Source organism: Streptomyces sp. NPDC005774, assembly GCF_042871645.1.
Lineage (GTDB): Bacteria > Actinomycetota > Actinomycetes > Streptomycetales > Streptomycetaceae > Streptomyces > Streptomyces pratens.
Genome location: NZ_JBIAIV010000016.1, coordinates 1 through 112,648 on the forward strand (window position 1 = coordinate 1; position 112,648 = coordinate 112,648).

103 protein-coding genes and 8 pseudogenes (1 of these 111 cut by a window edge) are annotated in these 112,648 nt (G+C 71.5%); 49 read left to right on the forward strand and 62 right to left on the reverse strand.

Annotated elements, in window-relative coordinates:
* From ACFYQA_RS16750 to ACFYQA_RS16775, 6 genes are all read left to right on the forward strand, one after another.
* The coding region (locus ACFYQA_RS16750) for an alpha-glucosidase C-terminal domain-containing protein (RefSeq protein ID WP_388917653.1) at window positions 1-432 on the forward strand (432 nt) is incomplete at its 5' end.
* Complete coding sequence (gene treS / locus ACFYQA_RS16755; RefSeq protein WP_388917656.1) at window positions 429-2,153, forward strand: maltose alpha-D-glucosyltransferase; 1,725 nt, start codon at window positions 429-431, stop codon at window positions 2,151-2,153. The genes ACFYQA_RS16750 and treS, both read left to right, overlap by 4 nt.
* A 28-nt stretch (window positions 2,154-2,181) precedes the next feature.
* The gene (locus ACFYQA_RS16760; RefSeq protein WP_388917659.1) at window positions 2,182-3,540 is read left to right on the forward strand and encodes a maltokinase; all 1,359 of its coding nucleotides are present in this window, start codon (window positions 2,182-2,184) and stop codon (window positions 3,538-3,540) included.
* 3 nt (window positions 3,541-3,543) lie between these two features.
* Complete coding sequence (gene glgB / locus ACFYQA_RS16765; protein WP_388917662.1) at window positions 3,544-5,805, forward strand: 1,4-alpha-glucan branching enzyme; 2,262 nt, start codon at window positions 3,544-3,546, stop codon at window positions 5,803-5,805.
* Window positions 5,806-6,079: 274 nt separating this feature from the next.
* Window positions 6,080-7,984, forward strand: coding sequence for an AMP-dependent synthetase/ligase (locus tag ACFYQA_RS16770; protein ID WP_388917665.1), 1,905 nt, complete (start codon window positions 6,080-6,082; stop codon window positions 7,982-7,984).
* 148 nt (window positions 7,985-8,132) lie between these two features.
* Window positions 8,133-8,567, forward strand: coding sequence for an ATP-binding protein (locus ACFYQA_RS16775; protein WP_386392199.1), 435 nt, complete (start codon window positions 8,133-8,135; stop codon window positions 8,565-8,567).
* A gap of 107 nt (window positions 8,568-8,674) precedes the next feature.
* On the opposite strand, the gene ACFYQA_RS16780 is transcribed toward ACFYQA_RS16775, so the two are convergent.
* Complete coding sequence (locus ACFYQA_RS16780; protein WP_386392196.1) at window positions 8,675-9,079, reverse strand: PRC-barrel domain-containing protein; 405 nt, start codon at window positions 9,077-9,079, stop codon at window positions 8,675-8,677.
* Window positions 9,080-9,343: 264 nt separating this feature from the next.
* Between ACFYQA_RS16780 and ACFYQA_RS16785 the strand changes: the two genes are divergently transcribed.
* The 5 genes and pseudogenes from ACFYQA_RS16785 to ACFYQA_RS16805 all read left to right on the forward strand — a co-directional run bounded on the left by ACFYQA_RS16785 (window position 9,344) and on the right by ACFYQA_RS16805 (window position 15,606).
* Window positions 9,344-9,751, forward strand: coding sequence for an STAS domain-containing protein (locus ACFYQA_RS16785; RefSeq protein WP_388917668.1), 408 nt, complete (start codon window positions 9,344-9,346; stop codon window positions 9,749-9,751).
* Between the two features lie 211 nt (window positions 9,752-9,962).
* A pseudogene (locus ACFYQA_RS16790) lies at window positions 9,963-10,427 on the forward strand (RsbRD N-terminal domain-containing protein); the annotation flags it as partial.
* Window positions 10,428-11,476: pseudogene (locus ACFYQA_RS16795) on the forward strand (PP2C family protein-serine/threonine phosphatase); the annotation flags it as partial.
* Window positions 11,477-11,795: 319 nt separating this feature from the next.
* A complete protein-coding gene (locus tag ACFYQA_RS16800; RefSeq protein ID WP_388917671.1) occupies window positions 11,796-13,163 on the forward strand; it encodes an NAD(P)/FAD-dependent oxidoreductase in 1,368 nt (455 codons plus the stop codon).
* Window positions 13,164-13,368: 205 nt separating this feature from the next.
* Complete coding sequence (locus tag ACFYQA_RS16805; RefSeq protein WP_388917674.1) at window positions 13,369-15,606, forward strand: FUSC family protein; 2,238 nt, start codon at window positions 13,369-13,371, stop codon at window positions 15,604-15,606.
* A 38-nt stretch (window positions 15,607-15,644) separates the two neighbouring features.
* Here the strand turns inward: ACFYQA_RS16805 and ACFYQA_RS16810 are convergent, their stop codons facing one another.
* The 3 genes from ACFYQA_RS16810 to ACFYQA_RS16820 all read right to left on the reverse strand — a co-directional run bounded on the left by ACFYQA_RS16810 (window position 15,645) and on the right by ACFYQA_RS16820 (window position 17,566).
* Window positions 15,645-16,076: a hypothetical protein gene (locus tag ACFYQA_RS16810; protein ID WP_388917677.1), complete on the reverse strand. Its 432-nt coding sequence runs from the start codon at window positions 16,074-16,076 to the stop codon at window positions 15,645-15,647.
* On the reverse strand, window positions 16,073-16,918 hold the full coding sequence (locus ACFYQA_RS16815) for a SigB/SigF/SigG family RNA polymerase sigma factor (protein ID WP_388917680.1): 846 nt from the start codon (window positions 16,916-16,918) through the stop codon (window positions 16,073-16,075). The genes ACFYQA_RS16810 and ACFYQA_RS16815 overlap by 4 nt, the downstream gene beginning before the upstream one ends.
* Window positions 16,919-17,122: 204 nt before the next feature.
* Entirely contained in the window at window positions 17,123-17,566 is a 444-nt protein-coding gene (locus ACFYQA_RS16820) for an ATP-binding protein (RefSeq protein WP_388918076.1), read from the reverse strand.
* 452 nt (window positions 17,567-18,018) lie between these two features.
* On the opposite strand from ACFYQA_RS16820, the gene ACFYQA_RS16825 reads away from it, so the two are divergent.
* Window positions 18,019-18,474, forward strand: coding sequence for a cyclic nucleotide-binding domain-containing protein (locus tag ACFYQA_RS16825; protein WP_388917683.1), 456 nt, complete (start codon window positions 18,019-18,021; stop codon window positions 18,472-18,474).
* A 117-nt stretch (window positions 18,475-18,591) separates the two neighbouring features.
* Here the strand turns inward: ACFYQA_RS16825 and ACFYQA_RS16830 are convergent, their stop codons facing one another.
* Window positions 18,592-19,209: a LysE/ArgO family amino acid transporter gene (locus ACFYQA_RS16830; protein WP_388917686.1), complete on the reverse strand. Its 618-nt coding sequence runs from the start codon at window positions 19,207-19,209 to the stop codon at window positions 18,592-18,594.
* Between the two features lie 70 nt (window positions 19,210-19,279).
* Between ACFYQA_RS16830 and ACFYQA_RS16835 the strand changes: the two genes are divergently transcribed.
* The 3 genes from ACFYQA_RS16835 to ACFYQA_RS16845 all read left to right on the forward strand — a co-directional run bounded on the left by ACFYQA_RS16835 (window position 19,280) and on the right by ACFYQA_RS16845 (window position 21,044).
* Window positions 19,280-20,176: a LysR family transcriptional regulator ArgP gene (locus tag ACFYQA_RS16835; protein WP_388918079.1), complete on the forward strand. Its 897-nt coding sequence runs from the start codon at window positions 19,280-19,282 to the stop codon at window positions 20,174-20,176.
* A gap of 163 nt (window positions 20,177-20,339) precedes the next feature.
* Window positions 20,340-20,585, forward strand: coding sequence for a WhiB family transcriptional regulator (locus tag ACFYQA_RS16840; RefSeq protein WP_388917689.1), 246 nt, complete (start codon window positions 20,340-20,342; stop codon window positions 20,583-20,585).
* Window positions 20,586-20,684: 99 nt separating this feature from the next.
* Window positions 20,685-21,044, forward strand: a complete 360-nt coding sequence (locus ACFYQA_RS16845) for a DUF488 domain-containing protein (RefSeq protein WP_055592860.1) — start codon at window positions 20,685-20,687, stop codon at window positions 21,042-21,044.
* 83 nt (window positions 21,045-21,127) lie between these two features.
* Here ACFYQA_RS16845 and ACFYQA_RS16850 read toward each other — a convergent pair whose 3' ends face one another.
* Both ACFYQA_RS16850 and ACFYQA_RS16855 read right to left on the reverse strand, forming a co-directional pair.
* Window positions 21,128-22,801: an FAD-binding dehydrogenase gene (locus ACFYQA_RS16850; protein ID WP_388917693.1), complete on the reverse strand. Its 1,674-nt coding sequence runs from the start codon at window positions 22,799-22,801 to the stop codon at window positions 21,128-21,130.
* Window positions 22,802-22,818: 17 nt separating this feature from the next.
* Complete coding sequence (locus ACFYQA_RS16855; RefSeq protein ID WP_388918082.1) at window positions 22,819-23,460, reverse strand: TetR/AcrR family transcriptional regulator; 642 nt, start codon at window positions 23,458-23,460, stop codon at window positions 22,819-22,821.
* A gap of 164 nt (window positions 23,461-23,624) precedes the next feature.
* Here ACFYQA_RS16855 and ACFYQA_RS16860 point away from each other — a divergent pair, with 164 nt between their 5' ends.
* From ACFYQA_RS16860 to ACFYQA_RS16875, 4 genes are all read left to right on the forward strand, one after another.
* Window positions 23,625-24,167, forward strand: coding sequence for a hypothetical protein (locus ACFYQA_RS16860; protein ID WP_388917696.1), 543 nt, complete (start codon window positions 23,625-23,627; stop codon window positions 24,165-24,167).
* Between the two features lie 193 nt (window positions 24,168-24,360).
* A complete protein-coding gene (locus ACFYQA_RS16865) occupies window positions 24,361-24,858 on the forward strand; it encodes a hypothetical protein (protein ID WP_388917699.1) in 498 nt (165 codons plus the stop codon).
* A 48-nt stretch (window positions 24,859-24,906) separates the two neighbouring features.
* Complete coding sequence (locus ACFYQA_RS16870) at window positions 24,907-25,653, forward strand: MBL fold metallo-hydrolase (RefSeq protein WP_388918084.1); 747 nt, start codon at window positions 24,907-24,909, stop codon at window positions 25,651-25,653.
* 71 nt (window positions 25,654-25,724) lie between these two features.
* Window positions 25,725-26,963: a DUF4032 domain-containing protein gene (locus tag ACFYQA_RS16875; RefSeq protein WP_388917702.1), complete on the forward strand. Its 1,239-nt coding sequence runs from the start codon at window positions 25,725-25,727 to the stop codon at window positions 26,961-26,963.
* A gap of 88 nt (window positions 26,964-27,051) precedes the next feature.
* On the opposite strand, the gene ACFYQA_RS16880 is transcribed toward ACFYQA_RS16875, so the two are convergent.
* Together ACFYQA_RS16880 and ACFYQA_RS16885 are read right to left on the reverse strand one after the other, a co-directional pair.
* Window positions 27,052-28,137: an IS110 family transposase gene (locus ACFYQA_RS16880; RefSeq protein ID WP_388917705.1), complete on the reverse strand. Its 1,086-nt coding sequence runs from the start codon at window positions 28,135-28,137 to the stop codon at window positions 27,052-27,054.
* Between the two features lie 228 nt (window positions 28,138-28,365).
* Window positions 28,366-29,238, reverse strand: a complete 873-nt coding sequence (locus tag ACFYQA_RS16885; RefSeq protein WP_388917707.1) for a universal stress protein — start codon at window positions 29,236-29,238, stop codon at window positions 28,366-28,368.
* A gap of 58 nt (window positions 29,239-29,296) precedes the next feature.
* Between ACFYQA_RS16885 and ACFYQA_RS16890 the strand changes: the two are divergent.
* From ACFYQA_RS16890 to ACFYQA_RS16925, 8 genes and pseudogenes are all read left to right on the forward strand, one after another.
* A pseudogene (locus ACFYQA_RS16890) lies at window positions 29,297-29,644 on the forward strand (VOC family protein); the annotation flags it as partial.
* A 167-nt stretch (window positions 29,645-29,811) separates the two neighbouring features.
* Window positions 29,812-30,165, forward strand: coding sequence for a UBP-type zinc finger domain-containing protein (locus ACFYQA_RS16895; RefSeq protein WP_388917710.1), 354 nt, complete (start codon window positions 29,812-29,814; stop codon window positions 30,163-30,165).
* 89 nt (window positions 30,166-30,254) lie between these two features.
* Window positions 30,255-33,218, forward strand: a complete 2,964-nt coding sequence (locus tag ACFYQA_RS16900) for an AAA family ATPase (protein ID WP_388917713.1) — start codon at window positions 30,255-30,257, stop codon at window positions 33,216-33,218.
* Window positions 33,219-33,485: 267 nt separating this feature from the next.
* Window positions 33,486-34,737 (forward strand): annotated as a pseudogene (locus tag ACFYQA_RS16905) (serine hydrolase domain-containing protein).
* Window positions 34,738-34,839: 102 nt separating this feature from the next.
* Window positions 34,840-36,147, forward strand: coding sequence for a CAP domain-containing protein (locus tag ACFYQA_RS16910; RefSeq protein WP_388917716.1), 1,308 nt, complete (start codon window positions 34,840-34,842; stop codon window positions 36,145-36,147).
* Between the two features lie 114 nt (window positions 36,148-36,261).
* On the forward strand, window positions 36,262-36,939 hold the full coding sequence (locus ACFYQA_RS16915; protein WP_388917719.1) for an AIM24 family protein: 678 nt from the start codon (window positions 36,262-36,264) through the stop codon (window positions 36,937-36,939).
* Window positions 36,940-37,083: 144 nt separating this feature from the next.
* Complete coding sequence (locus tag ACFYQA_RS16920; protein ID WP_388917722.1) at window positions 37,084-38,034, forward strand: threonine/serine dehydratase; 951 nt, start codon at window positions 37,084-37,086, stop codon at window positions 38,032-38,034.
* A gap of 230 nt (window positions 38,035-38,264) precedes the next feature.
* On the forward strand, window positions 38,265-39,914 hold the full coding sequence (locus ACFYQA_RS16925; protein WP_388917725.1) for a serine/threonine-protein kinase: 1,650 nt from the start codon (window positions 38,265-38,267) through the stop codon (window positions 39,912-39,914).
* Here ACFYQA_RS16925 and ACFYQA_RS16930 read toward each other — a convergent pair.
* Window positions 39,867-41,354: a serine hydrolase domain-containing protein gene (locus ACFYQA_RS16930; RefSeq protein WP_388917728.1), complete on the reverse strand. Its 1,488-nt coding sequence runs from the start codon at window positions 41,352-41,354 to the stop codon at window positions 39,867-39,869. The two genes, ACFYQA_RS16925 and ACFYQA_RS16930, sit on opposite strands and share 48 nt — an antisense overlap.
* Before the next feature lie 184 nt (window positions 41,355-41,538).
* Here ACFYQA_RS16930 and ACFYQA_RS16935 point away from each other — a divergent pair, with 184 nt between their 5' ends.
* Window positions 41,539-41,964, forward strand: a complete 426-nt coding sequence (locus ACFYQA_RS16935; protein ID WP_388917731.1) for an SsgA family sporulation/cell division regulator — start codon at window positions 41,539-41,541, stop codon at window positions 41,962-41,964.
* A 52-nt stretch (window positions 41,965-42,016) separates the two neighbouring features.
* Here ACFYQA_RS16935 and ACFYQA_RS16940 read toward each other — a convergent pair whose 3' ends face one another.
* The 5 genes and pseudogenes from ACFYQA_RS16940 to ACFYQA_RS16960 form a co-directional block, all read right to left on the reverse strand.
* The gene (locus tag ACFYQA_RS16940) at window positions 42,017-42,514 is read right to left on the reverse strand and encodes a DUF6328 family protein (protein WP_388917734.1); all 498 of its coding nucleotides are present in this window, start codon (window positions 42,512-42,514) and stop codon (window positions 42,017-42,019) included.
* 164 nt (window positions 42,515-42,678) lie between these two features.
* Window positions 42,679-43,662, reverse strand: coding sequence for an aldo/keto reductase (locus tag ACFYQA_RS16945; protein ID WP_388917737.1), 984 nt, complete (start codon window positions 43,660-43,662; stop codon window positions 42,679-42,681).
* 12 nt (window positions 43,663-43,674) lie between these two features.
* Window positions 43,675-44,093: pseudogene (locus ACFYQA_RS16950) on the reverse strand (TetR/AcrR family transcriptional regulator); the annotation flags it as partial.
* 120 nt (window positions 44,094-44,213) lie between these two features.
* Window positions 44,214-44,924 carry a ribonuclease H gene (locus ACFYQA_RS16955; protein WP_388917740.1) on the reverse strand — a complete coding sequence of 237 codons (711 nt, stop codon included), beginning with the start codon at window positions 44,922-44,924 and terminating at the stop codon, window positions 44,214-44,216.
* Window positions 44,925-45,032: 108 nt separating this feature from the next.
* The gene (locus tag ACFYQA_RS16960; protein WP_388917743.1) at window positions 45,033-45,836 is read right to left on the reverse strand and encodes a VOC family protein; all 804 of its coding nucleotides are present in this window, start codon (window positions 45,834-45,836) and stop codon (window positions 45,033-45,035) included.
* Window positions 45,837-46,026: 190 nt separating this feature from the next.
* Here ACFYQA_RS16960 and ACFYQA_RS16965 point away from each other — a divergent pair, with 190 nt between their 5' ends.
* A complete protein-coding gene (locus ACFYQA_RS16965) occupies window positions 46,027-46,986 on the forward strand; it encodes an SGNH/GDSL hydrolase family protein (RefSeq protein WP_388917746.1) in 960 nt (319 codons plus the stop codon).
* Between the two features lie 92 nt (window positions 46,987-47,078).
* On the opposite strand, the pseudogene ACFYQA_RS16970 reads toward ACFYQA_RS16965, so the two are convergent.
* From ACFYQA_RS16970 to ACFYQA_RS16990, 5 genes and pseudogenes are all read right to left on the reverse strand, one after another.
* A pseudogene (locus ACFYQA_RS16970) lies at window positions 47,079-47,387 on the reverse strand (VOC family protein); the annotation flags it as partial.
* Between the two features lie 55 nt (window positions 47,388-47,442).
* The gene (locus tag ACFYQA_RS16975) at window positions 47,443-47,877 is read right to left on the reverse strand and encodes a transposase family protein (protein ID WP_388917749.1); all 435 of its coding nucleotides are present in this window, start codon (window positions 47,875-47,877) and stop codon (window positions 47,443-47,445) included.
* A gap of 16 nt (window positions 47,878-47,893) precedes the next feature.
* The gene (locus tag ACFYQA_RS16980) at window positions 47,894-48,721 is read right to left on the reverse strand and encodes a transposase family protein (protein WP_388917752.1); all 828 of its coding nucleotides are present in this window, start codon (window positions 48,719-48,721) and stop codon (window positions 47,894-47,896) included.
* Between the two features lie 291 nt (window positions 48,722-49,012).
* Window positions 49,013-49,201, reverse strand: a pseudogene (locus tag ACFYQA_RS16985) (VOC family protein); the annotation flags it as partial.
* A gap of 7 nt (window positions 49,202-49,208) precedes the next feature.
* Complete coding sequence (locus ACFYQA_RS16990; protein WP_388917755.1) at window positions 49,209-50,429, reverse strand: RNA-guided endonuclease InsQ/TnpB family protein; 1,221 nt, start codon at window positions 50,427-50,429, stop codon at window positions 49,209-49,211.
* A gap of 561 nt (window positions 50,430-50,990) precedes the next feature.
* Here ACFYQA_RS16990 and ACFYQA_RS16995 point away from each other — a divergent pair.
* Window positions 50,991-51,692 (forward strand): ATP-dependent Clp protease proteolytic subunit, encoded by a 702-nt coding sequence (locus ACFYQA_RS16995; protein WP_388917758.1) that lies wholly within the window; start codon window positions 50,991-50,993, stop codon window positions 51,690-51,692.
* Window positions 51,693-51,694: 2 nt separating this feature from the next.
* The gene (locus tag ACFYQA_RS17000; protein WP_388917761.1) at window positions 51,695-52,297 is read left to right on the forward strand and encodes a ClpP family protease; all 603 of its coding nucleotides are present in this window, start codon (window positions 51,695-51,697) and stop codon (window positions 52,295-52,297) included.
* 25 nt (window positions 52,298-52,322) lie between these two features.
* Here the strand turns inward: ACFYQA_RS17000 and ACFYQA_RS17005 are convergent, their stop codons facing one another.
* Window positions 52,323-52,745, reverse strand: a complete 423-nt coding sequence (locus tag ACFYQA_RS17005) for a helix-turn-helix domain-containing protein (RefSeq protein ID WP_388917764.1) — start codon at window positions 52,743-52,745, stop codon at window positions 52,323-52,325.
* A 186-nt stretch (window positions 52,746-52,931) separates the two neighbouring features.
* Between ACFYQA_RS17005 and ACFYQA_RS17010 the strand changes: the two genes are divergently transcribed.
* The gene (locus ACFYQA_RS17010) at window positions 52,932-53,825 is read left to right on the forward strand and encodes an RNA polymerase sigma factor SigF (protein WP_388918087.1); all 894 of its coding nucleotides are present in this window, start codon (window positions 52,932-52,934) and stop codon (window positions 53,823-53,825) included.
* A 132-nt stretch (window positions 53,826-53,957) separates the two neighbouring features.
* Here ACFYQA_RS17010 and ACFYQA_RS17015 read toward each other — a convergent pair whose 3' ends face one another.
* On the reverse strand, window positions 53,958-54,413 hold the full coding sequence (locus tag ACFYQA_RS17015; protein WP_388917767.1) for an ATP-binding protein: 456 nt from the start codon (window positions 54,411-54,413) through the stop codon (window positions 53,958-53,960).
* A gap of 200 nt (window positions 54,414-54,613) precedes the next feature.
* On the opposite strand from ACFYQA_RS17015, the gene ACFYQA_RS17020 reads away from it, so the two are divergent.
* On the forward strand, window positions 54,614-55,198 hold the full coding sequence (locus tag ACFYQA_RS17020) for a PRC-barrel domain-containing protein (protein WP_388917770.1): 585 nt from the start codon (window positions 54,614-54,616) through the stop codon (window positions 55,196-55,198).
* A complete protein-coding gene (locus ACFYQA_RS17025; protein WP_388918090.1) occupies window positions 55,198-55,641 on the forward strand; it encodes a PRC-barrel domain-containing protein in 444 nt (147 codons plus the stop codon). Before ACFYQA_RS17020 ends, ACFYQA_RS17025 begins: the two co-directional genes overlap by 1 nt.
* Here the strand turns inward: ACFYQA_RS17025 and ACFYQA_RS17030 are convergent, their stop codons facing one another.
* Complete coding sequence (locus tag ACFYQA_RS17030; RefSeq protein WP_388917773.1) at window positions 55,642-56,934, reverse strand: DUF6777 domain-containing protein; 1,293 nt, start codon at window positions 56,932-56,934, stop codon at window positions 55,642-55,644.
* 168 nt (window positions 56,935-57,102) lie between these two features.
* Between ACFYQA_RS17030 and ACFYQA_RS17035 the strand changes: the two genes are divergently transcribed.
* Window positions 57,103-58,386 carry a streptophobe family protein gene (locus tag ACFYQA_RS17035; RefSeq protein WP_388917776.1) on the forward strand — a complete coding sequence of 428 codons (1,284 nt, stop codon included), beginning with the start codon at window positions 57,103-57,105 and terminating at the stop codon, window positions 58,384-58,386.
* Window positions 58,387-58,413: 27 nt separating this feature from the next.
* On the opposite strand, the gene ACFYQA_RS17040 is transcribed toward ACFYQA_RS17035, so the two are convergent.
* The 5 genes from ACFYQA_RS17040 to mgrA all read right to left on the reverse strand — a co-directional run bounded on the left by ACFYQA_RS17040 (window position 58,414) and on the right by mgrA (window position 64,424).
* Window positions 58,414-59,499, reverse strand: coding sequence for a serine/threonine-protein kinase (locus tag ACFYQA_RS17040; protein WP_388917779.1), 1,086 nt, complete (start codon window positions 59,497-59,499; stop codon window positions 58,414-58,416).
* Window positions 59,496-60,275: a hypothetical protein gene (locus ACFYQA_RS17045; protein WP_388917782.1), complete on the reverse strand. Its 780-nt coding sequence runs from the start codon at window positions 60,273-60,275 to the stop codon at window positions 59,496-59,498. The genes ACFYQA_RS17040 and ACFYQA_RS17045 overlap by 4 nt, the downstream gene beginning before the upstream one ends.
* A 7-nt stretch (window positions 60,276-60,282) precedes the next feature.
* Complete coding sequence (locus ACFYQA_RS17050; protein ID WP_388917785.1) at window positions 60,283-62,616, reverse strand: FHA domain-containing protein; 2,334 nt, start codon at window positions 62,614-62,616, stop codon at window positions 60,283-60,285.
* 106 nt (window positions 62,617-62,722) lie between these two features.
* Window positions 62,723-63,133, reverse strand: a complete 411-nt coding sequence (locus ACFYQA_RS17055) for a hypothetical protein (protein ID WP_332425311.1) — start codon at window positions 63,131-63,133, stop codon at window positions 62,723-62,725.
* A gap of 298 nt (window positions 63,134-63,431) precedes the next feature.
* Window positions 63,432-64,424, reverse strand: a complete 993-nt coding sequence (mgrA, locus tag ACFYQA_RS17060; protein ID WP_386392100.1) for an L-glyceraldehyde 3-phosphate reductase — start codon at window positions 64,422-64,424, stop codon at window positions 63,432-63,434.
* A 144-nt stretch (window positions 64,425-64,568) separates the two neighbouring features.
* Here mgrA and ACFYQA_RS17065 point away from each other — a divergent pair, with 144 nt between their 5' ends.
* Both ACFYQA_RS17065 and ACFYQA_RS17070 read left to right on the forward strand, forming a co-directional pair.
* Window positions 64,569-65,453: a LysR substrate-binding domain-containing protein gene (locus tag ACFYQA_RS17065; RefSeq protein WP_388917789.1), complete on the forward strand. Its 885-nt coding sequence runs from the start codon at window positions 64,569-64,571 to the stop codon at window positions 65,451-65,453.
* A gap of 88 nt (window positions 65,454-65,541) precedes the next feature.
* Window positions 65,542-66,057, forward strand: a complete 516-nt coding sequence (locus tag ACFYQA_RS17070; protein WP_388917792.1) for a DUF664 domain-containing protein — start codon at window positions 65,542-65,544, stop codon at window positions 66,055-66,057.
* Here the strand turns inward: ACFYQA_RS17070 and ACFYQA_RS17075 are convergent.
* Window positions 66,039-67,115, reverse strand: a complete 1,077-nt coding sequence (locus ACFYQA_RS17075; RefSeq protein WP_388917795.1) for an adenosine deaminase — start codon at window positions 67,113-67,115, stop codon at window positions 66,039-66,041. The genes ACFYQA_RS17070 and ACFYQA_RS17075 overlap by 19 nt on opposite strands.
* Window positions 67,116-67,454: 339 nt before the next feature.
* Between ACFYQA_RS17075 and ACFYQA_RS17080 the strand changes: the two genes are divergently transcribed.
* Entirely contained in the window at window positions 67,455-67,916 is a 462-nt protein-coding gene (locus ACFYQA_RS17080; RefSeq protein ID WP_388917799.1) for a pyridoxamine 5'-phosphate oxidase family protein, read from the forward strand.
* 54 nt (window positions 67,917-67,970) lie between these two features.
* Here ACFYQA_RS17080 and ACFYQA_RS17085 read toward each other — a convergent pair whose 3' ends face one another.
* From ACFYQA_RS17085 to ACFYQA_RS17120, 8 genes are all read right to left on the reverse strand, one after another.
* The gene (locus tag ACFYQA_RS17085; RefSeq protein WP_388917802.1) at window positions 67,971-69,341 is read right to left on the reverse strand and encodes a phospholipase; all 1,371 of its coding nucleotides are present in this window, start codon (window positions 69,339-69,341) and stop codon (window positions 67,971-67,973) included.
* Window positions 69,342-69,460: 119 nt separating this feature from the next.
* Window positions 69,461-70,369 (reverse strand): glycoside hydrolase family 19 protein, encoded by a 909-nt coding sequence (locus ACFYQA_RS17090; RefSeq protein WP_388917805.1) that lies wholly within the window; start codon window positions 70,367-70,369, stop codon window positions 69,461-69,463.
* A 269-nt stretch (window positions 70,370-70,638) separates the two neighbouring features.
* Window positions 70,639-71,787 carry an LLM class flavin-dependent oxidoreductase gene (locus ACFYQA_RS17095; protein WP_388917808.1) on the reverse strand — a complete coding sequence of 383 codons (1,149 nt, stop codon included), beginning with the start codon at window positions 71,785-71,787 and terminating at the stop codon, window positions 70,639-70,641.
* A gap of 26 nt (window positions 71,788-71,813) precedes the next feature.
* Window positions 71,814-73,007, reverse strand: a complete 1,194-nt coding sequence (locus tag ACFYQA_RS17100) for an SfnB family sulfur acquisition oxidoreductase (protein ID WP_388917811.1) — start codon at window positions 73,005-73,007, stop codon at window positions 71,814-71,816.
* The gene (ssuE, locus tag ACFYQA_RS17105) at window positions 73,004-73,564 is read right to left on the reverse strand and encodes an NADPH-dependent FMN reductase (protein ID WP_388917814.1); all 561 of its coding nucleotides are present in this window, start codon (window positions 73,562-73,564) and stop codon (window positions 73,004-73,006) included. Before ssuE ends, ACFYQA_RS17100 begins: the two co-directional genes overlap by 4 nt.
* A 168-nt stretch (window positions 73,565-73,732) precedes the next feature.
* A complete protein-coding gene (locus tag ACFYQA_RS17110; protein ID WP_388917817.1) occupies window positions 73,733-74,950 on the reverse strand; it encodes an acyl-CoA dehydrogenase family protein in 1,218 nt (405 codons plus the stop codon).
* A gap of 63 nt (window positions 74,951-75,013) precedes the next feature.
* Complete coding sequence (gene sfnG / locus ACFYQA_RS17115) at window positions 75,014-76,132, reverse strand: dimethylsulfone monooxygenase SfnG (RefSeq protein ID WP_388917820.1); 1,119 nt, start codon at window positions 76,130-76,132, stop codon at window positions 75,014-75,016.
* A gap of 178 nt (window positions 76,133-76,310) precedes the next feature.
* Window positions 76,311-76,394 carry a putative leader peptide gene (locus ACFYQA_RS17120; RefSeq protein ID WP_350851021.1) on the reverse strand — a complete coding sequence of 28 codons (84 nt, stop codon included), beginning with the start codon at window positions 76,392-76,394 and terminating at the stop codon, window positions 76,311-76,313.
* Window positions 76,395-76,531: 137 nt separating this feature from the next.
* Here ACFYQA_RS17120 and ACFYQA_RS17125 point away from each other — a divergent pair, with 137 nt between their 5' ends.
* The 3 genes from ACFYQA_RS17125 (at window position 76,532) to ACFYQA_RS17135 (ending at window position 78,458) form a co-directional block, all read left to right on the forward strand.
* Window positions 76,532-77,530 carry a LysR family transcriptional regulator gene (locus tag ACFYQA_RS17125; RefSeq protein ID WP_388917823.1) on the forward strand — a complete coding sequence of 333 codons (999 nt, stop codon included), beginning with the start codon at window positions 76,532-76,534 and terminating at the stop codon, window positions 77,528-77,530.
* 67 nt (window positions 77,531-77,597) lie between these two features.
* Window positions 77,598-78,035 carry an SPW repeat protein gene (locus tag ACFYQA_RS17130; RefSeq protein ID WP_388917825.1) on the forward strand — a complete coding sequence of 146 codons (438 nt, stop codon included), beginning with the start codon at window positions 77,598-77,600 and terminating at the stop codon, window positions 78,033-78,035.
* 159 nt (window positions 78,036-78,194) lie between these two features.
* Window positions 78,195-78,458 carry a GlsB/YeaQ/YmgE family stress response membrane protein gene (locus ACFYQA_RS17135; RefSeq protein WP_388917828.1) on the forward strand — a complete coding sequence of 88 codons (264 nt, stop codon included), beginning with the start codon at window positions 78,195-78,197 and terminating at the stop codon, window positions 78,456-78,458.
* Window positions 78,459-78,669: 211 nt separating this feature from the next.
* Here ACFYQA_RS17135 and ACFYQA_RS17140 read toward each other — a convergent pair whose 3' ends face one another.
* The gene (locus tag ACFYQA_RS17140; protein ID WP_388917831.1) at window positions 78,670-78,843 is read right to left on the reverse strand and encodes a hypothetical protein; all 174 of its coding nucleotides are present in this window, start codon (window positions 78,841-78,843) and stop codon (window positions 78,670-78,672) included.
* Between the two features lie 55 nt (window positions 78,844-78,898).
* On the reverse strand, window positions 78,899-79,723 hold the full coding sequence (locus ACFYQA_RS17145; RefSeq protein ID WP_388917834.1) for a GNAT family N-acetyltransferase: 825 nt from the start codon (window positions 79,721-79,723) through the stop codon (window positions 78,899-78,901).
* 115 nt (window positions 79,724-79,838) lie between these two features.
* On the opposite strand from ACFYQA_RS17145, the gene ACFYQA_RS17150 reads away from it, so the two are divergent.
* Window positions 79,839-80,324 carry a nucleoside deaminase gene (locus tag ACFYQA_RS17150; protein WP_388917837.1) on the forward strand — a complete coding sequence of 162 codons (486 nt, stop codon included), beginning with the start codon at window positions 79,839-79,841 and terminating at the stop codon, window positions 80,322-80,324.
* A 46-nt stretch (window positions 80,325-80,370) separates the two neighbouring features.
* Here the strand turns inward: ACFYQA_RS17150 and ACFYQA_RS17155 are convergent, their stop codons facing one another.
* On the reverse strand, window positions 80,371-80,715 hold the full coding sequence (locus tag ACFYQA_RS17155) for a hypothetical protein (RefSeq protein ID WP_388917840.1): 345 nt from the start codon (window positions 80,713-80,715) through the stop codon (window positions 80,371-80,373).
* Here ACFYQA_RS17155 and ACFYQA_RS17160 point away from each other — a divergent pair.
* The 3 genes from ACFYQA_RS17160 to ACFYQA_RS17170 all read left to right on the forward strand — a co-directional run bounded on the left by ACFYQA_RS17160 (window position 80,705) and on the right by ACFYQA_RS17170 (window position 85,307).
* Complete coding sequence (locus ACFYQA_RS17160) at window positions 80,705-82,285, forward strand: alpha/beta fold hydrolase (protein ID WP_388917842.1); 1,581 nt, start codon at window positions 80,705-80,707, stop codon at window positions 82,283-82,285. The genes ACFYQA_RS17155 and ACFYQA_RS17160 overlap by 11 nt on opposite strands.
* A gap of 68 nt (window positions 82,286-82,353) precedes the next feature.
* Window positions 82,354-83,448: a chemotaxis protein gene (locus ACFYQA_RS17165; protein ID WP_388917845.1), complete on the forward strand. Its 1,095-nt coding sequence runs from the start codon at window positions 82,354-82,356 to the stop codon at window positions 83,446-83,448.
* Between the two features lie 407 nt (window positions 83,449-83,855).
* Window positions 83,856-85,307: a PP2C family protein-serine/threonine phosphatase gene (locus ACFYQA_RS17170; protein ID WP_388917848.1), complete on the forward strand. Its 1,452-nt coding sequence runs from the start codon at window positions 83,856-83,858 to the stop codon at window positions 85,305-85,307.
* A gap of 108 nt (window positions 85,308-85,415) precedes the next feature.
* Here ACFYQA_RS17170 and ACFYQA_RS17175 read toward each other — a convergent pair whose 3' ends face one another.
* Window positions 85,416-86,909 carry a hypothetical protein gene (locus ACFYQA_RS17175; RefSeq protein WP_388917851.1) on the reverse strand — a complete coding sequence of 498 codons (1,494 nt, stop codon included), beginning with the start codon at window positions 86,907-86,909 and terminating at the stop codon, window positions 85,416-85,418.
* Between the two features lie 234 nt (window positions 86,910-87,143).
* Here ACFYQA_RS17175 and ACFYQA_RS17180 point away from each other — a divergent pair, with 234 nt between their 5' ends.
* Together ACFYQA_RS17180 and ACFYQA_RS17185 are read left to right on the forward strand one after the other, a co-directional pair.
* Window positions 87,144-88,283 (forward strand): aminoglycoside phosphotransferase family protein, encoded by a 1,140-nt coding sequence (locus ACFYQA_RS17180; RefSeq protein WP_388917854.1) that lies wholly within the window; start codon window positions 87,144-87,146, stop codon window positions 88,281-88,283.
* 342 nt (window positions 88,284-88,625) lie between these two features.
* Complete coding sequence (locus tag ACFYQA_RS17185) at window positions 88,626-90,614, forward strand: N-acetylmuramoyl-L-alanine amidase (RefSeq protein ID WP_388917857.1); 1,989 nt, start codon at window positions 88,626-88,628, stop codon at window positions 90,612-90,614.
* Between the two features lie 82 nt (window positions 90,615-90,696).
* Here the strand turns inward: ACFYQA_RS17185 and ACFYQA_RS17190 are convergent, their stop codons facing one another.
* From ACFYQA_RS17190 to ACFYQA_RS17200, 3 genes are all read right to left on the reverse strand, one after another.
* Window positions 90,697-91,194 (reverse strand): hypothetical protein, encoded by a 498-nt coding sequence (locus ACFYQA_RS17190; protein ID WP_388917860.1) that lies wholly within the window; start codon window positions 91,192-91,194, stop codon window positions 90,697-90,699.
* Window positions 91,195-91,346: 152 nt separating this feature from the next.
* Complete coding sequence (locus ACFYQA_RS17195; RefSeq protein ID WP_388917863.1) at window positions 91,347-92,285, reverse strand: universal stress protein; 939 nt, start codon at window positions 92,283-92,285, stop codon at window positions 91,347-91,349.
* Between the two features lie 181 nt (window positions 92,286-92,466).
* Window positions 92,467-92,709 (reverse strand): DUF397 domain-containing protein, encoded by a 243-nt coding sequence (locus ACFYQA_RS17200; protein WP_332425356.1) that lies wholly within the window; start codon window positions 92,707-92,709, stop codon window positions 92,467-92,469.
* A 316-nt stretch (window positions 92,710-93,025) separates the two neighbouring features.
* Between ACFYQA_RS17200 and ACFYQA_RS17205 the strand changes: the two genes are divergently transcribed.
* Complete coding sequence (locus ACFYQA_RS17205; RefSeq protein ID WP_388917866.1) at window positions 93,026-94,870, forward strand: sulfatase; 1,845 nt, start codon at window positions 93,026-93,028, stop codon at window positions 94,868-94,870.
* A gap of 174 nt (window positions 94,871-95,044) precedes the next feature.
* Window positions 95,045-95,842: pseudogene (locus ACFYQA_RS17210) on the forward strand (AMP-binding protein); the annotation flags it as partial.
* 90 nt (window positions 95,843-95,932) lie between these two features.
* Here ACFYQA_RS17210 and ACFYQA_RS17215 read toward each other — a convergent pair.
* From ACFYQA_RS17215 to ACFYQA_RS17300, 18 genes are all read right to left on the reverse strand, one after another.
* Window positions 95,933-96,829, reverse strand: coding sequence for a JmjC domain-containing protein (locus tag ACFYQA_RS17215; protein ID WP_388917869.1), 897 nt, complete (start codon window positions 96,827-96,829; stop codon window positions 95,933-95,935).
* 18 nt (window positions 96,830-96,847) lie between these two features.
* A complete protein-coding gene (locus ACFYQA_RS17220) occupies window positions 96,848-97,366 on the reverse strand; it encodes a hypothetical protein (RefSeq protein ID WP_388917872.1) in 519 nt (172 codons plus the stop codon).
* Between the two features lie 72 nt (window positions 97,367-97,438).
* Window positions 97,439-97,681 carry a DUF397 domain-containing protein gene (locus tag ACFYQA_RS17225; RefSeq protein WP_388917875.1) on the reverse strand — a complete coding sequence of 81 codons (243 nt, stop codon included), beginning with the start codon at window positions 97,679-97,681 and terminating at the stop codon, window positions 97,439-97,441.
* A 215-nt stretch (window positions 97,682-97,896) separates the two neighbouring features.
* A complete protein-coding gene (locus ACFYQA_RS17230; protein WP_388917878.1) occupies window positions 97,897-98,475 on the reverse strand; it encodes a hypothetical protein in 579 nt (192 codons plus the stop codon).
* A gap of 115 nt (window positions 98,476-98,590) precedes the next feature.
* Window positions 98,591-99,844, reverse strand: a complete 1,254-nt coding sequence (locus ACFYQA_RS17235; protein WP_388917881.1) for a helix-turn-helix domain-containing protein — start codon at window positions 99,842-99,844, stop codon at window positions 98,591-98,593.
* 155 nt (window positions 99,845-99,999) lie between these two features.
* On the reverse strand, window positions 100,000-100,320 hold the full coding sequence (locus ACFYQA_RS17240; RefSeq protein ID WP_388917883.1) for a hypothetical protein: 321 nt from the start codon (window positions 100,318-100,320) through the stop codon (window positions 100,000-100,002).
* A gap of 26 nt (window positions 100,321-100,346) precedes the next feature.
* Window positions 100,347-100,673 (reverse strand): hypothetical protein, encoded by a 327-nt coding sequence (locus ACFYQA_RS17245; protein WP_388917886.1) that lies wholly within the window; start codon window positions 100,671-100,673, stop codon window positions 100,347-100,349.
* Between the two features lie 21 nt (window positions 100,674-100,694).
* Complete coding sequence (locus ACFYQA_RS17250; protein ID WP_388917889.1) at window positions 100,695-101,807, reverse strand: peptidoglycan-binding protein; 1,113 nt, start codon at window positions 101,805-101,807, stop codon at window positions 100,695-100,697.
* Between the two features lie 88 nt (window positions 101,808-101,895).
* Entirely contained in the window at window positions 101,896-103,788 is a 1,893-nt protein-coding gene (locus ACFYQA_RS17255) for a glycosyl hydrolase family 28-related protein (protein ID WP_388917892.1), read from the reverse strand.
* A gap of 1 nt (window position 103,789) precedes the next feature.
* Complete coding sequence (locus ACFYQA_RS17260; protein WP_388917895.1) at window positions 103,790-104,725, reverse strand: hypothetical protein; 936 nt, start codon at window positions 104,723-104,725, stop codon at window positions 103,790-103,792.
* A gap of 2 nt (window positions 104,726-104,727) precedes the next feature.
* On the reverse strand, window positions 104,728-105,900 hold the full coding sequence (locus tag ACFYQA_RS17265; RefSeq protein WP_388917898.1) for a siphovirus ReqiPepy6 Gp37-like family protein: 1,173 nt from the start codon (window positions 105,898-105,900) through the stop codon (window positions 104,728-104,730).
* Between the two features lie 12 nt (window positions 105,901-105,912).
* Window positions 105,913-106,896, reverse strand: coding sequence for a phage tail protein (locus ACFYQA_RS17270; protein ID WP_388917901.1), 984 nt, complete (start codon window positions 106,894-106,896; stop codon window positions 105,913-105,915).
* Window positions 106,897-110,754, reverse strand: coding sequence for a hypothetical protein (locus ACFYQA_RS17275; RefSeq protein WP_388917904.1), 3,858 nt, complete (start codon window positions 110,752-110,754; stop codon window positions 106,897-106,899).
* Between the two features lie 134 nt (window positions 110,755-110,888).
* Window positions 110,889-111,338: a hypothetical protein gene (locus tag ACFYQA_RS17280; protein ID WP_388917907.1), complete on the reverse strand. Its 450-nt coding sequence runs from the start codon at window positions 111,336-111,338 to the stop codon at window positions 110,889-110,891.
* 13 nt (window positions 111,339-111,351) lie between these two features.
* Window positions 111,352-111,879, reverse strand: a complete 528-nt coding sequence (locus tag ACFYQA_RS17285; RefSeq protein ID WP_388917910.1) for a hypothetical protein — start codon at window positions 111,877-111,879, stop codon at window positions 111,352-111,354.
* A gap of 2 nt (window positions 111,880-111,881) precedes the next feature.
* Window positions 111,882-112,364 carry a hypothetical protein gene (locus ACFYQA_RS17290; protein WP_388917913.1) on the reverse strand — a complete coding sequence of 161 codons (483 nt, stop codon included), beginning with the start codon at window positions 112,362-112,364 and terminating at the stop codon, window positions 111,882-111,884.
* Window positions 112,364-112,537, reverse strand: a complete 174-nt coding sequence (locus ACFYQA_RS17295; protein WP_388917916.1) for a hypothetical protein — start codon at window positions 112,535-112,537, stop codon at window positions 112,364-112,366. Before ACFYQA_RS17295 ends, ACFYQA_RS17290 begins: the two co-directional genes overlap by 1 nt.
* On the reverse strand, window positions 112,537-112,648 hold the end of the coding sequence (locus tag ACFYQA_RS17300; RefSeq protein WP_388917919.1) for a hypothetical protein. Its footprint extends 218 nt past the window's final position; 112 of the gene's 330 nt are visible here — the last part of the coding sequence; the start codon falls outside the window, past its right edge; its stop codon occupies window positions 112,537-112,539. The genes ACFYQA_RS17295 and ACFYQA_RS17300 overlap by 1 nt, the downstream gene beginning before the upstream one ends.

Here is a 112,648-nt window from a genome sequence, read left to right on the forward strand (position 1 = left end):
AAATACCAGCTCACCCCCCGCGACTGGGCCGGCGCCGAACACCACGGCCGCACCATCACCCCCCTCATCACCCGCCTCAACACCATCCGCCGGGAACACCTCGCGCTGCGGGCGCTCAGAAACCTCCGCTTCCATCACACCGACAACGACGCGGTCATCGCGTACAGCAAGCGCAGCGGAGCGGATGCCGTGCTGGTGGTCGCCAACCTCGACCCCCACCACACCCAGGAGGCCACGGTCTCGTTGGACATGCCGCAACTCGGCCTGGATCGGCATGAGTCGGTACCGGTACGCGACGAACTCACCGGCGAGACCTACCGCTGGGGCGACACCAACTACGTGCGACTGGAACCGGGGCGGGCTCCTGCGCATGTCCTGCACGTCCAGCGACCGCCCGCAGCACAGCGAACCGGAGAGTCAGGAGCGTCATGACTGTCAACGAACCAGTGCTGGACATTTTCGAGGACACTCCGGTCAGGGACCGGGACCCCGATTGGTTCAAGCGTGCCGTCTTCTACGAGGTCCTCGTCCGTTCCTTCCAGGACAGCAACGGCGACGGCATCGGCGACCTGAAGGGGCTGACCGCCAAGCTCGACTATCTGCAGTGGCTCGGCGTCGACTGCCTCTGGCTGCCTCCGTTCTTCAAGTCACCGCTGCGCGACGGCGGTTACGACGTCGCCGACTACACCGCGGTGCTGCCCGAGTTCGGTGACCTCGCCGACTTCGTGGAGTTCGTGGACGCCGCCCACCAGCGGGGCATGCGCGTGATCATCGACTTCGTCATGAACCACACCAGCGACCAGCACCCGTGGTTCCAGGAGTCCCGCAAGGGTCCCGACGGCTCCTACGGGGACTTCTATGTGTGGGCGGACGACGACAAGGGCTATCCGGACGCGCGGGTCATCTTCGTCGACACCGAGGCGTCCAACTGGACGTACGACCCGGTCCGCGGGCAGTACTACTTCCATCGCTTCTTCTCGCACCAGCCGGACCTGAACTACGAGAACCCGCGGGTCCAGGAGGAGATCCTGGCGGCCCTGCGCTTCTGGCTGGACCTGGGCATCGACGGTTTCCGGCTGGACGCCGTGCCGTATCTGTACGCGGCCGAGGGCACCAACTGCGAGAACCTGCCGGCCTCGCACACCTTCCTGAAGCGGGTCCGCAAGGAGATCGACGCACAGTACCCGGACACGGTGGTCCTCGCCGAGGCGAACCAGTGGCCGGAGGACGTCGTCGACTACTTCGGCGACTACGCCGCCGGCGGCGACGAGTGCCACATGGCGTTCCACTTCCCGGTGATGCCCCGCATCTTCATGGCCGTGCGGCGCGAGTCCCGCTACCCCGTCTCCGAGATCCTGGCCAAGACCCCGGCCATTCCCTCGGGATGCCAGTGGGGGATCTTCCTGCGCAACCACGACGAGCTGACCCTGGAGATGGTCACCGACGAGGAACGCGACTACATGTGGGCCGAGTACGCCAAGGACCCGCGGATGCGCGCCAACATCGGCATCCGCCGGCGCCTGGCCCCACTGCTGGACAACGACCGCAACCAGATCGAGCTCTTCAACGCCCTGCTGCTGTCACTGCCCGGCTCGCCGATCCTCTACTACGGCGACGAGATCGGCATGGGCGACAACATCTGGCTCGGCGACCGCGACGCGGTGCGCACGCCCATGCAGTGGACCCCCGACCGCAACGCCGGCTTCTCGTCCTCCGACCCCGGACGGCTCTATCTTCCGGCGATCATGGACCCGGTTTACGGCTACCAGGTCACCAACGTCGAGGCGTCCATGGCGTCGCCGTCGTCGCTGCTGCACTGGACCCGCCGGATGATCGAGATCCGCAAACAGAACCACGCCTTCGGCCTGGGCACCTACACCGAACTCCCCTCCTCCAACCCCGCCGTTCTCGCCTTCCTGCGGGAGTACGAGGACGACCTGGTGCTCTGCGTCAGCAACTTCTCCCGCTTCGCGCAGCCCACCGAGCTCGATCTGAGCGCCTTCGACGGACGCCACCCGGTCGAACTGTTCGGCGGGGTGCGTTTCCCGGCCATCGGCGAACTGCCGTATCTGCTGACCCTGGGGGGCCACGGCTTCTACTGGTTCAGGCTCACCCGAGCCGCGGCCCGCACCCGCATCGGCCGGCGACTGTGACCGTGCGCCGACGACAGGAGGCGTCACCATGACGAAGACCGCATTCCTGCGTCCGCGAAGCGCGGCCGCCGAACCCATGGAGTCGTTCGCCGGGCTGCTGCGCGAGTGGCTGCCGGAGCAGCGCTGGTTCGCCGGCAAGGACCGGCCCGTCACCGACCTCCATGTGCTGTCGATGACGGAGCTGTTCCCCGGTTGTCTGCATCTGCTGGTCCATGCCGGCCACGGCGGTGTGCCCTCTCCCGGGAACACTCCCTGGGCCGGGGACTGCTACCAGCTCCTCCTCGGCGTACGGGAGCATCCTTCGCCGCGCCTGGGCCGGGCGGTCATCGGCAGGGTGCAGGACGGGGCACTGGCCGGGCGCACGGTCTACGACGCGCTCCACGACCCGCGGTCGGCGCAGCTGCTGCTGGAACGGCTGCGGCACCCCGGAGTGGTGGGCCCGCTGCGGTTCGAGGGCGACGCGGCCCGGCGGGTGCCGGCCGGGCTGGTGCCGCGGCTGCTGGACGCCGAGCAGTCCAACTCCTCGCTGGTGTACGGCGACGAGTTCATCCTGAAGGTCTTCCGACGGATCCAGCCCGGGGTCAACCCGGATCTGGAGGTGCCGGGCGCACTGGCACGGCAGGGCTGCCACCGGGTGCCCGCCCCGGTGGCCTGGCTGCGCACCACTCATCCGTTCAAGGCGACGCTCGGCGTCCTCCAGCCGTTCCTTCGCAATGCCTCCGACGGCTGGACGCTGGCCCTGGAGGCGCTGGCCGCCGGTGACGACTTCACCGCGCAGTCGCATGCCCTCGGCCGGGCCACCGCGGACGTGCATCTGGCGCTCGGCGCGGCCTTCCCCGTCGGCGGCCCCGGGAAGAACGGGCTGACGGCGGAGGGGATGACCGAGCGGCTGACCGCCGCCGCGCACTCCGTACCCGTGCTCCAGCCGTTCGTACCCGGTCTGAAGACGGCGTTCGCCGCACTCGCGACCTGCGATCCCGGGCCGCCCGCCCAGCGCATCCACGGCGACCTGCACCTCGGACAGGTGCTGCGGGCCGGACGCGACTGGTTCGTCATCGACTTCGAGGGCGAGCCGTCCCGGCCGCTCTCCGAACGGCGCAGCGCCCACTCCCCCCTGCGGGACATCGCCGGGATGCTGCGCTCGTTCGACTACGCCGCCCGCCAGCGCCGCCCCTGGCGCCCGGAGTGGGCGCGCCGCTGTCGCGAGGCCTACTGCGCGGGCTACACGGTTCGCGCCGGCTGGGACCCGCGCAAGAAGCACGGCCTGCTCCGCGCCTATGAAACGGACCGGGCCGTGTACGAGGTGCTGTACGAGGCCCGGCACCGACCCGACTGGCTGCCCGTACCCATGGCGGCAATCGAGCGCCTCGCCGTGAGAGGAGACTGAGCCGTGGCCCTGCACGACACACCGCTTCCCGAGTCGGCCGGGTCCGTCCCGTCCGCCCTGTCCGCCCTGTCCGCCCTGTCCGCCCTGTCCGCCCCGGAGACATACGGGGCCGCACCCGCCCTCGATCCCGTCGACCGGGGGCGCCTGCTGGCAGGCGCCCACCACGATCCGCACGCGCTGCTCGGCGCCCACCCGGTGCCGGGCGGCATCGCCTTCCGGGCGCTGCGGCCGTTCGCGCGCACGGTGAGTGTGGTCACCGGCGGCGAGCACACCCCGCTCACCTCGGAGGGCGACGGCATTTTCTCCGGGGTCCTGCCGCTGGACGCGGTCCCCGCGTACACGCTGGTGGTGGCGTACGGCGACGAGGACGCCGTCGAGGTGCACGATCCGTACCGGATGCTGCCCTCGCTCGGCGAACTGGATCTGCATCTGATCGGCGAGGGGCGCCACGAGGAACTGTGGACGGCGCTCGGCGCGCACCCCATGACCCACCAGGGGGTGACCGGCACCCGCTTCACCGTGTGGGCGCCGAACGCGCAGGGCGTCCGGGTCGCGGGCGATTTCACCTGCTGGGACGGGACGGCGTTCCCGATGCGCTCGCTCGGTTCGTCCGGCGTATGGGAGGTGTTCCTGCCGGGGATCGGCGAGGGCGCCCGCTACAAGTTCGAGGTGCACTCCCGGTACGGCGGGCGGGCCCTGAAGGCCGACCCGATGGCGCGCCTCGCGGAGGAGCCGCCGAACACCGCGTCGATCGTGACGGCCTCGCACTACACGTGGGACGACGCCGCGTGGATGAAACACCGCGCCCAGGTGCCCGTGCACGAGGCTCCGTTCTCGCTGTACGAGGTCCATCTGGCGTCCTGGCGGCCGGGGCTGACGTATCGCGAGCTTGCCGAGGTGCTGCCGGCCTACGTCAAGGACCTCGGTTTCACCCATGTCGAGCTGATGCCGGTCGCCGAGCATCCCTATGGCCCGTCCTGGGGCTACCAGGTGACCGGTTTCTACGCGCCCACGGCCCGCCTCGGCACCCCGGACGACTTCAAGTACCTGGTGGACGCCCTGCACCGGGCCGGGATCGGCGTGATCATGGACTGGGTGCCGGCCCACTTCCCGAAGGACGACTGGGCGCTGGCCCGGTTCGACGGGGACCCGTTGTACGAGCCGGGGGACGCCCGGCGGGCGGAGCACCCGGACTGGGGGACGTACACGTTCGACTTCGCCCGGACCGAGGTACGAAACTTCCTGGTCGCCAACGCCGTGTACTGGTGCCAGGAGTTCCACATCGACGGGCTGCGGGTGGACGCCGTCGCCTCGATGCTCTACCTGGACTACTCGCGGGACTCCGGCCAGTGGGAACCCAATGTGCACGGCGGCCGGGAGGACCTGGCGGCGATGGCGTTCCTGCAGGAGATGAACGCGACCGTGTACCGGCGGTGCCCGGGAGTGGTGACGATCGCGGAGGAGTCGACCGCGTGGGGCGGGGTGACCCGGCCCACCGACACCGGCGGTCTGGGATTCGGCCTGAAGTGGAACATGGGCTGGATGCACGACTCGCTGCAGTACATGAGCCACGAGCCGGTCCACCGTAAGTACCACCACCACGAGATGACGTTCTCGATGGTGTACGCGTACAGCGAGAACTACGTGCTGCCGATCTCCCACGACGAGGTCGTGCACGGCAAGCAGGCCCTCGTGTCGAAGATGCCCGGCGACTGGTGGCAGCGGCGGGCGAACACCCGGGCCTACCTCGGCTTCATGTGGGCCCACCCCGGCAAGCAACTGCTTTTCATGGGACAGGAGTTCGCGCAGGGCGCCGAGTGGTCCCAGGAGCACGGCCCGGAGTGGTGGCTGCTGGACGACGCGTACCGCTTTGCGAGTGACCACCGCGGTGTACAGGACCTGGTGCGCGACCTCAACACCCGCTACCGGGCGACAGGCGCGCTGTGGCAGCGGGACACCGATCCGGGCGGGTTCCGCTGGGTGTCGGTGGACGCGGCCGAGGACAACGTGCTCGCGTTCCTGCGGTACGACCGGAACGGCACTCCGCTGCTCGCGGTGTCGAACTTCTCCCCCGTCGTCCGGCACGACCACCGGCTGGGGGTGCCCGACGACGTGGTCGCCTGGCGGGAGGTCCTCAACACGGACGCGGCCCGCTACGGCGGCGGTGACGTCACCAACCCGGACCCGGTCAAGCCCGAGGACGGCAGCGTCGGCATCACCCTCCCGCCCCTCTCGACGGTGTGGCTGGTGCCGCACGACCTGTGAGGCCCGGCGGCCCTCCCGCCCCCCCGTACTCGTGTCCGGACAGCGACCGGACACGAGTACGGCGCGTACCTGCGGAATGCCGGGGCGGAAGGCCCCGGCGGGGAATACGGGCGGAATGCGCGGGCAGGCTCGGGCCACCGGAGCGGCGTGATCATCAATGTGGCCACAGTTCCGGCGATCCGGCCCCGGAACGCTCGGGCTCGGCTACATTCAGGCACCGCCGATGACTCCGCTCGTCGGCCGAGTCACAGCCCGTACATGTCAGGAGCAGTGCATGCGCGACCTCGCTCTCGCTCCCCAGGCCGCCTCACCCCTGACGGGCGGCCTCGCGGACAGTCTCTTCGAGACGGCGGCCGAGAGCCCGAACCTGCCGATGCTCGCCCGCCGTGCCGATCCGGCCTCCGCGTCCTGGGAGGAGGTCACCGCGCTGGAGTTCCGCGACCAGGTCGTCGACCTGGCCAAGGGGCTGGTCGCCTCCGGACTGTCCCCGGGCAACCGTGTGGCGATCATGGCGCGGACCCGTTACGAGTGGACGGTCCTGTGCTACGCGCTGTGGACCGTGGGTGCCGAGGTCGTCCCCATCTATCCGACCTCCTCACGGGAGCAGGTGGAGTGGATCCTCAGGGACTCCGGATGCGTTGCCGTGGTGGTCGAGGACGAACAGGGTGTGATGACCGTCGGGTCCGTGTGCGCCGCGCTGCCGCGGCTGCGGCACGTCTGGCAACTGGACTCGGGTGCGCTGGACCAGCTGGTGGCGCGCGGCGAGTACATACCGCCGGCCACGGTCGACTCGTTGCGCAGGATCGTGCTGCCGGACTCCACGGCGGTGATCGCCTACACCTCCGGCACCTCGGGGCAGGCCATGGGGTGCGCGCTGAGCCACCGCAATCTGGCCGCCCCCTGCGACACCCTGCTGGAGGGCTGGTCCCGGACCGCGGCGGAGCCGGGCGAGCAGGGCGTGGTCCTCGCCTTCCTGCCGTTCTCCCATGTGTACGGGCTGATGATCCAGGGGCTGTGCGTACGGGGCGGCCTGCTGATGGGGCACGAGCCCGATCTCGGCTCGGAGGCCCTGTCCTCGGCCCTGCGCACCCTGCGGCCCACCTATCTGTACGCAGTCCCCTCGCTGCTGGAGAAGATCTACAAGAACTTTCTGCGCGCCTCGCAGCAGGCGGGCCGCGGGGCTCTGTTCGAGCGGGCCGCCGACACGGCCCGTGACTTCGCCGCCGCCGTGGAGCGGCAGCGGCTGGGCCGTGGCTCGGGGCCCGGCCTCGACCTGCGGCTGCAGCACGCCCTGTACGAGCGGACGGTGTACCGCAGGCTGCGGGCCGCGCTGGGCGGCCGGGTGCGCAGGGCCACCTCGGGCGGCTCGACACTCAGCCGCGATCTGTCCCTCTTCTACGAGGGCATCGGCATCTACGTCCACGACGGCTACGGGCTCACCGAGACCAGCGGCGGAGTGACGATGCAACCACTCGGCCGGGAGAAGTCCGGCACCGTCGGACGAGCGCTGCCGGGCAACGAGATCCGGGTCGCCGACGACGGGGAGATCCTGGTGCGCGGGCCGTCGGTGTTCCAGGGCTATGCGGGCGACGAGGCCGCCACCCTGACCGCACTGGCCGGTGGCTGGCTGGCCACGGGGGACATCGGCCGACTGGACTCGGAGGGTTACCTGACGATCACCGGTCGCAAGAAGGACATCATCATCACCAGCAGCGGCAAAAGTGTCGCGCCCGCGGCCCTGGAGCAGCGGCTGCGGATGCATCCACTCGTCCACCAGGCCGTCGTGGTGGGGGACGACCGGCCCTGTGTGGGGGCTCTGATCACGCTGGACCCGGAGTTCCTCACGCACTGGCGCGGGGCACTTTCGATGCCGGGCGACGCGCCCACGCGCGAGGCCCGGGAGGAGAACGCGTTGCGTGAGGAGATCGCGAGGGCGGTCACCGCGGCGAACAGCAGCGTGTCCCGTTCGGAGTCGATCCGGGTGTTCCGGGTGCTGCCGGAGCCGTTCGACGTGACCAACGGGCTGCTGACGCCGTCGATGAAGCTGCGCCGGGACGAGATCGTGCAGCGCTACGCCCTGGAGATCGACGCGATGTACCACTCCCGTTCGCGTCCGGAGCGGGAGCCGCTGCCGGAGGAGCCGTCGGTCTGGGACGACTCGGACAACGTCTTCCGCTGACCGCCGGGGGTGACGTGCCCGTCACCCCCGGCTCACATGGATACGGGCGCGTAGGGTCCGGCGGCCCGGGAACCCACAGACCAGGAGAACGAAGGAACGTACGGCACATGAACGACTGGCCCGTGGTAGCCGGGGCAGGGAAGGCGACATGGCATCCGAGCCGCACAGGGACAAGTCACTGGCCGCAGAGGAAATCACCGAACGCGTCGTCGGCTTCGCCGGGGAGTTGCACGACGTCACCGACGCACGACTGGTGGCGGAGGAGTTCCTCCTGGACCTGGCCCGCATCTCCCCGCCGACGGCTCCGGAGCACTGGGACGACATCCTCCTGGTGGTCACGGAACTCGCCGCCAACGCGGTCCAGTACGCGCCGGGACCGTTCCGGCTGCGGCTGCGCAGGACATTCGACGGAGTGCATGTGGTGATGCACGACACGAGTACCACCGAGCCCGCGCCCCGGCCCTTCAGGCCGAGCCGCGGCGGGGGCGGGATCGGCTGGCACCTGATCCACACACTGTGCGATCAGGTCAGCGTGGTCGGCGCCGCCGACGGCAAGGACATCCATGTGTTCCTGCCCTGGTGACGGCCACCTGCCCCGGGGACGCCCACGCCGGGCTCCGTACGGTGCCGGCCGGTGTCCGGTACGGGGATCACCGGCCGGCGTCAGGCACGGACATCACCGGGCGACGGTCATCCGGCCGGGGTGCCGGGAGCGTGCTCGGGCGGGGGCTCGGGCCGTGTCAGCGCCCAGTAGTAGTCGCCGACCGTCGTGAGGTAGCCCGGGTCCATGGTCTCGCTGTCGGTCCTGAACCGGGGCGCGGCCTTCACCTCGGGTCTGGTACAGGACACGGTGATCTTCCGATCGCCGGTGTCGACGGCGGAGACGACGCCGACCGGTACGAGGAGACTCCGGCCGAACACCCAGACGCCCGTGTCGACGACCAGGTGCCGCATGGCGTGATGGTCGGCCTGCCGGTTCACATGGCCGATGGTGCTGCCGTCGCTCGCGACGACGGTGTATCCCGTGAGGTCCGGGTCCTGCCCCTGGGCGGGACCCGGCTCCGGCGCGTATGACCAGATACTGTCCGTGGGCACGCTGCTCCTTGCCTCCCCTGTGATGACGATCCCGGAGCGGGCGGGACCCGCTCTCCGGCTCCGTCCGTCTCCACAGCAGCCAACTACCCGCCTGGAGCGGGCGCATTCGGCCGGCGAAGACACAAAACCCGCACAGGTCCAGTCCTGTTTTGAAAGCCTCACCCACCGGACCCGCACGCACGGACCGGCATGACGTGGTGATCCCGGGGTAGGCGCCCGCGCGTGCGGCCGGACCCGGCCGTCGGCTCGATGTGGGAGGTATGTGTGTCCATGGCCCTGAACCCGCTGTCCGTGGAGGTGACCGTGGTCCGGGAGGATGTCGCCCTGCTCACGGTGCAGGGCGACCTGGACGCCGACACCGGGACCGAATTCCAGCATCACCTGGCCAACCAGCTCCATCACGGGCGTCGGCACTTCCTGCTGGACCTGGCGGCGGTCCCCTTCATGGACTCGTCCGGAATGAACATCATCCTGCGCGTCTACCGGGAAGCCCGGGAACTGCCGGGCAGCGTGCACATCATCTCCCCCACGCCCGCGGTGCGCCGCATCCTGGACCTGACCGGCGTGAGCATCACGGTCCCGGTGTCCCAGAGCGCCGAGGAGGCGCTGGAGCGGGTCGACGCCACGCCCGGTGGGCCACAACAGCCGGAGACAGGACGACCGGAGTCCTGAGCCGAGCCCGGGGAGGTCCGGCGCACCGTCGCGTCGGACCTCCCCGGCTCCCGCGCGGGCGGCGGGCGCCCACCGTCCGCGAGGCCCCCCGCTCCGGCACAGGATGCCGCACGGGCCCGGAGCGTCGTCAGAGTGGTCGTCCGGCCAGGTCTCGGCACCTTTCCGTGGCCCGGCGCGGTAGCGGTGCCGAAACGACGACGAGGAGACACAGGTGCCTGAGCACGAGGCGGGCGGACCGCTGGGAACGCCGACGCTCGAGGTCAGGGACTTCCTGCGGCGCAGGCGTGAGCAGATCGCACAGCGGTGGGCGGACGAACCCCTGTTCCGTACGGTGTTCACCCTCTCGCGCGACGAAGCGGTCGAGGCCGCCAAGGCAGTTGTCGACGCCCTGGCCCAAGTCGCCGACGCTCAGCGGGTCGAGGACTCGGACGCCGCCGGATTCACCGGTGTGCGGGAGCAGTTGGCACGGATGAGCACATCCCGCTCCCGGGCGGGGCTGTCCATCACGCAGGTGTCGAACGAGCTGGCCGCCCTGTGGCCGCCGGTCGACAAGCTCCTCGCCTCCGAACTGGAGGAGATGCCGACCGAGCAGCTGCGGGCCTGCACGACCACGCTGAGCACGCTCATGGGCACCCTGCGCGTGGTGGCCATGCAGACGGCACTGAGCGAGGGACAGGTCGGCATCTGGCTGTTCGACGAGGAGGACGATCCGCACCACCCCGCGACCCGTCCGGCCGCCACGGTGCGCGCGGCCCGTACCGGTCGGCCGCAGTACGCCGCCGACCATCCGGGAGGGATGCGCGACGTGGACGACCAGCCGCCCTCCGTACTCCACCCGACCGGCCCCTGCTCTGCGTCCCGTTGCTGACGCATCGGGCTCCGCTGGGCGTGCTCACGCTGTCGCCGCCCGGTGGGCGCTGGGATCCGGACGACGCGGTGATGCTGATCGAACTCACCCGCAGGGCCGGCATCGCCATCGACAACGCCCGCCGCTTCGAGCACAACCGGGACATCGCCGAGACGTTGCAGCGTGCCCTGCTCACCGAACTGCCCACGACGCCGGGGCTGAGTCCGGCCGCACGGTATCTGCCGGCCACCCACGGCATGAACATCGGCGGCGACTGGTACGACGCCTTCCACCGGCCGGACGGGAGTCTGATCACAGTCATCGGCGACGTGACCGGGCACGGGCTGCACGCGGCGGTCATGATGAGCCAGTTGCGCACCGCGCTGCGCGCCTACGCCGTCGACGACGGCAGTCCCGGCCGGCTGCTGAGCCGACTGCACAAGTTCCCGCACCGGCTCCAGCCGAACCTGTACGCCACAGCGGTCATCGCCCGGTTCCACCCGGACGAGTCCACGCTGACGTGGGCCGCCGCGGGGCACCCGCCGCCGGTGCTGCGGCTGCCCGACGGCCGGGTGCGCATCCTGGACGCCAAGCCGGGCGCGATGCTCGGCATCCCGCTGGAGCAGGAGATCGCCGACCACACCGAGCGGGTGGCGCCCGGCTCGACGCTGACGCTCTACACGGACGGGTTGGTCGAGCGCCGTGCCGAGGGTATCGATCCGGGCATCGAACGGCTCTCGGCCGCGCTCGGTTCGTTCGGCCCCGCGGAGCTCGACACGGACCTGGAGGACGCGGCGGACCGGATCCTGAAACCTCTCCTCAGCGACTCCGAGCGCGACGACGACGTCTGTCTGCTGCTCTGCCATCTGCACGGCTGACCGCCGCTCGCCGTTCCCTCTCACCGGTCACCGGTCGGCGTTCGGGTGTGCCCGCCGGGCGGCCGGGCACCCGCCGTACGGACGCGGGTACCCGCGGCCCCGCCCGCACCACGGTTCTCCCGGTGCGTTCCGGCGCCGGTGCGGGCATCGTGGTGCTGGACATGTGCGCGTGCCGGATCGGCGTCCGGACCCGGCGCGGAGCGCTGCCGCGATCGTGGTGCGCTGCGATCGGAGAGGTGCAAGGCAGCGCTCCAAGGACATGTGAAGGGGCGTCGACGTCCGAGACGGACCGTGTGGAGCCGCAGAAAGGGATGAACACGTGACACGACCCAGGATCCTGGTGGTGGGCGCAGGCTTCGCCGGAGTGGAGTGCGTCCGCCGACTGGAGCGGAAGCTCTCCCCCGGCGAGGCCGAGATCACCCTGGTGACACCGATCTCCTACCAGCTCTATCTGCCGCTGCTCCCCCAGGTCGCCTCCGGTGTGCTGACCCCGCAGTCGGTCGCCCTGTCGCTGCGCCGCAGCACGAAGTACCGCACCCGGATCATCCCGGGCGGTGCCATCGGCGTGGATCTGAAGGCAAAGGTCTGCGTCATCCGCAGCATCACCGGCCGGATCGTCAACGAGCCGTACGACTACATCGTGATAAGCCCCGGCAGCGTCACCCGCACCTTCGACATCCCCGGGCTCACGGACCACGCGTTCGGCATGAAGACACTGGCCGAGGCCGCCTACATCCGCGACCACGTCATCGCCCAGCTCGATCTCGCCGACGCGAGCGAGGATCCGGCCGAGCGGGCCTCGCGGCTGCAGTTCGTGGTGGTCGGCGGCGGCTACGCGGGCACCGAGACCGCCGCCTGTCTGCAGCGTCTGACCCATGCCGCCGTCGAGCGCTACCCCCGGCTGGACCCGGGCCTGATCAAGTGGCATCTGATCGACATCGCGCCGAAGCTCATGCCCGAACTGGGCGAGAAGCTCGGGCGCAGCGCGCAGGAGATCCTCACCCGGCGCGGCATCGAGATCTCGCTCGGCGTCTCCATCGCGAAGGCGGGGCCGACGGAGGTCACCTTCACCGACGGCCGGGTGGTTCCCACCCGCACCCTCATCTGGACGGCCGGCGTGGTCGCCAGCCCGCTGATCGCCACGCTCGGCGCGGAAACCGTGCGCGGACGGCTCGCGGTCAACGCGGGCATGTGCCTGCCGGGCGAGGACGGGGTGTTCGCCCTCGGTGACGCCGCGGCGGTGCCCGACAACGCCAGGGGCGTGGAGGGCGCGGTGTGCCCGCCGACCGCGCAGCACGCCATACGGCAGGGCAAGCAGGTCGCCGACAACATCATCGCGACGCTGACCGGCCGGCCGCTTCGGCCGTACCACCACAGGGACCTCGGACTGGTCGTGGACCTCGGCGGCACCGACGCCGTCTCCAAGCCGCTCGGCGTGGAGCTGCGGGGCCTGCCCGCCCAGGTGGCGGCCCGCGGGTACCACTGGTCGGCACTGCGCACCAATGTGGCCAAGACGAGGGTCATGACCAGCTGGCTGCTGAACTCGATCGCCGGCGACGATTTCGTACGGACCGGCTTCCAGGCCCGCCGGCCCGCCAAGCTGCGGGACTTCGAGTACACGGATGTCTACCTGACTCCGGAGCAGGTACGGACGCACGTCGAGGAGGCGGGCCTGTCCGTGCGGTGACCCGGTCCCCGTGGCCGCTCCGCCCTTCCGCGGGCCGTGCCCGGCCGGTGTTCCGGCCGGTGGGAGCCCCCCGGCGGGTCAGCGGCGGCACATGCCATGCTTGCATCCTGATCAACGCGAGCTACGGGGAGTGTGCGGCGGCGTGAAGGCGGGGCTCTCGGTAGGAACACGGCTGCGGGACCGTCTGGCGGCGTCCGATCCCGGGATGCTGCGGATGACGGCCGGGCTGCGGATGGTGTGCTCGCTCGGGCTGACACTGGCCGTGCTCGCCGTGACGGGGGCCGGTGTCACCCAGCTGGTGGCGGGGGCGATGACCGCGGCGGTCACCAACTTCGCCATCCGGGAGAAGCGGCGCGGAGCCCAGGCCGTCACGCTCGCCCTCGGTCTGCCGGTGGCGCTGGTGTCCGTGTCGCTGGCCGCGGTGCTGAGCGAGCGGACCGTTGTCGGGGACCTCTTCTTCGTCGTCCTCATCTTCTGCGCGGTGTACGCCCGCCGGTCCGGCGACCGCGGGACCGGGCTCGGGCTGATCGGCTTCCAGGTCTATTTCGTGTCCCTGTTCATCGGCGCGTCCGTCGACAGGCTGCCGGAGATCTGGGCCACCCTGGCCATCGCGTTCGGATGCAGTGCCGTCATTCGGTTCGCCGTCGTCCCGGTGACCCCGGCCGGGCTCCTCGCGCGGCTGCGGGAGGCCTTCCGTGCCCGGCTGGCGCAGCTCGTGACGGCGCAGCTGGTGCTGCTCGACGCCGACGGCGACGAGGTGGACAAGGCTCTGGCGGACGTCCGCGCGGGTACGGCCCGACTGCACGAGACGGCCCTGATGATCCAGACCCGGCTGGAGCGGGGCACCCCCGACGTGTCGTCGGCACGGCTGGTGCAGCGTCGGATCGCGGACGCCGAGATCTCCGCCGAGCGGCTCGGCCTGCTGCTGCTCACCTCCCGCAGCGCCGAGCGCGCAGACACACTGACCCTGCACCTGCCGGGCGCGCCCGCTCCCGAGGCCGGCCGTATACCCGCGCCCGACGAGGCCACCGCTGCGCTGCGCCGCGATCTGCTCGCCCTGCGCACCCAGGTTCTGCACGCCGGGCCCGGCGTGCAGGGGACGTCGATCGCGCATGTGCGCAACCGGCTGCTCTCCTACCGGGACGAGGAGAACCTGCCGGCCTGCTCCCCGGCCGTCCAGGACGTGTTCCGGGCCATCGGCGAGGCGTCCCGCGCGGTGATGGGCCTGCGGATCGCCCTGGACGGTCCGCAGGACGAGTCGGACGACACCCCCGCGACGGCCAGGTCCCGGGAGGAGCTGGACGCCGAGGACGCCGCGATCGACGCCGTCGAGGAGGACGAGCCGGCCGAGGAGGCCAAGGGGCTGCGACGGCCCACCACCCGGGCCGCCGTGCAGGTCGCCGTGGGGTCGTCGCTGGCCATCGCCGGCGGTGAGCTGCTGCCCTCCCAGGGCTGGCACTGGGCGGTCCTGACCTGCTGGCTCGTCTTCATCAACACCGAGTCGACGGGCGAGATCCTGGTCAAGAGCTACCGGCGGCTGCTGGGGACGGTGCTCGGCGTCGTCGCCGGCATCGCACTGGCGGGGCTGGTGGGCGGGCACACCTGGACCGCGTTCGCCCTGATGCTGGTGCTGATCTTCGCGATGGCGTACACGGCCCCGCTCTCGTACACGCTGATGTCGTTCTTCGTGACCGCGATGGTGGGGCTGCTGTACACGCTGCTGCACACCTACAGCTGGGAGGTGCTGGTCCTGCGCGTGGCCGAGACCGCGCTGGGCGCCGCCTGCGGGGTGTTCGCCGCGTTCCTGGTGCTGCCGGTGCGTACCGATCGGCGGACGAACGAGCTGCTGGGTACCGTGCTGGACCGGCTCACCGAGGTCACCGAGGCTGCCGTCGACCAGCTCAGCGGCGGGCCCGCCGCCGATCTGCTGGACCGGGCGCGGGAGCTGGACAAGGCGCTGGGCGAACTGCGCGCCGCGACCAAGCCGCTCACCCATCCGGTCACTCCGCTGCGGGGCCGGCGCGACACCGCGCGGTACGTCGTCGCGCTCCTGGAGACCTGTGCGTACCAGGCGCGCTCGCTGGCTGCGACGGCCGAGCTGTTGCCGGCGCATCCCTCGATCGCCGCGGATCCCCGGCTGCGCGGGGCGACGGCGCGCACCGTGCGCAACATCGCGACGATCGCTGCCCGGGTCGCGGGCGAGGACGCCACGGCCGGGATCGAGACGGGGCCGAGCTTCGCCTCGCTGCTGGGCGGTTCCGACGGTGACGGCGCGTCGCGCTACGGCCGGATCACCGGCCGGGTGCTGCGGCATCTGGAGCGGCTGGACGAGGCGGTGGTGGGCCTCGCCCGCCCGCTGGACGTCCCGCTGGCGAGCGACGGCCGAGCGATGAGGACGGCGCGCCCGGAGGACGTGAGCGACGGGCCCGGGCGTCGTGGGTAGCGGGTGGTGACGGTTTCAGACGTCGGTGACTGGCGGGTTCAGAAGTCGGTGGGAAGGCCGCTGACCTCGGCGATGCCGCGCAGTTCGTCGTTCTGCCGGTGGCGCTGCCTGATGTAGTCGGCGATCTCGTCGAGGCGGGACGGATCGGCTGCGGTCGTCGCGTCGGTGACGACCCTGACCGGTCCGCTCTCGTCGACCTCCAGCTCGACCACCTCGTTGTCCATGCGGCCGGTGACGGCCGTGGCGATGACGAGGGCGGCCTCGTCGCGGACCTCCTGGGGCAGTTCCTCGTCACCCTCGTTCAGGGCGAGGTCGAGACCGGACAGCCGGTGTTCCTCGATCGCCCGGAGCACCGGCTCCACCACACGGAGCAGCAGGCGGTAGTCCTCTGTGTCCATCCGGACGCTCAGGAGGTCGAGGTAGACGTCCACGGGCCGTCCGTCGTCCGGCGGAATCTCGGATTCACTCATCGGCTCCGTGCTCCCCTCATTCGGCCGCCCATGGCGTCGGCGCGTACCCGGGCGCAGCTCCGGCTGATCAGCCGGGAGACGTGCATCTGGGAGATCCCCAGCTGGGCGGCTATGCGGCTCTGGGTCATGTCCTCGAAGAAGCGCATGTACAGGATGGTGCGTTCGCGTTCCGGCAGGCGGCGCAGGCCTTCCTTGGCGGACTCACGGTCGACCACGATGTCGTAGGAGGCGTCCGAGGCACCCAGGGTGTCGGCCAGGCTGTAGCCGTCGTCGTCGGGTGACATCTCCGCGTCCAGCGACAGGGTGCTGAAGCTCTCCAGCGCCTCCAGTCCGGCCGTGACCTCCTCCTCGGTCAGTCCCGTGTGCCGGGCGATGTCGGCCGGGGCGGGTTCGGGACTGCCGGGCGTCTGAGTGAGGTCCCGCCGGGCGATCCGTACCTTGTTCCGCAGCTCCTGCACGCGGCGGGGCACCCGCAGGGCCCACATCCGGTCCCGGAAGTGCCGCTTGACCTCTCCGGTGATGGTCGGGACGGCATAGCTCTCGAAGGCTCCGCGGTCCGGGTCGAAGCGGTCCACCGCCTTCACCAGGCCGAGTGCGGCCACCTGGCGCAGGTCCTCGACGGATTCGCCGCGGTCGCGGAAACGGCCTGCGATGCGGTGGGCCATGGGCAGCCACGCGGTGACGAGCTCGTCGCGCACGGCCTCCCGTTCGGGGCCGCCCTCCAGGGAGGTCAGCCGGGTGAACAGAGCGGCGGTTTCGGGGGCGTCGTCGTGCCGCCTGCGGCCTCCTGCGGCGGTGGGGGCGGGGGTGTCGGGGCGGTCGGTGGACGTGTCTATGAGCATACGGTTTCGCTCCCGAACAGTTGTTGTCATGGGCGATCCACCGTGGGGCGGTCGCTGTGAGGACGTCCGGAGGGAGTGCCACAGCAGCCGTGCCTCTCCCGCTGGTGCGCCGTCGGTCCGAGGTACGACCCTCCGACTGCCCTGGACCAGGTGGCGCAAACTCCGCTTCACCGCGCAAATCCGGGGAAAGGGGCCGACGGCAGTTCAGGGCAGGGGGACCAGCGCGCTGATGCACTTGCCGCCCGTGGGCAGGTCCCGGACGCGGATGTCGCGGGACAGCAGGCAGACGATGGGCCAGCCGTGACCGCCGGGCGTGAGGCGTCCCTGCGGGCCGGCCGTGGGCCGGGCGACGGGCAGTTCCGTACTGCGGTCGCTCACCGACACCCGTACGCCGGGTCCGGCGACGTCCACCCTGACGTCGGTGACGCCGCCGCCGTGCAGGATCGCGTTCGTGGTGAGTTCGGAGGCGACGAGCAGGGCGTCCGCGAGGGCGGCGGCGTCGCACGGGGTGTGCGTGGCGCGGCAGCGTTCGCACACCGCCCGCTGCACGGCCTCACGCACCTGGGCCGGCCGGTAGGGGCGCCGGGGTGCGGCCCGGACGGTACCGGGCGGTTCCCTGTACGGCCCTCCCATGGCGGGCGGTTCCATGGCGGGCGGCTCTGCGTCGGCTGAAAACATGTGCTCCTGGCACATCGTCCGGCTCCCTGTTCGATGAGAAAGGTCACCCTCTTGCGGCTGACCCCTCATGACACCGGCAAACCTTTCGGCCCGTTCCGGAGCGGCTGTCGTCTCCACGGCGCACCGGAGCAGCCGGCCGGCTCGAGGGATGCGGCGACCGGCCCCGGGGTGAAACAGGTCACCTGCCCCGATTCCGGCGATGCGAGCCCAGAGAGATGGTTTATCGTTCACATATACGTGGTGACGGAGTCGACGACCGTCCTCCCTGACCACCTTGTGCGGCCCTGGCTGGCTTCCCCCGTCCAGCCAGGGCTTTCCACACCCCGGACCACGGCGTCCGCCCTCGTCGAGGTGCCCCGGACGACGGCAGCGGCTCCAATGGACGTAGGACCGTCCGACGGCCCGGCGAGGAGCCCCGCCCCATGACCAAAGCGATCAAACTCCTGACCGCCCTGCCTCCCCCGCAGCGGGAACGCATGATGGCGCTCGCGCGGGAGGTGTCCTTCCCCGAGGACACCCGGATCTTCGAGGCGGGAACCACCGCCGACCGCTTCTGGGTCATCCGCTCCGGGGCGGTGTCGCTCGATCAGCGGGTGAACGAGCTCCAGCGGGTCACGGTCGCCACGCTCGGCGCGGGCGACCTGCTGGGCTGGTCCTGGCTCTTCCCGCCCCACGAATGGGACTTCGGCGCCGAAGCCTTCAGCCAGGTCCGCGCCTACGAGTTCGACGCGGCGGCCGTCCTGCGGCTGTGCGAGGAGGATCCGGCGCTCGGGCTGACGCTGGTGCGCTGCGTCGCCGAGATCCTCGCGCACCGGCTGGAGGCGACGCGGGTCCGGCTGATGGAACAGCCGACGACGCGTACCCGCGGAGTCTTCTGAGGCCGGCTCCGGCGGATCCCGTCGGAGCCGGGCGCGCTCGTCTCACACCCGGTAACGGCGCAGCGCCGGCATCGCGGCGGCCAGGACGAGCATCACCACGACCAGCAGCCCGCCGCCTCAGCTTCCGGCGACGAGCGTGCAGCCGAGGACGATCATGGTGACGGCGACCAGGCCGTCCAGGACCCGCCAGGCGGTGGGCCGGGCAAGGAAGCGGCTCAGCAGCCGGGCGCCGAAACCGAGGACGGCGAACCAGCAGAGGCTGGCCAGCACCGCGCCGAGGCCGAACGTCCAGCGCAACGGCCCGTGGTCGGCGGCCACGGAGCCCAGCAGGAACACGGTGTCGAGGTAGACGTGCGGGTTGAGCCAGGTCATCGCCAGGCAGGTGAGTACGGCCCGGCGGCGCGAGGTCACGGCCTCACCCTCCGTCTCGAGTCCGGCTCCGGCCGGCCGGACCGCCCGCCGCGCGGCCAGGACGCCGTAGCCGAGGAGAAACACCCCGCCGATCCAGCCGACCGCGCTCAGCGCGCCGGGCCAGGCCACCACCAGGGCGCCGATCCCGCCGACGCCCAGGGCGATGAGCAGCGCGTCGGACACCGCGCAGATGCCCACAACGGCGAGTACCGCCTCCCGGCGGACGCCCTGGCGCAGGACGAAGGCGTTCTGGGCGCCGATGGCGACGATCAGGGAGAGGCCGGTGCCGAATCCGGCGGCGGCGGTGGTCAGGGCGGTGGTCATGCACAGGACGCTAGAGGTCGCGTCTCATTGCAGTACAGCTAATGTTTCTTACGTACCCTTAGCCGATGTGATGGAAGACCTTCCGCTGGACCAGGTGCGGACCCTGCTCGCCGTGGTGGACGAGGGCACCTTCGACGCGGCGGCCGCGGCCCTGCATGTGACGCCCTCCGCGGTGAGCCAGCGGGTGAAGGCGCTGGAGCAGCGCACCGGGCGGGTTCTGCTGCTGCGGACCCGCCCGGTCCGGCCGACCGAGTCGGGCGAGGTGCTGGTGCGGCTGGCCCGCCAGGTGGCGCGGCTGGAGCGGGACGCGTACGCGGAGCTGGGGCTGAGCCCGGCCGGAGAGGCGACCCGGGTGTCGGTGGCGGTGAACGCGGACTCGCTGGCGACCTGGTTCCTCGGGGCTCTCACCCGCGTCCCGGCCGAGCTGCGCCTCTGCTTCGAACTGCACCGCGAGGACGAGTCCCACACCGCCGCGCTGCTGCGGGAGGGGGTGGTGATGGCCGCGGTGACCTCCTCGCCGGACGCGGTGCCGGGCTGCTCCGTACGACTGCTGGGACGGATGCGCTATCTCCCCGCGGCCGGCCCGGAGTTCGCCGCGCGGTACCTCACCGGGCCGTTGGAGGAGACGCTGCCGCGGGCGCCCGTGGTGACCTTCGACCGGCGGGACGACTTCCAGGACGCCTTCGTCCGCCGGCTCACCCGCGGCCGCACCGGGGCGAGCACGGGCCGGCACCTCGTTCCGACCTCGGAGGGGTTCGCCGAGGCGGTCGCCGCAGGCCTGGGCTGGGGCATGGTCCCCGAGGCACAGGCCGGTCCCCTGCTGCGGGCCGGCCGGCTCACCGTCTTCGCCCCGGACCGCGCGGCCGACGCGCCCCTGTACTGGCAGCAGTGGAAGCTGGACTCCCCCGCCCTGGCGGCGGTGGCCGAGGCGGTGGCGGCAACTGCGGCGACCGCGCTGCGGAGTTGAGGGCCGGCACCGTGCCCTCGTCGTGCTCGTCGTCGGCCGGGCCAGTGGTGTCCGCGGTGACACGCCCCGCCGAAGCCGCTGTTTCATCCCGTGGCGACAGGTGACCCGTAACGGAGTACGGCACCCCAAGGGTGCGCATCCACTGCGAATCAGGTGATTTTCCATGGACGACTGGCGGACCCGCGCGGCCTGCCGGGACGAGGATCCCGACCTCTTCTTCCCGATCGGGACCTCCGGCCCGGCCCTTCTTCAGACGGAGCAGGCGAAGGGGGTGTGCCGACGCTGCCCTGTCCAGCAGCACTGCCTCGACTGGGCGTTGGACACAGGGCAGTCCCTCGGGGTGTGGGGCGGCACGAGCGAAACGGAGCGGCGCGCGCTGAAGCGCCGCCTGAAGGCGCGCCGCGCCTGAGGCAGGCCCGCGTTCCGGCCTGCCCGTCCGGCCTGCCCGCCGTGCCCGGCCCGGTGGGCGGCGTTAGGCTCGCCGGGAGAGCGCGGGAAGGGACCGATCATGAGCGTGCGTGTGCGCCGTGTCTACGAACCACCCGAGCCGGACGACGGGATCCGTGTCCTGGTCGACCGGCTGTGGCCGCGTGGCCTGGCCAAGGACCTGGCCCGCGTGGACGAGTGGCCCAAGGGTCTGACGCCGTCGACGGACCTGCGCCGCTGGTACCACACGGGCGAGCGGCCGTACGAGGAGTTCCGCGGGCGCTACGAGAAGGAGCTCGCCACTCCCGAGGCTGCCGAACTCCTCGAACACGTAAGGGATCTGGCCACGCGGGGCCGGGTGACGCTGGTGACCGCGGCCAGGGAGCCGGAGACCAGCCACGCCGAGGTGCTGGCCCGCCTCCTCGACGACCGGCACGGCTGAACCCTCCGGCCGCTCCGGCGTGTCCGAGGCGCCGGAGCGGCGGGCAGCGGCCGTGTCCCTGCCTGCGGCCCGCCCCGCACCGGCTACGCCGTCTGCCGCCCGGCCGCCCGCCCCGCCGCACGGCCCGAGAAGAGGCAGCCGCCGAGGAAGGTGCCCTCCAGGGCGTTGTAGCCGTGGACGCCTCCGCCCCCGAAGCCCGCGACCTCGCCGGCCGCGTACAGCCCCTCGATCGGCCTGCCCCCGCCGTCCAGCGCGCGGGAGTCGAGGTCGGTCTGGATGCCGCCGAGGGTCTTGCGGGTGAGGACGTGCAGCTTGACGCCGATCAGCGGACCGGCCGCGGGGTCGAGAATGCGGTGCGGGGTGGCCACGCGGCCGAGACGGTCGCCTATGTAGCGGCGCGCGTTGCGGATGCCCTGCACCTGGGCGTCCTTGCTGAAGGAGTGACCGAGCTGCCGGTCGCGGGCCTCGATCTGGCGCCGGACGGCGGCCGCGTCGAGGAGCGGCTTGTCGGTGAGGGCGTTCATCCGCTCGACGAGCTGCTCCAGGGTCGAGGCGGTCACGAAGTCCGCGCCCTCGCGCAGGAAGGCGTCGACCGGGCCGGGGGCGCCCTTGCCCAGGACGCGTTCGCGCAGGAACCCGGTCCGGTCCTTGGCGGTGATGTCGGGGTTCTGCTCGGAGCCCGAGAGCGCGAACTCCTTCTCGATGATCTTCTGGGTGAGGATGAACCAGGAGTGGTCGTGGCCGGCGATGTCCTCGGTGGTGCGCAGGTGCTTGAGCGTGCCCAGGGTGTCGTAGCCGGGGAGGCAGGGCTCGGGCAGCCGGCGGCCGAGGGCGTCGAACCACATCGAGGACGGTCCGGGCAGGATGCGGATGCCGTGCCCGTGCCAGACCGGGTCCCAGTTCCGTACACCCTCGGTGTAGTGCCACATCCGGTCCCGGTTGACCAGGCGCGCACCCGCGCGCTCGCTGATGTCGAGCATCCGCCCGTCCACGTGGGCGGGGACCCCCGTGACCATCTCGCGGGGCGGGGTGCCGAGCCGCTCGGGCCAGTGACGGCGGACGATGTCGTGGTCGGCTCCGATGCCGCCGCTGGTGACGATCACGGCCTGGGCGGTGAGTTCGAAGTCGCCGATCGCCTCGCGGCTGGAAGCGACGCCGCGCGGGGCGTCGTCCGGGGCCAGGACGACGCCCCGCACTCCGCTCACGGCGCCGTCCCGGACGACCAGTTCGTCGACCCGGTGCCGGTGGTGGAAGGTGAGCAGACCGTCGCGCGAGGCCTGCCGGGCGTGGCCGACGAAGGGTTCGACGACGCCGGTCCCGGTGCCCCAGGCGATGTGGAAGCGGGGCACGCTGTTGCCGTGCCCGTCCGCGCGGAGGTCACCTCGTTCGGCCCAGCCGACGGTGGGCAGGAAGGAGATGCCGTGCCCGGTCAGCCAGGACCGCTTCTCCCCCGCCGCCCACTCGACGTAGGCGCGCGCCCAGCGCACCGCCCAGGTGTCCTCGTCCTCGAGCCGGTCGAATCCGGCGCTGCCCTGCCAGTCGCTCCAGGCGAGCTCGAAGGAGTCCTTGACGCCGAGGCGCCGTTGCTCCGGGGAGCCGACGAGGAACAGCCCGCCGAAGGACCAGAAGGCCTGTCCGCCGAGGTTGGCGGCGTTCTCCTGGTCGACGAGGGCGACCCTGCGGCCCCGGCTGGTCAGTTCGTGGGCCGCGACCAGGCCCGCGAGACCCGCTCCGACGACGATGACGTCGGCATCCATGGCGAGAAGTCCCTTCCTCATCCGCGTCGGTGCGCGGCCGGTTCGGCGCTGCCGTCGGTCAGCAGCGCGGTCAGCAGTTGTTTCAGCCAGGCGCGGGCGTGCTCGACGTCCCCGTCCAGCAGCAGTTGGGTGGTGACTCCGTCGTACGCGGCGACCACGGCGTGCGCGGCGTTCTCGGCGGTGCCGAGAACGGCGGGCAGTCCGGTGTGGCCGCGGGCCCGGCCCAGGTGGTCCGTGATGGCGCCGCGCAGCCTGGCGCGGTGCTCCAGCAGGGTGCGGGAGATCTCCGGGTCACGGGCGGCACGCACGAGGAAGTCGGTCTTCACCAGCAGCCAGTCCCGGTCGAGCAGCAGTACCTCGGTGACGCGGTCCACGGCCGCGGGCACGTCGAGGTCGGGTCCGCCCACGGCGAGGGCACCGGAGACCTGCTCGGCGATCAGCTCGGCGCGCTCCGCGTACAGGGCGAAGAACAACCCGTCCAGGGTGGCGAAGTTCGAGTAGAAGGCGCCCCTGCTGTATCCGGCGGCCTCACAGACCTCCTCGATCGAGACGTGCCCGAAGCCCTTGGCCGCGAACACGGCGAACGCCGCCCGGAGGAGGTCGGCGCGCGTGCGGACGCGGCGTCTGGTCACCCGCCCGCCGCTGCCGTCCACGGTCATCCCGCCACCCCCGTCGATACGGGAACGTATCCGATGCATCGCTGTATCCCAAGCCCTCGGCGGCTGTCCCGTGACAGCGATCCTTGAGTGTGTGCCATCGAGCCCTGAGCGGCACTGTCCCCGGAGGGCTTTCCCCGAAAGCCGACCTTTGTCATGATCCGGCCATGACCGATCACACCTCGCCCGTGTACGAGGCGCGCTACGGCTGGGACCGCAGGACCAGGGGACTCGTGGCGGCCTGCGCCGTCTTCACCGCCGTCCTGCTGCTTCCGGAGGCGCCGCTGCTCGCGCAGCTACTGGGCCTGCCGCTGTCCGGCGGGGGCGGCCTGTTCATGGCGTACGCCGCGTCGAGCGGCAAGGTCGCGTTCCGGGTGGACGAGACGGGTGTACTCCTCGGCGGGAACCCCGCCCGGTACAGGGCCACCACCGCCCACGTACCCTGGGACGACATCACAGGTTTCGTCCTCTGGCACCAGGCCATGGGTGGCCCCTCACTGCCCTGCATCGGGGTCACCCGGAGGAAGGGCGCTCCGTCTCCGCCCGGGAACTTCCCGAAGCTCCGTGCCGCCCTGCAGTATCTCGTTCCGGTGCCCGCCGATGGTGCGATGGCCTCCCGGGTCGTGACCGGGTGGCGCTTCGACAAGGCCCGAATGGTCGCCGCTGTCGCCCACTTCGCGCCCGAAATCCCCGTGAGGGACCGCCTGTAGTCGAAGCGCACCTTGTGCGCGCGCACGCTCATGCACCGTCGATCAGGATTCGTGGCCCGAGGTCGGTCTTCGAGGGCACAGGACAGCGGCGGAAGGTTCGGGGACTTCCCGCCACCGGGAAGTCCCCGAACTCCTCGACCCTCCCGAGGAGGCCGCCCTCCCTCATCAAGTAGAATTTTCATTCGAATGCGAGTTGCGCTGCGCTCATGAGCGCCTGGTCCTCTCCGCCGGAACGGCGCCCGGATTCGCCGCCGGGGACGACCCGTTCACCGTGTGGACGCCGTTCGCGCTGTTCACCCGGGCACTGCTCGAGGCGGCGGGCCGGTGCTGGGGGCTCGCGATCCTCGGCCTGCTGGACCGGCCCCGGAACGGGACGGCGGGGACAGGGGGCAGGGACCGGATCCTCCACCGCGCCCTGCGGTACGGGGCGCTTGCCGCGCTGCCGTGGTACGTGCTGCACCAGCCGGTCGTGGTCGCCTTCGCCTACGGACTGGTCGGCTGGTCCGTGCCGGCGGCGGTCAAGTACACCGTGTTCGCGCTCTCCTCACTGGCCGTCATTTTCACCGTCCATGAGTACAGGGTGCGCAGAACCCGGGTGACGCGCTTCCTGTTCGGGATGCGCACCGCGTCCCCGGCCCGTTCCGTAGCGGCTGCGACACGAACGGAACCGCCCCCTGGGACGACGTCCTGATCTGCTTTCCTGGTGGCTTCCGGCAGGGACGACGGACTCGGAGCGATCATGCGCGCAGAGGTACGACAGGTGGCCGAGGGCACCCACCTGGTGCACGGCTCCCACACCAACTGGGTGATCCTCCGGGAGGGGGGCGCCGTCACACTGATCGACACCGGGTACCCCGGTGACCGCGAGCAGCTCCTCGCCTCCCTCGCGGAGGTGGGCGGTTCACCGGAATCGGTCGCGGCCGTCCTCATCACCCACGCCCACACGGACCACCTGGGCTCCGCCGAGTACCTGCGGGCCACGTACGGCACGCCCGTGTACGCGCACGAGGCCGAAGTCCCCCACGCACGTCGGGACTTCCTCCAGCAGGTGAGCGTCGGACAGGTCCTGCGCAACAGCCTGCGGCCGGGTGTGCTGCCCTGGGCACTGCACGTGCTGCGCTCCGGCGGCACGGCGCACGTGCCGGTTGTCGCACCCGAGCCGTTCCCGCGGTCCGGTCCGCTGGACCTGCCCGGCCGGCCGGTGCCCGTGCACACGCCCGGCCACACCGACGGACACTGCGTCTTCCATCTCCCGCACCTCGGGGCGGTGGTGTCCGGCGACGCCCTGGTGAGCGCCCACCCGACGTCCCGGATCGACGGACCGCAGCTGCTGCCCCGTATGTTCCACCACGAGCGGGACACCGCCCTCGGCTCGCTGGACATCCTGGCCGAACTGGCGGGCGACCTGACACTTCCCGGACACGGCCCCGCGCACCGGGGACCACTGAAGGACGCGGCGGAGCTGGCCCGCGAACGCGCGCAATAGGGTGAGCGGACGACCACCGGGGCGATCATCGCTCCGGAGACGGCCGCCCGCGAGACGAGGACACCCGAGCCATGGCCCTGCAGATCAGCGCGACCAACCCGGAGCATCCCGCGCTCCTGCTGGAACTGCCCTGGCACCTGCCGCTCCAGGAATGGCCCGAGAAGTACCTGGTACCGCTGCCGCGCGGCATCTCCCGGCACGTGGTGCGCTACGCCCGTGCCGGTGACGAGGTGATCGCCGTCAAGGAACTCGCCCGTCGGCCCGCACTGCGCGAGTACGAGCTGCTGCGCGACCTGGACCGGATCGGCATCCCCGCGGTGGACCCGCTCGCCGTGGTCACCGGCCGCGCGGGCACCGGCGGGGAACCGTTGGAGAGCGTGCTGATCACCCGGCATCTCGGCGGGTCGATGCCGTACCGGTCGATGTTCGAGACGACGTTGCGCCCGGCGACCATGCACCGGCTGATGGACGCGCTCGCCGTGCTCCTGGTGCGGCTGCATCTCGCCGGGTTCGCATGGGGCGACTGTTCACTGTCCAACACCCTGTTCAGACGGGACGCGGGTGCCTACGCCGCCTATCTGGTGGATGCCGAGACCGGTGAGCTGCACCCGGAACTGAGCCCCGGCCAGCGCGCGTACGACCTGGACCTCGCCCGCGTGAACATCAGCGGCGAACTCCTCGACCTGGAGGCCTCCGGAGCGCTGCACCCGTCCGTGGACCCCATCGAGTTCGGCACCGAGATCTGCGCCCGTTACGAAGGTCTCTGGCGGGAGCTGACCCGTACCTCCGTCTACCCGGCGGGCAAGTACCACTACATCGAGCGCCGGATCCGCCGGCTGAACGATCTGGGTTTCGACGTGGCCGAGATGCAGATCGAGCACGCCTCCAACGGCGACACGGTCACCTTCGTGCCGAAGGTCGTCGACGCCGGGCACCACCAACGCCAGTTGCTGCGCCTGACCGGACTGGACGCCGAGGAGAACCAGGCCAGGCGGCTGCTGAACGACCTGGAGAGCTGGATGGCCACCCAGGACGACTACCACACCCCCGACGGCGCGCTGCCCGGCGCCCGCCCGGAGGTTCTCGCCCACCGCTGGGTGCGGGAGGTGTTCCGCCCGACCGTGCGTGCCGTGCCGCCCGGCCTGCGCGGCACAATGGACCAGGCGGAGATCTACCACGAACTCCTCGAGCACCGCTGGTACCTGTCCGAGCGGGCCCAGCACGACATCGGTCTCGACACGGCGGTCGAGGACTACATCAGGAACATCCTGCCCAAGGCCCGGGAGACGCTGCGGCCCACGACCGACTGAGCCGGGCGGGGCGGCGACCGGGGCGCCGGCGGTGGCAGCCACGCCGGGGTCCCGGCGCCCGGGGCCGGCCGGGATGCTCCTATGCTTGTCAAGCCGCTGGAGCAAGGTCGGTTTGAGTGATTCGTTCCGTTGGTGTGGCGGTCAGTGCGCGGTAGACCTCGCGGGCGACGAATCGCTTGAGGCAGCGCATGATGTCCTTCTTGTTCAGTCCTTCCTTGGTGCGGCGTTCGACGTAGGCGCGGGTGCGTTCGTCGTAGCGCATGCGGGTGAGGACGATGGTGTGCAGGGCGTTGTTCGCGGCCCGGTCGCCGCCTCGGTTGAGGCGGTGGCGGTGGGTGCGCCCCGAGGAGGCCGGGATCGGGGCGACCCCGGCCAGGTGCGCGAACGCCGCTTCGGAGCGCATGCGCTCGGGGTTGTCGCCGGCCGAGGCCAGCAACTGGCCGGCGGTCTCGGGGCCGACCCCGAACAGTTCCAGCAGTGCGGGGGCGGCCTGCCTCACCAGCGGCCCGATCTCGCAGTCCAGCTCGGCGATCTCCTCGTCCAGCGCCTGGTGACGGCGGGCGAGCCGCCGCAGCGAGGCCCGGGTCGCCGCCAGCGGCCGGGACAGGTCATTGCCGGGCCGCAGCCGGGCAAGGGTACGTATCAGTACGGACCTGTCCAGCCCGGCGACCTGCTCACGCAGCATCGCGGGGGCCGCCACCAGCAGGTTACGGATCTGGTTCATCGCCTGGGTGCGGGCCTTGACCGCGCTGCGGCGCGCGACCCTCAGGACGCGGACCGCCTCGACGACGCCGTCCCGGCTCTTGGGGATCCCGGTGGCCCGACCGGACAGCACGGCCGTCGCGGCAGCGTAGGCATCGATCGGGTCGGACTTGCCCTTCATCCGCCGTGTCTTGCGGTCCGGCCGGTCGACGTCGATGACCGTGACCCCGGCGGCGGTCAGCACCCGCGCGAGTTCGGCGCCGTAGGCGCCGGTGCCCTCCACCCCGACCGCGACCGGCGTGCCGTGCGTGCGCATCCAGTCCAGCAGGTCCCGATAGCCGCGGATGGTGGCGGGGAACTCCCGGTCGGCCAGGTGTCGGCCGATGGAATCGATCACGGCAGCGTGGTGGGTCAGGCCGTGGGTGTCGACTCCGCCGGTGATCTGCGGGCCGTCGTGCGTCATGCTGGTCATGTCCGTCCTTGCTGCTTGTCCGAGCCGAGGGCGGCACGCGCCGGTCGGGCGGGTGGACAAGACAGTGACGGGGCTTATGCGACAAGCTCCTATGAAGTCACAAACGCCCGTCCGGCCGCGTGCGTGGTGACGCCCGGCGAGCCGACAAATCCCAAACAGGACAGTCGAGACGTCAGTCAGTCGGAGGGTCAGACCCACCAGCAGCGTCACCACGTCACATCCTCACTGTCAGTCGTGCGGCACCACCGCCACCGGGCAGTCCGCGTGGTGCAGGACGCCGTGGGCGACCGAGCCGATCCGGGCCCCGACGGCACTGCGGCGCGCGCGGCGGCCGACGACCATCAACTGGGCCGTGCCGGACACCGACAGCAGCACCTGCCCGGCGCTTCCCATCTCCACCTGCTCGACGACGCGCACCTGCGGATAGCGCTCCCGCAGCGGCGCGAGGGCCTCCGACAGGGACTTCTGCTCGTACGGCTCCAGGCCCCCGGCCTCGTCCATGAGGCGCAGTGTGTCGGGGCTGTAGGCGAACATCGGCGGCAGGGTCCAGGCGCGTACGGCGCGCAGGGTGGCACCCCGCGCGGCGGCGGCCTCGAAGGCGAATTCCAGCGCGGCGGCGCTGTCCTCCGGATCGCCCTGCTGGCCGACGACGATCTCCCGCCCGGCGGCCTCGCCGGACGGCGCGTCCTCGGCCCGTACGAACACCACCGGCCGCCGGGCCCCGACGATCACCTGCTGTCCGACCGAGCCGACCAGGAAGCCCACGATCCGCCCGTGCCCGCGGGAGCCGAGCACCAGCATCTCGGCGTCCGCCGCGGCGCCGGTCAGGACCTCGACGGCGTCCCCCTCCAGGACATCGGTGGTCACCGCGAGAGCGGGGTGCCGTCCGGTGACCTGACGGACCGACTCGGTCACCGCGTCGCGCACCCACCGCTCCTGGGTGGCGGCGTCGCCGGCGTCGACCGCCTCGTGCGTCTGGAAGCGCCAGGCGTGCACCACCCGCAACGGCCGCCCTCGGCGGACCGCTTCCCTCGCCGCCCAGGCCAGTCCGGCGAGGCTCTCCTCTGTTCCGTCGACCCCTGCCGTGATCGGGCGCGTCATGCGGTTCCTCCTGTGTCGTGTCCACTACGCACGGTCCAGTCTTCCCTAACCTTCTTTCATGGCCTCGGCCCGGGAGCAGGTAGTGGTGGACGCGGCCGATCCGGTGGCGCCGGGACACTGGTGGGCCGAGGCCCTCGGCCGGGTGGTGTGGAACGACTCGCCCGACGAGTACGGGATCCGGCCGGAGCGGGACCGTCAGCCGGGGCTCTTCTTCGTGCCGGTGCCGGTGCCGGACGAGCGGACCATGAAGAACCGCCTCCACCTGGATTTCCGGCCCGACGACCAGGCGGCGGAGGCCGCCCGGCTGCTCGCCCTGGCCGACGCCCGCCGGGCGGGCAGCGAGGGCGAGCAGCCGTGGCGGGTCCTCGCCGACCCCGAGGGAAACGAGTTCTGTGTGCTCTCCTCACACGCTGCCCGAGTCTCGCCCTCGCCGCGCGCGACGCCTGGTTCGAATCTACGATGGACCGGCTGCCGTTGGTGTTTCCGTGGCGCCGGGTACCGGGCGGCGACGCCCGCTCCCCAGCGTCGCTCGCGCTCACCGCCGGAGCCCCGACGACCTCCCGAGGAGCCGGTATGACCAGCGACCAGGCCATCGATCCCGGTGCGGCGCCGAGCGGCGCGGGATGCTCCGACTGCGACTCCGTGGGCGGCTGGTGGTTCCATCTGCGGCGCTGCGCGCGGTGCGGACACGTCGGCTGTTGCGACAGCTCGCCGGGGCAGCACGCCACGGCGCACTTCGAAGCCACCGGGCATCCCGTGGTCCGCACCTACGAACCCGGCGAGGCCTGGTTCTGGAACTACGCCACGGAAGAACTGTACGAGTCGGGCCCAAACCTGGCCCCGCCCACGAACCATCCGGCCGATCAGCCGGTTCCGGGCCCGGCGGGGCGGGTCCCGGAGGACTGGGAGCAGAAGTTGCGGCGCTGAGCGGTCCACGGGGCCGGGGCGGGGTCGGCCGCTCCGCGGAGATCACCGGCGGAGATGGTGCGACCGGTGGCGCGTGCCAGGATGGACGCGTGTCGCAGACCTCATTCGCCGGTCCGCTCGTCGGCCGCGACGACGAACTCGCCCGGCTCGCCGGAGTGCTGGAACGCGCTCGCGGGGGTGAGCCGCGGGCCGCGCTGATCGCCGGGGACGCCGGGGTCGGCAAGACGAGGCTGCTGGACGAGGTGTCCGCGCGGGCCGCCGGGTCCGGTATGACGGTGGTGACCGGTCACTGCGTGGACCTCGGGGACGTGGGTCTGCCGTATCTGCCCTTCACCGAGGTGCTGGGGCGGCTCACCGCCGACGAGCGGTTCGTCTCCGCCGTCGACGCCCGGCCGGTGGTCGGCCGGCTGCTCGGCGCCGGAACCGGTGCCGTGCGGGACGTGGACGCGCGGCTCAGGCTGTTCGAGGGCATGGCCGGGCTGCTGGCCGACGTCTCGGACATCGCGCCGCTGCTGCTCGTCCTGGAGGATCTGCACTGGGCCGACCAGTCCTCCCGGGACCTGCTGCGGTTCCTGCTGAGCCGGGGGGTCCTCCAGCGGCCGGCGGGCGGCGCCCCCACGCACCGGCTGGCGGTGTGCGGCTCGTACCGCGCGGACGACCTGCACCGCCGGCACCCGCTCCGGCCCCTGCTGGCCGAGCTGGTACGGCTGCCCTCGGTGGAGCGGCTGGAGCTGCGGCCGCTGCCCGACCCCGACGTGGCCCGGCTGGTGCGCGCCCTCGAACAGCGGCCGCTGCCGGACGCCACGGTCCGCCGGATCGTCGAGCGTGCCGAGGGCAACGCCTTCTACGCCGAGGAACTGCTCGCGGCCACGGACTCCCCGGCGGGAGGGGTGCCCAGCCAGCTGGCCGACGTACTCCTCATCCGGATCGAACAGCTCTCCGAAACCGCTCAGCAGGTGCTGCGGACCGCCGCCGTCGCCGGCCGCCGGGTGGAGCACGAGGTGCTGCGCGAGGCGGTCGGGCTCCCCGAGGAGGAGCTGGAGTCCGCGCTCCGTGAGGCTGCCGGACGGCAGCTCCTGGTGGCCGCGCACGACGGTACGTACTCCTTCCGGCACGCACTCGTGCGCGAGGCGGTCTACGCGGATCTGCTCCCCGGTGAGCGGGCCCGGCTGCACGGCGCGTTCGCCCGGCTGCTCGCCGGCCGTGGGCTCCGCGACACGAGTGCCGCGGAGCGCGCCCACCACTACCGGGAGAGCCACGACCCGGCCCGGGCGCTCGCCGCGTCGCTGGAGGCCGCCGATCACGCCCAGCGGGTGGGAGCTCCCGCCGAGGAGCTGCGCCACCTGGAGGCCGCCCTCGATCTGTGGCCGGCGGTGGGTCCCGCCCGGCTGCCCGAGGGCATCGGGTTCGACCCGGTGGCCCTCACCCTGCGCGCCTCGGCCGCGGCGGCGCACGCGGGCGAGCTGCACCGAGCGGTCTCCCTCACCCGGTCCGTGCTCGCGGACCTCGGCCAGGACGCCGACCTGGAGCTGGCGGCCCGGGTCCGCTACACCCTGGCCGGGGACCTGCTGCGGGTCGACAGTCTGTCCGCGGCGTTCGCGCACAGCAGTGAGGCGCTCGCCATGATCCCCGAGGAGCCCCCGTCGCCCACCTGGGTGTGGGCGGCGGCCACCCATGCCGTGACGGCGCGGCAGGTGGGTGCGGCCGATACCGCGCTGCGGGTGGCGCGCCAGGCTTTGGGCATGGCCGAGCAGTTGGGGATGGCCGACGCCCAGGCGGATCTGCTGATCTCCATGGCCGGTCTGGAAGGCAACGGCCGGAGCACCGAAACCGGCCGCGAACGGCTGGCCCGGGCACTGGAGTTGGCACGCGGCGCGGGTAATGCCCCGGTGGAGCTGCGCGCCCTGTTCAATCTCGCCATGGGCTGCTACGAGTCCGGTACCCCCGAGGCGTGTCTGCCCTGGCTGGCCGAGGGCCTGGAGCGGGCGCGCCGCGCAGGCCTGTTGTCGTCGGCGTATCCGCTGGAGATGCGGTATCTGCGGCTGTTGGTGCTGTACGCGCTGGGCCGCTGGGACGAGTGCGTGCGCGCGGCGGCGGCCGATGCCGAGGTGCTGCCCCCGGCCGGCGGATACGCGCTCGCGCCGGCCCTGTTCGTGGCGCTGGCCCGCGGCGACTTCACGGCCGTCGACCGCGCGCGGGCGCTTCTCGAGGGGCCGTTCGACTGGATGGCGACGCTGGTGGCGGGCATCGTGTTCACCGAAGCCGCCGCGCTGCGGGGCGAGCCGGAGGAGGCCGTGCGCTGCGTGCGGTCCACGCTGGCGGCCCTGACCGACGAGGCGGGGGCCCGCCCGAACGTCACGGTCCGGCTGACGGCGCTCGCGCTCGCCGCGGTCGCCGACGCGGCCGTCGCGCGGCGGCTGTCCGGCGACGAGGCCGGAGCGCTTCGCTGGGCCGAGGCCGCGACGGAGCTGGTGGAGTCCGCCCGCGCCTCCGCCGCGCACGGTGAGCACGGCACGTCTCAGGGTCCCGAGGGCCAGGCCTGGCTGGCCCGCGCGGAGGCGGAGTGGACGCGGGCCGTGTCGGGTCCCGACGTGGCGGCGTGGGCGAAGGCGGTGGCCGGGTTCGCGTACGGCGACGCGTACGAGCGTGCGCGCTGCCGGCTGCGCCACGCGGAGGCGCTGCTGACCGCCGGGCTGCGTGAGGAGGCCGCGGCCGAGGCCCGCGCGGTGCGCGAGGCCGCCGACCGGCTCGGCGCCGTCCTGCTGCGGGAGCGGCTGGACGCCCTGGTGAACCGTGTCTGGCCGGCGGAGACACCGGCAGGGGGCGGGCGTTCCGTCACGCTACTCACCGCGCGGGAGCAGGAGGTGCTGCGGCTGCTCGCGCGGGGCCGCAGCAACCGTCGGATCGGCGAGGAGCTGTTCATCAGCGGCAAGACGGCGAGCGTCCATGTCTCCAACATCCTCGCCAAGCTGGGCGCCGCGAGCCGCACCGAGGCGGTGGCGGTCGCCTACCGGAAGGGTCTGATCTCCCCGGAGTCCGCGGCCTCGGGCTGAACGGCGGCGTCCGGCTGGCCCCCTCCCGTCGCGTCGGCGCGACGAGCCGTGTCGCCGTCGCCCTCGCCGCTTCCGCTGTTCCCGCCCTTCCCGACACTCCCTACAGCCACCCCGAATAACCGTTTTGAGCGGATATCACAGCGATACTGTGCCAATCGGTCGCGCCCGGTACGTCCGGCACGATGGGCACCTGTGCGCTGCCGACGGTCAGATGACGGATGCTCGGCGGACACGGGAGAGAACAGCGCGATGGTCCCAGCGACGACGATGCGCAGAGGGGCCGCCGCCGTGGTGGCCGCCCTGACCCTCCCGGCGGCTGCGGCGCATGCCGCTCCCCCGGTTCCGGACACGGCCCGGTCCTCGGTGGCCACGACTCTGCCCGCCCCCGACCTGGCCGGCCTCGGGAACGTGCTGCGCACGGCACGGTCGCAGGGCGCGCCCGGCGCCCTGGCCCGGATCGACGACCACGGCACCGCGCACCGGACGTCCTTCGGCCTCGCCGATCGCGGGACCGGGCGGGCCATCGCGACCACCGACCGCTTCCGCATCGGCAGCGTCACCAAGATCATGTCCGCGGTGGTGGTCCTGCAACTGGTCGACGAGGGCAAGATGAAGCTCGACGACCCGGTCAACCGCCACCTGCCGGAACTGCTGCCCGACGACCGGATCACCGTCCGCCATGTACTGAGCCACCGCAGCGGTCTGTACGACTACACCAACGACCTGTTCGCGCGGACGGTCCCCGGTTTCGAGGCGGTCCGCACCAGGACCTTCACCCTGAGCCGGCTGGTGGAACTGTCGCTGGAGCATCCCCGGACCACCACCCCCGGCGGCGCCTACAGCTACTCCAACACCAACTTCGTCGTCGCGGGCCTGCTCATCAGGAAGCTGACCGGCCACTCCCTCGCGACCGAGTACCGCAACCGGATCACCACCCCCCCTCGCGCTGAGCGACACGTCCTACCCTCATCCCCGCACCACGATCCCCGGCCGCCACACGCGCGGTTACCTCACCCCGGACGCACCGGCGACGGAGCTCGTCGACGCCACTGAGCAGACGGTGTCCTGGGCGCAGAGCGCAGGCGCCGTCGTCTCGAGCACACGGGACCTCAACACCTTCCTGTCGGCGCTGCTCTCCGGCCGGCTCACCTCGGCGGCCGGCCTGGCGCAGATGCAGCGCTGGGTCCCCGCGGGCACGGGTCAGGCGTACGGGCTGGGGCTGAGGCGCCGCGATCTGTCGTGCGGGGTGTCCGTGTACGGGCACACCGGCGCCGTCCAGGGCTACTACACCTATGCGTTCACCTCGAAGGACGGCGGGCGCAGCCTCACCGCGCTCGCCACCACCTCGAACAACGCCCCGGTGATGAACACGATGCTGGGCACGCTGGAGTCCGCCTTCTGCGGCAAGGGGCCGGCGGTCCGACGGGGCTCCGCTGCGGCGCGGTGGCACGAGGACAGCACGGCGGGAACACGACCAGGGGGAGCGGAACACGCGGGGACGGGGGACTCGCCCGGCTGACCGCCCGGGAACCCGCGCCCGCCGCCGACCGTTGTCCGGACACCCCCCACCGGTCCGTGACCACAACGGACCGCTGACGGCTGACGACGGCAGGGCGGCGTGATGAGCGAGTTGGTCCCCGGCGGCAATCTGGCCCTTCCGGGCGGCACGGTGACCGTCCGGGTGCCGGGCCCCTACGACGTGTCCGCGCTGATCACGGGCGACGGCGGAAAGGTCGGGGACGACGCCGACTTCGTGTTCTTCAACCAGCCGTCCGCCCCCGGCGCCCGTCTGCAAGGCGACACGCTCACCGTCGACCCGAGCGCCCTGCGTCCCGGCGCCGTCCGGGTCACGGTGGCCGTCAGTGCCGCCGACCCCGCCGTCGCGCTGAGCGACCTGCCCCCTCCCGTCCTCCGGGTCACCGACGCCGGCGGGCGCTTCCTCGCCCGGTTCTCACCGGCGCGCCCCGGGCAGGAGTCGGTGCTGCTCCTCGCGGAGCTCTACCGGCGCGGCGAGGACTGGAAGCTGCGCGCCCTCGGCCAGGGGTACGCCGACGGACTGGCCGGTCTGGCCCGGGACTTCGGCGTCGACGTGCTCGACGAGACGGAGCCCGGGGCGGCCGGGGTTCCGGCTGCGGCGGCGCTGTCGGCCGTCCCCGACCCGGCAGGCTACCTCGGTCCGGTCAACTCCGCTCGGGCCGGAGCGGGTTCGCCTCCGGTCGCACTCGACGCGCGGTTGATGTCGGCGGCCCGTGCCCACGCCGAGGCCATGGCGGCACAGCGGCACCTCGCCGTCGAGAGCCGGGACGGTGTCTCCGTCCATCAGCGGGTCGCCGCCGCCGGATACGCGTACCTCACCGTCGGCGAGCATCTGGTGTCCGGTCCGCGCACCCCCGCCGAGTTCGTCGCCCACTGTCTGAGCAACGAGCCGTCCCGGCGCACCCTGCACGGTCCCGCCTTCACCCACGCCGGTCTGGCGCACGCGGGCGGCGGCGCCGGTGACGTCTACTGGACGGCGCTGTGGGCCGTCCCGCTCACCCCGGCCGGCCTGACCCGGACGGTGAAGGACGTGGCCGACCGCACCAACCGGGAGCGCGCCCGGGCCGGCCTGCCGCCACTGGCCGTCGATTCGCTCCTCGTCACGGCCGCGCAGGCGCACAGCGCCGACATGGTGGCCCGCGACTTCTACTCCCATACCGCTCCCGACGGCAGCCGGCCCTGGGACCGGGCCGCCGCCGCGGGCTCGGCGCGCCGGACCATCGGCGAGAACATAGCCTGCGGCCAGCGCTCGGCCGCCGAGGTGGTGGAAGGGTGGATGAACAGCCCCGGCCACCGCGCCAACATCCTCAAGCCCGACTTCACCCACATCGGCGTCGGCTTCGCGGGCGGTGGCCGCGCCGGCACGTACTGGACCCAGCTCTTCGGCGCTTAGGTCCTCTCGTCCGGAGCATGCCGGGCTCGCGAGGTCGGGCCTGCTCCGGGCGGAAGACCTTCGCCGTGCGACCGGACCTTGGCGGAGGCGGCCCTTCCGGGCGAGGATGCCTGCATGAAGGGTGATCTGTTTTCCAGCCGGCACATGGTGCAGCCCGCCTCGGCCCCGGGCATGACGGTCGAGAACGCCAAATGCATCCGCTACGTGGTCAACGGCGAGATGCACGCCCGGCAGGGCGCGATGATCGCCTACCGTGGCGGGCTCCAGTTCGAGCGCAAGGGCCAGGGCGTGGGCGGCATGCTCAAGCGCGCGATGACCGGCGAGGGGCTGCCGTTGATGGCGGTGCGGGGACAGGGCGAGGCCTGGTTCGCGCACGAGGCGCAGAACTGCTTCATCGTCCAGGTCCAATCCGGCGACGAGTTCACCGTCAACGGCCGCAACGTCCTGTGCTTCGACTCCACGTTGTCGTACCGCATCGCGACCGTGAAGGGCGCCGGCATCACCGGCGGCGGCCTGTTCAACAGTGTCTTCACGGGGCACGGCCTCCTGGGTCTGGTGTGCGAGGGCGACCCGCTGGTCCTCCCGGTGTCTCCGCAGTACCCGGTCCACGTCGACACGGACGCGATCGTCGGCTGGACGGCAGGGCTGTCGACCTCCCTGCACCGCTCGCAGTCGCTCGGTTCGATGCTGCGCGGCGGCTCGGGCGAGGCGGTACAACTGGTGCTGCAGGGCGAGGGGTACGTCATCGTGCGGCCCAGCGAGGCCACGCCGGCGAAGGCACAGCAGCACTGAGGTCCGTCCCGGCCGCCCGTTCCGGCTCCGGGCGCGGCCGTGCCCCGGGTGAACCGTGTTGACCCCGGTGGTCCGGCCGGGTCAGGGTTCGTTTCGGTGCGGATCATGTCCCCCGTGCCAGGGAGGGTGGTTGTGGTAATCGGAATGGCGGAGATCGAGGCCGCGGCCGGGCGGATCGCCGGGCACGTGGTGCGGACGCCGACGGTACCGAGCCCCGGGCTGTCGGCGCTGCTGGGTGCCCCGGTCACGGTGAAACTGGAACTGTTGCAGCGCACCGGCTCGTTCAAGGCACGCGGTGCGGTGGCGAAGCTGCTGTCGCTGAGCGAGGCGGAGCGGGCTGCCGGGGTCGTGGCGGTGAGCGGCGGCAATCACGGGATCGCCGTCGCGGTCATGGCCGCCGCCCTCGACGTCAAGTCCACGGTGGTGATGCCGAGGTCGGCGCCCGCGCGGTCGGTGGAGGTCGCGGAGACCGCCGGCGCGTCGGTGCGGCTGGCCGACGACATGGACGGCGCGTTCGCGCTGACGACGCGGCTCCAGCAGGAGGGGCTGACCCTCGTCCACCCCTTCGACGACCCGATGGTGATCGCCGGACAGGGCACGGTGGGACTGGAGTTCGCCGATGACGCCGGTGACCTGACCGACGTCCTGGTGAGCATCGGAGGCGGCGGGCTGATCTCCGGTGTGGCGGCGGCGCTGCGGGCCCGGCGGCCCGGGATCCGGATCTGGGGTGTGGAGACGGAGGGCGCCCAGGCGATGTCCGAGGCCCTCGCGGCGGGCGGACCGGTGCCGGTCGGGCTGTCCTCGATCGTGACCACACTCAGCGCCCCGGCCGTTTCGCAATTGACGTACGAGCATGTGGCGGCGCTGGTCACCGAGGTGCTGGTGGTGCCCGACCGGGAGGCCGTGCGGGGTTCGCTCGACCTGGCGGAGCACGCCAAGGTGTGGACCGAGCCGGCCGCGGGCTGTCTGCTGCCCGCTGCGCGAGGGGTGCTGGAGCGGGTCGGCGAGGGGGCCAGGATCGGGCTCGTGGTGTGCGGGGGCAATGCGACCACCGACGACATGATCGCATGGGCCTCCCGCTTCGGGCTGCGCTGAGCCGCCCGGCCGGGCCGCCCGTGAAGCCCTGTCCATGTTTTCCTGTCCCTGACGCCCTGTCGGCCGTTCTCCCCCGACGCGGGACCGGGCTCGAAGACCGCCCCGGAGTTTGACCGAAGGACAGGAATGCGTCGGAGCCGGGATTCGGGCTCCGCCTCTTGAACGAAGGCCGTACGCTCCCGCGTACCACTGGGAAAGGCGGACAGCAGCGGCTTCGACGAGGGATGGCCATGGGCAGGGCGCACGTCTCCACACACCAGCCGGTCGCCGGGCGGTACCGGCTGGTCGAGATCATCCACCGCGAGACCAACCACGTCTGCTGGTACGCCGACGACCTCGGGACGGGCCGCCCCTGCCTGGTCACGCAGGTCGCACTGCCCGGGGAGCCGGGTGAGGCCGTGCGTCACGCCCCCTCCCACGTCCTGCGGACGACCGGGACGATGGCGCGGCTGTGCCCCGGCCGGATCGCCACGGTCGTCGACTCCGTCGACGAGAACGGCTTCCTGTGGACTGCTGCCGCCTGGGTCGACGGCACTCCCCTCGGTGAACTCCTCGCGGAGCAAGGCCCGTTCGGCTTCGTCCGGGCCGCGCGCATCGGGCTGGAACTGCTCGACGTACTGGACGCCGCACACAGCGCGGGCGTGACGCACGGCGAACTCGGTCCCGGCCAGGTGTTCGTGCGGGAGACCGGTCCGGTCGTGGTCACCGGTTTCGGCCTGGCGGGCACCGGTCCCGCCCTCCGGCTCACGGCGCCGTCGTACGCGGCGCCGGAGCAGGCCCGTGGCGAGGGCGCCGGGCCCGAGGCGGACCTGTGGGCGCTGGGCGCGCTCCTGCACACGATGGTCGAGGGGCGCCCGCCCTTCCGTGACCGGGGGCGGGCGGAGGCCACGCTGAAGGGAGTGGACCGGCTGCCGTTGCGCGCGCCCCTGCGAGCGGGACCGCTCACCCCGGTGGTCCAGGGGCTGCTGCGCAAGGACGCGGCGGAACGGCCGACCGGGCGGGTGGTCCGCGAGGCGCTCGGCCGTGTGCTCGCGGAGGAGAACCCCGGCACGGCCCCCGATGCCGTGCCGGGCAGCCTTCGGTTGCGCCGCGCGTACTACCCCACCGTCCTCGGAGACCTCGGCCTCGCCGGGAGCAGACGGACGGCGGTCCTCGGCACCACCCTGGCCGTGGTCACCGTCGCGGTCGCCGTGCTCACCGCGGCCACCCAGGGGCTGCCCGGCACCGACTCCGGGTCCGCCGCCGACATCCCGAGTACGCCGCCCGCCTCCGCCACCGCTCCGGCCGCCCCGCCGGACGTGCCCCAGGTGCCCGGGACGTCCGGTGACCCGGGCGACCGGGACGACCGGGACGAGCCGACGCCAACGCCCGCCCCGGCCACCCCCGCTCCTTCGGGGACGGGTGACCTCCCCTCCGGCTACGGCCTCCTGCGCGCGCCGGAGGGCTTCTCCGTCGCGCTCCCCGAGAACTTCGAGCGCCTCGACACCTCCCGTGTCTCCGACCTGGCCTACCGCGTCACCTTCGGCCCGGAGGGCGGCACCCGCACCCTCGCGGTCACCTACAGCGAACGGGTGGGGACCGACCCGGTGGCCGTGTGGCGGGACGACGTGGAGCCGCCCCTGGAGCGGACGGCCGGCTACGAGCGGATCGGCGCGATCCGCGCGACCACTTACCAGGGGCGTGAGGCCGCCGACATGGAATGGCTCTCGGCCGATGACGGCGCCCGGGTACACACCTTCGGCCGCGGGTTCCTGCTGGGCGGCGGACGCGGCTTCTCCCTGCGTTGGACGACCCCGGCCGCCGACTGGGCGGAGCCCGCGAACCAGGAGGCGCTACGGACGTTCCTGCGGACGTTCCGGCCGGCCTCCGGCCGGGGCTGAGCCGCGCGGTGCGCGCAGCCGGTGCAGGGGCGCCCGGCTCAGCGGGCGGGTGCGCCAGTGTGCTGTGAAGGTCCGGTCCCTGAGGGAGCACGTGACCCCGAGGCGGTGCGGGGTCTCCAGGAACACCACGTCCGCGGCGAAGGTGCCGTCGTCGGTCCAGCCGCCGCTCACCGCGGCCGGGCAGGGCTGGTCCGAGACCGTCCACCCCTCACCGCCGAGTGGCAGGTCGAGGCGGTGGCCGTCCTCCACGAGGCTCAGCGTCCAGCGTCCGCCGGCGTCCGCCGTCACCTCGGCGGCGGTGAGCGTCGGCTGGTCCGCGCAGCCCTCGCCGTACGGGGTGAAGTGTGCGGTGGACCAGTCCCGTGCCCGCTCCGGCGGTACCGGGCCGCCTGCGGCCGGCGGCAGGGCGAGGCGGGCGAGACGCTCGCCGAGGGCCCGGTCCTCGGCGTCCCGCCCGGTGAGCGGGCCGGGGCGGAAGGCCGGTACGAGATGCCGCCAGGCCAGGTCCAGGTACTGCTGCATCTGCTCGGTGGCCGCCGTCGTGGCGATCACGGCGTCGTGCTCGGGCAGGACGAGGCAGAACTGTCCGTACGCCCCGTCGCCCCGGAATCCGTGCCGGGACGTCCAGAACTGGAAGCCGTAGCCCTGGTCCCAGTCCTGCCGGCCGGACTCCCCCATGGCCCCGGCGGTCGGTATGTGCGGACGCGAGGCCCTGGCGACCCATCCCTCGGGCAGCAGGCGCTTGCCGTCCCACATCCCGTCGTCTGCGTACAGCAGTCCGAGCCGGGCGATCGCGTCGGTGGTGGCGTGCAGCCCGCTGAAGCCGAGCTCACGGCCGGTGCGGTCGCGCTGCCACAGCGCCTCGCCGATGCCGAGCGGATCCAGCAGGCGGGGCCGCAGCCAGTCGGTGAGCGACTGTCCCGTCTCCCGCTGCACGATCGCGGCGAGCGTGTACGTGCAGGGCTGGTTGTACGCGAAGACCGTGCCGGGGTCGCGGTCGGGCGGCTGCAGCAGGAACCCGCGTACCGGTTCGGCGGGGTCGGTCGCGTAGGCCGCGTCCACGGTCTCGGTCTCGTGGCCGCTCGCCATCGACGCCACGTGCCGGACCAGCATCGCCCGGCTGCGCGGGTCGGTGATGTCCGCCTCGAACTCGGGGAAGTACGAAATCACCGGGGCGTCGAAGTCGATCAGCCCCTCGGCCTCGGCAAGGGCGGCGGCGGTGGCCGTGAAGCTCTTGCTGAGTGAGTACAGCAGGTGCGGCCGCTCGGGGGTGTACGGAGCCCACCAGCCGGCGGCGGCCTGCCGGCCGTGGCGCAGGATCATCAGGCTGTGCGGCTCGATGTCCGGGGCGTCGTCGAGGGCGTCGAGGAAGGCCTGGACACCGGAGGCGTCGACGCCCAGCGCGGCGGGGGCGTCGGTGGGCAGTGGGTGAGCAGTCATGGGATGGATCCTGCCCGACCACCCGGACGCGATGCACCGTCAGGCGGCCGGGTAAGGACTGATGGCCGGGTGAGGGCCGGCGGCCGGGGTGGAGCAAGGCGGATCAATCCCCCGGACTGCTGAGCATTCTCCGCGACCTCGGGGTAGGAGAGAGCCCTACGCCGGTACGACCAGGAGGCCTCTCGTGAACTCGATGGTGCACAAGACTTTGGTGGTGGAGCTCCAGGCGGGTGTCACGGACCGCTTTCCCGTGCTCGCCCACCTGAGCTACGACCCCGCCGACCCGTTCGCGGTCACGCTGGTCTTCAGCCACGACGGCCGGGTCCTGGCGCGCTGGCAGCTCGACCGCGGAATGCTCGCCGACGGCCTCACCCGCCCGGTCGGGACCGGTGACGTGCGGCTGCGTCCGGAGTCCAGAGGGGTGGGACGGGAGCTGCGGATGGAGTTCCTCGGTGAGCCCCACGCCGACGGCGGACGGCACCACGCGGTGGTGTTCGCGTGGGCCGGAACGGTCGGGGACTTCCTGAGCGGCACCTTCCGCTCGGTCCCGCCCGGCAGCGAGGAGACCCGCCTCGACGACTTCCTCACGGAGGTCCTCACGGGCCGCTGAGCCGCGGGTCCACCGGCCCTCCTCCGGTCCGGTGGACCCGCGGCCGCGCACGTCACGGGATCGTGTGCCGGTGCCGGGTCCACATCGGGAGCACGAACCAGCACAGCAGGTACCAGGCCACCACTCCGGCGACCAGGTACGGGACGAAGCCGTCGTCGGTGGCGACCCGCAGGATCAGCAGCAGTGCGGCGCAGGTGGTGGCGAGCAACAGGACGAGGCCGAGCAGGGTCAGCCGGGAAGCCCACCGGACGGCCTGCGGTTTGACCCTCCTCCCGGCCACCAGCCGGTGCAGCGAGACGGGGCCGATGAGCGCACCGGTGGCGCAGGCACCGAGGACGACCGTGACGATGTAGATCGTCTGGTCGGTGCCGGACAGTTCCTCGTACTTGGGCGTGAACACGACGGTCAGCAGGAAGCCGAAGAGGATCTGGACGCCCGTCTGGGCGACGCGGACCTCCTGGATGAGCTCCTGCCACATCCGGTCCGCTCGCTCGTCCGCGGTTTCGTCGCGGCCTCTGCGCCCGCTCTTGTCCTGCTGCGTGTGCGGCACGGTGCGCCTCCTGGGGTGAAGATCGGCCTCGACCCGTCTCTCCCCCTCGGGTGCCCCCGCCCTGGGCTCCTACCGACTCACGGTCGCACCCGGGCGGGCCCCACCGGATCCTCCACCGGCGGGCGCTCGCCCGGTCCTTCACCTCCGGGCTGCCGCCCGGTAGGTCACCAGCGGTCCTCCACCTGGTTCTTGATCCGCCGCTCGTACAGGTCGTCGATCGCGGTGAGTGTCTGCTCGGACAGCTCCGGGAGCCGGGCGGCGTGCGCGTTGGCGCGGGCCTGCTCGGGCGAGCGGGCGCCGGGGATGACGGTGGTGACACCGGGCTGTCGGACGATCCAGCGCAGGGCCAACTGGGCCGGGGTGTATCCCTCGGGGGCGAACGCGGCGAACTCCGCGGCGGCCTCGACGCCGGTCGTGTAGTCGACGCCGGAGAAGGTCTCGCCCTGGTCGAAGGACTCGCCGTGCCGGTTGAAGGTGCGGTGGTCGTTCTCGGGGAAGACGGTGTCCTTGGTGTACCTGCCGGACAGCAGGCCCGAGGCGAGCGGGACGCGGGCGATGATGCCGACGCCCGCCGCGCGGGCCGCCGGGAGCACCTCGCGCAGCGGCTTCATGCGGAACGGATTGAGGATGATCTGCACGCTCGCCACGTTCGGCCGGGCGATCGCGGCCAGCGCCTCCGCGCAGGTCTCCACGCTGACCCCGTACGCGGCGATCCGCTCCTCCGCGACCAGGGTGTCGAGGGCGTCGAAGACCTCTTCGGTGGAGTACACGGAGGTCGGCGGGCAGTGCAACTGCACCAGGTCGACGCGGTCGACACCGAGGTTGCGGCGCGAGCGGTCGTTCCACGCGCGGAAGTTGTCCAGCACGTAGTTCTCCGGGATCTGTTCGACCCGGCGGCCCATCTTGGTGGCGACCAGTACGTGCAGATCGGGTCGTCCGCTCAGGAACGACGCGATGGTCTGCTCGCTGCGCCCGTCCCCGTACACATCGGCGGTGTCGAAGAAGGTGACCCCGGACTCGGCGGCGGCCTCCAGGACCGTGAGGGCCTGCTTGTCGTCGACATCCCCCCAGTCCGCTCCGAGTTGCCAGGTGCCGAGACCGATCACGGAGGCGTGCTGACCCGACCTGTCGAATGTGCGCTCGTCCATGGCGTCAGTCTGTCATCCGTCGCGGCCGGGCGGGGGACCGGCCGCCCCGGGGCCTCCCGTTCCGTCCGGCCCGGGGGTGAGATGGGCCTGCAGGACGGGCGCGTCCCGGTCCACCAGGACGTCGACGGCGGTGGAACGCACATGGGTGCCGCGGGCGAGGCCGTACACGCCACCGATGCCGAGCAGGGCCCGACGGCCGGTTCGGCATGCAGACCCGCCTCGGGGCCGGTGAGGCGTTCGGTGAGCCGCTCGGTCACCTGGGCGCGGAAGTCGGCGCGCATGACGTCGCCCTGTGCGCCGTGCAGGGGCACGGACACGATCCGCAGCAGCGGGTCGGTGCCGTGCTCGGACTGGCTGCCCACCACCTGCCGGACCATGTGCCGGCCGAGGTCCTCCAGCGGCGCGTCCAGCAGGGCGGCGGCGTCCGTTTCATCCGGCGCTTCCCGTTTCCCCGGTTCCCGTACCGCAGAGTGCCGCAACGGGCCGCGCTCTGCGCGGGGAGCAAGGCTGCCTGGCGTTTCCGCTGGTAGCGGGACCGGCTTCGGCCGTACTCAGGCGCTCTCGGCCACGCGGCACTCGGGGTGGCCCCAGCCGCTGTCGTTCTTGGCGATGGGCTCACCTGCCGCGTAGGACCGGCCGCAAAGGCAGCGGCCCGGGAACTTCGCCTTGATCGTGCGGTTCGAGGAGCCGCCGCGCGGACGGGACGACGTCTTCGCCCCGGTGGAACTGCGCTTGGCGGTACCGGCGGCCGGGGTGTCCGGGGAGGGCGGCGGCTCGGGCGAGCCTGCGTCGCTGCCCGCGTCCTGCTGGACGACGGCCGCCTGGCTGGCGGCGCGGTCGGCGAAGTCGTTGAGACGGTCTCCGTCGACCTGGTGGGCGGGGACGTAGCGGAACTCGACCGAGCGGCCCTGCAGAAGTCCGTCGATGCCGACGACGAGTTCCTGGTTGGCGACCGGTTTGCCGGCCGCCGTCCGCCAGCCGTTGCGCTTCCAGCCGGGCAGCCAGGTGGTGACCGCCTTCATCGCGTACTGCGAGTCCATCCGGACCTCGAGCGGCACGTCGGGGTCGGTCGCCGCCAGCAGCCGCTCCAGCGCGGTGAGTTCGGCGACGTTGTTGGTGGCTCTGCCGAGCGCGCCCGCCTGCCAGCGGACCGGGGTCTCGGAGGCATCGGCGATCACCCAGGCCCAGGCGGCGGGTCCGGGGTTGCCCTTGGAAGCCCCGTCGCACGCGGCCACAACACGTTCACGCATGCGCTCGATCATGCCATGGCCGGGCGGGGCGCCAGGCCACTCGGTGCGCCTGCCCGGGATCACCCCGTGGGGCCGCTCCCCGGGGTGGTCCCGATGGTCGGCGCGGTCCGCACGTTCAGGTCACTCGTTCGGCACGTCGGTGGCGCCGGGCATCTCGCCCTTCATGGCCGTGACGTCGATCACCGAGAAGTTCGCGCCCTGCGGGTCACTCAGGGCGGCGAACCGGCCGAAGGGAGTGGTGATCGGCCCGAAGTGCAGGGTGCCGCCCCGCTCGGTGGCCCTGGTCGCCGCCTCGTCGCAGTTCTCGACGGCGAAATAGACGTTCATGTACGACGGCACCTCGGGCGGGAAGTCCTCCGTCATACCCATCCGGCCGAGCACGGTCTCCCGGCCGAGTTCGTAGAGCCGGAAGTCGATCGCCTCGTCCTCGAGCTGCCTCGACCTGTAGGAGAAGACGGTGGGGAAGAACACGTCGGTCTTCTCCGGCTTCCGGGTGCAGACCTCCGCCCAGCAGTACGCGCCGGGTACGCCGGTCGCCCCGAAGCCCTCGTGGGTGCCGGCCTGCCAGAGGCCGAAGACGGTGCCGCCGGGTTCGCGGGCCAGGCACATCGTTCCGAAGTCGCCGACCCGCATCGGCTCCATCAGTACCTCGCCACCGTTGTCCCGGATGCGGACGGCGGTGGCAGCGGCGTCCCGGACCGCGAGATAGAGGCACCACTGCGACGGGCCCTCCTGGCCGGGCATGGGCGGGACGACGGCCGCCACCGCCTTGCCGTCGGCGTAGGCCTGCGTGTAGTTGCCGAGCTCCGACGAGAACCCGCCGAAGGTCCAGCCGAGGACGTCTCCGTAGAAACTCTTGGCCCCTTCGACGTCGTTGAACATCACGTCGGCCCAGCAGGGGGTCCCCTCGGGTTGTACAGCCATGACGGCGTGCCCTCTCCGGAGAGTGGTCGGTCCTCCCTTCACGCTAATCACCCGGACCGGCACCCGCGCGCCGAGCCGCCCGAATCGCCCGAGCCGCGGTGAACAACCCGTCCTGAATCGTGTCCTCCCCTCCGGGCCGGGCTGTGCTTGCCCGGGGTGCCGTTCTGGCCGGGCGGGGCGGGAATCACGTATGCGCAAGCCGTGGATCGCGGGAGTGGTGCCGGCCTCCGTGCTGCTCGGTGCGTGCGGCGACCCGTCGTCCGATCCGTCCGCCGGGCCGCCGGCCGCCGCCCCCGAGGCGTCGGCCACCACGCACCAGCGGCCCGTGGCCTCCCCCGGCACGGATCCCTCCGGGAAGGCCTCCTCCGAGGCCCCCTCCCCCGGTGCCACGTCGTCGTCCGGCGCCGGATCCGGGAAGCCGCCCACCGTGCTGTACCTCGGCGACTCGCTCGCTATGGAGAACCAGGAGGTCCTCGGGCGGGAGCTGCGCGCGCGGTACACCGGCGCGCCCTCCTCGGGCACCACCCTGTGCGACTACCTGGAGGGCTCGGCCGAACAGTCCCTGGTCCCGGCGGCGGACAAGGCGGCGGCGCTGGTGCGCTCGCTGCGGCCGGACTACGTGGTGCTGCAGTTCTGGGGCAATGCCTGGGGCTACACCCCCTGCATGGACGGGATCACCTACGACGCCGCCCGCGAGCGGTACCTCGAGCGGTACGCGGCCGACGCGCGGCGCCTCACCGAGCAGATCACGGCGGCCGGCGCGGCCCGACCGCCGCGCATCGTCTGGGTACCGCAGAGCCCCGCCCCGATCACCCCCGACCGGGTCCGCCGGGTGAACGCGCTCTACGAGGAGCGGGCCGCCGCCTCGGGCGACCTCCTGGCCGACGCGGGCAAGGCGGTGAGTCCGGCGGGGGCGCGCTACACCTGGTCGCAGTACCTGCCCTGCGACGCCTACGAGAGGGCCCATCCCGAGTACTGCACCCAGCGGGACCGCGACCGGACGGCCCTGCACCGGGACGACGACTACCTGCACTTCCGTCTGGTGCCCACGACGTCGACGCCGAAGCCCTGCCCGGTCCGCTCGCCCGGCATTCTGCGCATGGCGCGGGAGATCACCCGGGTGGTCGGGGAGCACACCCGCTCTCACTGACGGGACGAGGCGTCGCGGCACCCGCAGGACGCGACGAGGGCTCGGGCGGTGGGGCGGGGCGTCCCACCGCCCGTCCCACCGTGCACCGTTCGTCACTCGCCCGCGTAGGCCCTCTCCAGGGCGGCGATGTCGAGCTTGCCCATCGACAGCATGGCCTTCATGGCCCGGTCCGCCTTCTCCTGGTCCGGGTCGCTGATCAGCTCGGTCAGCCGCGTCGGGCTGACCTGCCAGGACACGCCGAACCGGTCCTTGAGCCAGCCGCAGGGACCGTGCTCGCCGCCGCCCTCGATGAGCTTGTCCCAGTAGTGGTCGACCTCCGCCTGCTCGGCGCAGTCGATCTGGAAGGAGACCGCCTCGCTGAACTTGAACTCGGGTCCGCCGTTCAGCGCGACGAACTTCTGTCTGGCTTTATTCACGAGTAGTGGTTCTGGCCCAACTTCTGTGGCGCGACCACTCTCAGTGCGCACCGACGATGTTGGCCAGGCGGGATCCGGCCCGACCCGCGAGGGCGAGACCGATAGCGGCCAGGGTCGAGCGAAGCCGCTCGGTCCGCTGGCCGTGCCTTCGGGTCAGACCAGGTATCTGCTCGACGAAGGTGCGACGTCCGCACTCAACGGTCCGGCAGACGAACCGGCGGACCCGCAGCTGGAGTACGACGCTTCGTCCCGAACTCGGAACATCAGCGGGAAACCGCAGGTAGGAACCGTGAACCTGGGCGGACCACGCTCCGCAACCCGGACACGAGGCGCCCGCAGCCGTGCACCGCACATCAACACGCACTATCGCGATGCTCGCGTCCACCGACAGCACCACGACGTTCGCGATCGACGGGAACAACAACTCCTCCAGCCGGAGCAAGAGCTCATTGAGCCTTTCCCAGTAACGGATCATGGTGTTGTGTGATCGTTCAGATGATGCGGTCGTATTCGAGCTGGAGCGGGACGAGGGCTGCGGCGGCGATCTTCGTGATGCGGCTGGGGTCGAGGCTGACCCGGCGCAGGGCCTTGAAGGTGGTCTTGAGCAAAGCGTTGGCGCGCTCGCAGACGCCGTGGATGCCGCGGATTACCTTGTTGTAGGTCTGCTGGGTCTCGGTCAGCTTGCCGCTGGCGGGCTTCTTGTGTGGGTGGCGGAAGCCGTCGCCGGCGTTCTCGTAGCCGAGGTCGACCAGGGTCGGCATGTCCAGTTCGGCGGCGATGCGGCCCAGGGCGTCGATCAGGCCGTGGTGGCGGGCGCAGGTGGTGTCGTGCTCCCTGCCCGGGCGGACCGGTGAGACCCAGATCGGCCAGCCGTCCGGGGTGGTGATGACCTGCACGTTCCCGCCGTGGTGCTGGTGTTTTCCGGACCACCACAGGTCCGCGCCGTTGGGGCCGGGGGCGGCAACGCGGTCGGTGCGGATGACGGTGCCGTCGAGGTTGAGATGCGTCAGTCCGGCCGCCTTCGCGCGCTCCAGTGCGGTCGCGAGGTCCGGTGCCCCGGCCGCCGGAACGGTCAGCCCTTCGTGGAGGTAGCGGTAGGCGGTGGAGGCCGACAGGCCGTTGCCGCAGGCGAGTTGGGAAAGACGGGTGCCGTCGATGAACCAGCGCAGGATGAGCACCGCCTGCTTGAAGCAGCCCAGCGCACGCCGTCCCTTGCGGGTCCCGGTCACGATGCGGTGATCGCGCAGCAGCCGGGCCAGGTCCTCAGCGGTGGACCGCTTCACATCGAGCACCGCGGTGTATGTGACACTGGTCGGCACGTGAGGCCCCTCGGTCAGAACAATCTGTCGCAAGATCGTTCCTACCAGGAGCCTTACGCCTGCCCGGACTTGAGGGCCGCACGGACCGCAGCGCCAGCATCGCGATCACAGCGAGCGACGGGCGCTTACCGGGAAAGGCTCATTCACAACCCCGAACTATTGGCCCAGCCACTCCTGCCACTGCTCGTTTTGAGGCAACTTCCCGAGGCATGGCAGGGAGATCAGTCGTCACTCACAGTGCACGGATCACACAACCTGAGCCAGAGCCTGCTGAAACAGGAACGAAGCCATCTGTCCGTCGGCCGTGAACTCCACCGTGAGGACGGAGCCCGTCGTGCCGTACCCGGATTCGGTGTACCGGAGGATCCGGCCGATGCTCGAGTTCCTGAACACGGACACGTAGAAGTTCGCGGCTTCTTCGGCCCGGCCGTCGAACCAGAGACACGTGTTGAATCCTCCCCTTCCTGATGGGAAGGGGATTCCTGGCTCAGGCCGCCTCCCGGAGCGGCGCTCCGGGAGGTCTCGTGCCGTCGGCACCAGCCGGGTGGAGACCAGCCCGGACGAGCATGACGCGTGCGGAGTTCTTGTCCCGTGGGGTCACGGTTCCGCAGGCGGTGCAGGTGTAGGTGCGCTCACCCAGCGGCAGTGCGTGCTTGGCTCTCGCATCGCAGTGCGCGCAGTCCATCGTGGTGTGCGCGGGGTGGACGAGACGGATGTCCCGTCCGTGTTTGCGGCCCATCTCGATCAGGGCGGTCTTGGTGGCGCCGATGGCGGCGTCGGCTGCCTTGCGGGCCATGGTGGTCCTGGCCAGGAACCTCGGGCGGAAGTCCTCGACCGCGATGACGTCGTGATCGCGGACCACCTTTTTGGCCCACTTGCGCCCGGTGTCCGCGCGCTGCCTCGCGATCTTCTTGTGGGTCTTCGCCCGCAGTTTCCTCGCCTCGCGGTAGCCCCTCGATGCGGGCTCGCCCCTCTTCGGCCTGCGGCGGGCCATCATCCGGTCGTAGCGGGCCAGCCTGGTTCGGGCCTTCCTGCCGTGTTCGGCGTGCGGCAGGTCGTGCGCGTCGGACGTGGTGGTCGCGGTCTCCCTGACGCCCCAGTCGATGCCGAGGACGCGGCCGGTCTCCGGCAGGGGCTGGAGCTGGGCGGGGACGACGAACGAGCAGTACCAGTGTCCGAGGCTGTCCTGGTGCAGGCGTACCGAGGACGGTACGGCCGGCAGTTCCCGCGACCAGACCACCGTCAGGGCGATGCCGCCCGCCAGGTGCAGCCGGCCGTCCTTCAGCCGGAACCCGCGTTGGGTGTAGTTGAGGGTCGCCAGTGCCTCGCGTCTGGTCTTCCACTTCGGCATCCCGGCCCGGCGCGTCATGGGCAGGCGTTCCTTGATGTCCTTGTGCGCCTTGGCGCGGGAGCGGCCGAAGTCGCGGATGACCTGCTGCTGGGGGACCGAGGAGCCCGCCCGCAGCCACGGTGTACGGGTGCGGGCCTCGGTCAGCATCCTGTCGAGCCGAGCCGGGCCGCACGTGGCCTTCTGTCCGGTGGACTTGTTGTGCAGGTGCACGGACCTGGACTTGGCGACGCATTCGTTCCACACCCAGCGGCACCGGTCCCACTCCGCCGCCAGGACGGTGCGGGCAGCAGACGACACCCGCAACCGGTAGGTGTACCGGGCAAGCCCGACCCCCGCATCCGCCCCCACCTGCACCATCCCGCCCCCCTCGCGGCCCCGCCCGGGGACACTCCGTCATCCCGAACCCTGCGAAGGACCATACGTACGACAGCCGCACAAACACACCCCGATCCCACAGCCACCACCCCCACCAGCGACCACAGGCACACGCGTTCGCATCACCTCGGCGACAGCGACACGGGTGCGCCGCACCCCGAACCGGATGCGGCGACGCTCCACGTTGCGACACCCGGATGCGACTCCTCCCCGGCATCAACACCGAGGCCTCCTCACAAGAAACAGGTGAATCTGTTGGTGGTCATGAGTACCTCCTGAGGCGTGGAACGCGGTCATCCGTATCGACCGGTCCGGACTCCGGAACTCATCGCCCGGCGGCGGAACGACCACGGGAACGCGGGGCCCGGGGCCGGGAGGGGCCTCTGCCCGTGGCGAATCTGCCACGGGCAGAGAAATCCCCGCGGGTCCCCGCGGCCGGTCGAGAGTGGAGGTACGCGGTCGCACCAGCCGCGTACCGACGGACTGCACAGGCACACCCACGCACGACCGGACAGCCACACACCGACACCCATGGGAGTACCCATGTCTCCACTCAGTACCGGACTTACCACCGGACGCGCATCCGGTCTCGCTGCCGGGTTCGGCGTCGGCCGGCCACCGGTCCCGCTGCCCCGGGCCGAGGAGGGCGACACCCCCTTGACCCGGTTCGACGACCACCTGGCCGCCCAGCTCCTCGCCCAGCGGATCATCCTGCTCGGGACGCAGGTCGACGAGGTTTCCGCCAACCGGGTGTGCGCGCAACTGCTGATCCTGTCCGCGGAGGACCCGCGCACCGACATCAGCCTGTACGTCAACAGCCCCGGCGGGTCCGTGCACGCGGGCCTGGCGATCTACGACACGATGCGGCTGATCCCCAACGACGTCTCGACGCTCGCCATGGGATTCGCCGCCAGCATGGGCCAGTTCCTGCTGAGCGTGGGCGCACCGGGCAAGAGGTTCGCCCTGCCCAACGCACGGATCATGATGCATCAGCCGTCCGCCGGGATCGGCGGCACCACCGCCGACATCGAGATCCAGGCGGAGAACCTGGAGTTCACCAAACGGACGATCGAGCGGATCACCGCCGAGCACACCGGCCGGTCGGCGGAGACCATCTCCCGGGACGGTGACCGCGACCGCTGGTTCACGGCCGAGGAGGCCAGGGAGTACGGAATGGTGGACCGGGTGGTGGAGTCGCTCGACGACGTCCGCCCGGCCGCGGCACGACGCATGACGGGGCTGTGACCATGGGGGCGTACACGATTCCGAACGTCGTCGAGCGCACCCCGCAGGGCGAGCGGTCCTACGACGTGTTCAGCCGGCTGCTGTCCGAGCGGATCATCTTCCTCGGTACCGAGATCGACGACGGGGTCGCCAACGTCGTCATCGCACAGCTTCTCCATCTGGAGTCGTCGGCCCCGGAGAGCGAGATCGCGGTCTACATCAACTCCCCGGGCGGCTCGTACACCTCGCTCATGGCGATCTACGACACGATGGCATTCGTGCAGGCGCCGATCTCGACGTACTGCGTCGGGCAGGCCGCGTCCACGGCTGCCGTGCTCCTGGCCGGCGGGGACGCGGGGCGCCGGTTCGTGCTGGAGCACGCGCGTGTGCTCCTCGGGCAGCCGGCCACGGGCGGGCAGCGGGGCACTGTCTCCGATCTGTCGCTCCGGGCCAAGGAGATGCTGCGGATCCGTGCCCAGGTGGAGGAGGTCCTGTCCCGGCACACGCACCACGACGTGGCGACACTGCGGGCGGACATGGACCGCGACAAGGTGTTCACCGCGCAGGAGGCCGTGGCGTACGGCCTGGCCGACGAGGTACTGAGCCGGCGCCTCGTGGGTGTGTGAGGCGCCGGCACGGGCGCGGCCCGGGTCAGGCGGCCAGGCACAGGCCGTCGTACGAGGCGCGGGCCGTGCTCCGGCTCGCGGGAGCCCGCCGGCCGGCGATGCGGACGAGTTCTCCCTGAGCCCGCGACAGCAGGTCGCCCAGGCCCAGGCCCAGGGCCTGGGCGGCGGCCGCGAGGACCTCCGAGGATGCCTCCTTGCGGCCCCGTTCCACCTCCGACAGATACGGCATGGAGATCCGGGCCGTGTCGGCGACATCCTTCAGCGTCCGCTCCTGGGCGAGCCGTTCCCGGCGCAGCACGTCGCCGACCAGGTCGCGCCAGAGCGGCTCCCTGGGAGTGGGAACGGCGGGAGCCGGGGCTGGAGTCGGAGCCGGTGGGGCGGCGGAGTGGCGCACGGGCGCGGGCCGCAGGGGGATGACGCCGGTGTCGAGGGGCACTTGGTTTCTCACCCCTCCAGCGTAGGAATCCTCGCCCCGAGGGGAAGGGTGCGGCGTTCCGCTCTGAGTGAAGGAGGCGGCACCGCGCGTCACCGTGAAGATTCTTGAAAGTCGGGTGGAGTGTTCGGAATGGAGCTGGGTAGTCGCAACTCCGAAGGACCAAGGCACATGTCCATCGGACTTTCGTGGGGAGAGGTAATGGAGACCGCCGTGATCCGGTCGCAGGCGCAGGTCGTCGAAAGAAACACCGAGGCCGAGGCCGGGACGGGTGACGGAAGCCTGCCTGGGGTCGTCAACCCCCGGACCGTCGCTCCGCGCGATGCCAAGGAGTTGTCCCGTCAGTTCTTCCGTCGCCTGGCGGAACTGGAGGAGGGCACGCACGAGTACCAGTACGCGCGCAACACCCTGATCGAGATGAACATGTCGCTGGTGCGGTTCGCGGCCGGACGGTTCCGCGGCCGTGGCGACGACATGGAGGACATCGTCCAGACCGGCATGATCGGTCTGATCAAGGCGATCGACCGGTTCGAGCTGTCGCGCGAGGTCGAGTTCACCTCCTTCGCGTTGCCGTACATCGTCGGCGAGATCAAGCGTTTCTTCCGTGACACCACCTGGGCGGTCCACGTGCCGCGCCGGCTCCAGGAGCTGCGGGTGGAACTGGCCAAGGCCCGCGAGGAGCTCGCCAGCAGGCTGGACCGCGAGCCCACGGTCGCCGAGCTCGCCACACTGATGAACATCACCGAGGAGCAGGTCAACGAGGGACGGCTGGCCGCGAACGGCTACAACTCGTCATCGCTGGACGCCGCCCTCACCGGTGACGGCCCCGAGAACGGCGAGTCCGTCCTGGCCGACTTCATCGGTATGGAGGAGGAGGGACTGCGGCTCGTCGAGGACTTCCACGCACTCGCCCCGCTCATGGCCGAGCTCAGCGACCGCGACCGGGAGATCATCCGGATGCGGTTCGTGGAGGAGGCCACCCAGGCGGAGATCGGCGAACGGCTCGGGTGCTCGCAGATGCACGTCTCCCGCCTGATCAAGCGGATCATCGGCCGGCTGCGCGAGGGCATGCTGGGCGAACTCGGCTGCGCCTGACGGCACGGAACACGGAATGCGGCTGCTGTCCCACCCCCGCGGGGGTGGGACAGCAGCCGCATTCCGTGTTCCGGGGTGCCGGGGTTCGGCACGTGCAGACCGCCCGGGACGTGCGCCGGCCGCAGGTGCCGTTCAGCCGGCGTCGAAGCTCAGCACCGCGCGGACACACTTTCCGACCGGTACCCGCTCCACGCGGATGTCGCGCGCCAGAACCTGCACGATCTCCAGGCCGTGGCAGCCGATGCGCTCGGGATCGCGGGGGTAGATACGAGGCAGCGTGCCGCTGCTGTCGTAGACGGCGACCGTGATCGATTCGTCCGTACCCTCCAGCTCCAGGATGTACGGGCCGTTGCTGTGCCGGTCGGCGTTGGTGACCAGTTCGCTCACGACCAGGAGTGCCGCGCCGTCGGTCCGCTCGCCGATCGTGGCGCACCACTCGGTCCTGAGCTGCTCCAGGAACAGCGATGCGAAGGCACGCGCCTCGGCGATGCATCCCGGCTCGCCGGTGAAGTGTGCTGCCCGCCGTAGCGGTTCCACGGGCACGTCGAAACCAGTCGGTATCACTGCCCCGTCCAGGTGATCGATCATGTGCTTCTCTCTGCGAAGCCGGGCCGACCGGACGAGCCGGACGATCTGCACAGGTGCACGTACCCCGAGTTCGGCTGCTCAGTCCCCCGATCGGTGTTCGCCACGCCACAGAACGGGAACCCGGCCTCAGCGGGAGGGGATGGCGGGTGACGGGCATGCGGGAAGGGCGACGGCCAGGGGCGGCAGCGGGAAGGCGACCGATGAGCGAGCTGTTGGCGGTACGGAGCCTGTCGACGCTGCCCGTGGTGACGCTGGGCGGCGATGCCGTCGCCCACGTCAAGGACACCGTCCTCGACGCCGAGGCCGGGTGCATCACAGGCTTCACCCTCACCGGCCGGACCCTGCTGTCGGGCTCGCCGGCCCGGGACCTGCCCTGGCCGGCGGTGCACTCCCTCGGCCGTCACGCGGTCATGGTCCGCGACGAGGAGGCGCTGTGCGACCTGCCCCTGTCGGTGGCCCGCCGCGATGCCCTGCGCGGGCGGCTGCTCAGGGCGCAGGTCCTCACCGACGAGGGCGACCGGCTCGGTACGGTGCTCGACGTCCTGGTCGAGGGCGGCACCAGCGGCCGGATCGTCGCCTTCCGGCTCGCCGCGCACCGGGGGCCGGTGCCGGGTTCGAGGCACCGGCGGCACCGGGTGTACGTGCCCTACGGTGAGGCGGTGTCCGTCTCCGGCCGGTCGCTGGTCGTCCCCGCGCACGTCACCGCCTATGTCACCGACGACCTGCCGGACTTCGTGGCACGGGTCGGCGCGTTCCACGCCCGGCGGACGGGCGTCCTGCCGTGATGCTGTTCTCCCGGGTGCGAGGGCTTCCGGTGCTGACCCCGGACGAGGGGATCCGTCTGGGTGTCGTACGGGCGCTGACGGTCGACGCGGCGTCCGGCACCGTCACGCACGTACGGGTACGGCGCGGACGGCTGCGCGGGGACGCCGTCCTGCCCTGGGACGCCCTGGACACCGCCGGCCCGGACATGCTGATCGCGGCTCCGTCCTCCGCTCCGGCCGTGGCTCCGCCGCATCACGATCTGCTCGGCCGCAGGGTGCTCACCGAGGACGGCGAGGAGCGCGGCACCGTGCTCGACGCGGCGTTCGATCCGCTCACCGCCCGTATCGAGGCGATCCTGACGACCATCGGCGAGCTGCCGGCCGAGCGGCTGCTGGGGCTGGGCGACCACGCTCTGGTGGTACGGGGGCGCAGGGCAGCGCGTGACCGGAGCCGGTCCGGCTGATCATTCGCCTGGATCCCCGGGTGTGAACCCCCGGGCGGCGCCGCTCGTGGCATCGCTCATGAGGCCGCTCGTGCCGTTGCCGCCGGTGCCGTTCGGTGCGTCGTTCGTGGTGCCGGACTCGGCCGGTGGTGGCGCCTGGGGTGCGGACGGCGGCGGTTCGCCGGTCGTCGGGCCGCTGTCCCCGGAATCGCTCGACGGTGGCTCGCCGGGGAGATCGTCCTCGCCCGTCGCCGGCCCGGAGCCGGGGGTGGACGGGGTGGCCGGCGGGGTCGACGGGGAGGTGTCGGGTGACGGCGACGAGGGGGTCGTGTCGCCCGGCGACGGGTTCTGCCCGTCCGGTGGCTTCGTGGGGCGGTCCTTGCCGCCCGCGTCGCCCTGGTTCCGCTCGAACCAGCCGCCGTCGGTGTCGCGGACCACGAACTTCTCGATGTCCCGCGGAGCGGGGTCGACCACGACGACCTTCGAGGGGGAGTAGCCCGGCCAGGGGGTGCCGGTGTAGCGGGGGTCGGACTGTTCGACCGGCTTGGTCAGCGGGTTGCCGCAGGCGCAGCGGACCCGGGGGACGCCGCGGGCGTCGACGAGCACGGCCGTGCCCGCCTGGAGGACGGCCTGGTAGTCGGTGGCGGCGGCGTCGCGGTATCCGTGGTTGGTGACCCTGATGTCCAGCCGGAGTTGCAGCGGGGTCAGCGAGCGCAGGTACGAGGGGACCTCGGAGGATTCGACGCCGGCCACCGAGGCGAACGCCTCGTTCTTCGCCGGCACCTCCCGGAGGTACTTGATCTGCTGCTCCACGTCACAGCTGGAGACGTCGCGGGTGCCGCCGTACAGGCCGGGTTCGCCACCGCGGACACCGCGCACCGCGGTGGCCGGAGAGGACTCGGACGCCGATCCGGTGGTCGGGGCGCCGGTGGTGGGCGGGGCGGAGGTCGTGGGTGGCGCGGAGCCGTTCTCGGCCGTCGACTCGGTGAACGGGTCGGGGCCGGTCGCGTTCGCGGCCTGGAGGAAGACCTCGCCGCCGCCCGCCTCGGATCCGCCGTCGGTGCGGGTGAGCACCACGGCGAGGACCACGGCCACCGCCATGGCCGCGACGAGCACCCCGAGGCCGGGTACGGACCTCCACCACAGCCGCTGGCCTCGCCCGGACGGCCCCGTGCCGTTGCCGCCGTCTCCCCCGCCCGCTCCACCCGGCGGTGGCGGCGGGGGCGGGCCCGAGGACGGAGGCGGGGAGGAACCCGACAGAGGCCCGGAGGGAGGTCCGGCGGGCCGGCCGGAGGACGGTGGTTCGACGGTCACGAGCCCTTCTTCCCGGAGCGGCTTCAGGAGATGACCATCAGGTCAGTATCGGCATGACGATTCTTCCGTTATGGGTTCATTGTGTGCCCCGGTGGCGCGCCCGCCGCAAGCCGACGCGGACGGACCTCCCGGCAGGCGCCCCGTGCGGAGGCTGCTTAGCGTGCAGTGGTGAGTTCACCCACCCTCTCCGACCTGGCGGTCCCCCGCCACGGCTGGGCGCAGGCCCTCGTCACGGTGCTGGGCGGGCTGATCGCCATGGGCCTCGTAGCCGCGCTCGGACTGTGGGCGGCCGGTGCCACGGGTCTCCCGGACGGTTCGTTCCCCACGGTGCTCGCTGCGACCGTCGTCACGGCCGTCGGCGGGTCGGTGGACCTGTCCGGCGACGCGGGCGACCTGGCCGGCGCGGAGGGCGGCCTGACCGTCATGCCACTGTCCGTCACTCTCACCGGCGCCCTGTTCATCGGCTGGGGCTTTCTGCGCCCGTTGCGCCACCGGGCCGTCGCCGGGGCGCCGGAGCTTGCCGGGTGGGCCGCGAGGGTCGCCGCCCTGTGGCTGATCGCCCTGCTCTGCCTCGCGTTCGCCGCCCGGCACACATTCGAGATCTCCCTCGGGGAAGGTGCCCTGGGGGATCTCGGTGATCTGTTCGGGGTCTCCCCCGAGGTCGGCTTCGCCGCCGATGTGCCGCTGACCCTTCTCGTCGGCCTGCTCTGGCTGGCGGGTGTCCTGGTGCTGGCCCTGCTGGTGTCGCGCGGCGCCCCACTGCCGCTCCGGCTGCTCCGGTTCCAGACGGCGGTACGGCCCGCCGCGCACGCGGTGCTGCAACTGCTGCTCGCCTTCGTCGTCATCGGTGCCGTGATCGCGCTGGTCGTCGCGGCGACTCGGGGGCGTCCGGCGGAGACGTTCGCCGTGCTCCTGCTCGGCCTGCCCAATGTGACCTGGCTCGCGCTGACCATCGGGCTGGGCGCCACCTGGGACGGCAGGGTGGAAGGCCCCTTCGGGCTGCCCATGCCGCACGTCCTCGACGAGGTGCTGCGGACCGAGGACGTCTCGGCGCTGAACCTGAGCACGCTCGCCGAGCACGACGCCAGGGTGTGGTGGCTGCCGGTGGCCGACGCGGTCCTGCTGCTGGCCGTGGCGTTCGTGATGGCGGCCCTGTCACCGGCCCGGGTCCGGGCCCGGCAGCACGCCGTGCACTTGGCGGTGGCGCTCGCACTGGCGGTCCTGACGATCTGCCTGGTCGGCCGGATCTCCGCCCGGCTCGGCCTGTCCGTGCTCGGCATCGGCGACCTGGGCACGGGGCTCTCCGGTCAGGTCCTGCTGAAACCGCGTCTGCCGGTCGCGCTGGGGCTGGCCCTCCTGTGGGGTCTGGTCGCCGGCTTCGCGGGCGCGCTGCTGGCCCGGGGGGCGCGCCGCCGCGGCCGGCCGGACCGGCCGAGGGGGGCGGACGGCTGACCGGGCGGGCGGGAACTCCCCAAGACTCTAGGTCCGCGCCGGCCCGAACACCGGTTCCGCCCAGGCCGGTGGAGGCTGTGGCGCGTCCCGCTCCGCCCCTCCCCCCGTTGACGCGGCTCCACCCCGGCCTTCGACGGCGTTTCCGCTCCCGTCTCCACCCGTGCTCCCGTTCCGGCTTCCACGCGGGTCCACGCGGGTGGCGGGGTGCCCCTCGGGGGCGGTCGTGGTGGCGCCGCCCCCCGTGACGGCGGCGCGCAGGGCGGCGACGAGGTCCAGGCAGGACGCGTACCGGTCGTCGGGGCTCTTCGCCAGCGCCTTGGCCAGGACGGCGTCGGTCTGCGGGGGAAGGTCGGGGCGTACGGCGGTCAGGGGCGGCGGCTCGTCGTACTGGTGGGCCCAGAGCAGGGCCATGTCGTCGTCCCGGCGGAAGGGCGGATGGCCGGCGAGGGTCTCGTGGACGACGCAGGCGAACCCGTAGACGTCGCAGCGGGCGTCGACCGGACGCCCGGATATCTGTTCCGGGGCCACGTAGTCGAGCGTGCCGACGAACTGGCCGACGGTGGTGAACCCCGTCAGGGAGAGGGACTTCTTGGTCAGGCCGAAGTCGGTGAGGTAGACGTGCTCGGGGTGGTCGCTGTCGGTGCCGCGGGCGACCAGGATGTTGCCGGGCTTGACGTCCCGGTGGACCAGGCCGTGCTCGTGGGCGGCGTCGAGCGCCGAGGCCACCTGCACGGCGATGCGCAGCGCGGTGCGGGACGGCAGGGGCCCCTCACGGTCGAGGAGGTGGCGCAGGTCGCTGCCTTCGACGTACCGCATGGCGATGTAGAGGATGCCGTCCGTCTCCCCGGCCTCGAAGACGGGGACGATGTGCGGGTGGTCGATGGCGGCGGCGGTGCGGGACTCGTGGGTGAAGCGGCGGCGGAAGACGTCGTTGCGGGCGAGTTCCGGGGCGAGCAGTTTCAGGGCGACGGTGCGGTCCAGGCGCAGGTCCCGGGCGCGGTAGACGACGGCCATGCCGCCACGGCCGATCTCGCGCTCGAGGCGGTAGCCCGCGACCTGCTGCCCCGTCAGCTCGGAGGGCCGGCCGGCGAACAGGCTGGTGTCGTGCGTCATCGGACGTCACGGTCCGGGGAAGGGCCCGAGGAGACGGCGCGGGTGGGTTCGCCGGGCACGGCCCTGGTGGGTTCGCCGGGCACGACCCTGGTGGGTTCGCCGGGCACGGCCCTGGTGGGTTCGCCGGGCACGGCCCTGGTGGGTTCGCCGGGTACGACCCGGGTGGGTTCGCCGGGCACGGCCCTGGTGGGTTCGCCGGGTACGACCTGGGTGGGGGCGTGTCCGGGGGATGCGGAGGCGTCGGGGGCCTCGGAGACTCCGGGGACGCGCGGCGGGTCGTCGGCGGGCGGGTCGTCGGCGGCGTAGGTGTGCAGGCGGGTGCCGTCGGTGTAGACCCAGCGGCCGTGGTCGGAGTCGTAGAGCCACAGGGACTCCCCGTCGACGACGAGGCCGACGCGCAGCCCCCGGGTGCGTATGCGGAACCCCTCGCCGTCGAGGCGGCCGTCGGCCAGTGCCTCGACGGCCGCCCGGTAGCCGGCCAGGGCCTCCTCGGCCCGGGTCAGCAACGGCCGGGGGTCGACGGTGCGGACCGGGGGTGCTTCGGAGGCGGGCGGGTCCTGGGGCACCGCGACCAGCAGACGGCCGTCGACCCAGGCCGACCAGCCGTTGGAGCACAGCACCTGGCCCCAGTCCCCGCGCCGCTCGACCAGCCGTACCGGCAGCAGCGGGTCGAGGCCGACGGTGGGCCCGGCGGGGTCGGGCGCCTCCCAGGCCCGCATGCCGTCGCCCGGTACGACATGGGTGGGCCGGAATCCGGACGTGGACGGGGTCGTCATGAGCCGGCTACCTCCGCATCACGGCGGGTTCATGGCGGCGCAGCAGCCGCGACACGGCGAACGCGAACAGCGCCGAAAGGACCAGCAGCATCGCCACATCGAGCATCCACACTTCCGGGGAGTGCTGGAAGAGCGGGTCCGCGGTGGTCTCCCCCGGGGCGATCCGGGCCAGGTCGACGGTGCCGGCCATCGCGCCGAACGCCCAGCGCGAGGGCACCAGCCAGGAGAGCTGCTCCAGGACGGGCACGCCGTCCAGTTTCAGCAGGGCACCGCAGAAGACGACCTGGACGATGGCCAGCAGCACCAGCAGCGGCATCGTCACCTCCTCCTTGCGCACCAGCGCGGAGACGAGCAGGCCGAGCATCATGGCGGTGAAGCCGAGCAGGGCCACGGCCACCGTGATCTCCACCAGGGGAGGCATCAGCACGCCTTCACCGCCTGGTGCGTCGAGGTCGACCCCGAGCAGGGCGACCAGGGTGAGCACCACCGCCTGCAGCACGGTGACCGTGCCCAGCACGATGATCTTCGACATCAGGTACGCCGATCTGGACAGGCCGACGGCCCGTTCACGCCGGTGGATCGGGCGTTCCTTGACGAGTTCCCGCACGGCGTTGGCTGCGCCCGTGAGGACGGCGCCGACGCACAGGATGAGCAGGGCGTTCATCGCGGTGCTCGGGGTCAGGGTGCCGCCGGCCAGGGCACGGGCCATCGCCCCCATCACGAAGGGCAGCGCGATCATGATGGCGAGGAACGTGCGGTCCGCGCTGAGCGCGGCGGCGTAACGGCGTACGAGGGTGCCGAGTTGCGCGGTGCGGCTGCGCGGCCGGGGCGGCGGGGCGACGGCGACCGGGCCGGCCGTCCGCTGCCGGGGCTGGGCGGTGGCGTCGGCGATGTACCTGCCGTGGAAGGGCGAGGCGCGGTAGTCGCCCGCCCAGTCGCGGTCCCGGTCGCGTTCGAAGGCTTCGAAGGTTTCCGGCCACTGCTCGAATCCGAAGAACGCGAGGGCGTCCTCGGGCGGTCCGTAGTAGGCGACGCGTCCTTGGGGGGCGAGCATGAGGAGCCGGTCGCACACGTCCAGGCTGAGCACGCTGTGGGTGACCACGATGACGGTGCGGCCGTCGTCGGCCAGGGCGCGCAGCATGTGCATCACCGAGCGGTCCATCCCCGGGTCCAGACCCGAGGTCGGCTCGTCGAGGAACAGCAGGGACGGCTTGGTGAGGAGTTCCAGGGCCACGCTGACGCGTTTGCGCTGACCGCCGGAGAGGCTGTGCACGGGCTGTTCCGCCCGCTGTTCCAGGCCGAGTTCGCGGATGACCTCGTCGACCCGGGAGCGGCGCTCGGCCTTGGCGGTGTCCTGCGGGAAGCGGAGTTCGGCGGCGTAGGACAGGGCGCTGCGGACGGTGAGCTGGGCGTGCAGGATGTCGTCCTGCGGGACGAGACCGATGCGCTGGCGCAGTTCGGCGTAGTCGCGGTAGAGGTCGCGGCCGTCGTAGAGAACGGTGCCGTGGTCGGCGGGACGCTGTCCGGTGAGGGCGTTGAGGAGGGTGGACTTGCCCGCGCCGCTCGGGCCGACCACGGCGAGCAGGCACTTCTCCCCCACCGGGAACGACACCTGGTCGAGCAGGGTCCTGCGGCCGTGGTCGACGACGACGGTGAGGTCCTGCACCTCGAGGGAGATCTCGCCGGTGTCGACGTACTCCTGGAGTTCGTCGCCGACGAGGCAGAGCGCGGAGTGGCCGATGCCGACGATGTCACCGGGGCCGACCGGGGCGCTGGTGACGGGCCTGCCGTTGAGGTAGGTGCCGTTGTGGCTGCCGAGGTCGGCGATCTCGTACGTCCCGTCGGGCAGCGCCCTCAGTTCGGCGTGCCGGCGGGAGACCACGAGATCGTCGATGACTAGGTCGTTGTCGGCGGCGCGGCCGATGCGGACGGTGCGGGTGGGCAGCGGCCGTACGGTGGTGGGCCGCCGGTAGGTGCCGGTCAGGGCGGGGCTCGACACGGCGGAGAGGCGTTCGGGGGCGGGCGGCGGCGGCCGGTCGATCAGGAGAGCGCTCGGTCCGTCCTGAGGGCTGCCGAAGCGGATGACGCTGCCGGGGCCCACGTCCCTCACGTGCACACGGTGGCCGTCGGTGTAGGTGCCGTTGGTGCTGCGCTCGTCCTTGATGGTCCAGTGGCCGTCACCGGGGTGGAGCACCGCGTGGTGCCAGGAGACCCGGGCGTCGTCCATGACGATGTCGCTCAACGGGTCGCGTCCGACGTGGTAGTCGCGGACCGGGCTCATCAGGGTGGAGCCGCTGTCGGTCTCCACGAGGAGCTCCGGTGCGACCGGCCGCTCGACCATGCCTGGATTCTACCGATTGGCCCGTTCGAGTGCCTGGTGTGGCGGATGGGACCGGGGCGGGGCGCGGGTCAGGCGACGGGGACGCACAGGACCGGGGCAGGGCGGATCAGGCGACGGGGACGCCCAGGACCGGGGCCGCGCGCTGCATCCGCAGGGCGTCCACGGACTCGGCCAGGAGCTCGTACTCGGTGGTGTCGTCGCCGGTGGCCAGGCGCACCATCTGTCCGGCGGCCAGGGCCTCGGCCATTTCCTCCTGGTGGGCGACGTCGCCGCACCAGGCACGCAGCACGGCGGGTACGTCGGGTACTCCGTCGGCGACGGGGACGAGCGCGCCCGGGGGTAAGTGTTCGGCCTCCGGCTGCGGGTCGAGGCGCTCGGCGATCCAGGAGGCGCGGTCGCGCAGCCACCACAGGGCGAGGGCCAGGGTGGGGGCGCGGTACGTGCCGAGGGGTACACCGATGCGGCGGCCGTCGCAGACTCCGTACGCCGTGACGTGGCACAGGAACTCGTCGTGCACGATTCTCTCCCCCGGTTGCGTTGCCCGTCGGCCGACCGGGCTCGCTCTCCGGTGGGTCGCGTGCTGTGCGTGAGGGCGCCGTTGCGCGGGGTGAAGCGCTCTCGTTGTCGAGTATGTTCACCGCTGAATCACTGTCACCACGCCTTTCCGGCCACTCTCCTGGCATATTCGCCCCTCTGGTTGGCCGAAATGGTGCGTTTGCGGCGCCCGGCACTGCACGAAGCGGACCCGGTACGGCGTCGGCCGTGCCGTCATGACGTCGACGACACGGCCGGAAACGATCTGCCGGACGCCGGCCCTACCGCTTGACGACCGCGTCGATGCGGGCCAGTTCGTCCGCGTCGAAGTCGAGGTTGCGGGTGGCCGCGACGCTGTCCTCCAGCTGCCGGGGGCTGCTCGCCCCGACCAGGGCCGAGGTCACCCGTCCGCCGCGCAGGACCCAGGAAAGCGCCATCTGCGCGAGGCTCTGGCCGCGGGACTCGGCGATCTCGTTCAGCGTGCGCAGCCGCTCCACCAGCTCACCGGTGACGGCGTCGGTGTTCAGGAACGGGCTGTCGCTCGCGGCCCGGGAGTCCTCGGGGATGCCGTCGAGGTAGCGGGCGGTCAGCAGACCCTGCTCCAGCGGGGAGTAGGCGATGGAGCCGACCTGGAGCTCGTCCAGGGCGTCCAGCAGGCCTTCGTCCTCCGGGCGCCGGTCGAGCATCGAGTAGCGGGGCTGGTGGATCAGCAGCGGGGTGCCCAGCTCGCCCAGGATGCGGGCGGCCTCGCGGGTCTGCTCCGCGGAGTAGTTGGAGACTCCGACGTAGAGCGCCTTGCCCTGCTGGACCGCCGAATGCAGGGCCCCCATCGTCTCCTCCAGCGGAGTTTCGGGGTCGAAGCGGTGCGAGTAGAAGATGTCGACGTGGTCGAGGCCCATGCGGTCCAGGCTCTGGTCGAGCGAGGACAGCAGGTGCTTGCGGGAACCCCATTCACCGTACGGACCGGGCCACATCAGGTAGCCGGCCTTGGTGGAGATCACCAGCTCGTCGCGGTACGGCGCGAAGTCCGCGCGCAGGGCCTCGCCGAGGGCGGATTCGGCGGCACCGGGGGGCGGGCCGTAGTTGTTGGCGAGGTCGAAGTGGGTGACACCGAGGTCGAAGGCGCGGCGCAGGATGGCGCGCTGGGTCTCGGCGGGACGGTCGGGACCGAAGTTGTGCCACAGGCCGAGCGAGAGCGCGGGAAGCTTGAGCCCGCTGCGTCCGGTGCGCCGGTAGGGCAGGTCCGCGTAACGGTCGGGGTGCGGGGTGTACAACGCGACTCCAGGGGGTTGGCACACAGGGGGGGTACACGGGCGTCCGGCTCCGTGGAACCAGAACCGGGTTCCACTCTGTCGCGGTTCGCGGGCAGCGGTCCAACAGAGGAATCCGATGGAATTCAGCGAATACGCTTCTCAATCATGGAACTGCGTCACCTTCAGCATTTTGTCGCCGTCGCCGAGGACCAGCACTTCACCCGTGCGGCGGAGCGGCTGCTGGTCTCCCAGTCGGGTCTTTCGGCGTCGATCCGCTCCCTGGAGCGCGAGTTGCAGACACCGTTGTTCGTACGGACGACCCGGAGGGTGGCCCTCACGGAGGCCGGCCGGGCGCTACTGGTGGAGGCCGAGCGGATCCTGGCGCAGGTGCGGGCGGCGCACGAGGCGGTGGCCGCGGTCCAGGGAGTGCTGCGCGGCACGCTCGCCCTGGGCACCGAGCAGTGCATTGCCGGGGTGCACCCGGCGGAACTGCTGGCCGATTTCCGGCGGCGCCATCCGGACGTGGAGATCCGGCTGCGGCAAGGGGGCTCGGCGGCGCTGGCGGAGGAGGTCGCGGCGGGACGCCTCGACCTGGCCTTCGCCTACCGGACCCCCACGGACCCCGACCAGTTGCGGTCGGTGGCCCTCGTCGGCGAGCCGATGACCGTGCTCTGCCATCCCGATCACCGCCTGGCGCGGGCCGGGGCGCCGCTGACCCCGCACGACCTGGGCGGCGAGGTGTTCGTGGACTTCCATCCCGACTGGGGCCCGCGCCGCGCCACCGACACCGCGTTCGCCGGCGCCGGCGTACGGCGCACGGTGGCGCTGGAGGTGAACGACGTGCACAGTCTGCTGGACCTGGTCGACGAGAACCTCGGCATCGCCGTCGTCCCCCAGCATTTCCGGCACAAGCGCGCGGCACTGACCGCCCTGTCGCTGAAGGACACCGGTGAGTCGGTGTACGAGAGTGTGGTGCTGGTCCCGCCCGAGGAGGCGACCAGCCCGGCGGCGCGGGCGCTGATGGCCCTGCTGGACGGCGGGCGGGCGTAGCGGACGGCGCGCGGAGAAGGGCGGCGCACATCCGGCGGGGCGTGCGGAACGGAGCGCGACCGGCGGTGAGATGCGCGAGGGTGGTCCCATGCTTGCCAAGGACATCCTCATCGACGGCTACGGCAGGATCCGCGAAGAGGTCCACGCCGCCGTGACCGGGCTCGGCCCCGACGCCCTGAACACTGTGCCGGCCCCGGGCGCCAACTCCGTCGCCTGGCTGGTCTGGCACCTCACCCGGATCCAGGACGACCACGTCGCGGACGCCTTCGGACTCGACCAGGTGTGGCTCGCCCAGGGCTTCGAGAAGCGGTTCGCGCTCGGCCTGCCCCGCCACGACACCGGGTACGGCCACACCCCGGAGCAGGTCGCCGGGGTGCGGGTCGGTGCGGGCGACCTCCTCACCGGCTACTACGACGCGGTGCACGAGCAGACCCTGGACGCCCTGGGCGCACTGGCCGCCAAGGACCTGGAGCGCGTCGTGGACGAGCGCTGGGATCCGCCGGTGAGCCTGGGGGTGCGCCTGGTCAGCGTCCTGTCCGACGATCTCCAGCACGCCGGACAGGCCGCCTATGTACGGGGGCTGCTTCAGCGCACGGAGTCGTAGCCGGGCAGGACCACGTCCCTGAGCAGGGCGTTGCGCTCGTCGAACGGGAGGAACGCGCTCTTGACGGCATTCACCGTGACGGTCCGCAGGTCCTCGACGGTCCAGCCGGCCTGCTCCACCAGCAGGGACATCTCACGGATCATCGTGGTGCCGGACACCAGCCGGTTGTCCGTGTTGAGGGTGACCCGGAAGCCGAGGTCCTTCAAAGCGGTGATGGGGTGCGTGGCGATCGATTCGGCGGCCCCGGTCTGGAGGTTGGAGGTGGGGCACATCTCCAGCGCGATACGGCGGTCGCGGACCCAGCCCGCGAGCCGGCCGAGCTTGCCCTCGACGATGTCCTCGGTGATCCGCACGCCGTGACCGATGCGCTGGGCGCCGCACAGTTGGACGGCCTGGTGGATGCTGGGCAGGCCGTGGGCCTCGCCGGCGTGAATGGTGAACGGCACGCTCTCACGGCGCAGGTGCTCGAAGGCGTCGAGGTGATCGGCGGCGGGGAAGCCGTCCTCGGCGCCGGCGATGTCGAAGCCCACGACACCCGCGTCCCGGAACGCCACCACCAGGTCGGCGATCTCCCGCGTCCGGTCGAACATCCGCATGCCGCACAGCAGCGTTCCGACCCGTACCGGCGTCCCCGCGGCGGCGGCCTTGGCCATACCGGCCGCCAGGCCCTCCTGCACGGCCTCGACCACCTCGGGCAGGGTCAGTCCGCCCTTCGTCATCAGCTCGGGGGCATAGCGGACCTCGCCGTAGACGACGCCGTCGGCGGCGAGGTCGAGCACGTACTCCTCCGCGGTGCGCAGCAGTCCCTCGCGGGTCTGCATGACGGCGAGGGTGTGCTCGAAGGTGGCTATGTAGCGCACCAGGTCGCCCGAGCCCGCGGCCTCGACGTACCAGGCGGCGAGCTCGTCCGGGTCGGTGGTGGGCAGGGTGTGACCGGCCGCGTCCGCGAGCTCCACCACGGTGGCCGGCCGCAGACCGCCGTCGAGGTGGTCGTGCAGCACGGCCTTGGGCAGCCGGCGGAGGGTGTCGGTGTCGGGGGTGATGCGGGGCGCGGTCATGGTCGGGCGTTCCTCAGCGGTTCGGTGTCGGTGGCGGAATCGATGGCGGAAAAGGGAGGCGGAATCGGTGGCGATGCCGGGGTGTGGGATCAGCCGGCGGGCCGGAGACCGAGGGGCTCGGCGGAGGAGCGGATCGCCTCGTCGTGGTCGTCGACGACCGGGGTGAGCGGGGCGGCACGTCTCATCGGAACCTCTTCGGGGTGGGATCGATCGGCAGAGGTTATACGTAAAACGTGCGCGAACGCCAGTTCCCCTCCCGGCGGTGCCCGGGACCTGGGCCCGAAGACCTACGCCGCCGGCCCGAGGCGTCCGGGCCGGTCGCCCGGCTACCGTCCGCGCATGGAGATCACCGAGACACCGCAGCGGAGCCGGGAGCGGCGCAGAAGCGACGTCCTGGACCGCCTGGAACGGGAGATGGACATCTGGGTGGCCTCGGCGGACGCCGAGGGACTGCCCTGTCTGGTGCCACTGTGGTTCGCGTGGGACGGCGAGGCCGTCTGGTTGGCGACCCGGCCCGCCAACCCCACCGGCCGCAATCTGCGGGAGGGCGGCCGGACCCGGCTGGCGTTCGGCGACACGCGGGACGTCGTCCTGATCGACGGCGTGGTGGAGACGTACGGCGCACGGGAGGTGCCGCCGGTGGCGGCGGAGGCGTTCCGGGAGAAGACCGGCTGGGATCCGCGCGCGGACCGGGCCGGCTACGCGTTCTTCCGGGTGCGCCCCCGGGCGGTGCAAGCCTGGCACGAGGTGCGCGAAATGCCGGAGCGGCAGCTCATGCGGGACGGAATCTGGCTGATGTAGGGCCGTTGCCGCGCCGGACCCGGCGCGGCAACGGCCCTCCTTGTTCGCCCCGGGTTACGGATACGTGTACGTGTTGAGGGCGTCGACGGCGGCCGCCGGGTTGCCGAGGTCGTAGCGGTCCACGGCGAGGAAGTTGGGCTTCTTTCGGGCGGCGGGCTGGCAGAACCGGCCGGCGCGGTCGGCGAGTTTGGCGTTGTCCGTACCGGCCGTGTTCGCCATCGGGGTGTCCCGGAAGTGGTTCATGACGAAGAGGGGGCGGAAGTCCGGCTCGGTGCGGGTGAGCGGGATGTCGGCGCCGGCGTCGTACCAGCGGCTGTAGCAGGACCAGTCTGAGGCGCCGACGCCCGAGCCCATGGACCAGTGGTTCTCGACGGTCCACTCGCGCTGGTACATGACGCCGAAGCTGTCCCGGGTCAGTCCCGCGGACTGGTCGGCGGAGCGGCTGTGGTCGCTGAAGATCAGCAGTCGCTTTCCGGCGGCGGTCAGGTCCGCCATCGTCGGCCAGCCGTTCTCGCGCACGCCGGTGCGGTCGGGCCGGTAGAGCACGTCCGACAGACCGCTGACGCGGGCGAGTTCGGCACGCAGCACGCCGGGGTCGACGTAGTCCTCCAGGAACACGGTGACGACCTGGTCGGGGTGGGTCTTGAGGAAGTCGACCATGCGCTGGAGGTCGACCCAGAGCGCGACGGGCCTGCTGACCAGGGTGCAACTGTTGTGGCAGAGGATCGCGCCGTCCGGGGTCTGGTGGATGTCCAGCATGAATCCGCGCACTCCGTCGGCGAGTTGGCGTTCGATGCCTCGCGTCTGGTTGGGGAAGAGGTTGACGAAGGGCGGGGCGAAGCCGCCGTCGACCCCGTTGGCGTAGGCGTTGTGCGAGGTGAGGAAGGTGATCTGGTCCAGGGTGCGGCTGCCTTGGGGCGGCATGGGGCGGGTGACGGGAGAGACCGGGGTGAGATACCAGTGGGCGAGGTCCGAGGAGCCTGCGGAGACGGCGAGTTGGGCGGGGTGGTTGGCGCCGGAGGGTCTGGGGGCGACCGTGAGGCGCCGGTCGGTGCCGGGTGCGCCGAGTGTGTACCGGTCGGCACCGGCGGGGGTGATGTCCCAGGCCGCCTCGGCGCTCGTGCAGGGGACGGTCCTGGCCTGGTCGCCGACGCGGCCCAGGCAGGTGCCCGGGGTGTCCGTGTTCTCCAGGAGGGAGGAGGCGCCGTTCGGGCGCAGGTTCCACTGCTGGTGGTCCTCGTTGCCGCGGGACCGGTGCTGCTCGACGGATCCGGCGTTGCCGGCCGCGTTCAGGCCCGTGGCCGCGCTCTGCACGTAGAAGGTGCCGGGCGCCGGTACCGCGCCGGCCCCGGCCGCGGGGGTCGGTGCCACGACCGCCGCGAGAAGAGCGGTGGTCGTGGCGAGCAGGGCGTGGGGGGTGCGCATGGTGGGTGCCCTTCGTCCGAAGGATGGCCGCGTACCGTCCACGCACACGAAGTGGACGTGGACGGTACGCGGCCGGATCAGATAGTCAGGGGCATGACACCATGCGCGGCCGTCCCGCGTCAGCAGTACAGGTTGCCGCCGGGTGACGTCCCGAGGATCTGGGTGAACTGCTGATATGTGGTCACCCTGCTCTGCACCTGCGCCGGGTTGCGGCCGTCACACTCCAGGGAGCCGTTGATGCTGCGGATCGTCTGGCCGAAACCGGCCTGGTTGACCATGGCGTTGTGCCCCGTCATGCTGCCGGGACCGGACTGGGTGTTCCAGTACCACAGGGCCGTCTTCCAGGCGACGGACGCGTCGTTCTGCACCAGCCAGGGGTTGTTCAGCAGATCGATGCCGAGCGCGTCGCCCGCGGCCTTGTAGTTGAAGTTCCAGCTCAGCTGGATCGGCCCGCGCCCGTAGTAGCCGGACTGACCGGCCGGGCAGCCGTACGGCTGCCCCCAGTCGCAGTAGTGCGAGTAGTTGGCCGTGTTCTGCTCGACCACATGCACCAGACCACCGGTCTCGTGGCTGACGTTGGCCAGGAAGGCGGCGGCCTCCTGCTTCTTCACCGTGTCGCTGCCCGTGTTGGCGAAGCCGGGGTAGGCACTCAGGGCCGCCTTCAGCCCGCTGTAGGTGTAGAAGGGGTTCCGGTTCGGGAACATCTGGTTGAACTGCGCCTCGGTCACGACGAAGTTCCCGACCGGTGTTCCGGGGCCGTTGTCACAGGAGTACGGCTCCCAGTACCAGGTACTGATGATCGGGTCGTAGCCCGGATTGCCGTGCTCGGCGATGTACGCCCGGCCGTCGGTGTAGCGGACGACATCGCCGGCGTTGTACCACTGCCCGGCGACCCAGTTCGGGTAACTGGAACACGCGGCGGCGGCCGAGGCGGGGGCGGCGGAAGCGGTCGCGGCGGGGAGCAGCACGGGCGCACTGGCGGCGATGACGACGGCAGCCAGAACGGAGGAAATGCGGCGTCTCGACAAGGGATCAACTCCTATGCGGGACACGGCCGCTCCCGAGCGAGGGCATGCCGGAGCGGGGTCTCGCCGCACGCGCCGGCGGGGCCGGCCACGGGGTGGGGGGCGGCCGTGGTGGGGGGTGTCGCATCCACTCAACCGCATTGGTCTGTACCAGTCAAGTCTGCGGACCGGTCGACTCCGGAACCCCGTGCCGGATGGTCAATTGCCTATTGGTGAAAGGTTGGTTGACCGTTTCGAACGGTCCCGTCACGCCCCTTTCGCCGTGTCCTCCACTACCGCGCGAACGGCACCTGGGCGGGGACCGCGGGCTCCACGGCCTCCTGGAAGGGGTGCCGCCACACCCCCTGTGCGGCGAGGCGGGGCAGGACACCCTCGCCGAACCAGTACGCCTCCTCCAGGTGCGGGTAACCGGAGAGGACGAACTCCTCCATGCCCAGGGCGTGATATTCCTTGATCCGCTCGACGACCTCGTCGTGGCTGCCGACCAGGGCGGTGCCCGCGCCGCCGCGCACCAGCCCGATACCCGCCCAGAGGTTGGGGTGGATCTCCAGCCCGTCCCGGCTGCCGCCGTGCAGGGCGAGCATGCGCCGCTGCCCCTCGGACTCGCTTAGGGCGAGCCCGGCCTGGACGGAGCACACGGTCTCCCGGTCGAATCCGTCGAGCAGCCGGAACGCCTCGGACCAGGCCTGTTCGGCGGTGTCGCGGGTGATGACGTGCAGCCGGATGCCGAACCGCAGGGTGCGGCCCTCGCGGGCGGCGGCCGACCGCACCCGTTCGATCTTCTCGGCGACCTGCGCGGGCGGCTCGCCCCAGGTGAGGTAGACGTCGACGTGCCGGGCGGCCACCTCCACGGCGGCGGGCGAGGAGCCGCCGAAATACACCTCGGGCACCGGGTCGGGCACCCGGGCCAGGGACGCGTTCTGCACACTCAGGTGCTCCCCGTCCAGGCTGACGGTCTCACCACCCCACAGGTCCCGTACGATCCGCAGGAATTCGTCGGTACGGCGGTAGCGCGCGTCCTTGTCGAGGAAGTCGCCGTAGGCGCGCTGCTCATGGCTCTCACCGCCGGTGACGACGTTGAGCAGAAGCCGTCCGCCGGACTGCCGCTGGAAGGTGGACGCCATCTGCGCGGCGAGGGTCGGCGAAACGAATCCCGGCCGGAAGGCGACCAGGAACTTCAGCCGTTCGGTGTGCCGGCTGACCATGGCGGTGGTCAGCCAGGCGTCCTCGCACCAGGCGCCGGTGGGGGTCAGGGCACCCACGAAGCCGAGCTGCTCCGCGGCACGGGCGATCTGGCTCAGATAGGCGACGGTCGGCGGCCGGTCCCGCCCCGAGACGGACGCCGGGGCGCCATGACCTCCGCCGACGACGTGGCGGCTGTCGCCGTTGGTGGGCAGGAACCAGTGGAAGGTGAGGGACACGAAGGGTCTCCGATCAGATGCGTTCGTCAGAGCAGGCCGTGGCGGGGCGGCAGCGTTCCGCTCAGCACGTACCGGCCGATGTGATGGATCTTCCAGCGCACCGGGTCGTGCAGGGTGTGGGTGCGAGCGTCACGCCAGTGCCGGTGCAGGTTCGAGGAGTTGAGGGTCGCGCGGGTGCCGGCGACCTCGAAGAGAGCGCCGGCCACCTCGACCGCGGTGTCGGCGGCGTGCGCCTTCGCGGCGGCCACCGCGATGGACGCCTCGGCGGCCGAGGCGTCGGTGAGAGCGGCGCGGGCGGTGTCCACGGAGCGGGCGGCCTCCCGCAGTAACGCCTCCGACGCCCTTACACGGATCGCGAGTTCACCGAACCGCTGGACGAGCAGGGGGTCGTCGGCCGCGGCGTCGAAGCCGCTCTCGAACCAGGGGCGGCTCTTCGTCCGGACGAACTCGGCGGCCTCCGCCAGCGCTCCCCCGGCGATCCCCGCGTCGATCGCGGCGTGCAGCAACTGGGCAGTTGTTCCGTGCAGTTGAGGGCCACGGAAGGTGAGATGGTGCGGGAAGAGATGGCCGGCCGCCACCGGGACACCGTCCAGGCGCACGGTGCCGCTGGCCGTGGTCCGCTGCCCCATGCCGTCCCAGTCGTCGATCACGGTGAGGCCCGGAGCGTCCCGCGGGACGAAGGCGACGTGCAGGTTGTCGTCCTCGGCGCGGGCCAGAACGGGGATCCAGTCGGCGAAGAGGGCTCCGGTGGCGTAGTGCTTGACGCCCTTGAGGACGTACGAACCGTCCGGCCGGGGCTCCAGGCGGGTGCGGATGTCCTGGACGTGCCGGGTGCCCGCCTCGGACTGGGCGTTGCCGAGGCGGCGGCCCGCGAGCAGCTCCGTGAAGAAGAACGCGCGCTGCTTGTCGGTTCCCTGACGGCGGATCACATTGACGTAGACGAAGTGGCTCTGCGGGATCTGGGAGAGGCTGGCGTCGGCCGCGGCCAGCAGCCGGAAGATCTCCGCCAGGGTCTCCTGGCTCACGTCCGCCCCGCCGTACTCGGCCGGGACGGTGACGGCGAGCAGACCGGACGAGGCGAGCCGGTCCACCTCCGCGCGCGGCAGCCGGCGTTCGGCGTCGCGCGCGGAGGCCTCCGCGCGGAACTCCTCGGCCAGGGCGGCGGCGACGGCGAGCGCTTCCACGTCGTCGGCGATGACGTGTGCGGCGCCCCCGCTCAACTCGCGACCGCCAGCGTCGCCGGGGTGGCGGGGCGCAGGGCCGCCGAGAACTGGTCGACCACCTGGGCGAGGGCCTCGGCCGCGCCCTGGGCGACGGCCAGCGAGCCGTCCTCGTGCACGGCGATGTCCTTGTCGAGGGTGAACCAGCCCTGCACGATGTGGGCCGCGCCCATGGAGTTCAGGACCGGGCGCAGAGCGTAGTCGATGGCCAGGACGTGGGCGGTGCTGCCGCCGGTGGCCAGCGGCAGCACCGTCTTGCCGGTCAGCGCGTACTGCGGCAGCAGGTCGAGGAGCGCCTTGAGGACACCGGAGTACGACGCCTTGTAGACGGGAGTGCCGACGACCACGCCGTCGGCACGGGCGAACAGTCCGGCGGCCTCGACGACGGCCGGATGGCGGAAGTCCGCGCCGAGCAGCGCCTCGGCGGGGAGGCTGCGCACGTCGAGCGGGATCACCTCGTGCCCCTGCGCGGTCAGCCGCTGGTCCAGGTGGCGCAGCAGCCTGTTGGTACGGGAGGAGGCGGAGGGACTGCCGGAAACGGACAGGACGGTGGCCATGGCTCCCCTTTCGGGAGGCTCGGGATTCGGAAGGACTCAGGGCTCAGGGCTCAGGGCTCAGGGCTCAGGGCTCACGCAGGCTCCGTGAGGCTTTCGGGAGACCCGGGGGCCAAGAGGCGCGGAGGCCGGAGGAGCGGGGCGCCTGCGGCCGGCGGGCGCCCCGGGGCGTCAGGAGTACCAGGTGGGTTCGGGCAGTTCGCCCTCGAGGACCCAGCGTCCGACCTCCCGGCGCTTGTAGGCGACCGGGTCGTGCAGCGTGTGGGTGCGGATGTCGCGCCAGAACCGGTCGAGCCCTTCGGCCGTGGTGGTGGAGCGGGCGCCGGTCACCTCGAAGACGCGGCTCGCGATCTCCAGGGCGGTATCGGTGGCGCGGGCCTTGACCGCGGCCACCCTCACCTCGAAGTCGCCGCGCGCCTGCTCCGTGACCGCGTCGGGGTCGTCGTGCAGCCTCTGTCCCTCGGCGGCGACGGCGTCCGCCAGGGCCTCCACCGCCCACAGCTTCGCGGTGAGGTCGCCGTACGTGTCGACGACGTACGGCTCGTCGACCGCACGGTCATGGCCGCCGTGCAGCCAGGGCCGGGTCCTGGTACGGGTGTAGGTGGCCGCCGTCTCCAGCGCGCCGGCCGCGATGCCGAGGTAGAAGCTGACGAAGACCAGCTGGATGGTGGGGACGTTGAGGGTGTTGTAGACGCGCGGCCGGAACTCCTTGTCGACGTATCCGGCCGCGGACGACCAGGATGTGCGGACCCCGTCGATGGTGACACTGCCGCTCTCGGTGAGCCGCTGGCCGATGTTGTCCCAGTCGTCGTGGAAGGTCAGTCCCGCGCTGTCCGAGGGCACGATCGCGAAGACGTGCTGGTCGGTCCCCTCCAGGACGCCCTCCAGAACGGTGACGTCGGAGACCCTGCTGCCGGTGGAGAAGGACTTGCGACCGGTGAAGACCAGGTCGTCGCCGTCCTCGGTGACCACGACGTCCCGGTCGCGCGGATTGACGGCGCCACCGAAGAACCAGCGGTTCCGGGCGGCCTCCGCCTCCACGTGCTCCCACTGCTCACGGGTGCCGACCAGCCGGGCCGCCCAGTTCCACAGGTAGTGGTAGCCCAGGAGCTGGCCGAGGGAACCGTCGGCCTTGGCGATCTCCCTGATCACCCGGTAGGCGGTGATCCAGTTCTGCCCTCCACCACCGTGCTCGACCGGACCGAGCAGGGTGACGAGGCCGGAGTCCTTCAGCAGCCGCACCTCCTCGTACGGAGTGGCGCCCGCACGGTCGCGGGCGGCGGCGTCCGTGGCGAGGACGGCGGCGACGGTCGCGGCGCGGGCGATCCAGTCCTCGGCGGTGCGCGGAGCGGGGCGGACCTGCCAGTCGGTGGGTGTGGCGGTGCTCATCGGTTCGGCCTTTCTCGTCGGCGTGTTCGTGACGGTGTTCGTGGGTGGCGTGGGTGGGGGCTGTCAGATGCGTACGGGCACGGGACCGGTGGCGTCGGGAAGGGCCGCCTCCAGTTCGCGCACCAGGGGCAGGACGCGGCGGCCGAAGTACTCGACCTCCTCGTGGTAGTGCAGGAAGCCGAGGAGAAGGAGGTCCACGCCGAGCCGCTTGTAGGCGACGATTCGCTCGGCGATCTGCTCCGGGGTGCCGATCAGCCCGGTGCGGAAGCCGTCGTTGTACTGGACCAGGTCCTCGAATGTGGAGTCCTGCCACATGCCCTTGCCGTCGGCCGTGGACCTGCCGGCCTGCTTGACGGCGGCACCGAAGCCCTCGACGGCCTCGGAATCGGCCTTGGCGACGATCTCCCGGAGGGTGTCGCGGGCCTCGGCCTCGGTGTCGCGGGCGATGAGGAATCCGTTGAGGCCGAACTTCGGCGGCCTGCGCCCGGCCAGGGCGGCGGCCCGGTGGACGTCCGTGATCTGTTCGACGACCCCGTCGCGGTTCCGGCCGTTGGAGAAGTACCAGTCGGAGACCCGGCCGGCCATGGCGCGGGCGGCGGTGGAGTTGCCGCCCTGGAAAATCTCCGGGTGCGGACGCTCCGGTGTGTTCAGTGGCTTGGGCTTGAGTGAGAAGTCGCGCAACCGGTAGAAGTCACCGGCGAGTTCGGCGTGATCCTCGGTCCAGATGGTACGCAGGGCGCGGATGAACTCCTCGGAGCGGCGGTAGCGTTCGTCGTGCTCCAGCCAGGGCTCACCGAGGGCGGTGAACTCGCCTTTGAACCAGCCGCTGACCACGTTGACCGCGAAGCGGCCGTTCGACAGGTGGTCGGCGGTCGCGCCGAACTTGGCGAGGACACCCGGGTGCCAGAGCCCGGGGTGGACGGCGGAAATCACTTTCAGGCGCTCGGTGGCCAGCAGCAGAGCGAGGCTGAAACCGGTGGACTCGTGCTGGTATTCGGCACCGTAGCCGGCCATGTAACGCACCTGGCTGAGGGCGTAGTCGAAGCCGTTGTTCTCGGCGAGGACAGCGAGTTCCCGGTTGTACTCGTATCCCCAGTCGGTGCGTTGCTCGATGGTGCTGGTGACCAGGCCGCCGCTGACATTGGGGACCCAGTAGGCGAATTTCACGGGATCTGCGGGCATGCGGAACTCCTGTTGCGAAATGCGGAGGTGTGCAAGTCAGGGGTGCGAGACAGGTGTGCGAGCGTGCCGAATTCACTCAGCGCGAAAGTGCGCGGAGTTCAGACGGTGCGGGGAAAGAGCACACGCGAGGGCACCGAATGCGGCTGCAACGTGCGGAACGGGCGGCGGACCGGGTGGATCAGGCCGCGACGCGACAGGAGGCGCTGGAAACGCGCGCGAGGTCGACGTGGCGTCGCCGCGTGAGGTCCAGTCGCTTCGTCATGCCGTCGATCGTGGCAGCCCTCGGTCGCCACCGTCAAGGAAAACCCGACCGTTCCCGCATGACGGACCATTGAATTTCACGAACATGTGACAGGAAAAACCTTGAACAGGCCGGGAATGCGCCCCCATTCTGTCGCCATGCGGACGGAACAGCTGGAATACATCGCGGCCGTGACCCGGCTGGGTTCGATGCGCCGGGCGGCGGAGGAACTGCGGCTCTCTCAACCCGCGTTGAGTGAGACCGTACGGAATCTGGAACGCGAACTGGGCGTCGATCTCCTGGAACGCAAGCGCTCCGGAGCGACGATGAGCGCGGCGGGGCAGGAGTTGCTGCCCCACATCGTCGACATCCTGGACGCGGTGGACCGGCTGCGCGCGGCAGCGGGCGAACAGCACCGCATCCGGCGGATGGTGCGCGTCGGCACGGTCAACGCGGCGACCGTGTCCCTGCTGATGCCGGTCGTGCGGGAGTTCCGGACCGAGTATCCGCTCACCCAGGTCGAGGTGGTCGGCGCGCAGCAGTCGGACATTCACCGGACGCTGCTGGAGGGCGGTTTCGATCTCGGGCTGGTGAACCATCTGGAGGGCGACGACATGCCGGCCGAGTTCGAGTCCGTCGAGCTGCTGCGCGGTCGGCCCGTGGTGTGCCTGCGGGCGGACAGCCCGCTGGCGGCACGGGCGGAGGTGTCGACGGACGAGCTGCTCACCGAGCCTCTGATCGCGATGCGCTCGGGCTATGTGATGCACCGCTATGTGCACCGGCTCCTGGAGGGCCGCTCGCCGGCGTTCGCGTACTCCACCGACGGTGCGGAGATGGGCAAGCTGATGGTCGCCGAAGGGCTCGGCGTGACGGTGCTGCCGGAGTTCAGTGTCGTCGGGGATCCGCTGGAGCGGCAGGGCGCGATCGTGTGCCGGCCACTGGCGGGTGACCGGGTGCGGGTGCTGCTCATGCTGCGAAGGCGTAGGTCGGAAGCTGTACCACTGGCAGTCCGCGCCCTGCACGACACCTTCGTGCGCCGGGCCCGGCGACCGAGCGGCGGTATCGGCCGGGCCCGCGGGGCGGAGGGGGACGGGACGGTTCGGGGTCGACTCTCCACTCCGACCTCTACACATAAAGGAAAAATAAGAGCAGAATGACTCAAAGCGACGCTTGCCGCATACCGCCCCAGAAGCGGTCAGGCCTGCTAGTCAAAGGAGACGACTCATGGCCAACGTCTCGCATTCCCGCGGTGACATCACGAGCCACCCCGATGCCCCAGAAATGCAGGCACGGTACGACCGTGTGCTCGGCGGTCGTGATGTGGTCCTGGTGGACGGGCCGGTCTTCCTGCTCGGCCTCTACTGTGCGGTGTCCCCCTGGATACTCCACTACACGACCAGCCAGCCCTCACTCGTGCCGCACAACCTGATCGTCGGCATCGCGATCGGTCTGCTCGCCCTCGGCTTCACCGCCGCGCCGGCGCGCATGTACGGCCTCAGCGGAGCCATGTGCGCCCTCGGCGTGTGGATGATCGTGTCCCCGTGGATCGTCGGCACCAATCCGGACGCGGGTGTCATCTGGAACAACATCATCATCGGCGCCCTGACCCTGCTGCTCGGCATCATGTGCGTCGGCACGGCGTCCAGGAGCACCTCGAGGTAGGGGGCACCCCGGGAAGGAAGCCCTCGAGCGCAGGCCGGTCCGCGTCCCCCGCGGACCGGCTTTCCCTTGTCCGGACCGGGAAAGGCCGGGCCGCGAGGGACTGTCCCGGCCGACCGCGGGCACAAGCGCTGCAGCGGAGGTTTGACAAGGAGGGGCGAGATGGAGATCGGCGGCATCATCAGTGCCATCATCATCGGCATAGTCATCGGCGTCCTGGGCCGGCTCGTGGTCCCGGGCCGCCAGCGCATCGGCGTTCTGTGGACGATCCTCGTCGGCATCGTCGCCGCGCTCATCGGCTCGGCGATCGCCTCGGCGTTCGGGGTGGCCGACACCAAGGGCGTCGACTGGGTCGAGTGGCTCATCCAGATCGGCCTCGCCGCGTTCGGCGTGGCCGCGCTGGACCGGGTGAAGGTGCGCCGCTGACGCGAGAGGTCCGGCGCCTCAGGGCGCACACGGAGAACAGCCCGGAACGGATCCGGTGGGGGCACACGCCGAGAGCGTCTCCCCACCGGACCCGTTCATCTCTCCGATCGCCGGAGCGCCTACGAGGCGATCGGGGCGGACTCCTCAGCGACGATTCAGTTGATCTGAAGGCAGCGCAACACTGTGAGCTGCGGTAATCCTCGAAGGAATCTCAGGATCGACGACGACGGCCGCTGATCCGTACCGCAGCCCCGGCAACCATGAGCGTCAGCCCCAGGGCGAGGACCGGAAAGCCGGGTCCCGGAAGGACGTACAGGAGAGCGCCCGCCACGGTGGCCACGGCGCCTGTCGACATCACGGCGAAGCTGACGGAGGACACGGACACGCGGGCTTCTCCCAACGGGTGGCGGGCCTGGGCGGGATGCTGCTGGTGGCCGATGCTACGGGACGTGGACGTGAGGAGTCGTCGTGGTGAGCGGGGCGAAGCCGAGGCGTTCCAGGATCGGGCGGCTCCGGCCGGAGGCGTCGACCTGGAGGTAGCGGTAGCCGCGCTCGGCGGCGACCCGTGCCCGGTGGGCCACCAGCGTGCGGTAGATGCCTCTGCCCCTCCAGGCATCGACGGTGCCCCCACCCCACAGACCGGCGAACCGGGTACCGGGCACGAGTTCCATCCGGGCCTCGCTCACCGGCTCCCAGCCGGCCAGGGCCACCAGGGCCACCACGGTGTCGGGCGCCGCGGTGAGTCGGTCGAGCAGCTGGTGCCGCAGCCAGGAAGCGTCGGCCCGGAACGCCTTCTCGCTCACGTCGACCACCAGGTCGACGCCCGCCCGGTCGGTGACGGGCACGATCCGGACGCCCTCGGGGGGCTCGGTGTCAAGGCGCAGTTCGGAGATCTCGCCGATCATCAGCGTCTCCTCGGGGCCGGGCGTGAACCCCGCCGCCACAAGCCGCTGCCCGAGGTCCGCGGGCAGATCATGGCCGTACAGCTTCCACTCGAACTCGCGGTTCAGTCCGGTGAAGTACGCGATCTGCGCGGCGATCACCACGTCCGCGTCCGTCCCGCGCGGGTCCGGGCCGCCCTCGTGCCGCTCCCCCGTCTCCGCCGCCCCGCCCAGGCCGGACCAGACGACGCCGTTCCAGCCGTGCCGCGGGGCGGTCTGGCGCACCACCGGGCCGATGCGTTCGACGCGGGCGTCGGGGCCGTCCGGCCGCGCGCCTTCACGCATTTCACGGTCGAACAGGCCAAGTACCGCGGCGTGATCCATACGGCACACCCCAGCACAGGCCCACCCAACCGGGCAACGGGATTCGGCATCGCGTCCACCCGACGCCCGCGCATATGGTTGCCGTCGACCCACCCCCGCGAGAAAGGCCGCGCCCATGGTCGTGAAGGACACCGAACTGCCCCATCTGCGCCGCTGCGTGGAGCTGGCCACCGAAGCGCTCGAGGCCGGGGACGAGCCGTTCGGTTCGGTCCTGGTGGCCGGTGACGGCACCGTACTCGCCGAGGACCACAACCGGGTGGCCTCCGGGGACCGGACCCGGCACCCCGAGTTCGAGCTGGCGCGCTGGGCGGCGGCCCGGATGACGCCCGGCGAGCGGGCCGCCGCCACTGTGTACACCTCCGGCGAGCACTGCCCGATGTGCGCCGCCGCGCACGCCTGGGTGGGCCTCGGCCGGATCGTGTACGTCGCCTCCTCCGCCCAGCTGGCGTCCTGGCTCACCGAGCTGGGCGTGCCCGCGCCGCCGGTGCGGACGCTGCCCGTGAGCGAGGTCGCCCCCGGCGTGACCGTGGACGGGCCCGTCCCCGGGCTGACGGAGGCCGTGCGGCAGTTGCACCACAGGTTCCACCGCGCGGGCGGCTGACCCGGCGCGGGACGTCGCCGCTCCAAGGGACCCTGCCCCGCCCGCCTCAGGCCTGCGCGCCCGTGCCCGCTCCCGGGCGGGAGCGGCGGTACAGGGCGACCCCGCCGAGAAAGAGCGTCACTCCGGTGGCGAGGACCGGGAGGGTCCGGTCCGCGCCCGTTTCGGCGAGGGCCTTCGAGCCGACGGGTGCGGCCGGTGCGGCGGCGTGCGCCTCGGGTCCCGGGGTGGGGAGGGCGCGGGGCGGTTCGACCGGCTCGGGCGCCGGTTCGGCCGGGCACGACAGGGTTCCGTCCGGCCGGGAGGCGGGGCCGGTGGGGTCCCCGTATCGTGATCGAGGGCGCCGGTTCCCGGTCCGCTGTGGGGCGCCCCTGGAGGCATCGATGCTGGCCAAGCTCTCCGTGCGACTCCCGGTCCGGCGCTGCGCGGTCACCGGGACGGTCGGACTGGCCCTGCTGGGCGCAGCTCTCCCGGCGGCCGCCGCCGAGGGCCCCGGCCCCGGCCTCGACCGGTTCTACGACCAGAGGATCAAGTGGTCGGCGTGCGAGGGCGCGGACCTGCCCGAGGACCTGCAGTGCGGGAAGATCACCGTCCCGGTCGACTACGCCGAACCCGGCAGGGGCACCCTCCAACTGGCCCTCGCCCGCTACCGCGGCACGGGGGACCCCCGCGGCTCGGTGGTGCTGAACTTCGGCGGGCCGGGCGGTTCGGGCGTCCTCGGACTCGCCCACGGCGGCAAGGAGTTCATGGGCCTCACCGACAAGTACGACGTGGTGTCCTTCGACCCGCGCGGTGTCGGCCGTTCCTCACCGGTCAGCTGCGGCACGGAGGCCACGGGTCAGGCGCTGGAGGCCACCGGCGGCGAGGGCATGTCCGATCCGCGGGAAACGCTGGCCCAGCTGCGCGAGGTGGCCGACGAGTGCGCCGAACACTCGGGTCCGGTCCTGCCGCACATCGGCACCGTGAACGTCGCACGGGACCTGGACGTCATGCGGCAGGTCCTCGGCGACGAGAAGCTCAACTACCTGGGCTTCTCCTACGGGACCCGGCTGGCCGCGGTGTACGCGGCCCAGTTCCCCGAGAAGGTGGGCCGACTGGTGCTGGACGGCGTGGACACGCTGACCGAACCACTGGCCGAGCAAGGGCTGGCGAGCGTACGCGGCCAGCAGACCGCGCTCGAGCACTTCCTGACCTGGTGCACCGAGGACATCGCCTGCCCGTTCGGCCAGGACCCGCGCAAGGCAAGGAAGTTGGCGGTGAAGCTGGTCGACTCGCTCGACGAGAACCCCGTGCCGACCGATTTCGGCTCCGCGTTCACCGGACAGGACCTCGCGGGCGCTCTGGGCCAGGGCCTCTACAGCAGGGAACTGTGGCCCTTGCTGCAACGGGCACTCGCGGAGCTGATGGAGGACGGGGACACCCGTGGGGTGGAGGCCTTCGCCACCGGCGGGGTGACACTCCCCCTGCCGCTTCGCGCCGACGATCCGCTCGTCGACGAGGAGGAGGTGCCGCTGGACAACCTGCCGGCCGCGCTGATGGCGGTGAACTGCGCGGACGATCCCGACCGTCCGGCCGCCGAGCAGGTGGTCCGGGACCTCGGCCGGCTGCGCGGCGCCTACGAGGAGGCCTCCCCGGTCTTCGGCCGCCACCGGCTCGCCCAGGTGCTGATGTGTCACGGCCGTCCCAAGGGGACCGACTTCATCCGCGAGAAGGTCGAGGACGTCGACACTCCGAAAATGCTGCTGGTCGGCACCCGGGGCGACCCGGCCACGCCGTACCGGTGGACGGTGGAGACGGCCGAACGGCTCGGCCCGTCGGCAGTGGTGCTGGACAACCGGGCCGAGGGCCACACCGGCTACGGATCGTCCGACTGCGTCCACCGCGCGATCGACGACTTCCTCCTCTACGGCACCCTGCCGCCCAGCGGCAGCTCCTGCGGCGCCGAGGACGGCACCCGCCCATGAGCCCGCATCCGGGCGACGCAACGAATGCCCCAAATGCCCGATCCGCGATTCGGTTCTATGGTGCTGTCATGGAGCACGATCTGAGTCCCGCAACCCTTGCCGAGCTTCGCCGCCCGCGCCCCTACCCCGCGGTGTCGGTGCTGACGCCGACACACCGGCGCGAGCCTCTCAACGCACAGGATCCGGTCCGGCTGCGCAATGTGGTGGCCGAGGCCAGGAAACAGCTGGAGGCCGATCCCGCGGTCACCCGGGACCGGCGTGGAGAAGTGGAGCTGCAGCTCGACCGGGCCCTGGCCGAGGTCGACCTGACGCATGCCGAGGACGGCCTGGTCATCTTCGCCGCTCCGGGAGAGCACCAGGTGTGGTCGCTCGCCCGGTCGGTACCGGAGCGCGTGGTGCTCTCGGACACCTTCCTCACCCGCAACCTGGTTTCCGCCCACACGGCGGAGCGCCCCTTCTGGGTGCTGTCCGTCTCCCCGGACCGGGCCACGCTGTGGAACGGCGGCACGGACCGGGTCACCGAGGAGCACGCCGGCGGTTTCCCGCTGACCCGCACCGTGGAGAACTTCGACCCCGAGCGCGTGGAGCAGGTCGGCGATCAGCCGAGCGCCTTCCGGGACGAGGGCACCCGCCGGTTCCTGCGCGAGACCGACACCGCGATGGGCGCGATCCTGCGTGAGCATCCGCGGCGGCTGTACGTCACCGGGGAGCCGGCCGCGCTGTCCCTGCTGGGCGAGGCCGGCGACATGACCCGGGACGCGGTGCGCGTCCAGCACGGTGGTCTCGCGCACGGCACGCCCGAGGCGGTGTGGCAGGCCCTGCGCCCCGTGCTCGAGAGCGAGGCCCGCAAGAGCACCGAGGACGTCCGCCGGGCCCTGGAGACGGCCCGCGGGCGCAAGAGGTTCGCGGCCGGGGTCGACGAGCTGTGGCAGAACACCCGGGAGGGGCGGGTCCAGCTGCTGGCCGTCGAGGAGAACTTCCGGGCGACGGTGCGCGACGCGGGCGAGCATCTGGTCGCCGCCGAGTCCGGCGACCTGGACGCCCGTGAGGACATCGTGGACGAGCTGGTCGAGCAGTGCCTGGAAACGGGCGCCGAGGTCCGCTTCGTCCCGGACGGCGCCCTCGGGGACGCTGCCCGGATCGCGGGCGTACTGCGGTACTGAGGCAGGCGGAGCAGGCAGGCGGAGCAGGCAGGCCCCCAGGGGTTGCCGCGCCCTCTCGCGATCCGCACCGCCCCGTCCGGGGTGCCCGGCCGGAATCCGGTCGGGCACCCCGGACGAGGACGGTACGGATCACTTCCGCGAACACGCACCTATTCGTCGAACATGTGCGCGTGCGCGTGAAGCCGACCGCGATCCTCCTCAAGTCGCTTACACCCCAAGGGATTTGACCCGTCACATCGACGCCCGGTGCATACCCTCGAGTAACTCCGCGAAGACGGTGGCATATGCCATGGACATGGCCTTCAGGTGTCTTGCCGAATCCCTTACAGGGCGTGGCGGGCTGTGCAACAGTCGTAACGGTCCCTCCATCCGACTCTGGCCCGAACCGTCCCACATCGGAGTGCGTCATGCCGCCCCACCTCTCCGCGGACCGCTCAACAGCCCAGCCGCCAGGACGCGGCCCGGTCGACGCGCTCATCTCGCAGACCCGGCGGCTCAAAGGCGACGTGGACGCCGTACGGCGCGGCACCCCGGCGGACGCCTCGGACCCGCGGGACCGCTGGCAGCGCGCACTGTACGACCTGGCACTGCACCAGCTCAACGACCTGGACGAGTACCTGGCCCAGCTGCGGGACGGCCCGCTGCCCGTACCCGGGCCGGCTGCTCCTGCCGGCCCGGCCGGGCCCGCGCCCGCCACGTCGTCCGCGCAGTCCACGCCGAGGCAGGGCGCCCTGCTCAGCCGGGTCGGCAGTGCCGAGTGGAACCTGCTGACGGACGAGGCCAGTTGGTCCGGGGAGCTGTACCGCATCCTGGACCGCGACCCGGCCGCTCCGCCGCTCACCCTCGACGAGCTGCCGTCGCTGGTGCACGACGAGGACCGGCCGAGGCTCACGGCAATGGTCACGGGCTGTCTCGTCGACGCCCGGCCCATCGACGGTGAGTTCCGGCTGATACGCCCGGGCGGCAGTGTCCGGACCGTGCACATGATGGGCGAACCGGTCCTCGGGGCCGACGGCAGCACCACCTCGATGTGGGCCGTGCTGCGGGACGTCAGCGAACTGCGCCGGTGCCGACGGGCGGTCAGCGAGACCCGTGACTCGCTGCACCACCAGGGACAGGACGCGGCGCGGACCGAGCACCGGCTCGCGGTCGAGCTGCAGGAAGCCGTGCTGCCGGCGTGGCGCGGCTCCCTGCGGCTCCCGCGAAGAGGGCCCCGGGCCCTGGACGTCGCCGCCCGGCACCTCCCGTCGGCGACGGATGAGGCGACCGGCGGAGAGTGGTACGACGCCCTCGAACTGTCCGACGGCACCACCCTGCTCAGTGTCGGCGAGCTGACCGGACAGGGCGTCGGCGTGGCCTCGGGCATGGCGATGCTGCTCGGCGCCATGCGGGGCATGGCGATGTCCGGCACCGAACCCGGACCTCTGATGACCTGCCTCAACCGGTTACTGGACGCCACCGGGCAGCCCGCCCTCGGCAGTGGCCTCTGCCTTCGCTACCGGCCCGAGACGCGCTCCCTGGTGTGGGCGCAGGCCGGACACCCCGTCCCCCTGCTGTTCCGCGGCGGAACGGGGCGCTCGCTGGATGCCCCGGCCGGCGTCCTGCTGGGCGCCGGCCCGACTGCCTCCTACGGGCAGGCCGAGGAGACCCTCGAGGCCGGCGACCTGCTGCTGCTGCACACCGACGGGCTGGTGCCCGGGCGGACCGGGGCCGCATCCGTCCACCGACTGGCCGGCCTGGCCCCGCAGTTCACAAAAAGCCGTACCGCACAGGAGTGTCTGCTGGCCGTCCTGCGGGAATTCGGCGACAGGGAACGCGAGGACGACGCCTGCGTGCTCGTCGCCCGGGTGGCCTCGTAAGGCTCCTGAGCCTCTGATCCGGCGTCGGCGGCCTCGTACGAGAAGCACAACGGGCCTCGCGATGAAGCGCACGCGCTCCCCCGGCGTTCTCGTACTCCCCCGGCCCCGCTACGCCCGTGCGCTGCCTCCCTTTCCCCTGGGCCTGGGCAGGGCCGCCCTGATCTCCTCCCGCAGTTCCTGGATCCTGGGATACGAGGAGTACTCGGCGGTGAGCCGGTACATCTCGCGCAGCCGGTCCCAGGTGCGGCGCGAGGAGTTGGACCCCATCGACATCAGCGCGAGACGCGCATACCGGTCGGCCTGTTCCGGGTCGTCGGCGATGAAGCAGGCCGAAGCCATGGAGAGATGGTCGAAGATCTTCGACCGCTCCCGGCCGTCGAGACGCAGGGACAGCGCCTTCTCCGCGTAGTGCTGGGCGTGCACCGCCGCGGCGGGCTCGAACTCGGCCAGCGTGCGGTAGGCCAGGGCGTGCATGCCGTACAGATCCTCGTCCTTGAAGGTCTGCATCCAGTCCGGCGGCTCCTGGTCCGGCCCCCGGTCGGAGACGAACAGGTCCTCTGCCCGGCCCAGGGTGCGGCGCATCGCCTGCCCCTTGCCCATGGACGCCTGTGCCCAGGCCTCAATGGTGTGGAACATCGCCCGGGTGCGCGGCAGGGCCTCCTCGCCCGAGCCCGAGTGGGCGAGTTTCAGCAGATCCAGGGCATCGTCGGGCCGGCTCAGGTGGACCATCTGCCGGGCTGCGCGGGACAGCGCCTCCCCCGCGCGCGGCCGGTCACCGCCCTCCCGGGCGGCGTGCGCGGCGATGACGAAGTACTTCTGCGCCGTGGGTTCCAGGCCGACGTCGTGCGACATCCACCCGGCGAGGACGGCGAGGTTGGCGGCGACGCCCCACAGGCGCCGCTGGTGATGAGGTGGGTGGTGGTAGGCGAGCATGCCGCCCACCTCGTTGAGCTGGCCGACCACCGCCTTGCGCTGGAGGCCGCCGCCCCGGGCGGCGTCCCAGGCACGGAACACCTCCACGGAGCGCTCGAGTTCCTCGATCTCCTGGGACCCGATGGGGGCGGCCTCGTACCGGTCGTACCCGGCGGAGTCGGCGTGCGGCGGATGGTCGGGTCGGGAAGCATCGGTGGTCAGGGCGGGATCCGTGTGCAGCCAGTCGTGCATGGCACCGGTGAGTGCGGATCCCGCGGCGAGCGCGGCGCCCGCGCCCACCAAGCCGCGTCGGTTGAGCATGAGGTCCATTCCCGTGAATTCGGTGAGGACCTCGGCTGTCCGCTCGGGCGCCCACGGCACTCCGTCGGGATGTTCCGTACTCCCGCCGCGTGGCCGTTTCCCCGTACGCCCGTGCCGGACCAGACCGAGATCCTCGATGGTCACGACACGGCCGAGACGCTCGGTGAACAGGGCCGCCAGCACCCGCGGGACGGGATCGCGCGGGATCTCTCCCATGTCGATCCAGCGCCGCACCCGGGAGGTGTCGGTCGCCAGCTGGGGGTGGCCCATGGCCGCCGCCTGCCGGTTGACCAGCCTCGCGAGTTCGCCCTTGGACCAGCCGGCCAGGCCGAACAGGTCCGAGAGCCGGGTGTTGGGTTGTCCGCTCACGTCAAGCCCCCAGGTTCTCGGCTGAGTTGACAGTAACCGGGTGAAAGGTGCCGGGCGACTATTCGCCAGGGTTCGCCAGGGTGCGCCAGATGGTGTGCCAGGGGTCATCGGGTGTCGAGTAGGAATGCGCCACCACGACCCGGTCACGGCCGGGGTATTCCCCAGGATGCGCCTGGGCGACCGGGCCGTGTGGTGCGCTGACGTCACAGGCACACGAAGGGATCTGTATCACCCATGTACGCAGCATCGTCCTCCGTGTCCGCCCCGCCCCGGCCGCTCCGTCCGCGCCCGGCGGACAGCGGCCCCTACCTCGCCCCCGCTCGCCAGGCGGCCCCCGTGCCCGTTGCGGGCAAGGCACGGCGCGCCCCGGGCTCCGGCCCCCAGCAGCTCAGCGGCCGGCTCGACCTGTCCGGCCCCCAGGGCGCCCAGTTGCGCTCGGCGATCGCGTCGGTGCACCGCATCTGTCCGGAGTTCTCGCCGGTGCAGGTACTGCGCCGCAACGGCCGGTCCGTTCTCCTGGTCGGTACGACCGGCCGGAGCACCGCGGTGGCCAAGTGCTTAACGGATCACTCGCCCGCCTGGTCCGAGCGGTTCCGGCACGAGATAGCGGTCTACCGCTCGTTCGTCCGGCATCGCCCGCCCGCGCGGGCACCCCGGCTGATCGCGGCGGACCCGGACAACTGCACCCTGGTGATCGAGCGGATGCCCGGCCGGGTGGCGGCACTGCAGCGGCACCCGGTGGAGGCACCACCACGGGCGGACATCAGGGCCGCGCTCGGCGCGATCTGCCGGCTGAACACATGGCGCCCGCCCGCCGGTACGTTCGACGCCCCGCTGGACTACGCGGCACGGCTCGCCCGCTATCACGAGCTGGGGCTGCTCACCGACCGGGACATGGGGGATCTGCAGAAGCTGCTGCACGGCATCGCGCAGGCGGCAGGGCGCCAGGGCATGGGCCAGTTCTGTCACGGCGACGCGCTGCTCTCCAACATCCTGATCTCACCGGCCGGTCCAGTGCTGGTGGACTGGGAGCACGCGGGCTGGTACCTCCCGGGTTACGACCTGGCGACGCTGTGGGCGGTTCTCGGGGACGCGCCGGCGGCGCGGCGGCAGATCAGCCAGCTCGCGCAGTCGGCGGGCCATGCCTCACGTGACGCGTTCCTGGTGAACCTGATGCTGGTGCTGACGCGTGAGATCCGTACCTACGAGACGGCCGTGCAGCGTTCGATGCATGATGCGCACCCGGTGGTGCCGAGCTCGGCCCAGCCGGGTGCGCTGCCGTCCGGTGAGGAGCAGCGGCTGTTGCTGCGGCGGCTGCACGACGACTGTCAGCTGGCCCGCAAGGCCGTGCGCGCGGCGGTCGGCACGCGCTGACCCCGTGGGAACGTGCGAAGGCCCGCGGTGCTTCCCGGTGAGGAGGCGCCGCGGGCCTTCGCACGTCCCGGTGCGTTCCCCGCGGGTCTCGGCACGGTGCCGGCGCGTTCCCTGAATTTCACGGCCGGTTCCCGGCGCCATCGGTGTACGCCATTGACGTACCGCAGGTCTCCGGGCCGCCGCCACGAAAGTCCCGTGGACCCCGAGTGACAGGGGAATCGCACCTCTCCTGGGCATGATTGACGGATCATCGGCCAGCCGGTAGCACAGACGTACCGAAGGCCCTCGTACGGCCCTGTGGCTCGTACGGACCGTCCCGCCCGATCGTCCCAGGAGACCGTGGTGCGAAGATCCCCCACCCGGCCCGGCCGTGCGCCGGTCGCCGGTGCCCGCCCTGCCCGCCGTACGGCCGGCGCCCTGGCAGCGGCGGCGCTCACGCTGCCGCTGCTCGGCGCGGCCCCGTCCGCTGCCCCACCGGATGCCGGCCCGGCCGACGGGGCCCGGCTGCAGGAAGCTTTCGGCGCCGCGGCCGCCGCGTACGAGGTGCCACGGAGCGTGCTGCTGGGCGTCTCCTACCTCCAGTCCCGCTGGGACACGCACGACGGCGCACCGAGTGTGACCGGCGGCTACGGTCCGATGCACCTCACGGACGCCCGCGCCGCGCTGGTGGCGACGTCGCATCACGACGAGGGGACGGAGGACCCCCGGGGTGACGACGCCCGGCCTGCGCTGCGTCCGGAGGCCCGTGCGCCGCGCACCGGGTCCCTCCCGGACCGGCTGGCCACCCTGCCGAGGGCGGCCGAGCTGACCGGGCTGAGCGCCGAGCGGCTGCGCGACGATCCGGCCGCGAACGTGGCGGGCGGTGCCGCGCTGCTGGCCGAGGCCCAGCGAGAGCTCGGCCGGGCGCCGAGCGAGGACCCGGCGGACTGGTACGGCGCGGTGGCCCGCTTCTCCGGCGCGGACGACACCGCCTCGGCGGCGGCGTACGCGGACGAGGTATACGGGGTGATCCTCGCCGGTGCGCACCGGGTCACGGACACGGGAGAGCCGGTCGTCCTGGCCTCCCGTCCGGGCCTCGCCCCGGACCGGTCGGCGTTGCCCGGCACCGGGCCGCGGACCGTGTCCGCCGGCTCCGCCACCGTCCCGGAGTGCCCCGCGACGGTGTCCTGCGAGTGGATCCCGGCGCCGTACGAGGAGTTCGGGGACGGCGACTACGGCAACCACGACCTGTCGGACCGTCCTGCCTCGCAGCCGATCCGGTACATCGTCGTTCATGACACCGAGGGCGCCTGGGAGGGTGTTCTCGCCATGGTGCAGGACCCCACCTATGTGTCGTGGCACTACAGTCTGCGCTCGACCGATGGTCACATCGCCCAGCATGTGAAGGCGAAGGACGTGGCCTGGCACGCAGGCAACTGGTACGTCAACGCCGGGTCGATCGGGCTGGAGCACGAGGGCTTCCTGTCGGAACCGGACGCCTGGTACACCGAGGCGATGTACCGTTCCTCGGCCCGTCTGGTGCGGTATCTCGCCAAGAAGTACGACATCCCTCTGGACCGGCAGCACATCCTCGGCCACGACACCGTGCCGGGTACGACCGCGGCGACCGTGCCCGGCATGCACACGGACCCCGGGCCCTACTGGGACTGGGCGCACTACTTCGAGCTGCTGGGCAGTCCGTTCGAGGCCACGGCCGGGAAGAACGGCGGCCTGGTGACGATCCGCCCCGCCTACGCCACCCACGGCCCGGTGTTCACGGGCTGCGAGACCGCGGGCGAGCCGTGCGCGGTGCACGGGTCCAGTGCGGTACGGCTGTACTCCGACCACGACGAGCAGTCCGCCCTGATCAGGGACATCGGCCTGGGTTCGAACCCGACGACCGGGGTGAACGACCTGTCCTCACGGGTATCGACCGGCCAGCAGTACGCGGTTGCCGACCGGTGGGGCGACTGGACCGCGATCTGGTACCTGGGACAGAAGGCCTGGTTCAGGAACCCGAAGCAGCAGCCCACCGCGGTGCCCGCCACGGGCCGGGTGGTGACCCCGAGGAAGGGCCTGGACTCCGTGCCGGTGTACGGGCGCGCGTACCCGGAGAAGGCCGCCTACCCGGAGGGGGTGCCCGCCCAGGACGTGTCCCCGCTGCCGTACACGCTGCAAAAGGGCCAGCAGTACGTCACCGGGGGCAAGGTACCCGGTGAGTACCTGTACGCGGTGACCTTCGACCGGTCCTCGCACCAGGTGGTCCGGGGCAAGGAGTTGTACCACCAGATCCAGTTCGGCCACCGGGTCGCGTTCGTGCGGGCGGCGGACGTGACGGTGAGAACGATGTAGCGGCGGCCGTCCCCGACGCTCGGTTCCGGCCCTCGCTCCCGGCCCTCGCTCCCGGTCGGGGAACGGGGCCGGCCCGGGCCGCTCAGCCCTGCTGGAACAGTTCGGCGGGCAGCGGCTTGAGGAGGGTGTACAGGTCGTCGGTGATGGGGCGGTCCCAGGCGGCGATGGTGACCAGCACATTGTCGCTGCGGTCGAACTGCACGCAGGAGATCCGGCTCTCGGAGAGCTTCACCCGGCGCACGATGAGCAGATTGTCGCCCTGCATCACGGGCACCTCCTCGGTGCCGACTACGGTCACCTCCTCGTCGTTCTCCAGCGCCAGCAGCAACTGTCCGACCTCGAAGGGGACCTCGCCCTCGGGAACCTCGCGGGCCGGGGAGCCCTCCGGCAGATTGCCGATGATCATCGCGGGGCCGCGGCCGCCGAACAGGTCGTAGCGCAGGAAGACGCCCTGGCAGGTGCCGTCGGGGGCGGGCAGCAGTCCGGCGCCCAGATTTCCGGGCCAGTCGCCCGGGTCCATGGCCAGGACGTCGAAGTCGGGCCCGGCGGGAGTGGCGCTGCGGCGGCGGAGGAACGACATGCCGCCATGGTACGTGCCCGGACCCGCGGGCGGACGGCCGGGCGACGTCCGCCACGCCCGCCCGGCCCTCCGTTGTCGTCGGCCCCACGGGCGGGCCCCTGGGAGACGGCCATGTGGACGGCCACGTGGAGGGCCCACAGCTTTTTGCGGGGCTACTCCTGCGGCGGCGCCGGCGCCGGGGGGACCACGGCGACGGGGCTCGCCGCGTGGAGCAGGACGGCCTGGGTGACGGAGCCCGTCATGCGGGCCGGTGCCAGCAGACGTCGCCGGTGGCGTCCCACGACGACCAGCCCGGCGCCCTCGGAGGCCGCGACCAGGTGCCCGGCGGCGTCCCCGGGCAGCGCCCGGATCCCGGCGGTGACCTCGGGGTGCCGTTCGCGGTGCGGGGCGAGGAAGCCGTCGGCCAGGATGCGGGTCTCGTGCTCGACGGCGCTCCGGTCGATCTGTGGCGCGGGCATCTCGCCCGGCAGCATCCAGGTCTGCAGGGGCCACGGGTAGGCGGCCAGGACGCCGAGCCCGGCACCGCGCAGGGCGGCCTCGCGGAAGGCGAAGGCGAGGGTGGCCTCGTCGGGACTGTCGACGTTCACGCCGACGACGACCCCGGGACCGGCCCCGGCGGCCCCGGGGTCGTCGTCAGCCCCGGCACCCTCGGCGGGCGTGCCGGTGTCCCGGCCGGGCCGGGGAACCACGACGACGGGGCATTCGGCATCCCGGGCCGCGGCAAGGGAGTTGGAGCCGAGCAGCAGGCTGGTGAAACCGCCGCGGCCTCGGGAGCCGAGCACCAGCAGTTGTGCCATGGCCCCCAGTTCGGGCAGAACGGCACCAGGGGCGCCGTCCAGGGCGACGAAGTCGACGGCGGGGAGGTCGGTCCGGTCCTCCAGCCGGCCGCGGACCAGACCGAGGACCGGGTCGTCCTCGGCCGTGGGAAGTCCGGCGGGCGCCGCGTCGGGCCGCCCCCAGAGAGCGTACTGACGTACATGCGCCACCCGCAGTGGGGCCTTGCGCCGGTGTGCGGCGTCGAGGGCCCACTCCAGGGCGCGCAGACTGTCGTCCGAGCCGTCGACCGCCGCGACAACCGGCTGGGTGCTCATGGGGTTCCTCGCTTCCGGACTACGGCGCTCGCTTTCCGGGGCCGGCCCGGCTCGGGCCCGGTCCCGGAAGAGTCTCCCTGGTCGTGTGTCCAGAAGATCGGCGGCAACACCTGTCCGGCCGGCCTTCCGCTCACCGGTCGGCAGGCCCCGGCGCGTACGCCCCGGGGCATGACCGCCCTGCTCACGTCAGGTCGAACTCCCCCTCCCGGGCTCCGGACACGAAGGCGCCCCATTCGGCCGGGGTGAAGATCAGGGAATGGCTCTGCGGGCGCCCACTGTTCCGCATGGCGATGAAGCCTTCCACGAAGGCGATCTGGACATCCCCCAGGCCTCGGCTGCTGGACTGCCACTGCGCGTTGCTCAGGTCCAGGTCCGGCTTGTCCCAGCCGGTGAGCGGTCGCTGCTGGGTGGTGCTTTCGGCCACGTCCGTGCTCCTCCCGATTTCCGTCGTCCGCGGCCAGCCTAGCGAGCGGTTCCGGCCGCCGACAGGTCATGTCAGGGGTGCCTTTCCGCGGGGGCGGCGCGGGTTCGGCACGGCACGGGCGCGGTGCGGGCGGGTCAGGAGGCGGAAGGCTCCTGAGGGCAGGCTCCGCACCACGGCTTCGGATCGCGTGTTTCGGGCGCGCACTTCGGGCCGCGCGATTGAACGCGGGATGACGTGTGAACGTACTGGTGGCGGCAGGCCCGTTCACGGGCCCGGTGTGCCATGCCCTCGCAGTACCGCACGGAAGGACCCCCGGGTGCAGCTCTTCACACGCTCCCGTCAGCTGTCGGACCCCACCGAGAGCGGAGCGGACCCGGACGACGGCCCGGCCGAAACCCCGGAGCACCCCGTCTCCTCCGCCGACACGCCCGAGCCTTCCGAGGAGACCCCCGACGGCCCGGCATCCACGCGACGGGACCGCTGGCGCCGCGACCACCCCCGCGCCGCCCGCGGTGTCACCATAGGGACGACCGTCCTGGCCGGAGCGCTGCTGCTGTTCGCGCTCCTCGTGCCGAACCGTGTGGAGCGGCTGGCCCCCGAGGCGTTCCTCCGCATCCCGGCCGAGGGTGTCCTGCTGGCGACGCTGCTGCTCGCGCTGCCGCCGAGGCCCCGGCGGATCACGGCGGTGGTCTCGGGCGCTCTGCTCGGTCTGCTCACCGTCCTGAAAATGGTGGACATGGGGTTCTACCAGGTGCTGGCCCGGCCGTTCGACCTGGTGCTCGACTGGATCCTGTTCGACGACGCGGCCGAGTTCGTCCGGGAGTCGTTCGGCCGGAGCGGGCAGATCCTCGCCGTGATCGGTGTGATCGTCCTGTTCGTCGCCCTGCTGGTGCTGATGACGCTGGCGGCGGTGCGGATCACGAACCTGATGGTCCGTCACCGTCCTGCAGCCGCCCGTACCACTCTGGTCCTCGGCGTCGTGTGGATCACCTGTGTCACCCTGGGCGTGCAGATCACCGGCGTCCCGCTCGCCACCAAGGGCACCGCGGAGATGCTGGGCAACCGCGCGGAGCAGGTGCGCGCGGGGCTCAGGGACGCACGGGTCTTCGAGCAGGAGGCCGCCGTCGACGCCTTCGCCGGCACTCCACCGGACCAGTTGTTCACCGGGCTGCGCGGCAAGGACGTCCTGTTCACCTTCATCGAGAGCTACGGCCGGGTCGCGATCGACGATCCGGCGATGGCGGAGCCGATCGACGCGGTACTGCAGGAGGGCACCGGCACCCTGAAGGCCGCCGGTTTCGAGTCGCGCAGCGGCTGGCTCAGGTCGCCGGTGACGGGCGCGGGCAGCTGGCTCGCCCACTCCACCTTCCTGTCCGGCCTGTGGATCAAGAACCAGCAGCGCTACCGCAGCCTCACCACCAGCGACCGCATGACCCTCACCAACTACTTCCGCAAGACCGGTGACTGGCGGACCGTCGGCATCGTGCCCGGGGTGCGGCGGGCGTGGCCGGAGGGCAAGTACTTCGGCCTGGACCACATCTACGACTCCGAACACCTCGGCTACCAGGGCCCGTACTTCAGCTGGACGCCGGTGCCCGACCAGTTCACCATGGAGGCCTTCGAGCGTCTGGAGCACGGCAGGAAGGACCGGCAGCCGATCATGGCGGAGATCATCCTCGCCTCCAGCCACAACCCGTGGTCCCCCAACGCCCGCATGATCGACTGGGACGACCTCGGCGACGGCTCCGTGTTCCACGAGATCAAGAAGGAGGGCACCGACCCCGCGGAGGTCTGGCAGGACCCGGAGAAGGTACGCACCGAGTACCGCAAGTCCATCGAGTACTCGCTGCGCAGCCTGATCGAGTGGATGGAGCGGTACGGCGACGAGGACACGGTCCTGGTCTTCCTCGGCGACCACCAGCCCGTCCCGACCGTCACCGCCGGCGACACCGGCAAGGATGTGCCGATCACGATCGTCGCCCGCGACGAGAAGGTCCTGGACCGGGTGGCCGACTGGAACTGGACCGACGGCCTCAAGCCCGCCCCCGACGCCCCGCGCTGGGGCATGGACGAGTTCCGCGACCGCTTCATGACGGCGTACGGGCCGCGGGGAGGAAAGCCCGACGACGGGAGCGTCGGCGTGTCCGGCGCCACCGGCTGAGCGGAGGCCTCCCGCCCCCGCTCCCCCTCTCACGGCACCCCGACACGCGGAAGAAGTGTGCCCGGGGCCTTGCCCCGGGCGGGGTCGGGCTGGATTACTGATGCCTGCGGAAGCGACCGAATGATCGGTCGCCCGCATCGGCATGATGGGTGCGAGGAGCGAGGGGAAATCCTGATGGCTCAGGCGGTGGACCTGCTCGACCCGGCGGAACGGTTCGGCCTGGAGGAGCTGCGGGCACTTCAGCTGGAGCGGCTGCGGTCCTCGTTGCGGCACGCCTACGACCATGTGCCGTTCTACCGGGCGTCCTTCGACGCGGCAGGCGTCCGCCCGGACGACTGTCGCTCCCTCGCCGACCTGTCCTGGTTCCCGTTCACCACCAAGGCGGACCTGCGGGAGAACTACCCGTACGGAATGTTCGCCGTGCCACGCGAACGGATCCGCCGACTGCACGCCTCCAGCGGGACCACCGGGCGCCCCACGGTGGTCGGCTACACCGAGGGCGACCTGTCCATGTGGGCGGACATGGTGGCCCGTTCGATCCGCGCGGCGGGCGGGCGGCCAGGGGACACGGTGCATGTGGGTTACGGCTACGGGCTGTTCACCGGCGGCCTGGGCGCCCACTACGGCGCCGAGCGGCTCGGCTGTACGGTGATCCCCGCCTCCGGCGGCATGACGGCCCGGCAGGTGCAGCTGATCCAGGACCTGAAGCCGGCAGTGATCATGGTGACGCCGTCCTACATGCTCACCCTGCTGGACGAGTTCGAGCGGCAGGGCGTCGATCCGCGCGGCACCTCCCTGCGCGTGGGGATCTTCGGCGCCGAGCCCTGGACGGAGCCGATGCGGCAGGAGATCGAAGAGCGGTTCGCGATCGACGCGGTCGACATATATGGACTGTCGGAGGTCATCGGACCGGGTGTCGCGCAGGAGTGCGTGGAGACCAAGGACGGGCTGCACATTTGGGAGGAGCAGTACGAGTAGACCCGTAGGTGGTACGCACTGAGAGGCCCCGCCCACCCGCCGAGGGACAGCGGATGGACGGGGCCAGCTTGAGGCTGGCAGAACTCAGGTGGTGTACTCCAGCTCGGTCACAGCCGCCTCACGGACCAGGCCCGCCATCTGGGCCATATCCAACCCGTCGAGGAACGCGATGAGCGCCCGCCTGGTCGTGCTCAGCCGGTCGGCAAGTACCGGCTGCTCCAGGTCTGCAGGCAGGACCACGCCTCGGAAGTCCGACTGTTCGATCGCCCGCGCGAGGAGCTGTTCAGCAAGCCACAGCGGAGTGCGCTCCCGGATGGCGAAGGTCAGGTGCAGGCTGGGCGCGTTGTGGTCCAGGGCGTGCGGGTTGTGGACCCAGCCGCGCGGCAGCAGGAGTGTCTGCCCGGCCTCCAGCTCGACTGTCATATCCGGCCCGGCCGCCTCCCACTGGGAGATGTACTCAGGGCGCCAGACGCGGAAGGACTCGTTGTACTCGCGCATCGGGGCGTCGACGGGCGGCTTCCACAACTGCCAGCTCTTGGTGCCGGCCACCTGCACGATGACAGCCATCTGCTGGTCCCAGTGGTGCAGCAACCCCTGCTCGCCTCCGGGCGTGAGGAAGGCGTGCATGTAGTTCGAGTGGCCAGTCTCCTGCTGGATGCCCTGCGAGATGCGGTGGAAGGCGGGCAGCCAACGCTGCATGTTCCCGAAGCGGATGGTGTAGCCCTGGTCCCGCAGCCGGCCTAGCTTGCCCGGGTCCGTACGGCCGTTCGTCAGGAACGCGGTCCGGTTGGAGGGACCGGCCTTGATGACGGCGATCTCATCAGGCGGCGCACAGCCTGTGTCGATCAGCTCGTTGAAGCAGGCCAGGCTCATGGCCTCGTCCACCTTGGTCCGCCCGCGCTCGTACACACGGGGTTCGTCGGGCCAGGTGGCCAGGAGGTCAGCCACCCCCTCCGGGGGCAGCAGCAAACGAAGCGACATGAGGGTGTCTCCTCGGGGTCACGAAGGCGGCAACGGACAGACAAGGTCCGGGTGATGGAGGTTCGGACAGCACACGACCGAGACGGAGAACAGGCCTCGAGACTGGGTGTAGTGAACCCAGCTGACGTCACCGCCCCGGGGGAGCGCATCGAGGGCGCAGGCGATCTTGGCATCCAGGCCTTCGTACGCCTGCAGGCCGTCGGAACGCTCGAACGGCGGAGTGCTCTGGTAGCGCTGCGTGAGCCAGTCGACAGCGTCTCTGGCGGTCGTCCAGGTTCGGGCGTGGGCGGCCTGCCCACGTTTCATCAACCAGTGCCCGCTCATCAGCGGGGGCACGCTGCCGGTGGCGAACTCCCCAGCTGCTTCCCGGTAGCGGGTGGCGTGGTCCGACTCAGAGGCAGGTTGGATGGTGTGCGCGGGCCGCCGGTTGCCCTCTTTGAAGTAGCTCTCGGGGGAGCCGGTCCAGGGGCCGAAGCCGTGCCAGTGACCGGCCCAATTCTGGCTGGTCAGCCTCGGCTGCTCGGGTGCGGTAATCATGAGTGTCCTTCCCGAACGGGCCGCCCCGCGACAGCGGGACGGCCCGTGGTGTACGTGCGGCGGGCGGTCAGCCTAGAGCGCCAGGCTCCGGCTGCGGGCCCACTCCAGCGCGAACGCGTCGAGCTCGGCACCGGTCATGCGCAGCTGGTGCCCGGCGCCCTCCGGCTTCGAGTCGCCGACGACGAACGCGTCCATGCCGGTGAGGGGTGCGGTGGTCATACAGGTCTCGTTGTCACCGCCCAGGTTTCCGCCGCACCACTTCCGTGCCGGGGCGTCGACGGCTGCGGGCAGCTCGTACAGGTTCGTCCTGTCCATATCTGACCTCCAATGTTTCCGCTTCTCGGAGAGGCGGTCTCCGCACCGTCGTGCACCCCGCCCCAGGGGCCACTGTGCTGTCCTGGGGCGGGGGGTATGGGGCGCCTAGGGCGCCGCCGGCAGGAGAAGTCAGCCGCAGTCGGCGATGCCCCAAACCAGCAGGCCCCCGAGCACGGCGAGGACGGCCAGGTACGCGATCAGCGGGAGGCGCCCCTTCACTCCGGCGCCTCCTCACTGACGGCGCGAGCGGCGGCGATCAGCCGGGCCACGCTGAGCGGCGCGCACAGGGTGCCGGCCGACGGCATCGACACCGACCAGTACGAGGCGTGGATGTCGTGGCCCGGCTCGAGCCGGTCGACGCGCGGCACTCCGAGGTAGAAGCCGCGGCCGAGGCATTCGACGTCGTCGTTCGCTGACCATTCCTCGGCCGCTTGGTGCCATGTGGCCGGCATGCTGGCCGGGACCAGCGCGTAATACTGCTCGTGCCGCGGGTCGCAGATCACGGGCCCCTCGAGTACCTCGTCGAGGAACGCGTCGGTGTGCTTGGACGGGGCGCGGCCGCCGGCCATCGTGACCACCAGTGAGGCGGGCAGGCGCACGGCGGACAGCAGCGTGCCCATGGGCAGCAGTGTCATGCCGGTGGTCCGCCACTCCTGCTGGGCCCGCTCCGGGGCCTTGTGGGCGGACGCGAGCCAGTGCTCGACGGCGAGGCGCCGGTCAGCGGTGGGGTGGACGAGCACCCCGAGGCCGGTCTCGACGGGCCGCAGGGCCCTGGGTTCGGGTAAGGCGGTCACAACAACTCCCCACGCCAGTGATCGGTTCGTTACTGACGGTAGGGCGATGTGAGGTGGGCAACAGGTACAGGTCCTACCCCCCTTGCAGGGGGTACTTTTCCTACCCCCTAAACGATCACAGCGGGAGGCCCAGCTCCACGGCCAGGGTCCGCGCGTCATCGCGCACCATCTGCGGGCCGGTCTTCACCAGCTCCGGCAGCACGCTCCGGGTGTGCAGGTTGAAGCGGATCGTCTCCACCGACTCCTTGTGCGCCTTGCCCAGCAGGGACACCGTGGCCACACTCTCGCCGAGCATGCCGTACGCCCGAGCCGTCTCGATCAGGTGATAGGAGCGGCGAGTCGCCGAGGGAATCCGCCGCAGCTCGAGAGCATCAGCGACCTCGACGGCCTTGGCCGGCTGCATCAGGTCGTTGTGAATCGTGATGGCGTAGCCGTCGACGATGCCCTGCCCGAAGATCAGCCAAGGGTGGGCGTAGGCCTTACCGAGCTTGCGCGCCGCCTGGTCGGCCTTGTCCCAGTACCGCCAGCAGTCCCCGGCCTGCCCCGTCTTCGCGTACGACAGGGCCACGGCGAGGTGCAGCAGCCCGCGGCGGGCGATGTGCTCGGGGTTGTCCTCGTCGCACAGCAGGGTGACCGCCTGCTCGGCCAGGTCGACGCGCGCCTCGGCGGCCTCGCCGGCGTCCCGGTGCACGTGGTTCATGTACCAGGCTGCGCCGGCGATCGCCTCGGGCCGGTCCGCTTCCTGCGCGGCCGTCATGGCCCGGTCGCCAGTCAGGGTGACCAGCTCCGGCGCAGGCTGGAAGGACAGATACAGCTGGGCGAGATGGTAGGACTCGGCGAGCGCGACCAGTGCGCGCCGGCGCTCGGCCCCTTCGAGGGTCCGGGCCGAGTGCTGAGCATCGGCGAGCAACTCCGGCACCAGGTGGGCGATGCGGGACCGGTTGCCCACCACCTCACGGCCCACGGGGTGCGCCTCGTCGCCGTCGTGCCACAGCTTCCACGCGGCCCGCACGCGGGCGGCGAGGACATCGGCAGGCTCCGGCTCCCGGTCGGACGGCCGCAGCTGGTAGGTGGTCAGGGCCTGCCTGATGGCGGGCAGATGAGTGTGCGCGGCCTTGGTGTACTTGGCGGCCGCGATCCGCTCGTCACCGATCAGCTCGGCGATGTCCTCGATACCCAGGGCGTGGGCGAGCCGGATGAGCTTGGGAAGTCGGGGCATGGCGATTCGGCCTGTCTCGATTGCTTTGACCCATTCCACTGACTGGTCGACGACGCTGGCCACGTAGGCGCGGGTCCGGCCCGTGCGCTCACGGGCGCGCTTCACGCGCTGGCCAAAGGTCAGGGTGGCGGGGGCAGACTGCTCGGGCATACTGGAGTCTCCGTTCTTTGGTCGCACTCAGAACGGTACGCCGAACGGCCCCCGATTTTCACGATCGGGGGCCGTCGTGCTACAGATGCCCGGCTCCGGCTGAGCACACAACGATGCCCCCTGCACGGCCACAACGGGCCGTGCAGGGGGCATCGTTACTGGTTGTCGTCGTTCGCCAGGTCGCGGGTGCGGCGGTCCACCCGGTTGACGGCATCACGCAGCGTCTGGCCGGAGTTCGGTTGCAGCTCGTGTTCCATCGAGGAGAGACGGCCCTCGATCTGGGTGAGCCGCGTCATGACCCCGGGCCGCTCCGGCACACCCGGCCTGGGCCCCACCCCGTTCCAGTCGTCCACGAAGTCGTCGAGGCGCTCGGCGATCCGGCGCACGCCACGGACAGCGCGCCAGGCCAGAGCCAGCACGCCGGCGATCGCCACCACTGCCAGGCTCCAGATCACCGCGGCGTCGATCGCGGGCACGCCGGTGCTGTCGCTTAGCCCCGCCGTCACCTCGGGTCCCCGTGGCCGCTGGCCCGTCGCAGCGCGTCGAGTGTGCCGGGCAGCTCGCGGTCGTAGACGCCGGGGCCGGTGTCGTAGGACGGCGGCCGCGCCCAGCCGAGGGCGACGCCGGCGAGCAGCTGCAGCGGCCGCCACGCGAGCCGTCCGGCGAGGACCTCGAGGCCGCGGAACCCGGCGTAGTACCCGGCGGTCAGTCCGGCGGTGGCGTAGGCGGTGATGATGCTGTCGTCGAGGTCCAGGCCGATGCGGGCGGCGAGGGCCAGGACCAGGCCGACGACGACTGGCACCAGGGTGCGCATGAGACTGGGGAACAAGTTCATCATGATGCCCTTTCATCAGGAGAGCAGCAGTTGCCAGGTGAGCGGGCCGGGGTAGCCGTCAGGGTCACCGGCCAGAGCGGGCGTGGCGCGTTGGAGGTCGGCGACGTTGCGGCGGGTGTGCTCGGTGAACCGGGGGCCCGCCTGGTAGCCGTCGCCGTCGTGGTACCGGGTGTAGCCCTTCCGGATCAGGCCGCCATCGAGGACGGTGACGGCAGGGTTGGTCTTGCCGAGGACGAACGCGGACCGGCCTGGGAACGGCGGCGCGGTCACGGTCTTCTCGGGCGTCCTGCCGGGCAGCTTGCCGAGCAGCTGCTGCAGACTCACCTCGCCCGGCACGCCGTCGGCGTCCTGGTGCGGGGCCGTACCGGTGTAGCCCATGGCCAGCTGGAACTCCCGGTAGTTGAGGGTGTCGGCGTCGGTCCACTCGGGCCCGGGCCCGACCTTGTAGTGCCGGCCGAACCCCCCGTCGACGAGGGCCTCGCCCACCGCGGTGACGTGCGTGCCCTTCGCGCCGTACCCGTACGCCAGACCGCTGATCTTCACCTGGTAGCGGGCGACGCCACCGGCGCTCGGCACCTCGACGCTGCCGCCGGTCTGCGGGCCGGTGCCGTCCGGCCGCTTGGCACCGGCCTGTACCCATGCGTACAGCGGGTCACCCGGGCAGGCGGTGGGGTGGCCGTCGCGGTGGCCACGCACCCGGGCGCCGGCCTTGCCCGCGTTCTGCAGCCACGTGATGGCGTCGACGATCCCGTCGAGCATGGCGTCCGGCGGGAGGACCAGGCCGGACGCGCCGAGCATCGCGCACACCGCGTAGTCGGCAGCGTTAAGTGCCGACGTGCCGTTCGCGCCGGTGCGGCGGTGCGGGCCGCGCCCCTCGTACACCGTGCCGTGCGGGCAGACGACCGCGTTGTAGGCGATGTCGCTGTAGTCCTCGGTCGGGTGGTTCAGGTGGCTGGCCTGCAGGTCCCGCATACGGCCGGCGCACGTGCTGTGTGCGTCGGCGGCCGCCAGGGACTTGGGCACGTACGTGCCCTCGTAATGCGCCTTCACGCCGCCGGTGCTGGCAATGTAGGCGAGGTCGTAACGGGACGGGCGCGCGCCCCAGTTGACGCGGGTCACCAGCTTCATGGGTTCTCCCAGGGCATAGAGCGGCCCCGGGCCAACGGCCCGGGGCTGGTAAGGGAACTCGAGGGGTGACGGCCATCGGGCCGCCCGCTCAGGCGACGCGCTTCAGCTTCAGCGAGCAACCGGCGCGCAAGGTGGTCGCCGCGGCGTTCGAGGTGTTCTGCGCCCAGCGCAGCCCGAACGTGCCAGCCGTCGCGCCCACGGCCAGCGTGCCCTTGAGAGTGGTGCCGGTCGTCGCGGTGAACGTCACCACGCCCGCGGCCGTGGTGACGCCCACCCCGTCGTTGTCGGTCCACACCATCGTGGCGCCGGCCGGGACCGTCCACCCGGCGCGGAACCCGCCGCCGCCCGTGCTCCACACCGCCACCATCTCCACGTCGTAGGTGGCGCCCGCGTCCACGGGGAGGGACAGGTGCGGGTCCGCTGCAGGCGTGGCGTTGCTGGTGGCCGGGGTGTCGGTCGCCTTGATGGCGCAGGCGAGACGGCCGATCCCGGTCACGGAGAAATCGCCCTGGACCGTGAGGGGGCCGGCCGTCCACGGCCGGGGCGGCGTGTCGACCGGGGCCGCCGTCGTGCCGGTGCGTTCCTGAATGTTCGGTCCGCGACGCAGCGTTGTGTTGCCACCGCCGTCGGACCAGCCCGCGGTAGCGGCGTGCAGGATCCCTGCGTTGACGATGACGAGTGTGGAGTCCTCGACGCGCACTCCGTACTGCGGGCTGCTGACCTGGGTGCCGTTGTCGTCGGTGCCGGGGTAGCAGGTGACCAGCCCGACGATCACGGGGATGGCCGCGCCGTCGGCCTTCAGGCCGGCGTACCCGCCGCCGCCCGCGCCGTTGTTACGGCCGTCCCGGCGGGTGTGCAGGTTGTCGATCTGGATGGGGCCGTTGCCGACCGCGTCGACCAGGACACCGTTGTGCCCGTTGCGGTCCGTGCTGCAGTCGCCGATGAGCATGCCGCCGGAGCCGGTGCCGGTCGCCCAGTCACCGGTGACGTGGATGCCGTTGTTGTTGTTCCACTCGGCGCGGCAGCCGATCATCTGGCTGTTGGCCGCGTTGTTGATCTCGAAGCCATTCGCCCCGCAGCCGATGGCCTGGCAGTCGATCAGAGTGACGTCCGTCATCACCTGCACGGCGAACCCGTGCCACCCGCTGTTGTCGACCATGACCCGGTGGCAGCGCCACGAGTAGGGGAAAAACCCGGCGTTGAACGCGGTGTTGATGCCTGCGCCGGTGACCCGCCGGATCGTGACGTCCCTGAGCGCGACGTTCTGCACGTTGCCCTTGGCGAGGATCCCGTCCATGCCTGGGGTACTGACTGCCGAGCCGTCGATCATCACGTTCAGGACGCGGTGCTCGGCACTGATCGTCGAGTAGCCGCCCTCGGCCTGGTCGAGAAACATGATGACCGCGGCGCCGACGAACGACTCCAGCGGCTTGATGTAGCACGGCGGGTCGACGAGGCCCGGCACCGCCATGAGGTTGGTGTGGGTGCCCTGCAGGGTGACCGCGGGCGGGATCGTCAGCGGAGCCGAGGTGCGGTAGGCGCCGGCGGGGAGGTAGACGATGCCGCCCATCGGGCAGGCGGCGAGCGCGGCCTGGATCGCCGCGGTGTCGTCGGTGACGTTGTCGCCGGCCGCACCGAACGCGCGGACGTTGAGCCAGTCCTGCACCGATCCGGCCGGGCCCCCGCCGCCCCCGCCGCCGCCGGTGTTGTGCCCCTGCATCCACGCGCGGGTGCCGCCGCCGGCCTCGGCCCACATGCCGCTGACCTCGTCCGGCCCGGACAGCCGGGGGATCAGCCCCTGGGCATCGGTGGTGACCTCCGTGATCGGCTCGCTGCCGGCGTCGAGCAGGTCCGTGTACTGGGTTCCCTCGGTCGCCCCGTCCCAGAACGTGACGACCACGTTCGGGGCGATGCCCCACAGGCCGTCGCTGGGCTGCACCACATAGTCGGCGATACCGCGGCCGAACTGAAAGCGCGCCATGTCACACCACCCAACTGATTCCGGAGACCGGCAGCACGGACTCGCCGCGCGCGACAGTCGGTTTGTTGGTCAGCCACACCTGCCCGGGCCGGTCGGTACTCGCCGCGTAGATGATGAAGCGGGCGATGCGGGCGCCGGTCACGTAGGCCACGCCGTACTGATCACGGTCCGGGTGCCGGTAAGCACTGGGGATCAGCACAGGCAGGCGGGACTCGGTGTTTGCCGCTAGCGTGCCGCCCTCCCGCGTCCAGCTCCCCAGCCGCAGATGTACCGACCCGTTGCGGCGCTGCAGCACGTGCTCCGCATTGCTGTTCCACGGCGACAGGGGCGAGCCGACGATGATCTGGCCGGAGTCGTCGAACACGGACTGCCAGATACTGCCGGTCCACAGCCGCATGATTCCCGTGTTCGTCTCGAAACAGGTTTCGCCGACGATCGGGTGCGGGTTGCGGGTGGTCGACGTGCACGGTCGGGTCCGGGCACCGACGTACTGCTCGGCGCGGGTCACGGTCACCGATGAGGCCCCGGGCTGGATCGTCGCCCGGGCGACGGGGACTTCGTAGATGCCGGTGGCTCCGGTGTTCTGGACCAGCGGCGGCGCACCCGCGCCTGCGGTTCCCTGCCTGATGCGGGCTCGTACCGTCCAGTCCGTGCGGTCCAGCCGCAGCACGACCCAGTCGATACGGGACGCACCGGCCACGTTGGCCGCCACAGGGAGGGTTTCGCCCGTGGACCCGGACGTCCAGCCGTGGCCGCGCAGGCTGGCGTGCACGTCCGCCCGGATGGCCACCGACAGGCCCACGCCTGCGGTCACGACCGCGGTGTCTGCCGGACTTCCGTAGATCCCGTCATCGGAGAAGCGCGCCGCCAGCGCCTCGTGCTGCACGTCGGTGACCGCCCGGTTGTCGGCCGGGGTGGGCCATGAACTCTGCGCCATTACTACCTCACTTCCAGTCGTCCGAGCCTGCGGGCCAGGTCCCGCACGGTGCGGACGGTGGCCGTCATCGTCGTCTTGTCCGAGTTGCCGATCACGCTGGTGACCAGCTCGCCCTCGTCGGGGGTGGCCTCGAGCCGGATTGTCTGCACGACGTCGGCGATCTCCAGCCCGGTCGGCAGTGCCACCGTCACCCGGTCCCCGAGGAAGAAGTCCCGGCCCGCGCGCAGGTCCTCGGTGTCCACCGTCACCGTGGACAGGGATGCCTGCGGGTTGTCCTCGCCCAGGGCGAGCGTGCCGGCCTGGGTGAGCTCCCCGTCGATGTCGCTCTCGGTGCCGGTCTTGTCGATGAGCTTCTCGACCCGGTACCAGTCCGCGGCGTGCCCGCTGGTGACCTCGCGGTAGACGCGGATGTTGGGCGGGGTCGCGGCGTCATCGGGATCACCACCCCCCTGCACCAGTTCGGACGTGGCGGTCGGCGCGCCCATCGTGAACCGAAGGGAGCGCAGGTTACCCAGGCCGCTCGAGAACCGCGCGGTGCTGGTCAGGTCCCGCGGGGCGTACACCCCGAACCGGATCTCGTCGCCGACCTGCCGGGTGCGGACGCCGAGCCCGTCGGTGGCGGCGACCTCCCGGCAGGCGTCCAGCAGCGGATCGAACCGCGTGGACAGCGACCGGTTGCCGCCGACGCCGGCGACGCCGTCGAGGACCAGGCGCTGAATACGGCGGGCCGTCAGCGCACCGGGCCCGCAGTTCTCCGACACCAACGTGCGGATGATCGTCTCGGCGTTCTGCGAGGTGAAGACCCGGTGCCGGTCGGTGACCGTGTCCTGCGCGGCGAACGTCTTGCTGGGCTCGGGATAGGCCACGTAGCCGGCCACCCGTGCCAAGTCGTCGCTGAACCGCACGTTCACTGTTCCGCCCGAGTTGGCCTCAAGGTCCCATGCGTAGTCCTGCGGTTCCTCCATCGGGCCCGCGCACCAAACCGCCTTGTCCCGCACGACGACCAAGCGGTGCCCGGGCTGCAGCAGTTGCATCACCTCGGGCCGCGCCGGCAACGCCACCTGCCCGGACGCCGGCTTGTTGAAGTTGAGGTCGCAGGCGAGGGAGGTCCACCCGTCGAGCGGGTCACCGACCACATTCAGATTCCGGTCGGTGACCAGCAACTGCAGCGCCATCGCTCACCTCCGTCACGCGGTCTCGTACCGCGGGTAGAAGACGAGGTCGACGGCGCTACCGGCGTCGGCTCCGTCGAGCTGGAACGTCACCGGCGTCTCGCCCGGCGGCAGGGACCACAGCACGGCGCTGGGCCAGTTGAGTCCGCCGACCAGGTTCTCGCCGGTGTGGGAACGGACCCGGGGTGGGTCGGTGGAGATCGTGACGGTCTCCCCCTCCAGCAGCGGCCCGTGAGCCGTGCCGGTCATGTTCAGGGTGAAGGCGTCGCCGGTGTCGTCCCGGGTGAACGTGATCGCTGACGCCGGGCCGCTGACCTTCCACGTCGGCCACACGTCGACGGCGCCCGAGTTGACCACGCTGGTGGCGCCCAGCACCTGCGAGCTGGACACCGACGGGTACGGCGCGAGGTAGTCGACCTGTACGCCGGTCTCCCGGTGCACCTCCTGCGGCACGACGTCCGCCCAGTACGGGTCCTCGCACACCAGCGTGAGGACCGCGCTGTCCCAAGTGATCCCGGTCGCCGCCTGCCCGAGGCCGTCCCAGCCCTCGCTGTAGACGACCTCGATCCGACGTGCCGTGCCGTCCGGGCGTGCCACCTCGAGCACGCCCGGGGACACAGGCCGACCGTCCGGCCCAGGCCGCAGCGTCCGCAGGAACGCGCCGCCCACGTCCCTCCAGTTCTTCGTGAACGCAAGGTGATCAGCCCCCTTGACCAACAGCGGCCACACGATGGTGCGCGCTTGCGGCTGGACGTGCCGCACCCTCGTCCCGCCCCTCGGGTGCGGGTCCGAGGTCAGCAGGTACCGGGTCGCGCCCAGCCCGGACACACCATCGGCGAGCGTGTACCAATCGCCGGCCAGGTCGGTCATCGGCCACCGGGTCCCGGTGGGATCGATGTACGTGATGCTGGCGTAACCGATCTCCGGGATCTCGATCGGCGGCGGGACCTCACCCGGCGGCTGCTCCGGGATGACGACTGGTGCTGTGATCAGGGGCATCTAGCCTGGCCTCCCCACGCGCATGCGCGCTTCTTCCTGCCGCGTGATCAGCTCGAGGTCGCTGGCGCTGATCACTGAGGCCCGCGGGTACAGGTTGTACGTCACCGACGGCCGGTCCCTGCCCGCCACCGGCGCCGCCTGTGCTGGCGCCGCCGGCAGTCCCGGACGCGCGGCCCGGCCCACCGGCACCTTGCCGTGGTTCAGGGCGTCCATGAACTTGACGCCGTACCTAGAGACGGCCGCGGCCTTGACCATGTACTCGCCCGTCGACCCCCACAGCGGGATGCTGTCCGACGTCGACGTGCCCGGCCCCAGCAGCAGCCCGCCCTCGGCCAGCGTGATGCCGCGGTCCTTCATCCCCTTCACGAACGTGCTGCCCCCGGCGAGCGCCTTGATCTGCTTGGCGTAGCGGGGCGCGAGGCTGACGAGCATCGGCCAGTTCACCCCGGCCTTCACCACGTCCTCGACGGTCGCTCCCTTTCGGGACAACGCGCCCATCATCAGCGCAGCGGCTTCCAGCTCTTCCGCCGTCAGCAGTTTCTCGTTGGCCTTGACGGCGGCGCTGGCCTTCTTCGCTGCCGAGGGAGACTTCACCGCCGCGGCGGCGAGTGCCATGGCCTCGGCATCGCCCTGCCCGGCCAGTCGCATGGCCAGGTCCCCGTGTCCGGAGGCCGCCAGTTTCAGGAGGTTGTCCTGGAACTTCTTACTTCCGGACGTGGCCGCGCCGAGCTGCCGGGTGTAGTCGCCCAGAGTCGCGGCCGCCGTAGGTGCCAACTTCCGCAGGTTCTTGACGATCTCGGCGAACTGCTTGCCGGACGCCTTGGCCAGGGAGGCGACGAGGGCACGGCCCGACTCGCCCAGGCCCCGCAGCGTCTCCTCGATGTCGGCCCCGGCCCGCTTCCCGATCCTGCTCAGGTTGCGCTCCCACGACGCGGACTTCTTGACGGCCTCGTCCAAGTTTTTCGCGTAGCCGGTCAGGCTGAACCCGGAGACCTTGCTCCCGGCCTTCAGCCCGAGCGCCCGGTCCGCCGAGGCCACAGCCAGCCGGGCCTCGGCCACCGCCTTCCGGGTCGCCGCCGTGCTCTTCTTCGCCTGATCCCGCAGTGCCTCGTTCAGATCGGACCACGCATCCCGCAGCCGCTGCACGTCCTTGTCGTACCAGGACGACACCGTCCCCAGAGAGATCCGCGCTGCCGACGACTCCGTCGGTGAGTACGTGAACCCGCCGCCGGCGTACCCGCCGCCGGCGAACCGCTCGGCGTTGAGCGCGTCGAACAGGGCGGTCCCGTACCGGTCCACCGCGGACGCCCGGATGACGTACTCGCCATCGGACAGCCACGCCGGGATGCTGTCCGACGTCGACGTGCCCGGGCCCGTGATCGGACCGCCGAACGGGACGACCACCACATCGCCGTCGGCATACCCCCGGATCGCCCCGCCCGATGCGTAGCTGCCCGGCCGCAGCTTCTTCCGGTTACGTGCTTCCCCGGTGGCGCCCTGCACGATGTAGTTGGTCACCACGTAGGTGGTGGCCGTCTTCCCGTCCAGCCCGTCCATCTGCCGCTTGGCTGCCTCGATCTGCCGCTCGAGCTGGTTGATGTCGGCGCGCACCTGTGCCTTGCGGCTGTCGGGGACTGTCTTCAGCTTGGCTTTGGCCTCGTCCAGTTTGGCCTGCAGGTCCTCCATGTTGCCGCGCAGTTTCGCTGTCTTGTCCGGCGTCGACAGGATCTGGTCCGCCAGAGCCTTGGCCTCCGCTTTCGTGAGACCCATCTGCATGGCGTTCTGGACGAGTTGCTGCCGGCCCCGCTCATAGATGCCGTTGACCTCTTCCCACGACGCCCCCGACTCCCGGGCCGACGCCGTGGCCTCGTCGGTTTTCGACGCGAGGTCGTTGAGCGCAGAGGCGGCGGTGCGCTGCTTCTCGGAGTTGAGGACGAGTTTGCCGCCCTGCATGTCGAGGACGCCGGCATTCTCCTGGGCGGCCTTTGTGGCCGCGTCGATCGACGCTTCGAACCCGATCATGCCGTCGAGGCCCTGGCGGTTGACGTCGTTGAGCGCCTGAATGCTCTGGCGCAACCCGTCCGCGCTGGCCTTCTGAGCGTCGAGCTCACCCTGCACCTGCTGCGCCTGCGCGCCGAACAGCCCCATGCTCTCGGCCGCCAGCTCCGCTTCGAGGGCCTGCCCTGCCAGTGCGGCCTTGTACGCGTCGAGTTGCCCGCGCACCTCGTCCGAGGTGAAGCCCTGTTTCTCCAGATTGGCCACGACCTTGTCGAGCGCGGCCGCCGCCATGTCGGCCTGCCCGTTCGACACCAGGCCGGCCAGCGCCTCGTCGAGGGCGTCGATGTCCTCCTTCGCGTTCTTCACCGGCGTCGAGTCCATGCCGATCAGGCTGGTGAGGGACTGCTGGAACTGGTCGATGCCCTCGGGGTCGATGGCGAGCTGGAAGGCTTCCCCGAGTCCGCTCAGGTCCTGGCCGTAGAGGCGCAGCGCCTCGCCTGACACCTTGCCCGACCGGCCCAGGTTGACGAGCGAGGTCGACAGCCGGTCGATGTCCGGCTGCGGTTCCTGGCTGGCTGAGGACAGCTCGCCGAGGGTGATGAGTAGCAGCCCGATTCCTGTCCCGGCGAGGGCGAGTTTGGCCGTGCGGGACAGGCCGGTGATTGCCGCGCCCACGCCGGCGAGGGCGCCGGGCGCTCCGGCCGCCGAGGCGCGCATGGCGCCGATCTGCACGCCGAGCGCGGCCATCGCTGCGCTCGCTGCAGCGCCGCCCGCCGCCGCGAGCTTGACGGCTTTGATGGCGATGGCGAGCTGCAGGAAGGTCGCGATTGCCTCGGGCGGTACCGCCGACACCACATTGCTCAGGACGTTGATGACCTCGAGCATCCCGACGCCGACACCGCTGCCCGCTTCGAGCACGTTGAGGAGCGCGTCGGCGACGTTCTCCAGCGTGTCGAACACCAGGGGGCCGGCGGACTGGGCGTAGTCCCACCACTCGCGCAGGCCGCCGCCGGAGTACTCCCCGCTCTGGAGCTTGGCCAGGAACACGGTGAGCCGGTCGATGCCGTGGTCGAGGGTCTGGTTCGTGAACGTGGTGAACCTGCTGTTGAGCGCGTCGAACCCCGGGGTGGAGATCGCGCCGCCCACCAGCGTGATCAACCGGTCGAACTGGCTGGACGCGCCCTTGACCAGGCCGGTCGTCGTGGGGAGCAACGTGTTGGCGACGGCAACGCCCTTGGTGAACGGGGCCATCACGTCACCGGCGAGCGAGTCGGACCATTCCTGGTAGTTGTTCTTGAGGATGCCGACGGCGATCGCCGCCTCACGCGTCGGCTGTGGCAGCTTCTCCAGCTGCCGCTGGTAGGCGACCTGCGCCTTGACGGCCGCCTGCGAGGTGGCCCCCGACTCTGCGACGGCCTCCTCCCACTTCTCCTGTGCATCGCGCGCCTCGCCGAGTGCGGAGATCTGCGGGCCCAGCGCGAGCGCGTAGACGCCGGCCGCCACCCCGACCGCACCCAACTGCCCAGCGACAGCAGCCGCCGAGCTCGCGAACCCCGCGGCCGCCGGGATCGCAGCCGGCAGGAGGCTGATGACGTTGGCCTTGAGGGAGTCGCCGAGTTTGCCGGACGCGTCCGACAGCGTGTCCATGCTGCGCCGGACGGTCTGCGACTGGTCGTCGACGGATCGCTGCGCATCGGCCAGCGACATGAACTGGCCCTGCAGGTTCCTCAAGTTGCCGTCGGCATCCGCCGTGATACCGGCCAGCCGCAGCCGCAGCCGGTCCGCGCTGTCCGCGGTGCCGTTCATGACCCGGCTCAGCTCGTCACGGCCGGCGAGGGTGAACGTCAGGCGCTCAGCCATGTCACCTCCTCAGCGTATTGCGACGTGGTGCTGTATCCACTGCACGGCCGACTCGAGTTCCTCGCGGGTGAGGCGGCAGATTTCCCAGGGCCGGATGTGCAGGTAGTGCGCGAGGAGCCACCGGTACTCGGTGATCAGTCCTCGGAGTCCCGGTGGCGGCGCGTCAAGTGGCCTTTTCCCAGGGCGTCGAGGCAGCGGTCGACGTCGTCCGGATCGACGGCCAGCTTCCGCAGGTGCGGGGTCACCACGTCGATCATGGAGTCCTCGGACTTGGCGAGGGCCTCGCGCATGATGTTGGTCAGCGCGTCGTCGATCTCGTCGCGCGTGATGCGCGCCTTGAGGCGCCTGCGCCACCCGGGGACATCGAACGTCCCGAACTCGAGGTCGGGTTCGTCGCGGCGGCGGACAACCCACAGGACGGCGCGCATCGCGGTGGGGTCCTGCGCCTGCAGCCGCGCCTCGATGGCCCGCCACGGGACGTCATCCATGGCCTCCTCGATGGCGGCGGCCTCGAGCGCCGACAGGTCGTCGGTGTTCACCCGCTGCTCGACTGTGCCGTCGTTCTGCGTGTAGCTGATGATCATGTGATTCCTGCTCTCACTGAAGGTCCCGGCGTACGTCGCCCAGGACTCGTTCGACCTCGGCCCGCATCCGCGGCACGCCGGCCTGCACCCTGCGCGTCCACCAACCGGCCTGCGAGCGCTGGTTCGCCCAGCGCCTGCGGTTACCGAACACGGGGTGCCGCAGCCGACCGGTCTGGTTGATCTGGCCCAGCACGTTCCTGGCCTTCGGCTCGATCCGGCTGCGATCGATCCAGACACGCGCGCCCGGGCTACTCGTCGTTCGCACTGAGAGCCGCACGCCACCGGCGAGCATCGGCCGGAACGGGCGTGTCGTCGGCGTGGGTCCGCCGCGGCCCATCTGCCCGTGCCTGTTCCGCTTGCGCCCCTCCGACTGCAGAGGCATCGTTCGCACCGCGCCCTGCAGCTCGCGGTGCAGGGGCTCGGCGGCGCGCCGGATCCGGCGCGTCATGTTCTGGCGGAGCCGTGCGCCGCCCGCCGCACGCATGCGGCGGGACAGCGTCACGAGTTGGCCGGTGCCCAGGATCTGTACCGAGCTGGCCATGGTCAGGCCGCCGGGATGGGCGCGTTCTCGCTGGGCTCGGACGTGATCGAGAACTGCGCCATGATCTGGGCGGCGCCGTCGAGTTCCCTCACCTTGGCCTGCGAGGTGACCTGTGCGGGGTAGACGTCGCAGGTCTGGCCCGGGACGTCGCCCTCGTCCATCCACACGACGAACCCGCGAGCCTCGCGGGGCAGCAGCGTGCGAACGTCCTGGCCCCCCTTGTCCGCCCAGAACGTGAGGCTGGAGTCGGCGGCGGTGATCTCGCCGCCGACCGTCGGTGTGAAACGGCTGCCGAGGGCGGGCGTGGGCACGGTGGCGGATGTGGTCTGCCATCCCGCCATGGCGCCCGTCTCGCCCTCGAGCGCCGTCCCGGCGTTGATCTCGGGCCGGGTCGGTGCCGCCTTGTTGGCTATGGCGGGCAGCCACAGCACCTTGGTCGTTCCGCGGCGGTAGTAGCGGGTTGCAGGGTTGATCGGCGTGGCCATCAGCTCTCGTCCTCTCGCGTGGTCTGCCGACGGCGCCTGGCCGTGGGCTTGGGTTCCTGCGGCAGGTCCTCAGCGACCTGCCATCCCGCCGCCTGGTGATGCGGCACGGACAGCTCATCCACCTCGATCGGCTGCTCCGGCAGATCGGGGTGCGTCATCCTCACGGCGGCCATCAGACCGGCACCCGGACGACGGCGACCTCGAGCGAGGTGACGGCGTCGTAGGTGATGGACGCCCGCCCCGTCGACGGGTTGCGGTAGTCCTGGTTGACCGGGATGCCGACG

Coding starts and splice junctions, on each gene's coding strand:
- ACFYQA_RS16845 (WP_055592860.1), top strand. CDS start 20,685: ATGAGCGTGCGTGTGCGCCGTGTCTACGAACCACCCGAGCCGGACGAC.
- ACFYQA_RS16825 (WP_388917683.1), top strand. CDS start 18,019: ATGACCAAAGCGATCAAACTCCTGACCGCCCTGCCTCCCCCGCAGCGG.
- ACFYQA_RS17275 (WP_388917904.1), bottom strand. CDS start 110,754: ATGGCTGAGCGCCTGACGTTCACCCTCGCCGGCCGTGACGAGCTGAGC.
- ACFYQA_RS17025 (WP_388918090.1), top strand. CDS start 55,198: ATGCTGTTCTCCCGGGTGCGAGGGCTTCCGGTGCTGACCCCGGACGAG.
- ACFYQA_RS16910 (WP_388917716.1), top strand. CDS start 34,840: ATGAGCGAGTTGGTCCCCGGCGGCAATCTGGCCCTTCCGGGCGGCACG.
- ACFYQA_RS17195 (WP_388917863.1), bottom strand. CDS start 92,285: ATGAGCACCCAGCCGGTTGTCGCGGCGGTCGACGGCTCGGACGACAGT.
- ACFYQA_RS17235 (WP_388917881.1), bottom strand. CDS start 99,844: ATGCCCGAGCAGTCTGCCCCCGCCACCCTGACCTTTGGCCAGCGCGTG.
- ACFYQA_RS16895 (WP_388917710.1), top strand. CDS start 29,812: ATGACCAGCGACCAGGCCATCGATCCCGGTGCGGCGCCGAGCGGCGCG.
- ACFYQA_RS17295 (WP_388917916.1), bottom strand. CDS start 112,537: ATGGCCGCCGTGAGGATGACGCACCCCGATCTGCCGGAGCAGCCGATC.
- ACFYQA_RS17170 (WP_388917848.1), top strand. CDS start 83,856: ATGCCGCCCCACCTCTCCGCGGACCGCTCAACAGCCCAGCCGCCAGGA.
- ACFYQA_RS16960 (WP_388917743.1), bottom strand. CDS start 45,836: ATGGCTGTACAACCCGAGGGGACCCCCTGCTGGGCCGACGTGATGTTC.
- ACFYQA_RS16775 (WP_386392199.1), top strand. CDS start 8,133: ATGGCATCCGAGCCGCACAGGGACAAGTCACTGGCCGCAGAGGAAATC.
- ACFYQA_RS17290 (WP_388917913.1), bottom strand. CDS start 112,364: ATGGCCACGCCGATCAACCCTGCAACCCGCTACTACCGCCGCGGAACG.
- ACFYQA_RS16920 (WP_388917722.1), top strand. CDS start 37,084: ATGGCGGAGATCGAGGCCGCGGCCGGGCGGATCGCCGGGCACGTGGTG.
- ACFYQA_RS16955 (WP_388917740.1), bottom strand. CDS start 44,924: ATGATCGAGCGCATGCGTGAACGTGTTGTGGCCGCGTGCGACGGGGCT.
- ACFYQA_RS17265 (WP_388917898.1), bottom strand. CDS start 105,900: ATGGCGCTGCAGTTGCTGGTCACCGACCGGAATCTGAATGTGGTCGGT.
- ACFYQA_RS17190 (WP_388917860.1), bottom strand. CDS start 91,194: ATGTCGTTCCTCCGCCGCCGCAGCGCCACTCCCGCCGGGCCCGACTTC.
- ACFYQA_RS17250 (WP_388917889.1), bottom strand. CDS start 101,807: ATGAAGCTGGTGACCCGCGTCAACTGGGGCGCGCGCCCGTCCCGTTAC.
- ACFYQA_RS16875 (WP_388917702.1), top strand. CDS start 25,725: ATGGCCCTGCAGATCAGCGCGACCAACCCGGAGCATCCCGCGCTCCTG.
- ACFYQA_RS16815 (WP_388917680.1), bottom strand. CDS start 16,918: ATGCTCATAGACACGTCCACCGACCGCCCCGACACCCCCGCCCCCACC.
- ACFYQA_RS17015 (WP_388917767.1), bottom strand. CDS start 54,413: ATGATCGATCACCTGGACGGGGCAGTGATACCGACTGGTTTCGACGTG.
- ACFYQA_RS17130 (WP_388917825.1), top strand. CDS start 77,598: ATGGCCAACGTCTCGCATTCCCGCGGTGACATCACGAGCCACCCCGAT.
- ACFYQA_RS16760 (WP_388917659.1), top strand. CDS start 2,182: ATGACGAAGACCGCATTCCTGCGTCCGCGAAGCGCGGCCGCCGAACCC.
- treS (WP_388917656.1), top strand. CDS start 429: ATGACTGTCAACGAACCAGTGCTGGACATTTTCGAGGACACTCCGGTC.
- ACFYQA_RS16870 (WP_388918084.1), top strand. CDS start 24,907: ATGCGCGCAGAGGTACGACAGGTGGCCGAGGGCACCCACCTGGTGCAC.
- ACFYQA_RS17065 (WP_388917789.1), top strand. CDS start 64,569: ATGGAACTGCGTCACCTTCAGCATTTTGTCGCCGTCGCCGAGGACCAG.
- ACFYQA_RS17125 (WP_388917823.1), top strand. CDS start 76,532: ATGCGGACGGAACAGCTGGAATACATCGCGGCCGTGACCCGGCTGGGT.
- ACFYQA_RS16835 (WP_388918079.1), top strand. CDS start 19,280: ATGGAAGACCTTCCGCTGGACCAGGTGCGGACCCTGCTCGCCGTGGTG.
- ACFYQA_RS16820 (WP_388918076.1), bottom strand. CDS start 17,566: ATGGAACCGCCCGCCATGGGAGGGCCGTACAGGGAACCGCCCGGTACC.
- ACFYQA_RS17020 (WP_388917770.1), top strand. CDS start 54,614: ATGAGCGAGCTGTTGGCGGTACGGAGCCTGTCGACGCTGCCCGTGGTG.
- ACFYQA_RS16885 (WP_388917707.1), bottom strand. CDS start 29,238: ATGACGCGCCCGATCACGGCAGGGGTCGACGGAACAGAGGAGAGCCTC.
- ACFYQA_RS17120 (WP_350851021.1), bottom strand. CDS start 76,394: ATGACGAAGCGACTGGACCTCACGCGGCGACGCCACGTCGACCTCGCG.
- ACFYQA_RS16925 (WP_388917725.1), top strand. CDS start 38,265: ATGGGCAGGGCGCACGTCTCCACACACCAGCCGGTCGCCGGGCGGTAC.
- ACFYQA_RS16880 (WP_388917705.1), bottom strand. CDS start 28,137: ATGACCAGCATGACGCACGACGGCCCGCAGATCACCGGCGGAGTCGAC.
- ACFYQA_RS17180 (WP_388917854.1), top strand. CDS start 87,144: ATGTACGCAGCATCGTCCTCCGTGTCCGCCCCGCCCCGGCCGCTCCGT.
- ACFYQA_RS17260 (WP_388917895.1), bottom strand. CDS start 104,725: ATGGCGCAGAGTTCATGGCCCACCCCGGCCGACAACCGGGCGGTCACC.
- ACFYQA_RS16975 (WP_388917749.1), bottom strand. CDS start 47,877: ATGATCCGTTACTGGGAAAGGCTCAATGAGCTCTTGCTCCGGCTGGAG.
- ssuE (WP_388917814.1), bottom strand. CDS start 73,564: ATGGCCACCGTCCTGTCCGTTTCCGGCAGTCCCTCCGCCTCCTCCCGT.
- ACFYQA_RS17215 (WP_388917869.1), bottom strand. CDS start 96,829: ATGTCGCTTCGTTTGCTGCTGCCCCCGGAGGGGGTGGCTGACCTCCTG.
- ACFYQA_RS16830 (WP_388917686.1), bottom strand. CDS start 19,209: ATGACCACCGCCCTGACCACCGCCGCCGCCGGATTCGGCACCGGCCTC.
- ACFYQA_RS16840 (WP_388917689.1), top strand. CDS start 20,340: ATGGACGACTGGCGGACCCGCGCGGCCTGCCGGGACGAGGATCCCGAC.
- ACFYQA_RS17255 (WP_388917892.1), bottom strand. CDS start 103,788: ATGGCGCGCTTTCAGTTCGGCCGCGGTATCGCCGACTATGTGGTGCAG.
- ACFYQA_RS17225 (WP_388917875.1), bottom strand. CDS start 97,681: ATGGACAGGACGAACCTGTACGAGCTGCCCGCAGCCGTCGACGCCCCG.
- ACFYQA_RS16965 (WP_388917746.1), top strand. CDS start 46,027: ATGCGCAAGCCGTGGATCGCGGGAGTGGTGCCGGCCTCCGTGCTGCTC.
- ACFYQA_RS17050 (WP_388917785.1), bottom strand. CDS start 62,616: ATGGTCGAGCGGCCGGTCGCACCGGAGCTCCTCGTGGAGACCGACAGC.
- ACFYQA_RS17280 (WP_388917907.1), bottom strand. CDS start 111,338: ATGATCATCAGCTACACGCAGAACGACGGCACAGTCGAGCAGCGGGTG.
- ACFYQA_RS17080 (WP_388917799.1), top strand. CDS start 67,455: ATGGAGATCACCGAGACACCGCAGCGGAGCCGGGAGCGGCGCAGAAGC.
- ACFYQA_RS17000 (WP_388917761.1), top strand. CDS start 51,695: ATGGGGGCGTACACGATTCCGAACGTCGTCGAGCGCACCCCGCAGGGC.
- ACFYQA_RS16770 (WP_388917665.1), top strand. CDS start 6,080: ATGCGCGACCTCGCTCTCGCTCCCCAGGCCGCCTCACCCCTGACGGGC.
- ACFYQA_RS17150 (WP_388917837.1), top strand. CDS start 79,839: ATGGTCGTGAAGGACACCGAACTGCCCCATCTGCGCCGCTGCGTGGAG.
- ACFYQA_RS17285 (WP_388917910.1), bottom strand. CDS start 111,879: ATGGCCAGCTCGGTACAGATCCTGGGCACCGGCCAACTCGTGACGCTG.
- ACFYQA_RS16850 (WP_388917693.1), bottom strand. CDS start 22,801: ATGGATGCCGACGTCATCGTCGTCGGAGCGGGTCTCGCGGGCCTGGTC.
- ACFYQA_RS17040 (WP_388917779.1), bottom strand. CDS start 59,499: ATGACGCACGACACCAGCCTGTTCGCCGGCCGGCCCTCCGAGCTGACG.
- ACFYQA_RS16860 (WP_388917696.1), top strand. CDS start 23,625: ATGACCGATCACACCTCGCCCGTGTACGAGGCGCGCTACGGCTGGGAC.
- ACFYQA_RS17220 (WP_388917872.1), bottom strand. CDS start 97,366: ATGATTACCGCACCCGAGCAGCCGAGGCTGACCAGCCAGAATTGGGCC.
- ACFYQA_RS17165 (WP_388917845.1), top strand. CDS start 82,354: ATGGAGCACGATCTGAGTCCCGCAACCCTTGCCGAGCTTCGCCGCCCG.
- sfnG (WP_388917820.1), bottom strand. CDS start 76,132: ATGCCCGCAGATCCCGTGAAATTCGCCTACTGGGTCCCCAATGTCAGC.
- ACFYQA_RS16810 (WP_388917677.1), bottom strand. CDS start 16,076: ATGAGTGAATCCGAGATTCCGCCGGACGACGGACGGCCCGTGGACGTC.
- ACFYQA_RS17110 (WP_388917817.1), bottom strand. CDS start 74,950: ATGAGCACCGCCACACCCACCGACTGGCAGGTCCGCCCCGCTCCGCGC.
- ACFYQA_RS17045 (WP_388917782.1), bottom strand. CDS start 60,275: ATGACGACCCCGTCCACGTCCGGATTCCGGCCCACCCATGTCGTACCG.
- ACFYQA_RS17135 (WP_388917828.1), top strand. CDS start 78,195: ATGGAGATCGGCGGCATCATCAGTGCCATCATCATCGGCATAGTCATC.
- ACFYQA_RS17145 (WP_388917834.1), bottom strand. CDS start 79,723: ATGGATCACGCCGCGGTACTTGGCCTGTTCGACCGTGAAATGCGTGAA.
- ACFYQA_RS17160 (WP_388917842.1), top strand. CDS start 80,705: ATGCTGGCCAAGCTCTCCGTGCGACTCCCGGTCCGGCGCTGCGCGGTC.
- ACFYQA_RS16855 (WP_388918082.1), bottom strand. CDS start 23,460: ATGACCGTGGACGGCAGCGGCGGGCGGGTGACCAGACGCCGCGTCCGC.
- ACFYQA_RS17070 (WP_388917792.1), top strand. CDS start 65,542: ATGCTTGCCAAGGACATCCTCATCGACGGCTACGGCAGGATCCGCGAA.
- ACFYQA_RS17270 (WP_388917901.1), bottom strand. CDS start 106,896: ATGCCCCTGATCACAGCACCAGTCGTCATCCCGGAGCAGCCGCCGGGT.
- ACFYQA_RS17075 (WP_388917795.1), bottom strand. CDS start 67,115: ATGACCGCGCCCCGCATCACCCCCGACACCGACACCCTCCGCCGGCTG.
- ACFYQA_RS16805 (WP_388917674.1), top strand. CDS start 13,369: ATGCTGCGGATGACGGCCGGGCTGCGGATGGTGTGCTCGCTCGGGCTG.
- ACFYQA_RS17010 (WP_388918087.1), top strand. CDS start 52,932: ATGGAGACCGCCGTGATCCGGTCGCAGGCGCAGGTCGTCGAAAGAAAC.
- ACFYQA_RS16915 (WP_388917719.1), top strand. CDS start 36,262: ATGAAGGGTGATCTGTTTTCCAGCCGGCACATGGTGCAGCCCGCCTCG.
- ACFYQA_RS16945 (WP_388917737.1), bottom strand. CDS start 43,662: ATGGACGAGCGCACATTCGACAGGTCGGGTCAGCACGCCTCCGTGATC.
- ACFYQA_RS16990 (WP_388917755.1), bottom strand. CDS start 50,429: ATGGTGCAGGTGGGGGCGGATGCGGGGGTCGGGCTTGCCCGGTACACC.
- ACFYQA_RS16930 (WP_388917728.1), bottom strand. CDS start 41,354: ATGACTGCTCACCCACTGCCCACCGACGCCCCCGCCGCGCTGGGCGTC.
- ACFYQA_RS16995 (WP_388917758.1), top strand. CDS start 50,991: ATGTCTCCACTCAGTACCGGACTTACCACCGGACGCGCATCCGGTCTC.
- ACFYQA_RS17085 (WP_388917802.1), bottom strand. CDS start 69,341: ATGCGCACCCCCCACGCCCTGCTCGCCACGACCACCGCTCTTCTCGCG.